The organism is Brachybacterium sp., assembly GCF_036379615.1.
Classification (GTDB): Bacteria; Actinomycetota; Actinomycetes; order Actinomycetales; family Dermabacteraceae; genus Brachybacterium.
The window spans coordinates 1-86,360 of record NZ_DASVGJ010000056.1 but is presented as its reverse complement, the minus strand read 5'-3'; the positions used below and the strand labels follow the sequence as shown (position 1 = coordinate 86,360).

Sequence of the window (86,360 nt, the reverse complement as noted above, 5' to 3'; positions counted from 1 at the left end):
CGTTGACCTCGTCGCTCCCCCACGACTCAGCCAACCGGCGATGGTGACGGTGGCACATCAGCTGGAGCACCCCGCTGTCGACGGCTGCGGAGAGGATCTTCGCGGCGGCCGCGTTGCGTGTCAGCGTGCCTGCCGCGCACTCCTGTCCGAGGATCCGGGCGCGGTCATCCAACAGGCTGGAGGCCGCCGAACGGACATGGGCACGCGGGTTCATGCGCCGGTAGTGGGCGAGCCAAACGCCCCACGGGACGAGGCGGATACTCGCGCTATCTGTCAGGCGGACGGTTCACAAACAGCAGGGCGATCTCCGCAGAACTCACGACACCTCACCGACTGATCCATCCCCCGTGGTCACGCGATCCTTCTCAGCTGCGCGTCGGTGTGCCGTAAGCCGATCGGTCGCTGGGACGGTTCGGCGCCGAGCCCCGCCGTACAGTGGCGAGATGAGCCTTCACCATGTCCGAAGAGGCGACGGAAGCCCTCTACTGCTGGTGCACGGCCTCGGGGCGGGTCTGCGCTCGTGGGATCCGATCATCGACGCGTTGGCCGAGCACCGGGAAGTCATCGCGGTCGACCTCCCCGGATTCGGCCAGACGGCGCCGCTACCTGGTGAGGTGTCGATCGCCACGCTCGCCGATTCGGTCGCACGATTCATCGGCGAGCAGGGTCTGGAGGGCGTTGCCACTGCCGGGCAGTCGATGGGCGGACGGATCGTGCTCGAGCTCGCCAGACGCGGGATCGGTGGTGACACCGTGGCGTTGGACCCTGGTGGTTTCTGGAGCAAGCGTGAGCTGGCAGTCTTCGGCTATACGCTGCGGCCCTCGATCGCCCTGGTCCGTGCTCTGCGCGGTGCCCTGCCGGCGCTGCTGGACAATCCCATCAGTCGGACCGCTTTGCTCGCGCAGTTCTCGGCCCGCCCGTGGTCGCTGTCGCAGCAGACTGTGCTGCCCGACCTGCTCGGGTTGGCCGATGCTCGAGCGACGGATGCGGCCATGGACGCGCTCACGAAGGGACCCAAGCAGCAGGGCGCTGCGCCCGGGACGGTCCCCGGTCGCGTCACCATCGGGTGGGGACGTCGAGACCTCGTCACCCTTCCGCGGCAGGCCCATCGGGCTGTTGCTGCGTTCCCCGATGCAACGCTGCACTGGTTCCCCCGGTGCGGGCACTTCCCGCAATGGGACGCGCCCCACGAGGCGGTCGAGCTCATCCTGACCGGTACTCACTGACGTGCTCAAACCCTCTCCGCCCAGCGCATCGCGGAATGCCAGCTGCTCGTCCCAGCACAGGCTGCCGGCCCGCAACGAGTGCAGGTGCATCGCGCGTCTATTGTCCTCCACTTCGTGTCAGATCACTTGGCGGCCCTCACGCCGTGCGCGGTCCAGAGCGTTGGTGGAGGACTTGGCGAGGAAGTCTGGCGGGATCTTGATCTCCGCATCCACAGCTCGGTCATCGAGGTCGCAGTACAGGCCGATCGCCCCGCGGAGCAGACGGACGCGGTTGTCCTGATCGTCGTACTCAAACAGGGGCTTGCGGCTTCCGAAGTTCGCCCCGCCCTTCCCGATGCGCTCCGGTGCGGTCGTGAACCGCAGACGCTCCGGGGTCGGTTCGACGCCGAACAGTTTGAACGCCGCCTCGGCCTCCTTGGGGTCCTTCGTGTGCAGGATGATCCCGCGGGCGATGTGGTTGGTGAGGTTCGCTTCGATCAGGTCGGAGATGCGCTGGGTGAACAGGATCGGGAAGACCTCCAGGGAGCGGGCGAGCCGGCCCAGGCGTTCCATCTCCTCAGCACCGGCGCCGAGGAACACCCACGCTTCGTCGAGCATCAATACTCCGCGGCGTCCGCGGAGGGCTTCGGCGGAACCGAAGACCATCATGCGGATCAGCGCCGCGGACACGCGCTGCGTCAGGCCAAGGGTGCTCTGGTCGACGCCCATCGGAGGGAGCTCGAGGTTGGCGTTGCCGACCTTGATGTAGGTGATGCCCTCGGCGGCACTGAGAACTTGCCCGTCGTCCTGCAGGCCGACCATGGCGCCGAACAGGGGATCGTTCTTCGACTGGCGAAGGATCGGATCGACGAGCTCCGGGGTCGCTTTGCCATCCGCCTTCGCGGTCTCCAGTGCCGTGCCAATGGCTTTCGCGCCCCGAGTCACGCCGTACTTGAGCGCCTCCTGCAGGTCGGCCTCGAAGTTCTGCGTCGAGTGCGACCACAGATTCACGGAGTGCAGCATCGACACCGCAGTGTTGATCCCATCGCCGGGGGTCTTCGAGAAGCGCAGCGGGTCGAACACGCCCGTGCCGCCGGCACCGCCCATCCCACCGGAGCCTCCCGCGAAGGCGTCGAGCGAGAACGTCGTGGCACTCTCACCGAACGACGCCGAGAGATCGTTGCCCTTCTTCGGGTCGATGACGATGACGGGACGGCCCTCAAGCCCGTACTGGTGAGCCAGGTAGGCCATGGTTATGGTCTTTCCCGAGCCTGAGCTTCCCACTACGGCCCCAATTGGATAAATGTCCTGGTCAGAGGACTTCGTGGCGCTCATGAGTGCTTCTTGCCGGTCGGCGACGGTGAACCCCACGTTCGCGCCGTGCGCGTCGCCGACCGTCCCGAGCGAGGCAATCCCCGAGTGGGCCACGCTCGAGGATGGCAGGTCCATCAGGTTCGGGTTCGCGCGCACCGGGGAACCCATCCAAGACTCTGCGAGGGCCAGCGGCTGCCGGTTGTCCATCGGGGCGACCTCGAACGCGGTGCCGTTACCGAGAGTGTCGAGCCGCTTCTTGCCCTGCCCGGTGAAGGCTGCGACCACGCTCGTCTCCACCAGCGTCGGGAACGCCTTCCCGGTGGAGTAGGCACCTTCGACCGATTCGAGGGTCTGGACCATCTCCTCCTGCTGCTGGTCATCGAGCTTGCCCTGGGCTTTCGCGTTGCGGATGTCGCGCAGGTAGCGGTCCCGCTGCCGGCGCAGCTCCTTGCGCGTGATGGGGCTCGGCTCGATCAATCCCCGGATCGACACCATCACGGCGCCCCGGTCCAGGAGGGTCGAGGCCCAGGTGCTCAGTGAGTTCGCGGCACTCTGGAACGGAAGGTCCAGTCCGTAGACGGATCCCATGCGCAGCACGTGGTGGCCTTCGATCCCAGTGGGCCAGGACGCGCAGGAGTCCACGTCATGGCGGGCTGCGGTCTGGGACCCGGCGACGGTGCGGAAGACGTGCAGGTGATCGGCGTGGGGCAGGAGTGATGCGCCGGTGGATCCGCCGGCAGCCCACCAGGATTCGGCCAGGTGGAAGTCCTTCGGGGTGGGGATGGTGAATCCGGAGCGGGTCATCATGTCGCCGACGTCCTCGAGGTCCTGCTGGTAGTCGGCCATCGGGACCTCATAGGTAGTCATCGAGGTCGCGACCGAGTCGAGAACATCTCGAACGGATCGGTCTGCGCCGCCGACGACGTCGTTCAACCTGGTGCCCATCAGCAGCAGTCGGTCCTGGGTGCGCTCGTCACCGAACCACTGCTGCAGCGTCTCGCCGTGGCGTGAGCCCTCCGGGGGCGAGTACCGGCGGGGCAGGTTCACCAGCAGTAGGTGGAAGGGACGGTAGCGGGCGCGGGCCATTGAGCGGCGCGCGGTCGTGTACGGAGTTTCGGCGGCGAGCTCTTCGATCGCGGCGGCGATCGGGTCGCCGACCTCAAGGGCTTTGCTGTGGGTCTTCGCGTCCTTGACGGGGGCCAGTGGTGCTTTCCGGTACAGCCACAGTCCCCCGCCGACCGGGAGGACGCGGCCGTCGCCGTAGCGGACCCTCGTCGCGGTCGGCATCTTCGGGACCTTGTGGTCCTCCAAGCGGATGTCCTTCACCGTTGCGGTCGCCATGTCACTCCTGTCCTTCCGTGGCCGGTGCCGGCTCGGCGATCTCTCCGCCACCATCGGAGGGACCCGAAGTGCTCGTTGTCGGGTCGTCGACGTCGCCGTCCAGCGTGACGGCGTTCTCGTGGTCGACAAGCCCGGTCCCGGATCCAGTCGGGCCCCAGGCGGTCACGTACGGAGCGGCCGTGTCGGCGCCGCGCACGAGCACGTCGTACTGCACCGTCGTCGGAGCCTCCCCGGAGCTGTCCTCGGCATCCGCATCGGTGAGCTCAACGGAGACGGTCGCGACGACAGTCGAAGTGTCCATCTCCCCGTTGTCGCTCACGGGTGAGACGGCTTGGACGATCGACACAGATGCAACGTTCACGCTGGTGAGGGTGGAGTACACGTGGGCGGGGTCTTCGTCACGGGTGGCGAGCTTGAGCTCGTTCGGGGAGGTGGCCAGCGCCTGCGCCCATGAGGAGATCGCGTCGGTCGCCGAGGCGGAGGCAGTGGTGGTCCCCCACCCGTTCGTGGGTTCGGTCGGTTCCCAGTCGGCGGCGGCGCTCGGCGGCAGCGGTGACACCGTCGGAATGGACAGCACCTTCACCCCTTTGGATGGGGAGTAGGCGGTGCGGACTGCGGCCCGGTAGTAGACCCCGTCGGAGCTGCGGAGGGTGAAGTCGTGGGTCATCAGCTGGTAGCCGATGTCCTGCTCTGTTGCTTCGACGTCCTCGATGTTGCTGGTCCCGTCCCAGGAGGTGATCTCGGCGCCGGCGAACACGGACTCGTCATTCGCGAGCCACTGCTCCAGGGAGCGTTCTGCCTGGGTGCGGCCGGTCTGGGTCGCCTCGATCTGTGCGGTCCCGGGCCCTGTGGTCTCGACACCGTTCAGGACGATGCTGAACATGAGAATCAGGCCGAGCACGTTCAGCGGGGCCAGGATCACGCTGGCGAACACTGCCCGGCGTGCGGTGCGGTAGCGGCGCTTGCCCCGGGCGCGCGCGGAGGGGTCCGGCACGGCCTCGGCAGTGTCGAACAGGTCATTGACCTGATTGCGTCTCCTGGTCGGCATCCGAATCCCTCCCCCTGTCAGCTCTGCGTGTGTAGCGGCCCGGCAGGCGGTCTCACTTGGCCAGCAGCGCCATGAGTCGTTGGAGGGCGCTGTCGTCGATGTGGGCTGCCCGCACGGGATCCACGAGCACCAGGGCTGCGTCGGTCGACTTCGCGGGGAGCTGCTCGGGCAATGCCTGGTCGGAGAACGCATCGACGAGCTGGGTCAGTGCCTGCAGCTCCGGCTGGGACATGCCCACCAGGTGCACGACGGCCTCGGGGATGCTGCCGGCCTGGATGATCGTGAGGTCGGCGACGGCTGCGTCAAGGGGCGAGGTTTTCGCGTCCATGATCGTGGTCGTCAGATCCGCAATGCCGGGCGAGTGCGCGCCGGTGAGTTCGGCGGCGAGGAGGCGGGTGTCGTCGTCCGTCTCGGCGATCTCTTCGGCCTTCACGGCGATGCGTCGCAGCGAGGACTTCGCGGTTCGGGTCGAGGGCCGGCCTCGCTTGCCCGCACTCTTCCCCGAGGGGGCCCGGCGCTTGCGGGGCTTAGGTGCCACCGGGGCGTCGTCAGGTGCCTCGGGCGGATCTGCCTGGACGGGTGGGTCAAGGACGGTCTGCTCGCTCATGAATGCTCCTCACAGGTGCACGGGGTCGGTGTCGGGATCGGTAGTGGGCGGAGGATTTCGTACTCGTCGCCAGGGCCACCGGTACCCGCCCACTCACTACCCCTGGGTGGAGCATGGGGTGGGGCCGCACCCGCCCCTCGGGGAGGGATGGATGCGGCCCCGATGAAACCCCTTTTTTCGTCGAGGGTGGTCTGGTCAGGCGGCGATGGTCTGCGTGTCCGCGTCGAAGTGGGAGTCTTCGCCGAGGTCCATGAGGTGCAGGACCACGCGGGTCTTCTTGTCCGGGTTGTTGGCCCAGGGCTCGAGAATCACCCACAGCAGAACGCGGTGGCCGATCAGGGCCTTCGCCTCGGAGGCGAGCATCAGCCCCTCGGGGTCATCGGTCCGCTCGGTGCGGGCGATCTCGTAGCCCGGCTCCACACCGTCGATCTCCTTCTTCGTGCCCGTGTACAGCAGCAGCTTCCCGCGAGTGGAGGACTTCTCCCGCGTCACCTTCACGATCGTGCCCACGAAGCGCTTCAGCTCCAGGCCGTCGGCGCCGCCAGTGAGCCGGTCGATCAGCTTCCAGGACGTGGAGCCCTCGGACAGTTCGGCGACGAGCTCACGGATCGCCTTGGACACCGCCACCTGGCGGGGGACGGCCCGTTCGATGCCGGGGACCTTTACCAGGCCGTCGTCGGTGACTTCGAGCTTCGCCACCCGGTCGTGGGCAGCCATGATGATCTGGACGTGATCGGTGGCGGTCATGGGTCAGTCCTCCTTGCGCATGGGGGCGATGCTGGCGAGGGTGTCGATGTCGGCGGTGATTTCGTCGGTCTCGGCCAGGCGTACCGCGGCGGCGGCGATCGAGCGGGTGTGGCCGGTGGTCATCTTGATCCATGTCGCCCAGGTCTCGGCGTCCTCCCCGAATGGCGGGGGCACGGAGTCCAGCACGGTGCGCAGCACGCCCCGGATGCGGGTGTTGGTGCCCTCCTGGAACGAGGTCGATCCGGACAGGCCCTCCTGCACGTCGGTGACGATCGAGGCGAGCACGTTCGTCATCGCATCCACAGCGATGCGCTGGATCGGGACGCCGTGCGTGCCCAGCAGCTCGTAGGCCAGGCTGGAGATACCGAAGTAGCCGGTCGCCGCGTAGCTGGCCCCGTTGAGCTTGCCCCGCACGACCTCCTCCCACGGCTTGTCCTCGGCAAGTGCATGCTCGGCCATGATCAGTTCCTCCGTCGAAGTGCCTGTCGTCTCTCCCGGCTCGTCCGGGGACACCACGGCAGTGGGCGCAACAGCGTCCCCACGGGACGGGGCCGCGGACTCGATCTCGATCAGATCCGTCGAGCACAGCGCGGTCTGGGAGTCGGTGCGGTCGGTGTCGAACCGCGAGGCCTGCGCAGCCGGGCAGAGGCGAACGAGGGGGCACCATCCGCACAGCGGTCCGGTCCGGGTCGGGAACAACTGCTCTTCGACCATCTCGTTGTGGGTGTCCCAGGCGCGGGCGAACTCCCCGACGGTCTGCGCGACCCGCTTCTCGGAGACCGCGATGACGCGGGACTTCCCGTGGCGGGTGTAGTTCACGCGACCCTCGATCACGGACTCGTCCTGGAGCTTCCGCAGACCGGCGGCGTACAGGCGGATCTGGTCGCCGTGGTCATCGCCGTACAGCTCCAACTTGCGCTTGTCAGGGACCTTGTTGCTGGTCTTTTGATCGACGACCCGCAGTCCGGCCCGTCCGCGTGCGGTGACCCGCTGGGTGAGATCGACGAAGCCGATGAACGGCACTCCCCCGAGCTCGATCCCCCGCAGCGGCCACTCGGTCGCCACCACGTCCACGTCCCGGGGGTCTTCGATGTCGAAGATCCCCTGGTACTTGCCGATCACGTCAGCGATGAACAGCTGCCGAGTCACCGGGTCGCTGAGCTGCGGGAAGTCACCGTGGCGCCACTGGGCCACCATCGACAGCAGGATGTTCGCCGCCCGCCGCCGCGTCCGCTTCCCGCTCGGCAGGCTGTACAGCTCCTCGAGCACGGAATGGACGGCCGTGCCCTGCGTGGTGGCGGCGAACGGGTCCGGGGGCTGCTCGCCGAGGAGCTTCCCGAAGGCGTAGCTCGCTGCGCAGTTGTGCGACAGCGCCTTGGCGGTTGAGGCGGACAGCGCTGTGCGCCGCACCTTGGCGATGTCGACGCCGTCGAGGTGCAGGCCCTGGCGGGTCAGCGTGGAGACCATGCCTGCTCCCTTCGTGATGATCGTCGACCCGGTGACAGTGGGCGACACCGCCCTCCGACAGGACACCCGCCCTCACGCATCACGCGTCGCTCAGCACTCACTCGTCGTCAAAGAGGATGGCCAGGTCGATCGGGACCCCCCGCACCCTGGCCCCGCCCGTGCGGGTCTCGACGTCCCCGGTCCGGACCCCGTCACGGACTCTCGGCTCCCAGATCCCCTCAGCGACCAGTCCCTCGTGCCAGACGGCCTGCCAGCTCGTGCGCGCGGTCTGCCCCGTCGGGATCAGGTGCCGGGCATGCTGGCGGGCAACCTGGAACGCGTCACGGTGGAACACGATCACGTCCCGCCCGGAACCGCGGGCGTCGGCGACGTACCGTCCGAGGAGCTCGCCGCGCGGGTCTCTGCCTGCTGGCCATCCCAGACGCAGGTTCAGGCTCGGATCGTTCGTCGGCGCCGCCCCGACATCCTTCGGGACCACGGACTCCACGTAGCCCTTCTGGCTCTCCAGCAGATACCGCAGCGAGTCGACCAAGGCGTGGCCGGCCGTGCGCTGCTGCTGGGTGCGGGAGAGGTCCACGGTCAGCTCCGCGAGATCCTCGCGCATCGCCTCGATCCGGGCGAGGAACGGCTCGTCCATGTCGAGACCGATCGCGTACTGCTCGAGCAGAGCGACGCTGAGGAGGTACTCGCTCATGATCTGTGAGTGGCGGGTGGCGTTGACCTTGCTGCCGAGCGCCGCCTCGACGTGCTGCTTGGCGTCGCGGGCCGAGTCGTCCCGTTCGAGCATGAACGTGGTGCGGACCGCCGGGTATCCGTTGCGGGCGGACCAGCTGCCCATCCAGCGCAGCATCTGCGCGGACAGCCGTGCCTGGTCACCGCTGGCGAGCATATCGTTCAGCGCCGCCAGCGGGTCAGCGGTCGCGGAGTTGATGAATCCTCCCCCGCCGTCGGAGTACAGCGTCAGCATCCGGTCGCGGACCGAGTCGATCTGCAGCTCGTTCTCGGCCGTGACGACCACGAACGCGCGCGGCGGATTCTGCACGCGAGTCTTCATGTCGGAGGTCATGCGGCCCTTGCCGGCGCCGTTGAACGCGGAGCGGACCATGGCCTCCAGGTCGCTGGTCTGCTTCTCCCACTGGCGCTGATCAGAGTTGGGGGCGAAGTCGTCGATCACCCACATCATCGACTTCGACACCGAGTTCTCCATCCACGCCCTGGTGTCCATGGCCGAGCCGGGCAGCCGTTCGGCGCTCCAGGCCCCGCCGCGGGAGGCCCAGAAGCCTTGGATCATCGAGGCGAGCCAGGACTTGCCCGAGCGGCGTCCGCCGACGATGTACAGGACGCTGTGCGGGGTGATCGGAACGATTGGGCGGATTCCGGCGAGCAGGGCGACCATCCCGAAGCGGGGGTCTACGAACGTGTCCGGGGATGTGTAGGCGTCGATGATGCGGCGCAGCAGGTCGCGTTGCTGGGCAGCGTCCATCTCCTGATCGATGACGCCGAAGTCGTCGATGGTGGCGAACTCGTCGGCGGTCAGGCCCGCCTGGGCGCGCTCGTCGCCCTCTCCGGCGGGTCCGATCACCTGGCGTCCGGCGATGAACGAGGGGATGCCGTCCTTGGTGGGGACCCAGCCCTGGCAGCCCCAGAGCACGTCGTCGGTGGTCTCTGAGGCGCGGTAGTCCTTGATGGCGCGGGTGAAGTTGATTCCGGAGCGGGGTGGCCAGGACGGCAGGGCGGAAACCTTCGTGGGGATGTCGGCGCCGTAGCGGGTCTCCCACTTCGCGGGGTCCTCGTCGAGCATCGCTTTGGGGCCGCGGATCGTGGCGGTATCGACCAGGCCGTCGGCGGTGCGCCACTGGACCGCGACGACCACTTGGCGCTCAGTGCGGGAGACGGCGCCGGGGATGATCCTTCCACCGTCGAGCTCGTCCGCGGTGGGTAGGCGGAACTCTTCGAAGCTGACCAGGCGTCCGCCGAGGTCGTCGATCTTCTGCCAGTTCTTCAGTTCGGGGCCGCCGGCGGGGTCGGGGCGGATGTTGCACACCTCGATCGCGAACCCGTCCTGGGAGACGCGGGTCTGGCCCTTCTCGCCGGTGTCGTCCACGGGCCGCTCGGGCAGGTCGGTGATCTGCAGGTCCAGGGCGTCGCTGAAGCGGCCGGAGTAGGCCAGGAAATCGTCGATGCCGCGCTTGGGGTCCACCGTCTCGTCACCGCGCGGAGACAGGTCGATCAGTCGCGTGGAGGCGACGTTGCGTTTGGCGAGGAAGTCCATCAGGCCGTAGGCGGCGTCCCAGACGGCGGCGTTGCGGGCGATGTCGCCGTCGAAGCAGATGATCGCGTCCCGGTCCCGCATGCTCACGGTGTTCCACTCGTCGTTGCGCCGCCAGGACTGCACCCCGGGGATCGCGAGGACCAGGATCCTCTTCGCAGCCGGGATGGTCGCGAGCAGCTCCTGCAGCTGCTCGAGGGGGTCGGTGGCGCCGACGGCGGTGCGTAGCGCCTCGCTGGTGACGCCGCTGTCTCGCAGGACGGCGGTCAGGACCGAGTCGGCTTTGACGACGCCTTCGGTGAACAGGATCGGGACTGTGGGGTCGGCGAACCATGCCGGGGGTGTGGCGGGGTGGGCGTCGATCGCAGTTCCGGAGCCGGCGAGGAACATGTACTTCGCCCAGCTGGACCCCGCAGGTGGGTCGTTCTCCGGGCGCAGCTGCAGCGTGCCGAGGATCGGTTCGCCCCGGGCGATGGAATCCATTTTGAAGTACGGGATTTCCATCCACGCGCCCTGCCGGGCAAGGCTCAGCAGGTGCCGGCCGGGGTTCCGGCGTCCGTCGAACCCGAAGCGGCGCAGGGAGTCCTTCGCGTCGTCGGTGCCGGAGATCGTGCGGTAGCCGCGGGCTTGGGCGACGAGCGGAGCGACGATCGAGGATCGCAGCTTCGTGACGGACACGTCGCCGATGGAGCCGGGGTAGTGCGAGGCGGGGAAGGGTTCTTCCCGCATGGCGGAGATCGCGGTGTCGATGTCGGCGACCGACAGGCCGTCGTCCTCGTCGAACGCGGCGTCATCGTTCTCGTCGGCGGCCGGGTCCGGGACTGCGGGGTGGGCGTGGGCGTCCTGATCGGCGGGGTGCTGGGCCTGAGCGCGCGGATCCGGAGTGTTCATGGTGGCCGCAGTGGGCGGCGATCAGCTCTCGCAGGACGCTCGCCCATAGATCGGGCAGCGCCAACATGCGCCAACGGAGCGTCCGTGCAGGTCATCTACACTTTCGGCGATTCTCTCCACCCCAACGCCAACGCGCTCCACCCACCAAACGTGCAGGTCAGTCTGCGTTTACCCCCATATCCCACATCTCCCACTATAACCTTTATAGAGAAGTAGGTAGTAGTAGTAAGAGGAGATATGAAACCAGATCCCCTATACGTATGCAGTTTCCGGCGCGCAATGTGGGATTTGGTGTCAAACAGGGTCTGACCTGCACGAACACCGACCTTCGGGCGTTGGCGCTGTGTTGGCGGTGTTGGCAAACCAGGGTTGACCTGCCGTTTTGTAGGAGCGTTCGTTGGCGCTGCGCCAACGTTCCCGCCTCGGCAGGCAGGATCCCCGCCCATTCGGCGGTCTGGACCACTTCAGGGGCGTTGATCGTTTACCCAGGTCATCTCAGGTTTGCCAACGGTGCGCCAACAGCCGCGTTCCCCACGAGATTCGTCTGTTCGTGCAGGTTGGGAATCGTTTGCGCCACTCGTCCGGCGAGAGCAGTGCCACCATGATGCCAACGTGTAACGTGCAGGTCAGGCCGGGTTTGCGTACATATCCCACGTTCCCCGGTATGACCTTATAAGGGAAATGTCTATCGGCCCCGCAAAACGTCTCCGGACGTCCGGGGCCACTATTCGTGCAGGTCATTCCGGGTTCGCCAACGGAGCGCCAACATCGGCGGCCGTGCACGATTCATCCGTTTGCGCAGATGGGGCCTGCTTTTGAGCATCGGACGGAGATCGCAGTGCCACCGTGGTGCCAACGCATAACGCGCAGGTCAGCCCGCATTCGCCCACATATCCCACGTTCCCCAGTATGACCTTATAAGGGAAATGTCTATGATCCGGGCTCTGAACTGTCTCCGATCGAAGCGACCACCGGTACGCACAGGCTCGATCTTGTGCGCATCTCCCCTTCGAGACACAGCGCCTGTTGGCCTCCACGGGCCGCAACTCTGGCTTGTGCCGTCGGAGTCAGGACCTCCTGCGCTTCTCCTCGATCGCTCGGTTCATCTTTGCCGTCTGCCGGATCGCTCGGATCGCGGTCCAGATGATCCCGAGTAGCCCGACGACCAGGACTAGTCCGCCGAGCCCGATCTCAGCGGTCAGCATGACGACGCCGATCACGATGATCACGGCATTGATCGCCACCCGAGCCCAGAACTCTTTGACGGTCATCATGTTGGCCTCCCAGCGGTAGTCATTGATCAGGCACCGGCGCACGTCGGCACGCTGCGGCGTCTGCCCGTCATTCTGCCCAGTCAACCCCGATATCGATTCAGCGAGCTAGGGCGTGTTGCTAAACACCTCTGGCTGGGGTGCGGGTGAGCCTTGGAGGATGTCGCGTGATGTGATCTCGGATCAGGTGTGGGCTGTGATCGGCCCGTTGTTTCCGTCGGTGAGGGCTACGGGGCGCCCACCGGTGGACCGGCGCACTGTGGTGGAGGCCGTGGCGTGGCGGTATCGCACCGGGGCGCCGTGGCGGGATTTGCCGTCGCGGTTCGGGAACTGGAACACCATTTATAGGAACTTTCGCCGGTGGGCGACGGCCGAGGTGTGGGCGCGGGTGTTGGAGAAGGTCCAGTCGCTGGCGTACCAGCGGAGAGACCTGGACTGGGTGACCTCGATCGACTCCACGGTGGTGCGCGTGCACCAGCATGGGGCGACCTTGCCCAGGGACACAGGGGGCCGGATCGAACTACAAGAAGTTCGGGCCGGAGACGCCTGACCACGCCATCGGTCGCTCTCGGGGCGGGCTGACCACAAGGACGCATCTGGTCTGTGACGGGCGCGGCCGGGCGCTGGCGTTCATCCTCACCCCGGGGCAGGCGGCCGATACGAGCATGTTGGTCCCTACGCTGGGCCAGATCCGCGTGCCCGGTGCGGTCGGCAGACCGCGGACCCGTCCGGACCGGGTGCTGGCCGACAAGGGCTACCCCTCGAAAGCGAACCGGGCCTGGTTGCGCGCGCACGGCATCGCCGCGACGATCCCCGAACGCGACGATCAGATCGCCCACCGTCGGAACAGGCCGGGCCGCCCGATCGATTTCGGGGAGCAGCAACGGGCCCGTTATCGCGGCCGGAACGTCGTGGAGCGATGCTTCAACCGGCTCAAGCAGTGGCGCGGGATCGCGCTGCGATCAGACAAGACCGCCGGCAGCTACCACGCCGGTCTGTGCCTGGCCGCCGCCCTCCACTGGCTCGCCACCGGTCAGCGTAGCGCGGCTCAGACGTAACGGCAGACCTGGTCGGGGCCGCAGGTGTCGGGGTGGAGGGTGGTGGCCTCGTCGCGGAGAGCGGTGAGGGTGTCGCGCAGTGCGCTCAGGCTGCGCAACTGGTCCTCGATGTCCGCCAGGCGTTGGTCGAGCAGGTCGCGGACGTGGTCGCAGGGCGCCTGCCCGCCGTCGCGGATCTCCAGCACCTGCTGGATCTGGGCCAGCGTGAGCCCGGCGGCCTGGCCGCGGCGGATGAAGTCCAGCCGGTCGAGCACGGTCGGGTCGTAGTCCCGGTACCCCGCGGCCGTGCGGTCCGGGGCGGGCAGCAAACCCTGCCCCTCATAGAACCGCAGCGTCTTGGTGCTGGTGCCCGCGGCGGAGGCGAGTTCACCGATCCTCATGACAGCCCTCTTCTCGGGGTCTCCGGCGGGATGGGCTTGACCTTGCCCTGCACTGGAAGGTCCATTCTGGCCTCAGTGGAGTATTTCGCCAAGTGATGGGGGTATCTCAAGTGGACCAAAAGGTTGACCTGGCGGTGATCGGCTCCGGGGGTGCGGCGTTCTCCGCCGCGATCCGGGCCCGGAACCTGGGCAAGTCGGTGGTGATGATCGAACGGAGCACGGTCGGCGGCACCTGCGTGAACATCGGTTGCGTGCCGTCCAAGGCGCTGCTCGCCGCCGCCGAGGCCCGGCACGTCGCCGCCGACGCCCCCGGCCGGTTCCCCGGCATCGCCACCGCGGCCGGCCCGGCGGACATGCCGGCCCTGATCCATGCCAAGCAATCCCTGGTGGAGAACCTGCAGGCGGCGAAGTACGTCGATCTCGCCGCCTCCTACGACTGGCCGATCCGGCAGGGGGTGGCCTCCTTCGGAGGCTCCCCAGAGGCGCCGGTGTTGCGGGTCACCGGCCCGGACGGGAGTACCGAGGTGCTCGAGGCTGCCCACTATCTGGTCGCCACTGGCGCACGCCCCTGGGTCCCGGACCTGCCGGGACTGGAGCATGTGGACTACCTGACCTCGACCACCGCGATGGAACTCACCGAGGTGCCCGAGTCCCTGCTGGTCCTCGGCGGTGGGTACGTCGCCCTGGAGCTGGCCCAGCTCTTCGCCCGGCTCGGCTCGACGGTGACCATGCTGGTCCGCTCCCGGCTGGCCTCCGCCGAGGAGCCCGAGGTCAACCAGGTCTTGGCATCGGTGTTCGCCGACGAGGGCATCACGGTGCTGCGCCACGCCCAGCTCGAAACGATCGCCCAGGACGAGACGACCGGTGAGGTAACCGCCACCGCGACGGTCGAAGGCCAGGCCAGCCAGTTCCGCGCCCAGCGGGTGTTGGTGGCGCTGGGCCGCCGTCCGGTCACCGACGACCTGAACCTGGACACCGTCCAGGTCCCGACCGGCGTGGGCGGGGAGGTCGTCGTCGACGACGCGCTGGCCACCACCAATCCGCGCATCTGGGCCGCCGGGGACGTCACCGGGCACCCGGAGTTCGTCTACGTCGCAGCCCACCACGGGGCGATGGTCGTTGACAACGCCTTCACCGGGGCCGGACGCACGGTCAACTACGGCCACCTGCCCCGGGTGACGTTCACCAGTCCCGCTATCGGCGCGGTCGGGATGACCGAGACACAGGCCCTGGCGGCCGGCTACCGGTGCAACTGCCGCGTGCTGCCGCTGGACTACGTGCCCCGCGCACTGGTCAACCGGGACACCCGCGGATTCATCAAGGTCGTCATCGACGACGACACCGGCCGCATCCTCGGCCTCACCGCCCTCGCAAAGGACGCCGGTGAACTCGCCGCCGCCGGCGTCTTCCTCCTCGAGGGACACCAGACCTACCAAGACGTCGCCGCCATGTGGGCGCCCTACCTGACCATGGCCGAAGGCATCAAGCTCGCCTGCCAGTCCTTCACCACCGACCCCTCCCAGCTGTCCTGCTGCGCTTGAAACGGCCACGCAATAGTCGCGCGGCCACCTTTAGCAACACGGCCGAGCCGATGACGCTCATGAGTCGCCACGATCGGCCTCTTCCTCGGGGGCAGCGGTGGCGCGGTAGTCCTGGTCGGTGAGCGCGGCGGTGAAGATGTCGGGGTCGATGATCTCGTGGGGCACGGGGCGTCCGTCTTCGACGGCGGAGGCGTAGGAGAGCCAGCCGTACATCATTGACAGCGGGAACTCGTCGTCGTTGCCGCAGTAGCTGCGTCGGCGCCACAGCGACCAGAGGACGATCGACTGGGCGATGTCGGCCGTGACCGCGTCTCGGCGGGACTCAGTCCCTTTGCGGAGCTCGGTGAGGGTGAACTGTCCGTCTTCGCTGCTCGCGGCACAGGCGGCCATGACGCGGGCGGCGCCGGGCGGCATGGGGTCGGCGATGGCGATGAGGTTGATGTTCAGTAGCAGGCGTTCGCGGTCCCACTCGTCTTCATCGTCGGGCACGAAGGTGACGTCTCTGCCGTCGCGGAAGGTGCCGAAGCCCGGGTGCGGGGTCCGCCAGGGGTCCGACGGCGGCAGGGTATCCAGAATCGTGGCCGTCACACCGGTGGCCCAGGCGATGGTGAAGGCGGGGGTACGGCGGGTCCATTCGCGGAAGCGGCGGTCGATGTCGACGCGGGTCGTCATGGGCACGAGAGGGTCGTGTGCGGCGGCGGCCCATTGGGCGAATGTGCGCCGGCGCGAGGTTGCTTCCTCGCGTGTGATCTCCATGATTCCGCCCGTCATCCGCTCGAACTGCATTCGTTCATCGTTCCATGTCTGCCTGGCGATACGAAGTCTCGTGCACTTGATTCGGTGCACCGTGGCATATAACCAGTATGAGCAACTCACTCGCAGTCATCGGACTGCCCCACGTGCGAGAAGCGCTGGAGAGCTTCGGCTTCGAGGTCGTCTCTGGCGATGGGTTCCCCGAGGCCTCTCGGCGTATCCGTGAGGCGGCGGCCACCTCGGCGCTGCCGGTCCTGGTCGAGGACCACAAGCAGATCGGGCTCGAGCAGCTGATCTCCCGCCTGCCCGAGACGGCACCGGTGGTGATCGTTCGCGGGGCCGATCCGATCCTCGGCCAGGCACACAGTTCGATCCCGCTGGCCTCGAGCCTGGGCGACTATCTCGTGGCGCTCGGGTTCCAGGATCTCGACCCGGCACTGCAAAGCATCCACGTCGAGGCTGACGGCACGATCCCCCAGCCCCTACCCGAGACGCTCACAGCCCGGGAGCAGCGCCCCGACTCGACCGTGCCAGAGCCCGACTCGTCTGGTCCGGCATCTGTCGAGCCCGCCGAGGATTGGCTCAGCGACGATAACTCGCACCCCGCACCGACGCCCGCCGAGCCTGCTCCCCACACCTCGCCCGCCGCGGCGCAGTCGGCACTGTCGGATTGGCTCGAAGACGACGACGACGCCCCCGAAGCGACGGAACAGCGACCGGATGTCCCTGTGGCGGACGATGAGGAGGAGTTCGACGGATTCCACTCCCCCGCTCCCGGGCCCGTCACGCGCAGTCACCGCACCGAGACCGAACCGGGCCAGGGCCCGCCGGCTGCTGCGCGCAGTCGCCGGATCGCCCTGCCGACCTTCGCAACCGGCACGGACTCGGCACCGGTGACCGACCCGGATCCGCGCCTCGATCCCCTGGACGCGGAACTCTTCGACGACCTCACGGACACCCTCGAGGAACCAGGCAGCGAGAACGAGGTCGATGCCGATACCGCGCTGGATGACGTCACCCGGGCCAGTGCCTCCCGGCGCACCAGGCGCAACACTGCCCCGGCCGAGGTGATCGCCTGCTTCTCCGGCAAGGGCGGGGAGGGCAAGTCCACCCTCGCGCTCGCACTCGCGCAGGCCGCCGCCGAGATCGGAGGCAAGTCGGTGTGCCTGATCGATGCGAACCGTGCCCAGGGCGATCTCGGGCTGTACCTGCGGGTGCGGACCACCGACCTGCCCTCCATCTTCGACGCCGTCATGATCGGTGACCCCGCCTCGGCGATCCTCTCCCCCGGCCAGCTGAACCAGGCACGCCAGGGCCGGGGCGATCACCTCGCCTTCTCGTTTGTCCAAGCGCCCCGACCAGTCAAGGGCAGCGACGATATCTCTGCGGAGATCGCCGCGGTCACGGCCGAGCACTACACCGAAGTTCTCCAGATCGCACGCGATCGCTTCGACCTGGTCATCATCGACACCCAGATCACCGAAGGCTTGGACACGACCGGAGTGATCGACCATCTGATCGCGCCGCTGCTGGCCCGCGGGGGCTACGGGGTCGGGATCTGCGAGCTCACCACTCCCGGCGTGGAGAACCTGCTGGTGGCGATGGAGTCGCTTCGTCAGCACGGCGCTGAGGCGTCGCGGATGATGTCGATCGCCAACAAGGTCCGGCCCTCGATCACCGACTACGGCAAGCTGCCGCAGCTGCTGGGCAAGGACTCGTCGTGGAAGGGCGCGATCCACTTCGACGACCGCATCTACGACGACTTCGTCGCCCGGCGCATCCCCTACGCGGTCCCGACCCTCTACGGCGTCGTCATGGACGTCCTCCTCGCCGTCACCGGTGACCCGGAGTTCGACCTGCGTGACCCGGGATCGGTGCGCTCTGGGCAGCCATGGTGGAAGCGGTGGCTGCGCCGATGAACTACGCCACCTCAGAGCAGCTGTGCACGCTGCTGGACCAGATGATCTGGGCAAGCTGCGCGTCCGAGCATGCGCGGCCGCGTCACCGGGTGCGGTTGCACGCCTTGCCGCCGACCATGTGGATCCGTCCAGCCCGCGGCGTCGGCGGCCACAAGGCCACCCGGACCGGCTCCCTGCCGGCAACCATCGCCTGGCGGCACGGGGCCCTGCACGCCGCCGACCCAGCCCGATTGAACCCGATCGCGGCGGGTTGGAGTGTGCACGCCGCCGGCACGCACCTGGACGGCACCATCAACCTGACCGAAGGGCGGACCGAGCTCGGCCGGCCCACGGGCTCGATGTGGCCGACGCACCGGGCACCCGTGCTGTCCGCGTACGAAGCGACGCGGCTGCTCGAGGAGTTCATGGAGCGCGGTGAGCTCGCGCGGTGGACGATGCTCAGCCACCTGGAGCAGTTCGCCCACGAGTACGTCCACCAGGTCGCAGACTCGATCTGCCGGGAGATCACCGGGATCCAGAATCACGAGGCTGCGGTGTCGCTGCTGGATGATCAGCAGCTGGACCTCGTCGTCACCCACGTGCTCTACGGCTCATCAGGCCCGGACAGTCGCATCCTGCGCTCCCTGGATCGCTGCCTGGACCCGGCGACCACCCGGAACGTCGACCCGATCCGCTACCTCACCACCCAGATCCGCCGAGATCTCGCCGATCAGGTGCGCGTCGCCATCGGCGATCCCCAGGTCGGTCCCCGGGTCCGGCGCGTCGCACGGTCGCTCGGCACCGGCGCCGGACTCGAACAGATCATCTCCCGCTACAACGACCTCCACCCCTCCGACCGGGTCTCCACGACGCGCGCGATCCGGGCTTTGACCGTCGCCCCGTCTCTGGAATCCGCCGCTGTCCGCAACGTGTTGGAGGTCCGTGATGTCTGAGCACCGAACCGACGAGATCGACATGACCCTGCTCCTTGACCAGCGCCGCGTCGCCAACGCGGCCCGGGGAGAGCTCCTTCAGCTGATCACCGATGGCACCGTCACCCCGTGGGAGGCCATCGTCGCCGCCGCGGCGTCGGGCGAGAAGCCGCTGCTGCGTCTGCGCCTGGACCAGATCATCACCGCCGGCCCGGGGATCGGCGCCGCACGCGCCCGCGCCGTCATCGCCCAGATCCTGCACATCCTCGAGGCCACCGAGTCCCGCACTGCGACCGGACACGTCACCCTCGCCTACGTCCTCGACGAGCAGGCCCGCGGACGGCGCCTGCTGGCGGTGCTGGATGCGTTCATCTCCCACGGCCTGATCCAGGAGGCCCAGGACCTGACCGTGTGGCCAGGTTTCCCCTTCGCCGCCGCCCCTCTCCCCCGCAAGGAGACGCGATGACCACACTGCTGCTGGAGCCCACCGCCAGTCTCCGCCGCCGGGCCGCTCACCCTCGTCGCTGCGAGTGTGATCGGGACACGTTGCAGACGCCGTGGAAGGCCGAGATGTGCCAGATCCTCCACGCCCGGACCCGGAGTGAGAAGCGGGCATTGCTGGACGAATTCCTGTCCGCTCATGAAGCGGCGATCGCGCGGGTCTTGAAGCGGGCACAGCACATTTCGCATCTCGACTACCGTGACAAGGATCTCGTGTTCTCCTATTTCGGTGACGCGCTGATGAGAATGCTCGAGACGCGATGGAGGGCGAAGTCCGGCCCCGGCACCAGTCCCGTCTTCAACTACTCGAGGAACCTGCCGACGATCCTGGAGGCAGAGACGCGGTACTGGATCCGTGAAGATCGACGGAAGGGACTACTCAACGGGACTGCGGGAGTGCCGGGCGACAGTTCTCACGATCGTCGGGCGAAGCTCGTGAAGCGTTCCCGTGAGCTGTTCGAGGCCGAGCACGCACGCACCCCCTCCGATGTCGAACTCGTCGACTTCCACAACACGCGCATGTACGCGACCCGAAAGGATGCCGCGCGGCAGTCCGTCCTGATCACGATCCGGGGTCTCGGCAGCCTCCGGTCGATCCCGTTGGAGGATCCGTCTTTGTTCGGCGAGGACCGTCTGGCCTGGAGGGATGTACCGGATGAGGGGGCGTCCGAGCGCACTGAGCGTATTCGGGCGATCGTGGCCGAATGCGCTCGGAGAGACGCCGAACGAGAGGCTGCGCGTATTCGCGCGCCGAAGCGTCAGCCGGTCATGATGGCCAGCGTGGCGCGGGTGTTCTTCGCCCATCACGGCGAGGGAGAGTTCCCCACCCGTAAGGAACTGGTCGCCGAGCTCGGCGTGACACAGCCGGCCAGCCGTCGCGAGATCGGGTCGCACCTGAATGAGATTCTCCGGATCTCTCGGCGACAGTTCGCGGACTACCAAATCAACAGCTGAACACAAAAGTATCTCGAGCCGTCCCGAGAGGTGTGCATATACTGTCTCCGCTATTCCACCGATCTTTGGAGGTCACCATGGCCCGCAAGACCCAAGTTCTCCTCGTCGACGACATCGACGGCACGGACGCGAACAACACCGTCACGTTCGGCCTTGACGGCGTCTCCTACGAGATCGACCTGAACGACGAGAACGCGCAGCAGCTGCGCTCCGAGCTGGAGAAGTGGACAGCCCTGGCACGGCGCACCGGTGGTCGAGCAAAGCGTGGCACCGGCTCCGGCACCAGCGGCGATGCAGCGAAGATCCGACAGTGGGCCAGCGAAAACGGCTACAAGGTCTCCGAACGGGGCCGCATCCCGGCCCAGATTCGTGAGGCCTACGCGAAGGCCAACTGACCGTCCTTCTCTCATGCTGCCCGGCCCCTGGAGAGGGTGCCGGGCAGTAGCGCGTCCGCATCTCTCAGCAGGACTATTCCGCCGATCGGCGCAGCAACGCCTAGAGAAGACCTTGAGGACCTAGAGGAAACCTAGAGATTGCGTTCGATCTCGCGAGTCATCCTTTCGACCGCACGAGTAAAGACGCGACCTACCTCCAGAGGTATCCCGGAGCAATCGCAAAGTCGCGGTTAAATCTTCAAGCGGGACTCCCCATGCCTCTGTAGACCGGCCGATCTGGCCCGTACGTTGATCTCACTGCCCACGACATGAGCCGTCGCCTTGTTACTCGCTTCTCTGTCGCTGTGGCAATGACGATGTCATCGACTTCCGCCCGACTCGGGGTGGGAACTTACGGAGTAGAACCATGGCCCAGAACAACACCCACCGCGCCGTCGGCCGACCAGTCACCCTTACCGGGACCGCTGGTCGCGCGCTGCGAGGCACCAGTGGCGCCGCTGTGCTCGGTACGGTCGTCATCGGCTCCGCTCTGCTCGCCGGCCCGGCACAGGCAGCCCCCGCTGTCTCGCCAGCCGCACCTACCGCTGCTGTACAGACTGCTGCTCCGGCGGCGCCGGCTCCTGCACACGCGACGTCCGTCTCCACGGCCGAGAAGCTGCGGTGGGGTTCGCAGGGCTCGTCGGTGGAGCAGCTCCAGACCGCGCTCAATGAGCATGGTGCCTCGCTGTCCGTCGACGGTAAGTTCGGCAAGCTCACCCATGGGGCCGTGAAGGACTTCCAGCGCTCGCACGATCTGAAGATCGACGGGGTCGTGGGGCCGGAGACTCGCGGTGCACTGAACGGCGGCGGCGCTTCGATCTCGGGCGGCGGGACCTCTGCTCCCGCCCCCGCGCACTCCGCGACGAACTCTCAGCAGGCGATCGTCGACGCCGCGCGCAGCCAGGTTGGCGTCACGTACTCGTGGGGCACCTCCAAGCCGGGAGTTAGCTTCGACTGCTCCGGCCTGAGCTCCTACGCGTATGCACAGGCCGGTATCGATCTGCCTCGTACCTCGTCGCAGCAGGTCGCGGCCGGCACCACAATCTCGAAGTCCGAGGCCCAGCCCGGTGACCTCGTGGTGTGGCCCGGCCACCTCGGGATCTACGCGGGCGGCGACACGGTCATCGACGCCGGTAACAGCGCTGGCTCCGTCACCGAGCGGACCATCTGGGGCAACCCCACCTTCGTCACCTTCCGCTGATAGAACGCCACTACGCCACAGCGCAGAGGGAGCCTCGACCACCGGTCGGGGCTCCCTCTGCGTGCAGAGGCAGCGTCGTCAACTGATCGAGGCCAGCAGCTCGGCGCAGGCCTGCTCACAGCGACGGCAGGCGTCGGCGCAAATCTTGCAGTGCTCGTGCATACCGACGTGCTTCTCGCACTCCTCGGCGCAGGACCGGCACGCCGCCTGACACGCCTCGAGCAGGGCACGGTTGAGGGCATCGCTATTGCCCGTCTGACGGGACAGCACCCGGCCGGTTGCCTCGCAGACGTCGGCGCAGTCCTGGTTCAGGCGGATGCATTGGGTCAGCTCCGCCACCATGTCCTCGGCCAAACAGGAGTCCGCGCAGGCGGTGCAGGTCTGGGCGCACTCGAAGCAGGCCTCGATGCATGCGGCGAGCTTCTGCCGATCAATGGTACCGAGGTCCTTCGGGTAGGTCTGAAGCATTGAAGCGACGTGATCGGTCATGGCCGTGCTCCTTCTCGCTCCGAGCGGACCGGCGGCAGCGAGCCCGCCCTGACGACGATAGTCACGGCGTCACGCGAGGCGGAAGTGAGTAGACCTTTCGTTCGGAGGCAGTACGGGCTGACTGTTCAGCGCTGTGCTCAAGAAGTCCAGATCTGACCTTGAGGGGATCTTGACCTGGGGATCATAGGCTGGCGCAAAGTGTCCTCTGACTAGGAGAAATTATGCGTTCTCGTCGTTCTTTCGGTCGTCTCGCGACCGTCGTCTTCACCGGTGCGATTGTGTTTGCCGGATGCACCGACAGCGGGTCTGACGACGGTCAGACGTCAGGTGAGTCAGAGGCGGCGGAGGCGTCGGAGGCGTCCGATGGTGGCGGTCACGGGGGCATGGAGCATCCGATGGATGGCGGCCCTGCGCCCGAGGGGATGGTGCCTGCGGAGGATCCCGAGTTCCCTGTCGGCACCGAGGTGACGCTCACGGCGGACCACATGGAGGGCATGGAGGGAGCGACGGCGACGATCTCCGGTGCTTTCGACACCACGACCTACTCGGTCAGCTTCACTCCGACCGACGGCGGCGAGCCGGTCACTGACCACAAGTGGGTCGTTCACGAGGAGCTTGAGAACCCGGGCGAGGCACCGCTGGCGGAGGGCACCGAGGTGGTCATCACCGCTGATCACATGACCGGGATGGAGGGTGCTGAGGCCACCATCGACAGTGCCACCGAGGAGACTGTGTACATGGTCGATTACGAGGCCGACGGGATGATGATGACGAACCACAAGTGGGTCGTCGAGAGCGAGATCGAGCCGGCATGATGACCACCCCGTCGAGCCCTCGAGGCCCGCGCGCCTCCCCCGGGGGTGGGCCCCGTCGTCGCACCGTGCGGCTGCCCCGACGATCGGTCTTGATCGGTGCCGGCCTGTTCCCGCTCGTGGTCGCCGGCTGCGGCACCGTCGGGTCCGAGCCCCCATCCATCCCGGGTGATCAGGAGCTGCTCCAGGAGCATGGCTTCGCCGACGCCGACGCGCACGAGATCATCGACCGGCTCGAATCGCTCCCGGTGGCCGAGCGACCGCAGAACCTGATCGCCAGCGTCACCTCGACGTCTCTTCAGCTCCAGGACGATGCAGGGCGCCAGGCCGAGCTGCCCTTTCCCGAGGATCAGTTCTACCTGTCAGTGGCCCCGTTCGTGGAGACCACGCACGAGTGCGCGTTCCACAGTCTGACGACGTGCCGCGGGGAACTGCGCAGCCGCGAGCTCACTGTGAGCGTGGTCGACAGCGGCTCGGGCAAGGTTCTCGAGGAGGGCACTCGCACCACGCACGACAACGGGTTCATCGGTTTCTGGCTGCCGCGCGGGATCACCGCGGAGCTCACGTGCACCCTCGAGGGTTACACGGGGACCGCGTCCATCTCGACCCAGGCGGAGGATGATCTGACTTGTCTGACCAGTCTCCAGCTGACATGAGCCGACGGAGCATCCGCACCGCACTTCGACGTCCCGTCACCGACCCAGTCGCGCAAAGCGGAGCACGTGCCGGCCCGAGTCGGCGGACCACACTCCGTCTGGGTGGCGGTCTGCTCGTCATTGCTCCCCTGCTTGCGGCGTGCAGCGGTTCCTCGGATGCCGCGAGCGAGGCGAATGCCGGGTACGTCTCCGGTGATGGTGTCGTCGTCGAGATCCCCCCGGAGGGTCGCGCCGAGCCTCTGGAAATCCAGGGAACCACCTACGACGGCGACGACTTCGACTCCACGACGCTGCGAGGTGCACCCTTGCTGATCAACGTCTGGTACGCCTCATGTCCGCCGTGCCGGGTCGAAGCGCCGGCGCTGAAGGCCGTGCACTCCGAGTACAGCGCCCTGGGAGTGGGATTCGTGGGCGTGAACACGCGCGACAAGGCCGGGCCGGCCGCCGCGTTCGAGGAGACCTTCGGCATCACCTATCCCTCGATCCCCGACCCCGACGGCGCGGTGATCGCGTCGATGGACGGCAGCGTCTCGCCCAATGCTGTCCCCACCACATTGATCCTCGATGCTGAGGGACGAGTAGCCGCCCGGATCGCGGGCGCTGCCGACCAGAGCACCCTCGAGAGCCTGCTGGATGCCGTGTTGGCGGAGGTCGCCTGATGGGTGAAGTGTTCGCCACCACCGTGCTGAGTGGACCTCTGGCCGCAGCCCTGCTCCTGTCGATGGTGGCCGGTCTGGTCGCGTTCCTCTCCCCGTGCGTGCTCCCGGTGGTCCCCGGCTACCTCGGATACATCACCGGGCTCACCGGACGGAGCGCCGGCACCCGTGGCAACAGTGATCCAGGCGAACGTCCATGGCGCCTGGTCGCCGGCGCGGTGCTGTTCGTGGCCGGGTTCACTGCGGTGTTCCTGGTCATCGGCGGATTCGTCGGTGCCCTTGGGTCATTGATGCTCCAGTACACGAGCGCGATCAATCGGATCTCCGGGGTGCTGGTGATCCTCATGGGCCTGGTGTTCGTAGGAGTCTTCCCCCGTCTCTCCGGTGAAAAACGGATCCGGAAACGCCCCGATGCCGGACTCGCCGGCGCACCCCTGCTCGGGATCACGTTCGGGTTCTCCTGGACCCCGTGCATCGGCCCAACGTTCGCCGCGGTCGCCGCACTCAGCCTCGGGGAGGCCTCCGCGAGCCGCGGCGCATTCCTCGCCTTCGGCTACGCGATCGGGCTCGGGATCCCGTTCATCCTCTTCGCCCTCATGTTCCGGCGCGCCCTCGGCATCTCCAGGGTGCTGTCCCGGCATCGCCGCACGCTCCAGATCATCGGTGGCTCCGTGCTCATCGCCATCGGAGTCCTGCTGGTCACCGGCGTGTGGGAGCAGTGGATGGCGCTCCTGCAAGTCCGGATCGGCAACTTCACCACAATCGTCTGAAGGGTGCGTCCCGCCGTGCGCAGCGGGCTCAGCGGTCAGCGGTCGCTCGGGGAAGCCGGATGGTGAAGGTGGCCCCCTGTCCAGGCCCCTCACTGACTGCGGCCATGGACCCGCCGTGGGCATCGACGAGGGCGCGGCTGATCGTCAGGCCGATGCCTGAGCCGGAGTTCTCACGGGTACGGGAGCTGTCGGCGCGAAAGAACCGTTCGAACAGGCGTGACCGGTCCTCCTTGGTGAATCCCTCGCCGTCATCTGCAACCGCGATCTCCACCGCGCTGCCGTAGGTGGCTGCCGAGACCGTGACGGTACCTCCGGGAGACGTGTGCCGAAGAGCATTGCTCAGCAGGTTCCCGAGCACTTGAGCGAGGCGGTCCGGGTCCGCGTGGATCGTCACAGAGTGGGGCAGGGCCGTTTCTCGTCGTAGTGCCACGCCCGCTGTCTCGAACCGTTCATCCCATGCCGGGAGTATCGACTCCAGCAGGTCGTCGACGGTGAGGGGGTGCAGCTCCACCGGGAGCTGTCCCTCCTCGGCCCGGGACACTTCACTGATGTCATCGGCCAGCCGCGAAAGTCGCATGGTCTGGCCGGCGACGATGGGCATGGCTGCCTCCGGCTCGATGACGCCATCGGCCATCGCCTCGTGATGTGCCGAGAGGGTGGCGATCGGAGTGCGCAGCTCGTGGGCGAGGTCGGAGAGCAGTTGGCGTCGTGTCTCTTCGACGGCGTCCAGGCGTGAGGCCATGTCGTTGAGCGTGGCGGCCAGGGAGTCGAGTTCGGTCCCGGCCCCGACGGAGGGCACGCGCGTGGAGTAGTGACCGCGGGACAGTTCATCGACTGCCGAGGTGAGGCCGTGTAGCGTTTGACGGAGTCGTCGCGCCAAGTTCCAGGTGACAAGGCCCGCGGCCAGGAGGGAGACCACCAGTCCGACTCCGAGGGCGAGTGCCAGTGCGTCGCGGTAGGCGCGTTCGATGTGGACGAGTTCAGCACTGCCCACGGGGAGGTCGGTCTGGAGCAGGTGGTAGTGGAAGACGACGGGCCCGATGATCACCGTCAGCGCCGTGATGGTGAGCGCGCCGGCGAGCAGCACGATGAGCTGGCCGATCATCAGGCGCGAGGCCAAGCTGGTGCCGGGGCGAAGCGTTCGAACAGTGGTACTCGGTGCAGTCACGAGCTCATCCCTTTCCCATCCGGTATCCGATGCCGCGCACCGTGGTGACGAATCGTGCGGACTCAGCCGTCTCGTCGAGCTTTCGTCGGAGATTGGCGATGTGCACATCGACGAGATGGTCATCGCCGATCCAGCTGTCTCCCCAGACGGCCTCCATCAGCTGTCTGCGACTGAAAGCCTGGCCAGGACTGTGCGCCAGGGTCATCAGGAGCCCCCTCTCGGTGGGGGTCAACGGGAGTGGCCGGCCGGCGAGACGCACCTCCTGGGCAGCTGTGTCGATCTCGAGCTCTCCAAACGTGCGCACCGTGTCCGAAGACGCCGTCCCGGAATCGGCGCGAGGCCTGCGCAGCACGGCCTGAACCCGAGCGACGAGCTCACGCACGCTGAACGGCTTGGTGAGGTAGTCGTCCGCGCCCACTGACAGGCCCACCAGGCGATCCACCTCCTCGGACCGTGCCGTCGTGATCAGCACGTAGCAGTCGGAGAAGGCGCGGATCCTGCGCATCACTTCTAGACCGTCGAGCCCGGGCAGGCCGAGATCGAGGATGATCACGTCCGGCGACAAGATGCTGGCCAGGTCCACCGCCTCCGGGCCGTTCCGCGCGCTCGCAGTCGCGTAGCCGGCCTTCACCAGATACGCCTGGACCACATCCGACAGCGCGGCTTCGTCCTCGACAACGAGAACCATCGCTGCTGCTCGATCCGCTTCATTCCTCATGGCTCCAGTCTGGTCTGCGTTCCTGGACACCGCGCGTCTACAGAGGTGCAGGCGGACTATCTGGACCAGATCTTGAGGAACTCTCGACGAGAACTTCGCCCGCCCCGGGGAACCTGGTGGGGACCACGTCGCGTACGAACTCGACCCACCAAGGAGACCCTCGATGCCGCCTACCGATGCGATGTCGTGGCTGGTATGGGTGATCGTCGCCGGTCTGCTCGCCCTCCTCTGGGCCTCGGCACTGCTGCTGGCACGCACCGTGCTGCCCGGGTGTCCACCCGCGCGCAGGATGAGAACGAGGCGATCGGAGAACTCTCACTGCGTCTCGCTCGAGAAGAGATCACGACCGTCGAGTTCGAACAACGGCGACAACTGGGCATGGACGCCTGTCGGCCATGACCCCCTCCCTCCAGAAGGACTGCACCTGTGAAGAGTATTTCCCGCCGCACTGTGTTCACCGGAGGTCTCGGTGCGGCAGCGCTGACGCTCGCGGCCTGCGGCAACCGCACCACCCCGACTGAGGCGGGGACCTTCGCACCGCCTCCTGCCCTGACGCCGAAGGCCGGTCAGAACGTCGTCACCCAGACCCTCACCGCGGCGCCGACGACCGTGGACCTCGGAGGGAAGACGGTCTCGACCTGGGCATACGGCGAGACCCTCCCCGGGCCGCCGATCCGCGCCACAGCCGGCGACCTCCTGCGCATCACGCTCGAGAACCGCCTGCCCGAGACCTCCACGATCCACTGGCACGGCATCCGACTGCACAACGCAGCCGACGGGGTGCCCGGAATGACCCAGGACCCGGTCGAGCCGGACACCTCCTACACCTACGAATTCGTCGCCCCCGACCCCGGCACCTACTTCCTCCACTCCCACGTCGGATTGCAACTCGACCGCGGGCTCTACGCACCACTGATCATCGACGACCCCGACGAACCCGGGGACTACGACGCGGAATGGATCGTGACCCTCGATGACTGGATCGATGGGACCGGGCAGACCCCAGACGAGGTCCTGGCCGCGCTGACCAGCGCCGGGCCCTCAGATACCGGCGGCATGGAACACGGCAACATGCCCATGGGCGACGACACCGCCGACGGTGGATCCGGAGGCATGGATCACGGCGGCATGCCGATGGGGAACGCACCCTGGGGAGACGCCGGTGACGTGGCCTACCCCCACTTCCTCATCAACGGCCGGATCCCCGAAGCACCGCAGATCTTCGACGCGAAGCCCGGCCAGCGCGTGCGCATCCGCATGATCAACGCCTCCGCCGACACCATCTTCGCTCTCGCGCTCGGCGACCACGACCTCTCCGTCACCCACTCGGATGGATTCCCCGTCGAACCGGTCACCGCCAAGGCGCTCTATCTCGGAATGGGCGAACGGTACGACGTGGCGGTCACCGTAAAGGACGGCATGTTCCCTCTGGTGGCCCGTCCCGTCGGGAAACCCAGCGGCGGCCAAGGGCTCGCCGTGCTGAGGACCGGTGCCGGGAAAGCGCCCGCCGCGGACGTCCAGGTCCGGGAGCTCGATGGGGAGGTCCTCATCGGATCCACGCTGGAACCGGCCGAGACCGCGCGACTCGAGGACCGCGCCGTCGACACCGAGCTCGAGCTCGCGTTCCAAGGCTCGATGCAGCCGTACCAATGGGCCATCAACGGCGCCCCCTACGGGCAGAACACGCCACTCAGCATCCGCGAGGGACAGCGTGCGCGCATCCTCGCGACCAACCAGACGATGATGAGCCACCCCTTACACATACACGGCCACACCTTCGCCCTGCCCTCCGGTCTTCGCAAGGACACCGTGATGATGGCACCCATGGAATCGTTCGCCCTCGACTTCGATGCGGACAATCCAGGCCGGTGGGCAGCGCACTGCCACAACGCGTACCACCAGGAAGTCGGCATGATGACAGGGATCGACTACGCGACCTGACGTCGTACGGCCACGCCCCCGAGGGCGTCACGGTGAGGCCGGTTGCGTCACTGCGCTCGATTCGACCGTCCTTCACCTCATCGTCCGAGACGTTCACGACCAGACGTGTGCCAGCCACCAACCTGCTGATCGGAGGCCCCGCACGGAGCGCATCTCCCCGTTGTCCCCTGCCAGAGCAGACTCTCCAACCCTGCTCGGGCGCCTCATGCGCCGGATGGTTTCGCGCGCCGGACAGGCAGCCGTAACGCTTGCATGCTACCCGGCGGGGGTATAGCCTTCCTTTTGAGTCCATACCCCCTGGGGGTATCCGCTGAGAAGGAGCACAATCATGACGACGACGCACGAGTACCAAGTGACGGGAATGACCTGTGGGCATTGCGAGATGTCCGTCCGCGAGGAGGTCGGGGAGCTCCCCGGGGTGACCGACATCCAGGTGAGCGCCCAGACGGGCCGCCTCGCCGTCACGTCCGAGGAGCCCCTCGATGACGCAACGGTCCTCGCCTCGGTCGAGGAGGCCGGCTACTCGGCGGTCAAGGCCCGATGAATGCCGCGGGACGACTGATCGCCTACGGCGCCGCTGTCGCAGTGACCTTCGGCGGCGCCTTCGTCGCGGCCGGCGCCGTCGTCCCGGACCGGGTCGTCGAGCGATGGGCCACACAGGCAGCCGACACATCGCACGATGAGGCCAGCCACGAGGCCGCAGGCACCCTGCCCGCGGTCTCACCACAAAAGGGAGTCTCGATGTCCTCGCAGGGCTACGTGCTGTCCGAAGTCTCCGCTCCGCAGTCCACCGAGGAGTCCGGTGAACTCGTCTACACGATTACCGGGCCCGACGGGAGCCCCGTCACGGAGTATCAGGAGGCCCACGAGAAGCAGATGCACCTGATCGTGGTCCGCACCGACGGCACCCAGTACCGCCATGTGCACCCGGAGCTGGACCCGTCCACCGGAAGCTGGTCCCTACCCTGGCAGTGGGAGGAGGCCGGCACGTACAAGATCTATGCCGACTTCGCCCCCACCGGCGACGGCGAGGACACCCTGACGCTGTCTCGAACCGTTGACGTTGCTGGCGAACTCACGCCGGTCACCGACCGTCCCCTCTCCGCGAAGGACGAGGTGGACGGGTTCGAGGTGACTCTGGACGGGGACCTGACTGCCGGGACCTCCAGCGACCTCACGCTGAGCGTCACCCAGGACGGCGCTCCGGTGACCACCTTGGAGCCCTACCTAGGTGCCTTCGGCCATCTCGTCGCCCTGCGCGAGGGCGATATGGAGTACCTCCACGTCCACGCCGAGGGCGAGGACCCGTCTGCTGGAGAGACCTCCGGCCCGGAGGTCTCCTTCATGGCGGAGGCACCCACGGCCGGCCACTACTACCTCTACCTGGACTTCCAGATCGATGGCGAGGTGCACACCGCGCGGTTCGTCGTCGAGGCGGAGCAGGGCACCGAGAACGAGAGCGCCGATGCGCACCCAGAGGGTCACTGACCCCATGGGGCCGGATCGACCGTCTCAACAGATCGGAAAGGACCTGCAGTGAACCCCGAAACACCGCTCATCGCGGAAGCCGGCATCGAGCTGGAGATCGGCGGCATGACGTGCGCATCCTGCGCGAACCGGATCGAGCGGAAACTCAACAAGCTCGACGGCATCACCGCGACCGTCAACTACGCCACCGAGAAAGCCAAGGTGACGGCCCCAGAGGGCTACGATCCGCAGCTGCTCGTCAGTGAAGTCGAAAAGACCGGATACACCGCCGCACTGCCCAAGCCCGCCACCCGCAAGGACTCAGCGAACACGCCTGGGGACGATCAGGAGAGCTCCGACCCGGAGCTCACCTCCCTGCGCCACCGGCTGATCGGTGCGGTCGTGCTGACCGTCCCGGTCATCGCGATGGCGATGATCCCCGCCCTTCAGTTCACCTACTGGCAGTGGCTCTCGCTGGCGCTTGCGGCCCCGGTCATCGTGTGGGGCGCCTGGCCGTTCCACAAGGCGGCCTGGACGAACCTCAAGCACGGCGCAGCCACGATGGACACGCTCATCTCGATGGGCACCTCTGCTGCCCTGCTGTGGTCCCTGTACGCACTGTTCTTCGGAACCGCCGGCACCCCAGGCATGACTCACCCCTTCGAGCTGACGATCGCGCCCTCCGACGGGGCAGCGAACATCTACCTCGAGGTCGGTGCGGGTGTCACGATGTTCATCCTGGCCGGCCGCTACTTCGAGAAGCGCTCCAAGCGCCAGGCCGGCGCCGCCTTGCGCGCCCTGCTCGAGCTCGGTGCGAAAGAAGTCTCCGTGCTGCGCGGAGGCCAGGAGCAGAAGATCGCCATCGACGACCTCGTAGAGGGTGACGACTTCATCGTCCGCCCTGGCGAGAAGATCGCCACCGACGGCACCGTCGTCTCCGGCACCTCTGCGGTCGACGCCTCCATGCTCACCGGGGAGTCGGTCCCCGTCGAGGTGGGTGAGGGGGACGCCGTCACCGGTGCCACCGTCAACGCCGGCGGGCGGCTCGTGGTCCGTGCTACGCGCATCGGCTCCGACACCCAGCTGGCCCAGATGGCCAAGCTCGTCGAGGACGCCCAGACCGGCAAGGCCGAGGTCCAACGCCTGGCCGACCGCATCTCGGGGATCTTCGTGCCGATCGTCATCCTGGTCGCCGCGCTCACCCTCGGGGCGTGGCTCGGCGCCGGGTTCCCCGTCACCGCGGCCTTCACCGCCGCCGTCGCCGTGCTCGTGATCGCCTGCCCCTGCGCGCTGGGTCTGGCGACTCCGACCGCGCTATTGGTGGGCACCGGCCGCGGAGCCCAGATGGGTGTTCTGATCAAGGGCCCCGAGGTGCTCGAGTCCACCCGCAAGGTCGACACCGTGGTGCTGGACAAGACCGGTACCGTCACCACCGGCAAGATGACCCTCACCGATGTCGTCACCGATGAAGGCACCGATCGCGCCGAGCTGCTGCGCCTGGCCGGCGCCGTCGAGGACTTCTCCGAGCACCCGATCGCCCAAGCGATCGCCAAGGGCGCCACCCAGGAGGTCGGCGAACTCCCGACACTCTCGGACTTCACCAACGTCGAAGGCAAGGGTGTGCGCGGCACAGTCGAAGGACGGGCTGTCGTCGTCGGCCGAGAGAGCCTCCTCGCCGAGACGCAGATGGCGCTGAGCCCCGCGGTCGCCGCTGCCAAGGCGGAGGCCGAGGAACAGGGCAAGACCGTCGTCGCCATCGGCTGGGACGGAATCGCCCGGGGAATCCTGGTGGTCGCTGACACGGTCAAGCCCACCAGCGCTGAGGCCGTCGCCGCCATGAAGGCGCTGGGTCTGACCCCGGTCCTGCTGACCGGCGACAACGAGGCCGTGGCCCGCCAGATCGCTGCCGAGGTAGGCATCGCCGAGGTCATCGCCGAGGTGCTGCCGTCGGAGAAGGTCGATGTGGTCTCCCGCCTCCAGCGCGAGGGCCGCACCGTCGCAATGGTGGGCGACGGCGTCAATGACGCCCCCGCCCTCGCCCAGGCCGACCTGGGACTGGCGATGGGCACCGGCACCGACGTCGCGATCGAGGCCAGCGACATCACCCTGGTGCGAGGTGACCTCCGCAGCGCCGTCGATGCCATCCGCCTGTCCCGCAAGACCCTCGGCACGATCAAGACCAACCTGTTCTGGGCGTTCGCCTACAACACGGCCGCGATCCCCATCGCCGCGCTCGGCATGCTCAACCCCATGCTCGCCGGCGCCGCGATGGCCTTTTCCAGTGTGTTCGTCGTGGGCAACAGTCTGCGCCTGCGCGGCTTCACCTCCATCGCGAAGCACTGACCCCTCCGCAAGAAACCCTATGGAAGGAACCCCATGAACGACACGACCGACCAGACCTCCAGCTGCTGCGGCCACACCTCCCACTCCTCCGTGGAGTCCGAGGGGCGCCCGAACCTGATGGGCGCCGCGGAGGACGACATGGCCACCTGTCCGGTGATGGAGGGCAGGCCCGTCGTCAAGAGCACCGCCGAGGCCGCGGGCTTGTTCCGCGACTACGAGGGCACCCGCTACTGGCTGTGCTGCGCCGGCTGCGGCCCGCTGTTCGACGCCGACCCGAAGAAGTACGTCGCCGCCTGAGGACCACCGCTCAGCGGGAGGGGGCCACTGTCAGACAGTGCGCCCCCTCCCCCATATAGATCGGAGCTCGGCAATGCCCGACACGACGCACGTTCTCGTCATCGGTGCAGGAGCTGCGGGGTCGGCCGCAGTCCGGGAGTTTGCTCAGCACGAGGGGATCACCACAACCGCCGATTCGGGGCTACGCGCGCCGTCTCTACCTCTCCCCTCCTTCTCACCCACGACCGAGCAGGTCGGCTCGTCGGAGTCAGCGGCCTGGATGCCGCCGCCGACGTCATGGCTCTGGTGCCGCGCCTCAACTCCTCGATCACGCCGATGCTGACAGCGGAATCCAACTCCTCGACATATACCCCCTAGGGGTATATGGTCGGGTGCATGAACGCTGGCAACCACCCACCCCGTCACGACCACGGAGGACCCGGCATGCAGCACTCTCATCCTTCTCCCACACCTCAGGGCGCCCACACCGGTATTGCTGAGCACGACGCACCCGACGCGCATCACGACCACGGAACTCACGGAGACCACGAGGACCACTCGGGACACGAGGGCCACTCAGCGCACGGCGGTCACGCCGGTCACGGGGACCACGTCGGGCAGTTCCGGCGGCTGTTCTGGATCAACCTGATCATCGCGGTTCCGGTTGTCGTGTTCTCGCCGATGTTCGCGATGCTGCTCGGGTACAGCATTCCCGATGTCCCCGGCGCGATGGGGATCGCCCCGATCCTCGGCACCGTCATGTACGTCTGGGGCGGCCGCCCGTTCCTCACCGGCGCCGTCTCCGAGATCCGCTCGCGCCAGCCCGGGATGATGCTCCTGATCGGGCTCGCGATCACGGTCGCGTTCATCGCCTCCTGGGGGGCGACCCTCGGGATCCTCGACCGCCAGCTCGAGTTCTGGTGGGAGCTCGCCCTGCTGATCGTGATCATGCTGCTGGGCCATTGGGTCGAGATGCGCTCCCTCGCCCAGACCACCTCCGCGCTCGACTCCCTGGCCGCACTACTCCCGGACATGGCAGAACGCATCGAAGGCGACGAGCTCGTGAGCATCTCGCCCACCGAGCTGCAGCGAGGCGACCTCGTCCTCGTCCGCCCCGGGGCGAGCGTCCCGGCTGACGGCACGATCCGCGAAGGCCGCGCCGACGTGGACGAGTCCATGGTCACCGGCGAGTCCCGCCCCGTGACGCGCTCCACCGGAGACTCCGTCGTGGCGGGCACCGTCGCCACCGACTCCAGCCTCCGCATCGAAGTCACCGCCACCGGCGACGACACCGCCCTCGCCGGAATCCAGCGCCTGGTCACCGAGGCGCAGAACTCCACCTCCCGGGCACAGCGCATCGCAGACAAAGCTGCGGCGTGGCTCTTCTGGTTCGCTCTCGGCGCCGCCGTGATCACCGCGATCACCTGGTCACTGCTCGGCATGCCCGATGATGCCGTCGTTCGCACGGTAACCGTCCTGGTCATCGCCTGCCCCCACGCGCTGGGGCTCGCGATCCCGCTGGTCGTCTCGATCGCCACCGAGCGGGCCGCCCGCGGCGGCGTCCTGGTGAAGGACCGCCTGGCCCTGGAAGCAATGCGCACCGTCGACGCCGTCCTGTTCGACAAGACCGGCACCCTCACCAAGGGCGAGCCCGTCCTCGCCGAGATCATCACCCGCGGCGCGGACAAGACCGAGGTGCTGGCCCTGGCAGCTGCCGCCGAGGCGGAGAGCGAGCACCCGCTCGCCCGCGCCATCGTCGCCAAGGCACAGACCGAAGGAGCCCAGATCCCTGCGGGCTCAGACATCAGCTCCACTCCGGCACTCGGCGTGAGTGCCCAGGTGGACGGGCACGAGATCCGCGTGGGCGGTCCCCGCCTGCTCGAGGAGACCGGAGTGAGCGAAGTCGACGAGGCCGAGGCCTGGCGCCAGGAGGGCGCGATCATCCTCCACGTCCTCTGTGACGGCGAGGTGATCGGCGGTCTCAAGCTCCACGACGAGGTACGCCCCGAATCTCGCGACGCCGTCGATGCCCTGCACAGCTTGGGCGTCGAGGTCGTCATGATCACCGGTGACGCCGAGGCGGTCGCGAACAGCGTCGGCAAGGAGCTCGGCATCGACCGGGTCTTCGCCGGGGTGCGACCCGAGGACAAGTCCTCGAAGGTCGCCCAGCTCCAGAAGGAGGGCAAGAAGGTCGCGATGGTCGGCGACGGCGTCAACGACGCCCCTGCCCTCGCCCAGGCCGATGTCGGCATCGCCATCGGTGCCGGCACCGACGTCGCGATCGCCTCCGCCGGGGTCGTGCTCGCCAGCTCCGATCCACGCTCGGTGCTCTCAGTCATCGAGCTATCCCGCGCCGCCTACCGAAAGATGAAGCAGAACCTCTGGTGGGCAGCCGGCTACAACCTGATCTCCGTGCCGCTCGCGGCGGGGATCCTCGCCCCGATCGGGTTCGTGCTGCCGATGTCCGTCGGCGCGATCCTCATGTCCCTGTCCACCATCGTCGTCGCCCTGAACGCCCAGCTCCTGCGACGCCTCGACCTTCGCCCGGAGGCGACCGTCGCGGCCGTCCGAGCTCGCCACTGACCCTCCCTCACCGAATGGAATCACTCATGAGCACTGCACCTGACCCCACCGAGGAACAGGTCTGCCACAGCGGACCCCACGGCTACATCCAGGACAAACCCCGCTACCTCAACCGCCTCAAGCGCATCGAAGGCCAAGCCCGCGGGATTTCTCGGATGGTCGACGAGGAGGTCTACTGCATCGACATCCTCACCCAGATCTCTGCCCTGAACAGCGCACTCGAGAATGTAGCGCTGGGACTGCTCGACGACCACCTCCGTCACTGCGTCCTCGACGCCGCCCGGGAAGGCGGAGAAGCAGCCGAGATCAAACTGAAGGAGGCCTCCGACGCGGTACGGCGCCTCGTCAAGGCGTGACGCGTTCCCGGGGACCGCTTGCTCTCTCTCGTAGGCGGGCCGCGGTGCGGTTACAGTCCGATCTTGCCGGCTGTGGAGTCTTCGAGGGCGCTGGCGGGGCGCACGTACCGTGCGAGTGAGTCCAGTCGACGGTGTCTGGTAGTGCGGGAGATGGTCATCGAGTCGACGCCCGCCGCTGCGGCGGATGTCGCGTGTCCGGCGCGCAGCGAGTGTCCCGAGACCCAGGTCTGGGCGACTCCTGCGATGTGGGCGTAGTCCTTCTCGTTGATGTTGGCTGCTGCGGCGCGGGCCTGGATGATGCGGGCGATCGAGCGGTCCGACAGTGCGGTGTCGCCGATACGGGAGTGGTTGTAGATCCGAGAGAACAGCGGACTCCCAACCCCCAACTTCCTACCGCTAGCTTCGAACCATGCTTCGAGTGCGAGGACCGGGCACGTCTCGGAGTGGGCCCCGAGTGGGATGCCGATGAGGTCTCCTCTCCCGGTCTGGTCGGTCTTCGAGCGGCGGATCTGCAGCAGCAGGCCGGCGCCCTGACGGGCGATGTCGTTCGTGGTGAGGGCTGCGAGCTCGCGGCGACGCAGTGCGGCGGCAAGCCCGAGGAGGAGGATCGCACGGTCACGCTTGCCGGTCGCGGTCTCGAGATCGTCCATCGCGTCGATGGCCTGACGCATCAGGACGGTCGTCAGTGGAGTCGCCCGGCGCGACGGTGAAGTCCCCAGGGCTCTCCCGGCGGAGCGGAGCGCCTGTCGGACTCCGTGATGGGCGGTGGGATCGCCAAGACCTTTGTCGAGATGGGCGGCGGAGATCGCGGCGACATCCCGGGAGATCGTCGAGTGGGCGACCAGTTCGGCGCGGTGCGCGATGTAGGACGCGACCACCTCCGGACCTGTAGGGATGCTCGGGTAGCCCCACACCCGGCACCAGGCCGTGAAGGTGCGCATGGCGGAGGCGTAGGAGCGTCGCGTCTCGGCGGAGCGGCTGCTGGCGAGGAGGGCGCCGACACTCTGGGCGTCCTCGAGCGTGACGGGGGTGGGCGGTGCCGTCCGTGTGTCGAGGGCTCTGCTCATGTGGACTCCTTGGAAAGCTCGAGAGCTCAGGGGCTCCCGTGGTGCCCGGTAGCGGGCGTCAGACTGCGCTCTCATTCTCCTGGCTGGAGACCCAGTCGTTGATGTTGGAGACGCGGTAGCGGACGCGGCCGCCGAGCTTGACGTAGGCAGGGCCCAGGCCGAGGGTGCGCCAGTTGGCGAGGGTTCCGGCGGCGAGGCCGAGGACGTCGGCGACTTCGTTGGCGGTCATCAGTTCGTCGAGCGTGACGACATCGCGGGGTGCGGGCTTGCGGGGCATCGTGTCCTCCGGATTCGAGCGGGGCCGCGGTCCGGCCCTTGTACTTCGCGACAGTGGGCGGGGGCTCACGGAACCTGTCGCGGAGGTAACGGCGCACGCAGGCGGGCTCACTGTGCGTCACGCGATGTGCGCCTGGTCCGACCTGCTCGTGAACCAGCAGGAGTGCCTCGATACGGCCACGCGGGGGACGCACGCGATGTCCGTGCAGGAGGTGCAGAGGGCGACGAGGGCTCAGACCGCGTCGACCTTCTCTGGGCTGGGGAGTACGTCGGAGGGTCTTTGGTCGAGGACGCGATGACCGTAGGCTGATGTGATCGGCGAGAGGAGGTGGGTGCATGTCCCGCGCCGCGACCACCAGGTTGGAACCTGGAGAGCACAGCATCGACCGGGCTCAGGTATTCCCGTACCGCGACGGCTTCGCCATCCGATGGTCGATTCGGCTCAACAGCGGGCGGCTCATGCGCCCGCTCACTCAGGGGCCGACAAAGGGCAAGGTGAGGGCTCGAGCGAGGGCGCGGGCTGCAGACCTGTTGAGCGGTTCCAGCGACGGCAAGTGGAAGGGCACCAGCGACACCCTCGACTATCTGGACAAGGTCACGCTCCCGGCCATCCGTGCCGAGCGACTGGCCGACACGACGACCCGGCGCTACGAGCTCGCGTACCGGCTTCTGCGCGGGGAGTGCGGCGACGAGGGATGCAAGCACACCCATTCTCTGGCCGGTCTGTCGCTGCGAGAGGCGATGCGGCCTCGAGCCCTGATCTCGTGCCTGGAGGAGATCGGGAGGCAGCATGGTGCGGTCAACGCGAAGCATGCCAAGACGGTCGCGAAGAAGTACCTGGCGGCGCCGCTGCGCGTGGATGAGGTGATCGAGTACAACCCCCTGATCGAGCTGGATCTCGACCTGTCCGGAGCGAAGAAGCCCGCATACTCGCGGGGCGGCCGGGCGCTGACCGCGGAGCAGTACCGCGCGGCGATCGAGTACCTGCTGGCCGCCGATCCGGAGGACGTGGAGGCACCGAAGCGTGGACGGTGGACGCACGGGCAGCGGGTGGTCGAGCGGGCCGCGTGCATCGACATCGTGCTCGCGCAGGCGACGACGGGGCTGCGGACCTCCGAGCTGTGCATGAGGCCCACGGAGGACTGCCACGTTGACGATTCGGGCACGTTCATCGTTGAGTTGTCGCCGGAGGCCACGAAGACGCGAACGGGTCGCCCGGTCCCTGTCCTCGCCCCTGCGGTGAGCAAGCGGTTGGCGGCGAGGCTGGAGTCGGGCTCTCCGTGGCTGTTCCCGTCGCCGACGGACCCGGCCAAGCCGTGGGATCCGCGCAACCGGGACAGGAAGCTCGCGGCGATGTACAAGGAGCTGGGCGAGAAGCTGAACATCGAGATGTTCGAGAATGAGCGCGGGCACTCGTGGCGCACGACGAACAACACCCTGTTGTACGACGTGCTGCCGGAGGCGACCCGCACTCGGTTGTTCGGGCATACGGCAGCCGTGAATCGGCAGCGGTACACGGCGGTCACGAGCACGGAGGCTGTGGTCTCTGCGGCAGCCGCCATGTTCGAAAGTGACCGCTAGAGTGACCGCTAGCGGCGGGATTTGGCGGTCACATCCCGGAACCTCCGTGAAGCGTGTGGCTACAAGTATCCGCTCACTGCCAGCGCATTCGTCGTCCGACCTGGGAATCTACCCCTAGTTCGCTCCGAGTCAGGGGGTCGCAGGTTCAAATCCTGTCAGCCCGACCGAGACAGAACACCCTCCCATCTGCTGGTGGGAGGGTGTTCTGCGTTCCGGGTGCGGAGTCCTCAGCTCGTCGTCGGACCGACCCAGATCTGCTGAGCGTTGGTGAACTCGCGGATGCCGTGCGGGCCCAGCTCGCGGCCGTAGCCGGAGCGCTTGATCCCGCCGGAGGGCAAGCGTGGATCAGATTTCACGATGCCGTTGACCGCGACCTGTCCGGCCTCGATGCGCCGGGCCAGTTCGATGCCGCGCTCGGTCTCCGTCCAGATCGCGGCGCCCAGACCGTAGGGCGTGTCGTTCGCGAGCGCCAGGGCGTGCTCGGCATCGTCCGCGGCGATCACCACGGCGATCGGCCCGAAGGTCTCCTCGGTGCAGGCGGCCATCCCCGGCTCCACCCCGGTCAGCATCGTCACCGGATAGAAGAAGCCCTCCCCCTCCGGCATCTCGCCGCCCATCACCAGCGTCGCGCCGGCCTCGACGCTCGCGGTGACCTGGCGGTGGAGGTTCTCCCGCAGCTCCTTGCGGGCGATCGGCCCCACCTTGGTGGCCGGGTCCCGGGGATCACCGACCGGCAGGTCACGCAGCTGGGCGGCGAGCAGCTCGACGAACTCGTCATGCACGGAGCGCTCGACGATCACGCGCTTCGCGGCGATGCAGGACTGGCCGGCATTGATGATCCGTGAGAGCGCCGAGACCTCGGCGGCCTTCTGCAGGTCCGCATCGGCCAGCACGATGCACGGGTCGGAGCCGCCCAGCTCGAGGACCGCGGGCTTGATCTCGCTGGCCGCGACGGCGGCGACCTGCGCCCCGGCCCGGTCGGAACCGGTGAAGGAGACCGCCTGCACCCGGGGATCGCGGATCGCCTGCTCGACGTCCTCGGTCCGGGCGAGCAGGGTCTGGAAGACGCCCTCGGGAGCACCCGCCTCCCGGAACACCCGCTCGAGCGCCTCGGCGCAGCCGGGCACGTGCGGGTCGTGCTTCATGATGGCGGTGTTGCCGGCCATGAGCGCCGGGGCGCAGAAGCGGAAGGCGACCCAGAAGGGGGCGTTCCAGGGCAGGATCCCGAGCACCGGTCCCAGCGGCAGGTACTGGACGTAGGACGAGGTCGCATCCGACTCCAGGTGCTCGTCGGCGAGGTACTCCGGGGCGAACTCGGCGTAGTGCTCGGCGGCCCACGCCGACTTCGCGACCTCGCCGCGGGCCTCGCCGATCGGCTTGCCCATCTCCTCGGTCATCAGCGGGGCGAGCTCCTCGGTGCGCTCGCGCAGCGTGGCCGCGACGCGACGCAGCACCTCGGCGCGCTCGGCGAGGGTCGTCCCCTTCCAGGAGGTGTACGCGGTGCGGGAGCGGCCGATGATCTCGGTGATCTCCTCCGGCGTCGCGGCGGGGACCTCGCGCACCACGGCGCCGGTGGTGGGATCGATGGCGGTCAGCATGGTCATGGGTGCTGCTCCTCTCAGAAGCGTGGTGCGAGGACGGCGCCGGCGGGGAAGGATCGAGCGGAGCTCTCGTGGACGGTGAAATCCTCCGGGAGGGTGAAGAAGGACGCGCAGCCATCGGCGGTGACGTGGACGGTGTCGGAGATGCCGACGGTCTTGTCCCCGTCCACCCCCCACATCCATGGCAGCAGATGGAAGGTCATGCCCTCCTCGAGCTCTCGCTCGTCCCCCTCCAGCAGGGAGACGATGTAGCCCTCGTCCCAGGACGGCGGGAAGGCGATGCCGATCGAGTAGCCCGCGCGGGTGACCAGCTGCGCCCCGACCTCGTTGCTCTCGATCCGGGAGCGGGTGAGCTCGGCGATCTCGGAGATCGTGACCCCCGGCTTCATCAGGGAGCGCAGCTCAGCGAGGGTCTGCTTCATGAGCTCCTGCGCGGCGTGCATGGAGTCGGACAGCGCCCCGTTGACCACGGTGCGCATCATCGCCGTGTGATAACGGCGATAGCAGCCTCCCACCTCGAGGAAGACATGCTCCCCGGGGCGGATCATGCGCCCCTCCCAGGTGGAGTGGCCGATCATCGACCGGGGGCCGGAGGCGACGTAGGGCACCACCGCCGGGAACTCCCCGCCCGCACGGAACATGGCCGAGGTGATCGCGGCGGCGACGTCGTTCTCGGTCGCCCCGGACATCGCCGCGCCCAGCCCCGCCGCCATCCCGGCCTCGCCGGCGTAGGCCGCGAGCTGCATCACCTCGATCTCGGCGGGCGACTTGCGGACCCGGCCCTCCTCGACGATGCCGAAGCAGTCCACCAGCCCCTCGCCGAAGGCGTCGTGGAAGCGGTCCTGCTGATAGGCGGGGAAGTAGTAGCTGTTGCGCTCGTAGCCCACCTTCGAGTCCGCGAGCCGCAGGTCGCGCAGGGTGCTGACCAGCTCGAGGATGGCGTCGCCGTTGTCCGGGTAGGGGCGCGAGTGCTCGAGCCAGGTCCGCGCGATCACGTTGGACTCCTCGAGCGCACGCGTGATCATCACCGAATCCGCCTCCAGCGGCACCACCAGGGCCTGGAAGAAGGAGTAGCCGGTGGTCTGGTAATCGGTGAGGTACATCAGGTTCTCGGGATCCGTGATGATCACCGCGTCCAGCTCCCGCGCGGCCATCCTTCCCCGCAGCTCCCCCAGCCGCCGCTCGTACTCCTCGGGGGCGAAGGTCATGTCGGACCGGCGACGCATCAGACGGCCTTCGCCGCGGCGTCGACGGCCTGTGCGAGCAGGTCCAGACCTGCCGCGAGATCCTCCTCGGGGATCGTCAGCGGCGGGATCAGCTTGATCACCCGGCCTCCGCTGCCGCAGGGCCCGATCAGCAGGCCACGCTCGAAGCACTCCTGCTGGACCTGCTTGGCGAAGGTCCCGTCCCCGGTGTCCAGGGCCTGCATCATGCCTCGGCCCCGCACCTCCCACTCCTGGTCGGGATGGGCGGCGGCGATCGCGTCGAGCGCCCCGCGCATCTGCTCGCCCTTGGCGAGCACCCCGGCGAGGAAGGCCTCGTCGGTGAAGTAGTCCAGCGCCACCGTGCCTGCCACGAAGGACAGCCCCTGCCCTCGGAAAGTGCCGGTGTGGGCGCCCGGGGACCAGTTCGCGTCGACCTCCGGCTTGTTGAGGTTCATCGCGATCGGGGTGCCGAAGCCGCCGAGTCCCTTGGCCAGCGTGATGATGTCCGGATCCAGGCCCATCCCGTCGAAGGAGAAGTAGCCACCGGTGCGGCCGACCCCCGCCTGGATGTCGTCGATGATGAACAGCGCGCCGACCTCGCGGGCGAGGTCCTGGATCTCGTGCAGCCATTCGCGGCTGGCGAGATTCACGCCGCCCTCTGCCTGGACCGGCTCGATGAGGAAGGCTGCCGGCGGTGTGACACCGCTGGAGGGGTCCCGCAGCGCGGCCGCATAGTCGGCGACTCCGGTGCGCCCGCCGGGAGCGGTCTCGAAGGGCAGGCGCACGACGTCGGTGAGCGGCACCCCGGCCCACTGACGGAAGGCGTGGTTCGCGGTCGCGGCGAGCGAACCGAGGGTCATGCCGTGGAAGCCGTGGCTGAAGGCCACGATCTCCCGGCGTCCGGTGCTCAGGCGAGCCAGCTTGAGCGCCGCCTCCACCGCGTTGGAGCCGGTGGGGCCCATGAACTGCAGCTTGTGGTCCATATCGCGCGGCGCGAGGACCACCTCGTGGAAGCGGGCGATGAAGTCCCGCTTCGTGGTGGTGTAGGTGTCCAGGCTGTGCGCCACCCCGTCGGCCTGCAGGAAGTCGATCATCGCCTCCTTCATCCGCGGGTTGTTGTGCCCGAAGTTCAGCACCCCGGCCCCGGCGAAGAAGTCGATGTAGCTCGTACCGTCCTCGGAGACCTGGCGGGCGTTGGAGGCCGAGGCGAACACCGTGGGATATGCGCGGCAGTACCCGCGGATCTCGGACTCATGCTCTTCGAAGATGCTGGTGTCCATGGGGACCTCCCGTCGCGGTGAAGGGCGGCGATGCTCCTCGATACCGGCTCCTGGCGAAGACCGCCCCATCTGGCACGTGCTGCCGGTGAGCTGACTCTCACCCGGTGGCGCCCACCCCGTCAAGCACCAGGTCGGCGAGGACATCACCGACTTTGCTCCCGCAGGTCACCGTGCCGACCGATCGGTCAGCGGGGACCGCTCAGCGTGGATCCTGGGCCTGCCAGTCGAGACCCTCGAGGGAGATCTCCTCGGCCATGTCCTGGAGGAAGCGGGTCACCATCTCACGTTCGGCGGGCCGCAGGCGCCGCGCCGCGTCCACGCGGCGCGCCTGCTGGACGCCGATCGTCCGCATCGCCGTGCGGCGCGTCTCGGGCTCGATGGTGATCACCAGCGCCCGTCGGTCCGAGGGATGCCGCGTCCGGTGGATGTGCCCGGCGGCCTCGAGCCGGTCCAGCAGCTTGGTGGTCGACGCCGTGGAGATCTGCAGGTTCTGCGCGATCGCGCCCGGTGTGGCGCTGATGCCGATGTTCTCGGAGACGATCAGGAAGTGCAGCGCCCGCATGTCCGTCTCCCCCAGCTGCATGTATCGCAGGGAGGCCTCCGAGAGCTCCCGCTCCGCCGCGCGGAGCCGGGACAGCGCAGTCATCAGTCCATCGATCTGCGCGATGTCCTCAGGGCTGAGGCCGCTGCGGTCCACCAGCTCCTGATCGGGATCACTGGAGGCGAGGCTGAACAGCGACGGGACCGCAGCCCCAGGATCACGACTCCCTTGCTGCGGCGGGCGGTCACTCATGGCGCCATGATACGCGGATCGAGCATCACAAGTAGATATCTCGGCTAACTACATACATGTGTCAGACTGTGCCCGTTCACCGCACGTCGAAAGGGACGACCATGGCTTCCTCGGAGCACTCTTCGGGCCCCACCAGCGAGCCCACCCACCGGTCCGCACGGCCGCGGACCCCCCGCGCGCTCCGCGTGCTCGTCCCCGCGCTGTTGATCGTGGGCTGGCTGCTCGCAGCCGGGATCGGCGGCCCGTACTTCGGACGGGTCGACGAGGTCTCCTCGAACGATCGCACCACCTACCTCCCCGAGACCGCCGACGCCACCCAGGTCGCTCTCGTCGCGCCGGAGTTCCTCGGCTCCGAGTCGATCCCCGCGATCATCGTGATCACCTCACCCGAGGAGATCGACGAGCAGACGCTCGCCACGCTCGAGGAGACGACCGCGGCGCTCGCCGATGTCGAGGAGGTCAGCGGCGACGTCTCCCCTGTGCTCCTCTCCGACGACGGTCTGGCTGCGCAGGTGTTCCTTCCGCTGGACCCCGATGCGGAGATCTCCGAGGTGATCGCGCAGATCGAGGAGGACCTCGCCGCAGACCTCCCCTCGGAGCTGTCTGCGTACGTCACCGGTCCGGCCGGGTTCACCGCGGACCTCGCCGCGGCTTTCTCGGGGATCGACGGTCTGCTGCTCGCCGTGGCGCTCGCGGCCGTGTTCGTCATCCTCATCGTCGTCTACCGCTCGGTGATCCTGCCTCTGGTCGTGCTCGCCACCAGCATCTTCGCGCTGTGCGCCGCGCTGCTGACGATCTGGCACCTCGCCGCAGCGGACGTGCTGCTGCTGTCCGGCCAGACCCAGGGAATCCTGTTCATACTGGTCATCGGGGCTGCGACCGACTACTCGCTGCTCTACGTCGCCCGGTACCGCGACGAGCTGAGGCACACCAAGGACCGCTGGCCGGCGACGATGAAGGCGATGCGAGGCACGATCGAGCCCGTGCTGGCCTCGGGAGGCACCGTGATCGCCGGACTGCTGTGCCTGCTGCTGTCCGATCTGAAGTCCAACAGCACTCTGGGGCCCGTGGCATCCATCGGCATCCTCTTCGCGATGGCGGCCGCGCTGACGTTCCTCCCTGCGGCGCTCTACGCCCTGGGCCGCGTCGCCTTCTGGCCGCGTCGGCCGCTCTTCGAGCCCGACGCGTCCGATGCCGGCGCCGACCCGTCCGACCACGGTGTCTGGGGCCGGATCGCCCTCGCAGTGCGACGTCGGCCGCGGCCGATCTGGATCGTCACCGCCCTGGTGCTCGCCGTGGGGTGTCTGGGAGTGACCCAGCTCCAGGCCGATGGCGTGCCGCAGTCCGACCTCGTGCTGGCCGAGTCCTCGGCCCGCGACGGACAGGCCGCGCTGGGCGAGCACTTCCCGGGCGGAGCCGGCTCCCCGGCACAGGTCGTCGTCGACGAATCCTCCCTGCAGGAGGCCGCTGAGCTCCTCCTGGCGGCGGACGGGGTCGATTCGGTCACCGTCACCGCGGCGGAGTCCCCCAGCGGTTCCGCGCCGGTGACCGAGGAGGGCGTTCAACCCCTGGGACCGCCCGGGGCACCGTCCCCGGCGCCCACCGTCGTGCAGGGGGACGTTCTCCTCCAGGCCACGCTCTCCGACGCCCCGGACTCCGCCGCTGCGGAGGAGACGGTCCGTGCTCTTCGCACCGAGTTCGGCGCGCAGGACATCGACGCCCTGATCGGCGGCGAGACCGCGACATCGATCGACACCAACGATGCCTCTGCCAGCGATCGCACGCTGATCATCCCGATCGTGCTCGTGGTCATCCTGCTCATCCTGATGCTCCTGCTGCGCTCGATCCTGGCACCGATCCTCCTGGTCGCGACCACGGTGCTGTCGTTCGGGACCGCGCTGGGAGCATCGGCCCTGGTCTTCGAGAACCTCTTCGACTTCCCCGGCGCTGACCCGGCGGTTCCGCTGTACGGCTTCGTGTTCCTGGTCGCACTCGGCATCGACTACAACATCTTCCTGATGACCCGGGTGCGGGAGGAGTCGCTGCAGCACGGCACACGGGAGGGGGTGGTGCGCGGGCTCTCCGTCACCGGCGGGGTGATCACCTCGGCCGGACTGGTGCTGGCGGCGACCTTCGCGGCCCTCGGGGTGATTCCGATCCTCTTCCTCGCACAGATCGCGTTCATCGTCGCGTTCGGTGTTCTGCTCGACACGTTCGTGGTGCGCACACTGCTGGTGCCGGCGCTCGCGCTGGACCTCGGGAAGGTGATCTGGTGGCCCTCGAGGCTGTGGCGGCGCGGCCAGGAGTGACCGAGAGCGCGGCGCGGGCTCCCTCCCGCGCCGTGCGGAGGTTCCTAGACTGAGCACATGAGCAGCGGCATCCCTCTCCCCCCGACCACGCCCGACACCTTCGCGGCGGCCCGCGAGTACGTCCTCACCGTGGTGTGCGCGGACGCCCCCGGCATCGTCCACGCGGTCACCGGCGCGATCGTGGAGGTGGGCGGGAACATCACCGAGAGCCGACAGTTCGAGAGCGGCACCACCCACCGCTTCTATCTCCGGCTCCAGGTGAGCACCGCTGCCACCGCGGAGGAGCTCGAGGCCGCGCTCGCTCCGGCGGTGGCGCGCTTCGACATGGAGCACCGCATCGACGAGGTGGGACGGCCGCTGCGCACCCTGATCCTGGGCTCGACCGCGAAGCACTGCGTGAACGACCTGCTCTTCCAGGTCGACTCCGGGCATCTGCCGATCCAGGTGCCGCTGATCCTCGCCAACCATCCGACCCTCGAGAAGCTCGCCGGCTTCTACGGAGTGCCCTTCGAGCACATGCCCACCAAGGAGGACGGCGCGAAGGCCGCCTTCGAAAACCGGGTGCGCGAGGCGATCGCAGAGCACGACATCGAGCTGGTCGTGCTCGCCCGGTACATGCAGATCCTCTCCCCCGAGCTGTGCGCCGAGCTCGCCGGACGCTCGATCAACATCCATCACTCCTTCCTGCCCGGCTTCAAGGGGGCGAACCCCTACCGGCAGGCCTATGCACGCGGAGTGAAGCAGATCGGGGCGACCGCCCACTTCGTCACCAGCGACCTCGACGAGGGACCGATCATCGAGCAGGAGGTGCTGCGGGTGGACCACACCCGGTCGCCCCAGGAGCTGATGGCGATCGGACAGGACGCCGAGGTGCGCACCCTGCGCCAGGCCGTGACCTGGTTCGCCCAGTCCCGCGTGCTGCTGGACGGGACGCGCACGATCGTCTTCCGCTGACCTCGCACCCCGCTCGGCTCAGACCAGTCCGAGCTCCCAGGCCGCCCGCACCGCGGAGGCCCGGTCCCCCACCCCGAGCTTCTCGTAGACGTGCATCAGGTGCGTCTTCACGGTCGCCTCGCCGATGCCGAGGCGCGAGCCGGCGGCACGGTTGGTGCATCCCTCGGCGACCAGTCGCAGCACCTCCGCCTCACGGGGGCTGAGCGCGGCCTCCGGTCTCCGCGCTCCGGTCAGAGCCGCGAGCGCGACCGGGGCGAGCACGGTGCGCCCGTCCGCGAGGTCGTGGACCGCACGGATCACGTCCTCGCCCGGTGCGTCCTTGAGCAGGAAGCCCTCGGCCCCCGCCTCGAGCGCACTGCGGATGTCGCGGTCGGTGCCGTAGGTCGTGAGCACGAGGATCCGCGGTCCCGTCGCGCCGTCGGCCCGCAGGGCACGTATCGCCGCGGCACCTCCGGCTCCCGGCATCCGCAGGTCCATCAGCACCAGATCCGGGCGCCGTCCGGTGACGACCTCGAGAGCCTCCTCGCCGTCCTGGGCGGTGCCGACCACCAGGATCCCGGGATCGGTGCCGAGCATCGCGACCAGCCCGTCGCGCACCACAGGATGGTCATAGACCACGACCACCCTCACCGGAGATGGGGGCGGCGAGGTCTGCTCGTCCTCGGCGCCCGTCGAGCCGCCCCTCGAACCGCTCCTCAAACCGTCCATCGAGCCGCTGATCGAGGTGTTCATCGGGGCAGCACCGCCCTCACCGTGCAGCCGCCGCCCGGCGAGGAGAGCACCTCGAGGCGTCCTCCGATCCGCCGTGCCCGTTCGCGCATGTTCCCCAGTCCGTGCCCCGCGGGGCGGTACGGGGCTCGAAGCCTTCGCCGTCGTCCGTGATCTCCAGTCTCTGCTGGTCCCCGTGGATCGCGAGGGTGACGAGGACTGCCCCGGCCCCGGCGTGCCGCGCGACGTTCGCCAGGGCCTCCTGCACGATGCGGACCAGCACATCAGCATGGTCTCCGGTGGCCGGGGCGTCGTCGGCATCGAACGTGGCGACCACCCGATGGGCGCGGCTCCAGCGGGCCACGAGCCCGGAGAGCGCCTGGACCACGTCCGCGTCGTGCAGCTGGTGGGGTCCGAGCGCTTCGACCGCCCTCCGCGCCTCCAGCAGGGAGTCCCGGGCCGCCTCCTCGGCGACCTGCACCCGGTGGCGAGAATCGGGATCGATGTCGGACCGGACCGCCTCGAGCTGGCGGATCACCCCCACCAGTCCCTGGGCGACCGTGTCGTGGATCTCCCGGGAGAGCCGCTCGCGCTCCTCGTCGATCCCCTCGCGCCTCGCCGCCGCCATCAGCTCCTCGTGCAGGCGGCTGTTCTCCGCGTTGACGCGGGCGATCTCCGCCTGGTCCCGCTCCCTCTGCTCGAGAGCACGCTCACGCTCCTCGGCCAGGAACATCATGCCCAGCGCGATCAGCAGGTTGACGACCGCAAGGCCCGCGAAGAACGTCGGCGACTCGACGACCACTCGCACCCCGCCGACCTGGCCGATCGCGCACAGCAGCGCCGTCGTCACGACCACTGCCTGCGCGCGACGGCCCGTGAGGAAACGGCTCGAATCGAGATAGCCCACGAAGGCGTAGATGCAGGTCAGAGGGTTCAGCAGAAGCGCGACGGCGACCATCAGCAGATGCAGGAGGTAGAGGCCGACCAGCACGGGCGAGCCGGGTCCCGTCCGCACCCGTGCCCGCTCGAGGGGGATCCTCAGCGCCAGCAGGCCCGCCGTGGGCACGAGCGCCGGGAGGATCAGGTCCTCGCCCTGCCAGCTGGGCGCGGCGATCCATCCCACGGTCCAGGAGATCACCAGCAGCAGGGGCGGCAGCCACATCTCGAGCAGCCGTCCGACGGGGCCCGGCCCGGAGCCCTGGGTCGGGACACCGACGTCGCGCAGCGCCGGTGCTGGAGGCGGCGCGGCCGAGGGCGCTGCACGGACCGGGGTGTTCGTGCGGGCCGAGGCGTCGGCGGCAGGCGGCTCGACCTCCGCCGACGACGGCGCGGGGAGGGTCGACATGCCCTCCAGTGTTCCTCGCCCCGTGCCCGGGCGCCAGGGGCGCACCCTCCCCCGATCGGTGGATGCCCGTGCTGCCGATCGGCCGAGGCGCGCGGCAGAGGGCCTGCCTAGTGTCGGGAGCATGTCTGCACCACTGCTCCGCGAGGACCGCCCGAGGATCCCACCGACCGACTCCCCCGCCCGCCTCCACCACCTCGATGCCCTGCGCGGCGGCGCCCTGCTGCTCGGCGTGCTCCTGCACGCACTGATGCCCTTCCTCCCGGGCGGGCTCTGGATGGTCGACGACGTGCACGACTCCTGGTCCGCCGTCCTCGTGGTCGGCACGATCCACCTGTTCCGCATGAGCCTGTTCATGATGCTCGCGGGGTACTTCGGGCGTCTGGTCCTGCAGCGCCGCGGAGCGGTCCCGTATCTCAAGGACCGTCTGCTGCGGATCGGGCTGCCGCTGGTCGCGTTCTGGCCCGGCCTGTTCGCGCTGATCGCGCTCGCGACCGTGCTCGATGCGACACGGCGCGGGATCTCCCTGCCGGCCGACCCCGCACCCGGCGCACCCACCGGGGTGCTCGCCCTGCCCACCCTGCACCTGTGGTTCCTGCTCCTGCTGCTCGAGATCCTGCTGGTCGTGCTCGCGGTGCGCGTCGTGCTCGTGAAGCTGCTCGGGCCGGAGCGCTCCGCTCGCGCCGCGGCTGCGATCGGCTCGGCCCTGTCCAGTCCGGCGGGGCTCCTCCTGGCGGCTGTGCCGTACGCCGCGGGACTGCTGCTGCAGAGAGACGTCGCGGGGAGCCTGATCGAGCCGTACACGCTGGTGCCGGTTGCCGGGGCGAGCGTCGCCTATGCCGGGGCGTTCCTGGTGGGATGGTTCCTGCAGGCTCGGCCAGGCGCGCTGGAGAGGATCCAGGGCCGCTGGATCCTGCATCTCGCGGCCGCCCTCGTCCTCACGCCCGTGTCCCTCCTCGGTGCACAGGCACTGCCGCTCGCGGTCACCGCCGCGGCCACGGCGCTCGCCGGCTGGGCCTGGGTGCATGCTCTGCTGGGGATCACCGCCCGGCTCGTGGACCGGGAGATCCCCTGGGTGCGCTACCTCGCGGACTCCTCGTACTGGGTGTACCTGGGGCACCTGCCTCTGCTGATGCTGGCTGCCGTGCCCCTGGCTCCTCTGGACCTGCCCCTGCTCGTCAAGCTCGCGCTCCCCCTCACCATGGTGCTGGCGGTGCTGCTGCTGAGCTACGACCTGTGCGTCCGCTCCACCTGGATCGGGGCATGGCTGAACGGCCGTCGCCGCCCACGGGCGCTCGGCGGCCGTGGGCGGCGCGGCGTCTGAGGGCGGCGCGGCCGTCGGAGCGTCGAGGTGCTCAGCCCTTGACCCCGCCGGCAGCGGCGAAGCCCTGCCCCAGGGTCCTCCCCAAGAACAGGTACAGCACCACCACGGGCAGCGAGTAGAAGATCGAGAAGGCGGCGAGCTGGCCGTAGGCGACCTGCCCGTACTGCGACGAGAAGGTGTACAGCGTCACCGCCGCCGGCAGGTTCTCCGGGCTCAGCAGGAGCATGAAGGGGACGAAGAAGTTCCCCCACATCGAGACGAAGGTGAAGATCGTGGCGACGGCGAGACCGGACCGCATCAGCGGCAGCACCACCGACCACAGCGCGCGCAGCACGCCGGCGCCCTCGGTCCAGGCCGACTCCTCGATCTCCACCGGGACCCCATCCATGAAGCCCTTGGTCAGGAAGATCGCATACGGCAGGGAGCTGGCGCCGAGGAACAGGATCGCCCCGAACATCGAATCGATGAGGTTCACCTGCACGAACAGCGAGTAGACCGGGATCATGATCGCGGTGATCGGCAGCCCGGTCGAGAAGATGATCGTCAGCAGCAGCGGTCGCTTCGCCCGGAAGCGGTACCGGGACATCGGGTACGCGCACAGCACCGCGGTGACCATCGTGACGATGGTCGCGCCACCGCAGAGGATCAACGAGTTCGTGAGCGGTCGGAAGGTGGTCTCCGCGTTCCAGATCGCCGCGAAGTTGCCGAGGCTCCAGGAGTCGGGCCAGGCGACGGACAGCGAGGCCTCGGTGTCGAAGGAGGCCAGCACCACCCACAGCAGCGGGACCAGGAAGGCCAGGCCGATGACGACCATCAGCAGCGTGCTGGCGATCGAGGCGGTGCGGGCGCGCGAGGGCGTGCGAGGGCGCCGTCCGGTCGACGTGGTCGGGACGCTTCGGGTGGTCGTGCTCATCGCTTGTCCTCCTCGGGCAGCAGGCGCAGGTACACCAGCGAGGCGGCGGCCCCGATCAGGAGCAGCAGCAGCGCCACGGCGGTGCCGTAGCCGAGCTGGCCGTAGGAGAAGGCCTGCTCGTACATGTACAGCGGCAGGGTCTGGCTCTGCCGGGCGGGACCGCCACCGGTCATGATGAAGATCAGACCGAAGACCGAGAGGGTCTGCAGGGTGGTCAGCATCAGATTGGTCGCGATCGCCGGGCGCAGCAGCGGCAGGGTGATCGAGCGGAAGCGGCGCACCGGGCCCGCGCCATCCAGCGCCGCGGATTCGTAGACGTCGCCCGGCACCGAGCTCAGCGCTGCGGAGTACACCAGCATCGAGAAGGCCGTCCCGCGCCAGATGTTCGCGAAGGAGACGGCCAGGATCGGTGCGGAGAACAGGAGGTCCTGGGTGGGCAGACCGATCCCTGCGAGGATCGTGTTCAGGCTGCCCTCGTCGGCGAAGAAGGTGTAGAGCAGGTAGCCGGCCACCACCTCCGGCAGGATCCATGCCGCGATCACCACGGAGGTGACCACGAAGGAGAGGATCCTGTGGGCGCGCTCCATGAGCAGCGCGAGCAGCATCCCCATCACGTTCTGACCGATCACCGCGGAGACGATCGTGAAGACCAGGGTGAGCGCGACCGAGTTCCAGAAGTCCCCGTCGGTGAAGGCGTCGGTGAAGTTCGACAGGCCCACGAAGCTGGTGTCCGAGGCGCCATCGCCGCGGATGGCGCTGTCGGTGAAGGCGAGGTAGAGCGAGTACAGGATCGGGCCCAGCATGAAGCCGATCAGCAGCACGGCGGCGGGCAGCATGGGCAGTGCCCGGGCACGGGTGAGCCGGTCCCCGAGGCGTCCGTCGCGCGGGGCGGCGGGCACGGGCCGGGGCTGCTCGGTGCGGACGTCGGTGGTCATGCGGTGGCCTCCTGCACGTTCTCGGGGCCGACGATGTCGGTGACGGTCGCGTCATAGGCTGCGGCCGCATCCTGCGGGGAGGTGCCGGTCATGACCGCCTCCATCGCCTCCTGGATGGCGGAGGAGACCTCGGGATAGGCCGGGAGCGCCGGGCGGTAGTACGCGGACTCCAGCAGGTCCGTGAAGTACTCGACCGCCGGGGAGTAGGAGAGGTACTCCTCCTTCTCGGCGACGTCGGCGCGCACGGTGATGTGGTTGTCGGCGATGGCGTACTTCACCAGCGTGTCGGTGGAGACGAGCTTCTCCAGGAAGCGGAAGGCCACATCTCGATCGGTGACGTGCGCCGGGAGCGACAGGCCCCAGCCTCCCGCGAGCGTCACGCTCCCGCTGCCACCGCCGTCCTGTGTGGGCATGTCCGCCAGCCCCACCACCTCAGGCCATTCCGGCCAGGGACGGGCCGCGGAATCCGTCCAGTTCTGCGAGATCCAGGAGCCGTCGATGAGGATCCCCAGCTTCGCCTCGGGCAGCAGCGAGGTGTAGATGGTCTCGGAGATGTTGGGGTCCAGGTGCTGGCCCAGGGAGGCGGTGAGATCCTCGTCGAAGAGGGTCTTCAGGAAGGTGAGGGCGTCCACGAACCCCTGCCCGCCCAGGATCCATTTCTCGGCGTCGCGGTCATAGAGGCCCGTGCCGTCTCCGGTCCCGTACAGCAGCATCTCGAAGCCCTGCATCGAGGCCTTCTCCCCCTGCGGGGTGCCGGCGAACATGAAGAACGGGATCGCCTCGCTGTCCGAATCGCGGATCGCGCGGGCCGCCTCGAGGATCTCCTCCCAGCTGCCGGGCTGCCAGTCCTCCGGCAGTCCCGCCTCGGCGAAGACCTCCCGCTGGAACCACAGAGCGCGGGTGTCGGTGGTGATCGGGATGCCGTACACCTCGCCGTCCTCGCCGGTCACGGCCTCCTTCGACGCCTCGGCGATGTCGTCCCAGTGCTCGAAGCCCTCGACGAGATCGGTGATCGGCTGGAGGTAGCCCGCGCCCACATCGGAGAGCAGGATGAAGGAATCCTCGTACACGAGATCCGGGCTGGTGCGGGGCGAGCTCATGAGCAGCTCGTTCTTGGTGAAGTAGTCGTTCTCGGACGCGACGATGGGGACCAGGTCGACCGTGAGCTCGGGATTCTCCTGGGAGAACTCCCGGGCGGCGGTGGTGATCCACTCCTGCTTGATGGTTCCCGAGCCGAACTGCTGGAAGGCGATCCGGATGGTGTCCGGATCGCGGGAGCCGCCGCCGGCGCATCCGGCCAGGGCGCTGAGCGGGAGCACTGCTGCGGCACCTGCGGTGAAACGCAGGATGGTGCGCCGAGCGGGCCGTCCCGGGACGGACGTTCGTGGGAGCACGCTGACCTCCTCGTCGAGATTCACGGAGGTCCGACTCTATGCCACGACGGGCCCTCGACGACCATCGGACGCGCCGGGGGCAGTGGCCGCCCGGGCGCATCGGACGGTCCGGGGGCAATCGGACGTGCCGGGGCCGTCGGATGCTCTGGAGCGCGGGGAGTGCGCGCCGCGCGCAGCTCAGGGACGGGGGCGGGCGCGCCCCACCCCCTGCGCGGACTCGGCATCGGCGTAGCGCATCCCCGGTGGGACCTGGGCGAGCTCGAACCAGGCCGCGGCGCGCGGCAGCATCCGGACGTCATGCCAGGGGATTTCGAGAGCGGGATCCCGCCACAGCGTCAGATTGATCTCCTCGCGTCGGCCGGCGGCCACCAGCGCGAGACGGCGGAGCCGCGACAGCGGATGCGGCGAGGGACGGGCGCTGTCGGGGATCGCCACCACTCCCCCGAGGTCCAGCGGCCAGATCGTCTCGCCCCAGCACAGAGCCGCCCGGTCGGGGGTCCCGGCGATGACCGCCGGCGGCCGCAGGTCCGCGGCCGTGGTCGGGAGTGGGGCGATCGGCGCACCGCGATGAAGGACCTCGGTCTCCACCCACGCGCCGGGCAGCAGCGATCGCCCTCCCGCCGAGACGTCGACCAGGAGCGCGTCCGCAAAGGGGGCCAGCACCGGGCTCAGCTGACCGCCATGGGCCAGGTCCCGTCGGGGAACGGCGATGACACGCACCACCGCATCATCGCCGGGCCGATCGGTCAGCGGGATCCGCACTCGGGTCCCGGGCAGCGGGGCCTGCATCGTCATGCCCGGAACCGGGTCTCGGTGCCGATCCCGCTCTCGCGAGCCAGCGCGAGCTGCTGGGTGAAGCGCTCGTTCATCGGCGGCGGGGCGTCGAGCGGGAACCAGCGCGCCGAGGTGTTCTCCCCGTCGGCCGGGTAGGGCTCGCTCGCCCCGTCGGCCTCGCAGAGGAAGCTGAGATCCAGGTACTGTGCCCGGTCACCGTTGGCATAGGTGATCGGCGACAGCGTGCGCACGTCGATCAGGCGCACCGCGTGACAGGTGATCCCTGCTTCCTCCTCCACCTCCCGCACGGCCGCGCGGGCAGGCTCCTCCCCCGGGTCGATGATCCCGGTGACGGGTGTCCAGGCACCGTCATCCGCACGCCGCACGGCGAGCATCCGGGTGCGTTCGCGGTCGAGCACGATCGCGGTGACGCCGGGCATCCACAGCAGGTCGTGCCCGATCCGCTCACGCAACGCGAGGACGAAGTCAGGGGTGGCGATGTCAGGACCTCCAGGAGCCGGCAGGATCAGCCGCCCATCAGCAGCGGCAGGGCGGCCACGCCGAAGATCAGCACCATGAAGACGACGTACAGGATGACGCCGAGGACGATGAGTCCGAGCATCACCCAGAAGATGATCCAGCCGATCTTGTTCATCTTCTGCGCGGAGAACGGATCGGTCTCCATCTGCACCAGGGCGATGATGCCGAAGATCGCCGGCAAGGTCCCGCCGCAGAGGAAGCCGACGACGATCAGGATGATCGCGTTGTTCTGCAACGAGCGCTTGTCCGGGACGGGGCCCTGCGGAGAGTAGGTCATCGCTGAGATCGTCCTTGTCGTCGAGGCGTGGCCGGGCGGCGGGTCAGTCGGTCAGGGGACGGCCGTGGGCGTCGCGCTCGAAGGACGGCGACTTGACCAGCACCAGGATGCCTTCGATGACACCCCACCATGCACCGATACCGCAGGTCACGAGGGTCACGGCGATCTGGATGATGCCGATGGTGGTGTAGCCGAGGAGGAAGCGGTGCACACCGAACCCGCCGAGGAAGATGCCGAGCAGGCCGACGACCAGACGGCTCTGCGCCTGTCCCTGCGGCTGCTCGTGCGGGGCCGCTCCCGCAGCTCCGGCCGGGGCCTGCTGGCCGTACGGATCGGAGGCGGAGGCGCCGGTGCCCGGGGCCGGGGACCAGTTCTGCTGGCCGTAGGGATCGGAGGCCGAGCCGGAGGACGGCACGCCGTACGGATCCTGCCCCGGACCCGGCTGCTGGGCGTACGGATCCTGCTGACCATACGGATCCTGCCCCGCACCCGGCTGCTGGGCGTACGGATCCTGCTGGCCGTACTGCGGTGCGCCGGACGCGGGCTGTGCCCACGGATCCTGCGCGGGCTGTCCGCCCTGGGCGTTGAAGTCGTCCCCCTGGGGGTTCCAGGAGCCGTAGTCACCGGGATTGCTCATGGCGACCACGATACGTGGTCGCACCGTGACCTCGCACCTCGGCACCCCTCGGGGAGGTGCCCGATGCTCAGCGCCGGCGCTTCTCCCGGATCCGCACTCCGATCACGATCGGGGACCCGGTGAAGGCGAAGTCCTCGCGCAGGCGGCGCTCGATGAATCGGCGGTAGCCGTGCTCGAGGAACCCGCTGGCGAAGATCACGAAGCGGGGCGGCCGGGTACGAGCCTGCGTCGCGAACAGGATGCGGGACTGCTTGCCGCCGCGCAGCGGATGCGGATGGGCGGCCACCAGCTGGCCCAGGAAGGCGTTGAGCCGCCCCGTCGGGATACGGCGATCCCACGACTCCAGAGCGGTCTCGAGCGCAGGGACCAGCTTCTCGGCATGCCGTCCGGTCCGGGCGGAGATGTTCACCCGCGGCGCCCAGGCGACGTGCGCGAGATCACGCTCGATCTCGATCTCGAGGGCCTTGTGACGCTCTTCGTCCAGCAGGTCCCACTTGTTGAAGGCGAGCACCAGGGCGCGACCGGACTCCAGGACCATGTCGATGATCTTGAGGTCCTGGGTCGAGACCGGCTCCGAGGCCTCCAGCAGCACCACCGCGATCTCCGCCCGGTCCAGTGCCGCGCGGGTGCGCAGCGAGGCGTAGTAGTCCGCCCCCTGCGACTGCAGGACACGCCGCCGGATCCCGGCGGTGTCCACGAAGGTCCAGTCCTTGCCACCCAGGGAGATCTTCTCGTCGACCGGGTCACGAGTGGTGCCTGCGACATCGTCGACCACGACCCTCTGCTCCTTGGCGAGCCGGTTCAGCAGCGAGGACTTCCCGACATTCGGTCGGCCGACGAGGGCGACCCGGCGGGGGCCGTGATCGGCGGCCCCGCCCCGGCCCTCCTCGGGCATGGCCTCGATCACGGCGTCCAGCAGGTCTCCCGAGCCGCGCCCGTGCAGTGCGGAGACGGCGTAGGGCTCCCCCAGGCCGAGGTTCCACAGCGCGGCCGCCTCGAGCTCGCCGCGCTGGTCGTCGACCTTGTTGGCGACCAGCACGATCGGCACCTTCGCCTTGCGCAGCACCTTGAGCAGCTGCTCGTCGGTGGTCGTGATGCCCACGTTCGCATCGACGATGAACATCACCACGTCCGCGAGGGACACCGCCACCTCGGCCTGTTCCGCGACGCGGTAGGCCATGCCCTGGACACGGTCCTCCCAGCCGCCGGTGTCGACGAGCCAGAAGTCCTTCCCCGTCCACTCCGCCTCATAGAACACCCTGTCGCGCGTGACGCCCGGACGGTCCTCGACGACCGCCTCACGGCGGCCGAGGATGCGGTTGACCAGCGTGGACTTGCCGACGTTCGGGCGGCCCACCACCGCCACGACGGGAAGGTTCCGCTGAACCACCGGACGGGCCCCCTCCGCCTGCTCCTCGGTGAGCAGCGCGAGGTCCTCCTCGTCCAGCGCATAGTCGGACAGCCCCACCCGCAGCGCCGCCTCGATGTCATGATCGCTCGGCCCGGTCTCGGGGGACCCGGCCGACTGCGGAGCGTGCTCGGCCGCAGCGGCGCCGACCAGTGGCTCGGCGCGGCCGTGGAGCGCCTCCTCCTGCTCCGATTCCGCGACGGCGACGAGCATCAGCACGCGTTCGACGACGTCCTCGATCTCGAGCCCGGTGGTGTCGAGGGTCTCGACCCCCTCGGCGGCGGTGAGGAACTCGGAGACGGTCGAGTCGTCCCGGTCGCGGCGCAGCACCTGGTCCGCCATGCGCGTGCGGGTGTCCTCGGAGTCCTCGAGACCGAGCTCGGCGGCGCGGCGGCGCATCCGCTCCTCGTCGGAGGCGACCAGCAGCACGCGCACGTGCGCGTCGGGGGCGACGACGGTGGTGATGTCTCGTCCCTCGGCGACGCAGAACCCGCGCTCGGCGGCGGCGGCGAAGAGCAGCTCCCGCTGGCGCCGCTGCAGGACCGTTCGCACCAAGGTGTTGGTGGCCACGGCGCTGACCTGCTGGGAGATGCGCTCGGTGCGGATCTCGGCGGTGATGTCGGTGCCGGCGACGGCGACGCTCGCTCCGGCGGGGTCGGTGCCGAGCTCGAGCTCGATCTCCTCCGCCGCGCGGGCGACGGCCTCGCGATCGCCGACGTCGATGCCCTGGTCCAGGCACCACCAGGCCACGGCGCGGTACATCGCTCCGGTGTCGAGGATGCCGCCGTCCAGCGCATCGGCGACGAGTCGCGAGACGGTGGACTTGCCGGAGCCGGCCGGGCCGTCGATCGCGATGACGATGCCCTCGTCGGGGACGGAGCTCGCGAGGTCGGAGGGGTCGTGCGGCGCGCTGGTGTGCATCTGGCAAGGATACGGGGCGCTCAGGCGTCCGCGACCCTCCAGCCGCGTTCGGCGAGCTCCCGCGTGAGCAGGTCCTCACGGGCGGCGTCGATCGCGATGTGGGCGAGGCCCACGGCGCGCCCCAGCTCGTGCTCGAGCCGGAGGTCCTCGAGGTTGACCCCGATCTGGCCGATCTCCGTGAGGAGGCGGGCCAGCTCTCCCGGCCGGTCGGGCACCAGCACGACGACGGTCGCGAAGGCATCGGTGGCGCCGCCGTGCTTGCCGGGGATCCGCCGCACGCCCCGGTTGCCCGCCGCGATCAGCTCCGCGAGGGCGCGCCGCGATCCCGTCCCCGGGTCAGGATCTCCCTGCAGGGTCGCCAGTGCCTCCATCACGTCGTCCACGTGACGACGGATCCCGTTGAGCACCTGATGGACGGCCCCGGCGTTCGCGCCGAGGATCTCGACCCACAGCCGTGGGTCGGAGTCGGCGATGCGGGTGGTGTCGCGCAGGCCCTGGCCCGCGAGGCCCAGCGCGGGCTCGCTCGGCTCGAGCAGAGTGGCGGCCAGCAGGCTCGCCATCACCTGCGGCACATGGGAGACATGGGCGACCGCGATGTCGTGGGCATCGGCGTCCATCACCGTGGGGACGGACCCGATCTCGGTCGCGAGGCCCCGCAGGGTGCTCACGGCGCGCGGGTCCGTGGACCCGTGCGGGACGACCACGAACGGCCGGCCCAGGAAGAGATCCGCCCGGGCGGCGATCACGCCGGAGATCTCGCGGCCGGCCATCGGATGGGCGCCGATGTACCTCGGCAGGTCTTCCGCACGTGCGATCCCGCGGAGCCCTTCGAGCACCGTGGTCTTCACGCTGGCGACGTCGGCGACCAGGGCCTTCGGCCAGGTGCGCAGCGCCCGATCCACAAGGGCGGCCGCCACGTCAGGGGGAGCTGCGATGAGGACCAGCTCGGGAGCGGGAGCGTCCTGGCCCGGCAGACTCCCCGCACCGAGCTCGACCGCCAGGGCAGCGGTTCCCGGGGAGACGTCCTCCAGCTGGACGTCCACTCCCGACCGGGTGAGCGCCATGCCGAGCGAACCGCCGATCAGGCCCGTCCCGATGATCCGCACCGGGGACGGGACCAGCATCGTCACAGTCCGACCTCCGCCATCAGAGTGCCCAGCTCGCGCCCGGAGAGCTCACGGGTGGTGCCGGAGGCAAGATCGCCCAGCACGACGGGCCCGATCCGGGTGCGCATCAGCGCGGTGAGCTCGAACCCCTGGGAGGCGAACATGCGGCGCACGATGCGGTTGCGCCCCTCGTGGAGGGTCACCTCGACCACTGCCTCGCGGCCGTCCTGGGCGAGCACCCGGGCGCGGTCGGCGCGAGCGGGGCCGTCCTCGAGCTCTACCCCTTCCCGCAGCGCCTTCACCAGCCCGCGGGGCGGCCCGCCGGGAGCGTCGAAGCGGCACACGTAGGTCTTGTCCACCTCGAAGCTGGGGTGCGTGAGCCGGTGGGCGAGCTCGCCGTCATTGGTCAGCAGCAGCAGGCCCTCGGTCTCGTAGTCGAGCCGGCCCACGTGGTAGAGCCGCTGGGAGTGCCCGGTCGTGAACTCGCTGAGATCGCGTCGCCCCTCGGGATCGCTCATCGCCGAGACCACGCCGCGGGGCTTGTTCAGCACGAGGGTGAGCTTGGACTCGTCCAGCTGCAGCCGGCGACCGTCCACGTGGATCACCTGAGTGCTCGGATCGATCCGCACCCCCTGCTCGCTGACGACCGCGCCGTCGACCCGCACCCGGCCGGAGGAGATCAGCGCCTCGCAGGCGCGCCGGGACCCGAAACCGGCCTTCGCCAGCACTTTCTGCAGGCGCTCCCCGTCCTCGCGATGTATATCGGTGTCCCCGTCTCCGTCGGCGGGCGCGGCGGGCCGACGGGTGCCGTCCTCATCGCGCAGCCGGACGTGCTTCGGCGGGGTGAAGGCGCTGCGGCGGCGCGGCGGGCGCGAGCCTGAGCCCTGTGCGGCCATCAGGCGGCGGCGCCGCGAGAGATGAGCTCCCGGGCGAGCTGGCGGTAGGCGGAGGCGCCCTTGTTCGAGGTGGCGAAGGAGGTGATCGGCTCCGCGGCGACGGAGGCGTCGGGGAACTTCACGGTGCGGTTGATGGTGGTGTGGAAGACCTGGTCCGGGAAGGCCTCCACCACGCGCTGGCACACCTCGCGGGCGTGGAGGGTGCGCGGGTCGAACATCGTGATGAGGATCCCGTCGAGCTCGAGGCGGGGGTTGATGCGGTCCTGGACCTTCTCGATGGTCTCCACCAGCAGCGCCACGCCGCGCAGCGCGAAGTACTCGGCCTCCAGCGGGATGATCACGCCGTGGCTCGCGGCGAGGGCGTTGACCGTCAGCAGGCCCAGCGAGGGCTGGCAGTCGATGATGATGACGTCGTAGTCGTCGGCCACCGGGCGCAGCACTCGGGCAAGGGCCATCTCGCGGGCGACCTCATTGACCAGTGTCACCTCGGCCGCCGAGAGGTCGATGTTCGCCGGGAGCACGTCGAGGTTCTCGGTGGGGGTCTCCTGGATCACGGTCCTGACATCGTGACCGCGCTCCATGAGCAGGTTGTAGACGGTGACGTCGAGCTCGTACGGGTTCACGCCGGTGCCGGCGCTCAGGGCGCCCTGGGGGTCAAGGTCCACCAGGAGCACCCGGCGCCCCAGCTCGGCCAGCGCGGCACCCAGGTTGATGACGCTGGTCGTCTTCCCGACCCCGCCCTTCTGGTTGACCATCGAGATGATCCGTGCCGGGCCGTGGCCGTCGAGCGGGGCCGGCTCCGGGAACTGGGGCATCGGGCGACCGGTCGGTCCGAGGTCGATGTCCAGCTGCTGGGAGGAGGTCGGGCTCACGTCGGTGTCCTGTCGTCGGCGTCGTGGTCTGGTCGAGGCACGAGGCGCTCGGCGGAGAGGCCGAAGGAGCTCCGGTCCCAGGCCGGGGAGCGCAGGGTGCGCCGTGCCGTCGGCGTCTCGCGCAGGGCGCCCGTCGCCGGCAGGGCCGGGCAGGGGCGTCGTGCCGCACAAGTCTAAGCCCCCCGCCGGGCGCGGGGGTGGGCACCGGCATGCGTCTCGCGCAGGGAGTCCACCGTGACCTGGGTGTAGAGCTGTGTCGTCGTGACCGACGCATGGCCCAGCAGCTCCTGCACGGCGCGCACGTCCGCCCCGCCGTGCAGCAGGTGCGTGGCATAGGAATGGCGCAGGGTGTGCGGGCTGATGGGCGCGGGGAGGGCGGTCAGCTCCGCGTCCCGCGCGGCGCGCTGGACCACCTGCCAGGCGGCCTGGCGGCTCAGGCGGGTGCCGCGCGAGCCGAGGAACACCGCAGGCGTGCCCTTGCCTCTCACCGCGAGAGCGGGCCGTCCCCGGGTCATGTAGGCCTCGAGGGCCTCGAGGGCGTACCGGCCCACCGGGACGACACGGTGCTTGTCACCCTTGCCGCGCAGCACCGCGGAGCGCTCCGACGCGTCGAGGTCGTCGACATCGAGCCCGGTGGCTTCCGAGATCCGTGCGCCGAGGCCGTAGAGCACCTCGAGCAGCGCTCGGTCGCGCAGCGCGCGGGCGGTCGAGTCGCGTCCCGTGCCCGGCCGGCCCGCGGCCTCGATCAGGGATTCGACCTGCTCGATGCTGAGGGGGTGCGGGAGCCTCCGGGGCAGCGCCGGGGCGGGCACCAGCCGGGAGGGATCTCCAGTGGTCGAGACCCGTTCCGAGTCGAGGAAGGAGTGCAGTCCGCGCACGGCGGCCAGCGACCGGGAGGCGGACGCGGCAGAGAGGGCGCTGCCGCCGTCGGCGCCGGTGCGCAGCGCCTGCAGCCAGGCCCCGAGCTGCTGGGGGTCCACCGCGGCAGGATCGATGTCCTGCTGGGCGAGGTGGGCGAGATAGCGGCGCAGATCCCGCTGATATGCCGAGAGCGTGTTCGGGGAGAGGCCGCGCTCGATCCGCAGGTGGCTCAGGTACTGCTCGAGGATCCGATCGTCGCCGGGTCGCAGGGACGCACCCGGTCCCGGGGCGCCGTGCGACGCCGCTGCGCCGCTCGGCGTCCCAGCGCCGTCGCGGGTCACAGCGCCGCCCGGGTCACAGGGTGACGAAGGGATCGATCGCGAGGGCGACGAACAGGACGGTCAGATAGGTGATCGAGCCGTGGAAGACGGTCATCGGCCCCAGCGCCTTGCCGGTGAGCCCGCGCCGCACCCGCAGGGCGTAGCGCACCACCAGGAAGCCGAACCACAGGCCTGAGCCGACGGCGGCGACGCCGTACACCCAGCCGGTGGAGCCCAGCGGGATGATCGCGAGGCTCGAGGCGACCATGAGCGCGGTGTGCATGAGCATCTGCCGAGCCACGCTCATGCGGGAGGCGACCACCGGGAGCATCGGCACGCCGGCAGCGGCGTAGTCCTCGGAGAACTTCTCCGCGAGCGGCCAGTAGTGCGGCGGGGTCCAGAAGAAGATCACCAGGAACAGCAGCACCGCGGTCCAGGAGACGGTCCCGGTCACCGCCGCCCAGCCGATCAGCACCGGCATGCAACCGGCGACCCCGCCCCAGACGATGTTCTGGCTGGTGCGGCGCTTGAGGATCATCGTGTAGAAGACGACGTAGAGCAGGATCGCGCCGACGGCGAGGGCGGCCGAGGCCCAGTTCACCAGCAGTCCCAGCCACAGCGCCGAGACGATCGAGATCGTGATGCCGAAGATCAGGGCCGCTCGCGGCGAGACCGCACCGGAGGGGATCGGGCGATTGCGGGTGCGCTTCATCTTCGCGTCGATGTCGCGCTCGAGGTACATGTTCAGCGTGTTGGCGCCGCCCGCGGCCAGATAGCCGCCGATGATCGTCGCCAGAATCAGCCACAGCGACGGGAACCCGCCAGCGGCGAGGAACATCGTGGGGATGGTGGTGATCAGCAGCAGCTCGATGATGCGAGGCTTGGTCAGCGCGACGTAGCTGCGGAGGACCGAGCCTGCGGACCGCGGGGTCCGGTCACCGTCCTGGCCCGAGTCCCGTACCGACGCTCCCTGGGTGGCGGTCACCGCCCACCGTCCTTCCTCCTGGGCACGGCGCGGACGCCGCATGTACCACGCCAGTCTAGGCCGCACTCGTCACCGGCAGCACCCGGACACGGGGTGAGAACCGGCACCGTCCCGCTCCCGGAGGTCGCCCGGCCCCTCCGCAGGCGGGCCGGTCCCGGCAACTGGCTGGACGGACGCGCCATCCTCCGGGCACCGCGACTAAGGTGGGGCGCGTCGCCTCGCGCTGGAGCCCGCACGCCGCATCGCGCGCTCGGGTCCCTACGCTGCGAGGCCTGTCGAACCGAGCGGCCGGCGCGGCCGCACTCCTGCGAGAGGAAGCACCCGATATGACGGAGAACTTCAACGCCCCCGAGGGCTGGACCGAGCTGGACAAGCGGGCGGTCGACACCGTGCGCGTCCTCGCCGCGGACGCGGTGGAGAAGGTCGGCAACGGCCACCCCGGCACCGCCGTGAGCCTCGCTCCCGCCGCGTACCTGCTCTACCAGGACCTCATGCGCCACGACCCGACCGACAAGAACTGGCTCGGCCGTGACCGCTTCGTCCTCTCGGCCGGTCACTCGAGCCTCACCCAGTACATCCAGCTGTTCCTCGGCGGCTTCGGCCTGGAGAAGAAGGACATCGAGGAGCTGCGCACCTGGGGCTCCAAGACTCCGGGCCACCCCGAGAACTTCCTCACCGACGGCGTGGAGATCACCACCGGCCCGCTGGGCCAGGGCATCTCCTCGGCGGTCGGCTTCGCCATGGCGCAGCGCCGCGAGCGCGGCCTGCTCGATCCCGCGGCCGCCCCGGGCACCAGCCCCTTCGACCACTTCACCTACGTGATCGCCTCCGACGGCGACCTGCAGGAGGGTGTCAGCAGCGAGGCCAGCTCGCTCGCCGGCACCCAGCAGCTGGGCAACCTGATCGTGCTGTGGGACGACAACGAGATCTCCATCGAGGGCGACACCTCGATCGCGTTCACCGAGGACACCGCCGCACGCTACGAGGCCTACGGCTGGGACGTGCGCACCGTGGACTGGACCCAGGGCGGCACCGGATACGTCGAGGACGTCGCCCTGCTGAAGTCCGAGATCCTCGCTGCGCAGAAGGTCACGGACAAGCCGACCTTCATCCGTCTGCGCACCGTCATCGGCTGGCCGATCCCGGAGCTGGCCGGCAGCCACTCCGTGCACGGCGCCAAGCTCGGCCCCGAGGGCGTCAAGGGCCTCAAGGAGGCCATCGGCTTCGATCCCGAGCAGCAGTTCCAGGTCGACGAGGACGTGCTGGCCCACACCCGTGGCCTCGCCGAGCGCGCCGCCGCGGTGAAGGCCGAGTGGGACAAGGGCTACCAGGCCTGGCGCTCCGCGAACGCGGACGCCGCCGCTCTGCTGGATCGTCTGCAGGCGCGTGAGCTGCCCGAGGGCTTCGCGGAGGCGTTCCCGACCTTCGAGGCCGACGCGAAGGGCATCGCCACCCGCGCCGCCTCCGGCAAGGTCCTCGGCGAGCTCGCCGCCGTCATGCCCGAGCTGTGGGGCGGCTCCGCCGACCTCGCCGGCTCCAACAACACCACCATGAAGGGCGAGTCCTCCTTCCTCCCGAAGGAGCTCAGCACCTCCGAGTTCAGCGGCGACGTGTACGGCCGCACGCTGCACTTCGGCATCCGCGAGCACGGCATGGGCTCGATCCTCTCCGGCATCTCCCTGCACGGGCTCACCCGCCCCTACGGCGGCACCTTCTTCCAGTTCGCCGACTACATGCGCGGCGCGGTGCGCCTGGCCTCGCTGATGAAGGTCCCCGCGACCTACGTGTGGACCCACGACTCCATCGGCCTGGGCGAGGACGGCCCCACCCACCAGCCGGTCGAGCACCTGGCCGCCTACCGTGCGATCCCGAACCTCTCGATCGTGCGTCCGGCCGACGCCAACGAGACCGCTCAGGCGTGGAAGGCACTGCTGGAGCGGGATAACGGCCCGGTGGGCCTGATCCTGTCCCGCCAGGCGCTGCCCACCTTCGACCGCAGCGAGTACGCGGGGGCTGAGAACCTGGCCAAGGGCGGATACGTCATGAAGGACGCCTCGACGGGAACGCCCGAGGTCATCCTGATCGCCACCGGCTCCGAGGTGCAGTACGCGGCCGAGGCGCAGCAGCAGCTCGAGGCCGCCGGCACCCCCACCCGCCTGGTCTCCATGCCGTCGGTGGAGTGGTTCGACGAGCAGGACGAGGAGTACCGCGAGTCGGTGCTCCCCGCCTCGGTGGCCGCGCGTGTCACCGTCGAGGCCGGCATCGCGATGCCGTGGCACCGTTTCCTGGGCACCCATGGCCGGGCCGTCTCGCTCGAGCACTACGGTGCCTCCGCCGACGCGAAGGTCCTGTTCAAGGAGTTCGGCTTCACCGCCGAGGCCGTGGTCGCGGCCGCGCAGGACTCCCTGGCCGCCACCCGCGCGTGATCTCCCGCGGGGCGAGGTCCACGGACCCCGCCCCGCGCCCCTTCCCCCTCCCTCCTCCCCCGGCCGTCTTCCGCGGCATGGTTCCGCAGGCCACATCGTGGAAGCATCCGGACCTCGCCGACGTTGACCTCGACGACACCAGTTCGACACAGGGCGCTGTGCGCCCGGAAGGAACGACATGGCTCAGAACCCGAACACCCAGGCCCTCTCCGACGCCGGAGTCTCCATCTGGCTCGATGACCTCTCCCGCCAGCGGATGGACTCCGGGAACCTGCAGGAGCTCATCGACACCCGGAACATCGTCGGCGTGACCACCAACCCCTCGATCTTCCAGGCGGCGATCTCCGGCCGCTCCGAGTACGACGCGGACATCGCCCGCCTCGACGGCGAGGGCAGGGACGTCGACGCGATCGTCGAGGTGCTCACCACCGATGACGTGCGCCGGGCCGCGGGCCTCTTCTCCGAGGTCCACGCCACCTCGCACGGCTTCGACGGCCGCGTCAGCATCGAGGTCGACCCGCGCCTGGCGCACGAGACGGAGAAGACCATCGCCCAGGCCGAGCACCTCTTCGAGGTCGTCGGTCGCGAGAACGTGATGATCAAGATCCCCGCCACCGAGGCGGGCCTGCCGGCCATCACCGCGGTGATCGCCCAGGGCATCAGCGTGAACGTCACCCTGATCTTCTCCGTCGACCGCTACCTCGCGGTCATGGACGCCTACCTCGCGGGCCTCGAGCAGGCCGCCGAGGCCGGCCGCGACCTCGCGAGCATCCACTCGGTCGCCTCCTTCTTCGTCTCCCGCGTGGACGCCGAGATCGACGCACGCCTCGAGTCCCTGGGCGGCGAGGACGCGCTGGCGCTGCGAGGCCAGGCCGGTGTGGCGAACGCCCAGGCCGCCTTCGGGAAGTACCTCGAGGTGTTCGCCTCCGAGCGGTTCGAGGCGCTCAAGGCCCAGGGCGCCAACGTGCAGCGCGCGCTGTGGGCGTCGACCGGTGTGAAGAACCCCGAGTACTCCGACACCATGTACGTCGACAACCTGGTCGCCGATCCGACGGTCAACACCATGCCGGAGAAGACCCTCGAGGCGGCCGCCGACCACTCCCAGCCCGCGGCGGCCCTGAACGCCGAGACCGCGACTTCGGCCGAGGCGGTTCTCGAGCGCGTCGCCGCTGCCGGCGTCGATCTCACCGACGTCTTCGCGGTGCTCGAGCGCGAGGGCGTGGAGAAGTTCGAGAAGGCCTGGAACGAACTGCTCGCCACGGTCTCCGAGTCCGTCGAGTCCACCCGCGCCTGATCCTGCCAGGAGCACGGCCCGGCCCCGGCGGGCGGGCCGTGCTCCTGCGCTCATGTCCGAGAAAGGACGATCGTGACCGACACCTCCGACCACTCCACCGGGCCGGACGCGCCCAATCCGCTGCGCGACCCCCGGGACCGCCGTCTCCCCCTCATCGCGGGACCCTCCTCCATGGTGATGTTCGGCGTCACCGGAGACCTCGCGCGCAAGAAGCTGCTCCCGGCGATCTATGACCTCACCCATCGCGGACTGCTCCCGCCCAGCTTCGGCCTGGTCGGCTTCGGCCGCCGCGAATGGTCCCACGACGACTTCGCCGAGTACGTGCGCACGTCGGTCTCCGAGCATTCCCGCACAGGCTTCGACGAGAGCGTCTTCGAGCAGCTGCGCGGCGGACTCCGCTTCGTCACCGGCACGTTCGACGACACCGCCGCCTTCGAGACGCTCACCGAGGTGGTCGGTGAGCTCGACCGCACACGCAGCACCGGCGGCAACCACGCCTTCTACCTGTCGATCCCGCCGGACGCCTTCCCCACCGTGCTCTCGCAGCTGGCGAACTCGGGACTGAACAGCGCCGACAACGGCTCCTGGCGCCGTGCCGTGATCGAGAAGCCCTTCGGGCACGATCTCGCCTCCGCCCGTGAGCTGAACGACGTGGTCGAGCAGGCGTTCCGCCCCGAGGACGTCTTCCGCATCGACCACTACCTGGGCAAGGAGACGGTCCAGAACATCCTGGCGCTGCGCTTCTCGAACCAGCTGTTCGAGCCCATCTGGAACGCGAGCTATGTGGACCATGTGCAGATCACGATGGCCGAGGACATCGGCATCGGATCCCGCGCGGGGTATTACGACGGCATCGGCACCGCCCGCGACGTCATCCAGAACCATCTGCTGCAGCTGCTCGCGCTGACGGCGATGGAGGAGCCGGTGAGCTTCCGCGCCTCCGACCTCCGCGCCGAGAAGGAGAAGGTCCTCTCCGCCATCGAGCTGCCGGAGGACCTCGCCACCCACACCGCCCGCGGGCAGTACGTGGGCGGTTGGCAGGGCGGTGAGCAGGTACGGCCCTACCTCGAGGAGGACGGCATCCCCGCCGACTCCACCACGGAGACCTTTGCCGCGATGCGGCTGGACATCGCGACCCGTCGCTGGGCGGGGGTCCCCTTCTATCTCCGCGCCGGCAAGCGACTGGGACGCCGGGTGACCGAGATCGCGGTCGTCTTCAAGCGCGCGCCGTTCCTGCCCTTCCGCTCCACCGACACCGCGGACCTCGGGCAGAACGCGATCGTCATCCGCGTCCAGCCGGACGAGGGCGTGACGATGCGCTTCGGCTCCAAGGTCCCCGGCACCCAGATGGAGGTGCGGGATGTGACCATGGACTTCGCCTACGGCATGAACTTCACCGAGGAGTCGCCGGAGGCCTATGAGCGGCTGATCCTGGACATGCTCCTCGGGGATCCGCCGCTGTTCCCGCGGCAGAAGGAGGTCGAGCTCTCCTGGCAGATCCTCGACCCCATCACCGCTTTCTGGGCCGAGAACCTGGACCCGGCCCCGTACCGCCCCGGCACCTGGGGGCCCGACACCGCTCACGAGATGCTCGCCCGTGACGGACGCACCTGGAGGCGACCGTGATCACCACCCTGACCGACACCACCGCATCGGCGATCGACAAGCAGATGAACGAGATGCGGGAGACCTTCGGCGAGAACACCATCGGCCGGGTGCTGACCCTCATCATCATCGCCACCGGAGACATCGAGGAGCCGCTCGAAGCCGCCGTCGCGGCCAGCCATGAGCACCCCGCCCGGGTGATCGTGGTCGACGCCGATCCCGACGCCGAGAGCTCCGGGCTCGACGCCGAGATCCGCGTGGGCCGCCACGCCGGTGCCGGGGAGATCGTGATCCTGCAGGCCCGCGGCGACGTGCTGTGGTCCCTGGACACCCTGGTGATGGCGCTCCTGCTGCCGGACGCCCCGATCGTCACCTGGTGGCCCGAGAACGCCCCCTCCTCCCCCGTGCACGACGTGCTCGGCTCCATGTCCCAGCGACGGATCACGGACTCGGCAGCCTGCACCGATCCGCTCGGCACCCTCAAGCGGCTCCGCCGGGGCTATGCCAGCGGGGACTCCGACTTCGCCTGGGCACGGCTGACCCGCTGGCGCGGTCTGGTCGCGAGCGCCTACGAGGTCCCGCCGGTCACCGTGCCCACGAAGATCGAGGTCAGCGGTTCCGCCGAGAACCCCTCGGTGGCGCTGATGGCCGGTTGGCTCGAGCATGCCCTCGGGGTCGAGGCCGAGGTGCTGGCCCCGTCCGGGGAAGAGACCGATTTCGCCGGTGTGCACAGCGTGCGTCTTATCCGCGAGGACGGGGTCATCGACCTCACCCGGGTGGACGACGACTCGATCATCATGAAGCTCCCCGGGGACGAGACCGGCCAGCACGTGACCATGCCCCGTCGCACCCTGCCGGAGCTGATCACCGAGGAGCTGCGTCGGCTGGATCCCGACGAGGTGTACGGCGAGGTCCTCGCCAGCACCTACAGCAGCATCGAGGACGCCGCCACCTTCGCCAGCGGCAAGCCCGCACCGCACGACGTGGTCGAGCCCGATGCGGAAGCCGTCGCGGCGGCCGCCGCCTCGGCGACCGCCGCGCACCTCGCCGCCGCACTCGAGAAGCGTCCGCTCGCCCATCTGGTGCTCACCGGCGGGACCGTCGGGACGAAGACGGCGGAGGCGCTCGCGGAGGCCCTGCTCGCCGCAGGTGTCGACGGCAGCCGCCTGCACCTGTGGTGGGGCGACGAGCGGTTCGTGGAGCCCGACTCCGCGGAGCGCAACGAGGTCGCGGTGCGCGACTCGCTCCTGGTCCCCCTCCAGGAGCGGGCGGGCCTGCCCGCCCGCAACATCCACGTCATGCCCTCCCCGGCGGACGGCATGTCCCTGGACGATGCCGCCGCCTGGTACGGCCAGCAGCTGGACCAGCTGGGCGGCGACGAACCGTTCCGCACCCGCGGTCGAGCCTTCTTCGACGTGCTGCTGCTGGGCGTCGGGCCCGACGGCCACATCGCCTCGCTGTTCCCGCAGCATCCCGGTCAGCGCCGGGTGGGGGCCAACGCGACCGGCGTGACCGACTCGCCCAAGCCGCCGGCGGAGCGGATCTCGCTCACCTGGCCCGTGCTGAACTCCGCGCGCCACGTGGCATTGCTGGTCGCGGGCGCCGAGAAGGCCGGGGCCGTCCGGGACGGGCACGGGGACATCGATCCGTGGGCGGTGCCGGCCTCCGCCGTGCGCGGTCTGGACTCGACCACCTGGTACCTGGACGAGGCCGCCGCCGCTACCGACTGAGCCCGTCCGGGCATGTGCAAGGGCCGGTCACCTCTGGGGTGACCGGCCCTTGCGCTGTGCCGAGGTCCGGGCTGCGGCCCGGACGGAGGATCAGAGCATCTTCTCGATGATCCCGAGGCCCACCGCGCACAGGCCCCAGGACACGGCGACGGTGACCGTGAGGCGGTTCAGGTTCCGCTCGGCCACACCGGACGCGCTCGCGCTGGACGAGACGCCGCCGCCGAACATGTCGGAGAGACCACCGCCGCGCCCCTTGTGGAGCAGCACGAGCATGATGGTCAGCAGGCCGAGGACGGCCAGCAGGATCTGAAGGATGAGCTTCAGCAGAGGCAGATCCACGAGGACGGGCACCTTCCGGTCAGAGCGTCGGACCGATCCAGCATACGCCACGGGCCGGGTCCGTCGAGGACCCGGCCCGCGTGGGACGGCTTACTCCCGTGAGGGGCGTGAGGACTGCTCAGCCCTGGTAACCCGCGATCTTCGCGAACTCCTCGGCCTTGAGCGAGGCGCCGCCGACGAGCGCGCCGTCGACGTCGGCCTTGCCCATCAGCTCCACGACGTTCGAGGACTTCACGCTGCCGCCGTACAGCACGCGCACGGCATCGGCGACCTCGTCGCCGTGGGCGCTGCGCAGCGCCTCACGGATCGCGGCGCACACCTCCTGCGCGTCCTCGGCGCTGGCGACCTCGCCGGTGCCGATCGCCCAGACGGGCTCGTAGGCGATGACGATCTGCGCGGCCTGTGCGGCGTCGAGGCCCTCGATGCCGCCCGTGAGCTGCGAGAGGGTGTACTGGACATGGGTGCCGGCCTGGCGCTCCTCGAGCGGCTCGCCGACGCACAGGATCGGGGTCAGGCCCGCGGCGAAGGCTGCCTTCACCTTGGCGTTCGTGACCTGCTCGTCCTCGCCGTGGTACTGGCGACGCTCCGAATGGCCGACGGCGACATAGCTCGCCCCGAGAGCCTTGAGCATCGAGCCGGAGACCTCACCGGTGTAGGCACCGGACTCGTGGGCGGAGATGTCCTGGGCGCCGTAGGCGATCGGCAGTTTGCCGGCATCGACCGCGACCTGGACGGTGCGGATGTCCACGAAGGGCGGCAGCACGACGGTCTCGACCCTGCTGGTGTCGACTTCCTTGAGCTGCTCGCCCAGCTCCTCGACGAGGGCCAGGCCCTGCTTCCAGTCGAGGTTCATCTTCCAGTTGCCCGCCATCAGCGGGGTGCGGGGGGTGGTCATGCGTGGTCCTCCTCGAGGATGGTGATGCCCGGCAGGTCCTTGCCCTCGATGAGCTCGAGGCTCGCGCCGCCGCCGGTGGAGATGTGCGAGAAGAGGGATTCGTCGAATCCGAGGATGCGGACGGCTGCGGCGGAGTCGCCGCCGCCGACCACGGTGTAGCCCGGAGCCTTGGAGAGGGTCTCTGCCACCGAGATGGTGCCCTTGGCGAAGTTCTCGAACTCGAAGACGCCCATCGGGCCGTTCCAGAACACGGTGGCCGCGTCCGCGATCTTCTCGCCGAACAGCTTCGCCGTCTCCGGGCCGATGTCCATGCCCTCCTGGTCCGCGGGGATCTCCCCCACGCCGACCACGGTCGGGGTCGCCTCGGCGGAGAACTCCGCCGCCGCCACGGTGTCGATAGGCAGGACCAGCTCGACGCCGTCGCGCTCGGCACGCTCCATGTACTCGCGCACCGTGTCGATCTTGGACTCGTCGAGCAGCGACTGGCCCACCTCGTGGCCCTTCGCCTTCTGGAAGGTGTAGGCCATGCCGCCGCCGATGAGGATGCGGTCGGCCTTGCCCAGAAGGCTGTCGATCACGCCGAGCTTGTCGGCGATCTTCGCCCCGCCGAGCACCACCACGAAGGGTCGCTCGGGCTGGTCGGTGACCTTGCGCAGGGACTCGACCTCCCCCAGGACCAGCTCGCCGGCGGCCGCGGGCAGCAGGGTCGCGAGCTCGTAGACCGAGGCCTGCTTGCGGTGGACCACGCCGAATCCGTCGGAGACGAAGGCGTCGCCGAGCGCGGCGAGCTGCTTCGCGAAGTCGAGGCGCTCCGCCTCGTCCTTCGAGGTCTCCCCCGCGTCGAAGCGGAGGTTCTCGAGGACGGCGACGCGACCGTCCTGCAGCTGGGCGACGGTCTCGGACGCGGAGTCGCCGACGGTGTCGGTCGCGAAGGCGACCTCCTGGCCGAGCAGCTCGCCGAGCCGGCCCACGACGGGACGCAGCGAGTACTTCTCCTCCGGGGCGCCCTGGGGGCGGCCCAGGTGGGAGATCACGACGACCCGGGCCCCGACCTCGACCAGGCGGGTGAGGGTGGGCAGCGCCGCGCGGATGCGGCCGTCGTCGGTGATGGTGGTCCCGTCGAGCGGGACGTTCAGATCGGCACGGACGAGCACGCGCTTGCCGCGCAGCTCGCCGAGCGTATCGATGGTCTTCAGCACGGTGGTGCTCCTTCAGGGTCTCGCCGCCGCGCCGCACAGCGGCGCAGGGGCTCAGGGGACGAGCGGAGCCCGCCGGTCACCGACCTTTCGGTGCGGCGGCCGACGGGCTCCGGGTCTGTCCTGGTCGTCAGAGCGACGACGCGGGGATCAGAGGGACTTGCCGACGAGCTGCGAGAGCTCCACGAGGCGGTTCGAGAAGCCCCACTCGTTGTCGTACCAGGAGAAGATCTTGACCTGGTTGCCGATCACCTTGGTCAGCTGCGCGTCGAAGATCGAGGAGTGCGGGTCGCCCTCGATGTCCTTGGAGACGATCGGGTCCTCGGTGTAGCGCAGGACGCCCTTGAGCGGGCCCTCGGCGGCCTTCTTGATCGCGGCGTTGATCTCCTCGGCGGTGACCTCGCGGGAGGCCTCGAAGGTGAGGTCCGTGATCGAGCCGGTGGGGACCGGGACGCGCAGGGAGTAGCCGTCGAGCTTGCCCTTGAGCTCCGGGAGCACCAGGGCCACGGCCTTGGCCGCACCGGTGGTGGTCGGGATGATGTTCAGCGCGGCGGCGCGGGCACGGCGCGGGTCCGAGTGCGGGCCGTCCTGGAGGGACTGGTCCGAGGTGTACGCGTGGATGGTCGTCATCAGGCCCTTGACGATGCCGAACTCGTCGTTCAGCACCTTCGCCACCGGCGCGAGGCTGTTGGTGGTGCAGGAGGCGTTGGAGATGATGTTGTGCTTGGCGGGGTCGTAGTCGCCCTCGTTGACACCGATCACGAAGGTGGCGTCCTCGTTCTTCGCCGGAGCGGAGATGATGACCTTCTTGGCGCCGGCCTCGATGTGGGCCTTGGCCTTCTCGGCGTCGGTGAAGATGCCGGTGGACTCGATGACGACGTCCGCGCCGATCTCGCCCCAGGGGATGTTCTTCGGGTCGCGCTCGGCGAACGCCTTGAAGGAGTTCTCGCCGACGGTGATCGAGGTCTCGTCGAAGGAGACGTCGTAGGGCAGGACCCCACCGATGGAGTCGTACTTGATGAGGTTCGCGAGCGTGGCGTTGTCGGTGAGGTCGTTCACACCGACGATCTGGATGTCCGCCTTCTGCTCGAGAGCGGCGCGCAGGAAGTTACGGCCGATGCGGCCGAATCCGTTGATACCAACCTTGACTGTCAAGGGTTCCTCCTAGATCCACAGCGGGACTGTGGAATTCCGGTACTGATGTGGCGCGCACGCCGTCGTACGCTCGGACGGCGCCGGATTCGACCGACGACCGTGACGATCCTATCAACGACCGGGATCAGGTGACGGCGGCAGATGGTCCTCGTCCACCCCTTGGTCGGTGCCGGGCAGTCCCAGCTCCTCGGCGCGCTTGTCCGCAGTGGCGAGCAGACGCCGGATCCTGCCGGCCACCGCGTCCTTCGTCAGCGGCGGATCCGCGAGCCGCCCGAGCTCCTCCAGGCTCGCCTGTCGGTGCTCGAGCCGCAGCCTCCCGGCGGCCTGGAGATGCTCGGGCACCTCGTCGCCGAGGATCTCCAGAGCGCGCTGCACCCGCTGTCCGGCTGCGACCGCGGCACGTGCGGAGCGGCGCAGGTTCGCGTCGTCGAAGTTCGCCAGTCTGTGAGCGGTCGCCTTCACCTCGCGCTTGGTGCGCCGCTCCTCCCAGACCTTCACCGTCTCCGGAGCACCCATCCGCGACAGCAGCAGCGAGATGGCGTCCCCGTCCCGCAGCACCACCCGGTCAGTGCCGCGGACCTCGCGGGCCTTCGAGGCGACGCCGAGCCGACGGGCGGCGCCCACCATCGCCAGCGCGACCTCGGGTCCGGGGCAGGAAAGCTCGAGCGCCGAGGAGCGGCCGGGCTCGGTGAGGGTGCCGCGCGCGAGGAAGGCGCCCCGCCAGGCCGCCTCCGCGTCGACGGTGGCTCCGCCGACGACGAACGGCGGCATGCCGCGCACGGGGCGCCCCCGTGCGTCCAGCAGTCCCGTCTGCCGGGCGAGCATCCCCCCTTCCCGGTCGACGCGGACGAGGTAGCGGGTGGTGCGGCGGATCCCCGACGGGGCGAGGACCGCGAGCTCTGCCCTGTGGCCGTACATGTCGGAGATGATCCCGTGGAGCCTGCGCGCGACGGCCGCGGAGTCCAGCTCCGCCTCGACCACCACTCGCCCGGCCACCAGGTGCAGTCCGCCGGCGAAGCGGAGCATCGCCGCCGCCTCGGCCTTGCGTGCGGAGGGACGGCTCACCTCGAGGTGGCTCAGCTCCTCCTTGGCCTCACCCGTCAGAGCCATGCATGTCCTCCTCGGTGCTGGGGGCGGGCGCCCCCGTGGTGCGGTGATCCCCGCCCTCGGGCGGGGAGACGCCGACGGGCGCGGAGACCACGTGCTCGGCCTCCACGTCGCCGTAGACATCGTCGAACAGATCACGGTACGCGGCGGCCAGACGCACCGGGTCGTGATGGGGAGTGCCATCCCCCACGCTGACCTGGCGCAGGAGCGTCCGGATGCCACGCGAACGGGCATCTGCGGCGAGCTCGAGGTGGTCCTCGAGGGTGGTCGGGTCGGCCAGCAGCGCGTCGAAGCGGCACCCCTGCGAGGCGTCCACGAGCACCCGGAGCATGTCCTGGCTGGTCATCCCCTCCGCTTCCTGCGATCCCACCGAGAGGTTGGTGGTGATGCAGACCCGCGCGGGGCTGGTGCGGATCGCCTCGGCGATCTCCGGGATCATCAGGTGCGGGAGCACCGAGGTGTACCAGGAGCCGGGCCCCACGATGATCCAGTCGGCCCGCTGCAGGGCGTCGATGACGTCCTGCGCGACGCGCGGCCGCTCGGGGATCAGCCGCACCTGCTCGACGCGTCCCTCGGCGGTCGCCACCTGCCACTGCCCGGAGACGGTGCGCACCTGGTCATCGGCGCCCCGCACGCGGGCCTCGATGTCCAGCGGCTCGAGCGCCATCGGCAGCACGCGTCCGCGGGCGCCCAGCAGCTCAGCCATCTGGTCCAGGCCCTCGATCGGATCCTCGAGGATCTGCCACAGCGCGACGATCAGGAGGTTGCCGAGGGCATGGCCGTCCAGATCGCCGTTGGTCGAGAAGCGGTGCTGGATGACGTCGCCCCAGATGGATCCCCAGTCCGAGTCCTCGCACAGCGCCGCGAGCGCCATGCGCAGGTCGCCGGGCGGCAGGACGGGCATCTCGGTGCGGATCCGGCCGGAGGAGCCGCCGTTGTCGGCGACCGTGACCACGGCGGTGATGTCATCGGCCAGCAGGCGCAGGGCGCGCAGGTTCGCTGCCAGCCCGTGCCCGCCGCCGAGGGCCACCACGCGCAGCGGGCGCTGGGGGTCGCCGCGCCGGCCGCGTCGGGCGCTCGCGGAACGATCCGCGCCGCGCAGGCGGTGGCCTCCGGTGCGGGGTGCGATGCTCATTCGCGCCCCAGATCACGGTGGCGGATCCGCACGGCATGTCCGGCCCGGCGCAGCTCCTCGCCGATCTTCTCGGAGACCGCGACGCTGCGGTGCTTGCCGCCGGTGCAGCCGATCGCGAGCGTCGTGAAGTGCTTGTTCTCGGCGCTGTAGCCGCGCAGCACGGGCGTGATCATCTCGAGGTAGCGCTCGACGAACTCGCCCGCGTTGGCGTCGCCGAGCACGAACTCGGCGACCGCGGCGTCCGTGCCGCGCAGGGGCTTGAGCTCCGGCACCCAGTAGGGGTTGGGGATGAAGCGGACGTCGCTGACGTGGTCGGCCTCGAGCGGGATCCCGTACTTGAAGCCGAAGGACAGCATCGTGACGGTCAGCTGCTGCTCCTCGCTGGTCCCGAAGACAGTGCGCATCTTCATCGTCAGCTGGTGGACGTTCAGCGGAGAGGTGTCGATGACCAGATCGGCCGTCCGGCGGTAGGGGGCGAGCATCTCGCGCTCGCGGCGGATGCCCTCGAGCACACCCTCCTCCCCCTGCAGCGGGTGGGGGCGGCGCACCGAGTCGAAGCGCCGCACCAGGGTGGACTCATCGGCGGTGAGGAAGACCAGCCGCAGGCGGAGGTCCGCTCGTCGCAGCTCGGCGACCACGTCGGAGAGCTCGTTGAAGAACGGTCCCGAGCGCGGGTCGACCACGACCGCGAAGCGGTTCTCGCGGCCCACCGCGGAGGCGCGGAGCTCGTACAGCGTGCCGATCAGCTGCGGGGCGATGTTGTAGACGACGTACCACCCCATGTCCTCCAGGGCGTGCGCGGCCGTCTCGCGCCCGGCTCCGGCCAGTCCGGTGATGATCACGACGTCCCCACGGGTATCGGTGCTGGGGCTCGGCGCAGGATCCTCGGTCACGGGCGCTCCTTCCGGGACGGGGGCAGGGGACGGTCGGGGCGGCGTGCGGTACTCGGCGTTCGGCGTTCGGTGCGAGGAGGTCAGCTCCCGATGATCTCGCCGGTCGCAGTGTCCACGACGACACCGAGAGCCTCGTCCTCGACGAGCGTGTCCGCTCCTGCGTCCGTCGCCGGATCCGGGGCACGCCCCTCCTCGGATCGTAGCGCGAGTGCGATCTGCGCTGCCAACGCGGGCCCGATCCCGGTGACCCCGGCGAGCTCCTCCTCGCCGGCCTCCCGGATCGCGGAGACGGTGACGAACCGGTCCAGCAGTGCGCGGCGGCGGGCGGGGCCCAGCCCCGGGATCCCGTCGAGGGCGCTCGCCTGCATGGCGCGGCCGCGCTTGGAGCGGTGATAGGTGATCGCGAAGCGGTGCGCCTCGTCACGCAGGCGCTGGACGAGGAAGAGCGCCTCGCTGGTCCGGGGCAGGATCACCGGGTACTCGTCCCCGGGGAGCCAGATCTCCTCGAGGCGCTTGGCGATCCCGGCCAGGGCGATGTCGGTGATGCCGAGGTCGTCCATGGCCTGCTGGGCGGCGGCGACCTGCGGAGGCCCGCCGTCGACCAGGAGCAGCGAGGGCGGATAGGCGAAGCGGCGTCGATCCTCGTCGCTCTGCTCCGGCGGATCCAGGTGGTGCTTCAGGCGGCGGCTGATGACGTCGTACATCGACGCGGTGTCGTCGCGGGCCGCCTCCCCGGTGACGGAGTAGCGGCGGTACTCGCTCTTCTTGGGCAGGCCGTCCTCGAACACCACCTGCGAGCCGACCACGTTGGTGCCATGGGAGTGGGAGATGTCGTAGCACTCGATGCGCAGCGGGGGCTCGGCGAGATCGAGGGCCTCCCCGAGGTCCTCGAGCGCCTTGGTGCGGGCGGTGAGGTCGCCGACGCGCTTGAGCCGGTGCAGGCGCAGCGCCTCGGTCGCGTTCTCGCCGACGGTGAGCAGGAGGTCCTTCTTCTCGCCGCGCTGCGGGACCCGCAGGTCGACCTTCTGCCCCATCAGCTCCTGGATCTGCGCCCGGTTCGTGGGAAGCACCGGGACCAGGACCTCCTTGGGGGCGGCGCCGTCGGAGTAGAGGGTGGTCAGCGCCCGTTCGATGAGGTCCGGGCCGGTGGACTCGTCGAGGATCTCGGCGGTCCAGCCGCGCTGGCCGCGGATCCGGCCGCCGCGCACGTGGAAGACCTGGACGGAGGCCTCCAGCTCGTCCTGGGCGAAACCGATCAGATCGGCATCGGTGGCGTCGGAGAGCACGACGGAGTTCTTCTCCATCACCTTCTCCAGAGCCTTCAGGTCATCGCGCAGGCTCGCCGCGGTCTCGTAGTCCATCGCCGCCGAGGCGGCCTGCATCTGCCGCTGGATCCGGCGGACGTACTTGGTGGTGTTCCCCGCCATGAAGTCCGCGAACTGCTCGGCGAGCCTGCGGTGCTCGTCCTCGCTGATATCGCCCACGCAGGGCGCGGCGCACTTGCCGATGAATCCCAGCAGGCAGGGTCGGCCCGCGCGCTCGGCGCGGCGGTACACCCCGGTGGTGCAGGAGCGGATGGGGAACACCCGCAGCATCAGGTCGAGGGTCTCGCGGATCGCGCCCACCTGCGGGTAGGGGCCGAAGATCCGGTCGCCCTTCGCGCGGGGCCGACGGGTGATGTGCACCCGCGCCACCTTCTCCCCCATGGTGATCACCAGGTAGGGATAGGACTTGTCGTCGCGGAACTTGACGTTGAACCGCGGGTCGAACTCCTTGATCCAGGTGTATTCCAGGGTGAGGGCCTCGACCTCGGTGCCCACCACGGTCCACTCGACGCTCGCGGCCGTGGTGACCATGCGGCGGGTGCGCTCGTGCAGGACGGCGAGGTCCTGGAAGTAGTTCACCAGGCGCTGGCGGAGGTTCTTCGCCTTGCCCACGTAGATGACGCGGCCGTGCTCGTCCCGGAAGCGGTACACCCCCGGACGGGTGGGGATGGTGGAGGTCGCGGGACGGTAGGTCGCCGGGTCAGCCATCTGGGGTCACCGCTTCCCGGTGCGGCCCGCTCGTCCGGTGGCGATCATCGGTGCGAGGAAGTGGCCGGTGTAGGAGCCGGGCGTCTCGGCGACCTGCTCCGGGGTGCCGGTGGCGACGATCCGGCCGCCGCCGGAGCCGCCCTCGGGGCCGAGGTCGATGACGTGGTCGGCGGTCTTGATGACGTCGAGGTTGTGCTCGATGACGATCACCGAGTTTCCCTTGTCGACCAGACCGCCCAGCACCTCGAGCAGCTTGCGGACGTCCTCGAAGTGGAGGCCCGTGGTGGGCTCGTCCAGCACGTAGATGGTGCGTCCGTTGGAGCGCTTGTGCAGCTCGGAGGAGAGCTTGACGCGCTGCGCCTCACCGCCGGAGAGGGTGGTCGCGGACTGCCCCAGCTTCACGTAGCCGAGGCCCACGTCGACCAGGGTCTGCATCTGCCGACGGATCGCGGGGACCGCGTCGAAGAACTCGAGCGACTCGGCGATGGACATGTCCAGCACCTCGGCGACGTTCTTGTCCTTGAACTTCACCTCGAGGGTCTCGCGGTTGTACCGCTGCCCCTTGCACACCTCGCACTGGACGTAGACGTCCGGCAGGAAGTTCATCTCGATCTTCAGCGTGCCGTCGCCGGAGCAGGCCTCACAGCGGCCGCCCTTGACGTTGAAGGAGAAGCGCCCGGCGGTGTAACCGCGGATCTTCGCCTCGTTGGTCTGCGCGAACAGGGTGCGCACCCGGTCCCACACCCCGGTGTAGGTGGCGGGGTTCGAGCGAGGGGTGCGGCCGATCGGCGACTGGTCCACGTGCACCACCTTGTCGAGGTGCTCGAGGCCGGTGACGCGCTTGTGGCGGCCGGGCACGATGCGGGCACGGTTGAGCTCCTTGGCGAGCACCGAGTAGAGGATGTCGTTGACCAGCGACGACTTCCCCGAGCCGGAGACTCCGGTGACGGCGGTGAGCACGCCGAGCGGGAAGGAGACGTCCTGTCCGGTGAGGTTGTTCGCCCGCGGCGCGACGACCTTCAGCATCCGCTCCGTGTCGATCCTCCGCCGCTCCTGCGGCAGCGGGATCTCCAGCTCGCCGGAGAGGTAACGGCCGGTGAGGCTCTCGGGATTGGTCTTGAGCTCCTCGACGCCGCCGGAGTGCACCACCCGGCCGCCGTGCTCGCCGGCCAGGGGGCCGATGTCGACCACCCAGTCGGCGGCGTTCAGGGTGTCCTCGTCGTGCTCGACGACGATCAGGGTGTTCCCGAGGTCGCGCAGCCGCTCGAGGGTGGCGATGAGGCGCTCGTTGTCCCGCTGGTGCAGGCCGATGGAGGGCTCATCGAGCACGTAGAGCACTCCCACCAGTCCGGAGCCGATCTGGGTGGCGAGCCGGATCCGCTGCGCTTCCCCGCCGGAGAGGGTGCCGGCGGCACGGGCGAGGTTGAGGTAGTCCAGACCCACGTCGAGCAGGAAGCCGAGGCGGGAGCGGATCTCGCGCAGCACCTCGTCGGCGATCTTCGCCTCCCGCTCCCCCAGCTCGAGGCTCTCGTGGAAGGCGAACGCCTCACGGATCGACATCTCGGTGACCTCGGCGATGGAGCGTCCGCCCACGGTCACCGCCAGCACCTCGGGGCGCAGTCGGGCTCCCCGGCAGGCGGGGCAGGGGACCTCGCGCATGAACTGCTCGTAGCGCTCCTTGGCCCAGTTCGACTCGGTGTCGGTGTGGCGGCGCTCGAGGAAGTGCATCACGCCCTCGAAGCCGGTGGAGTAGGTGCGCTCGCGGCCGAAGCGGTTGCGGTACTTCACGTGGACCTTGTGGTCCTTGCCGTGCAGCAGGGCGTCCTTGGCCCGTTGGGGCAGGGCCCGCCACGGAGTGTCCATCGAGAAGCTGAGGTCCTCGGCGAGACCGGTCATCACCTCGAGGTGGCGGTCCGCGTGGCCCATGGACCACGGGGCGATCGCCCCGTCGGAGAGCGACAGGTCCTCATCGGGGATGACGAGCTCCGGGTCGACCTCGAGGCGCTGCCCGAGGCCGGTGCACTCGGGGCAGGCGCCGTAGGGGGCGTTGAAGGAGAAGGTGCGCGGCTCGATGTCGTCGATCGCCAGCGGATGGTCGTTGGGGCAGGCGCGCTTCTCGGAGAAGCGACGGCTGCGGTCAGGGTCCCCCTCGTCGAGGTCGACGAAGTCGACCACCAGGATCCCCTCGGCCAGCCGCAGCGCGGTCTCGACGGAATCGGTGAGGCGGCGGCGCGCGTCCGGCTTCGCGGAGAGGCGGTCCACGACCACTTCGATGGTGTGCTTGAAGTTCTTGTCGAGGGTGATCTCCTCGTCGAGGCGCCGGTTCTCCCCGTCGATCCGGGCGCGGGCGAAGCCCTGGGAGCGCAGAGAGCTCAGCAGGTCGACGTGCTCGCCCTTGCGGCCCTGGACGATCGGGGCCAGCAGCTGGAAGCGGGTGCCGGGCTCCTGCTCGAGCAGGGTGTCCACGATCTGCTCCGCGGAGGAGGAGCTCACCTTCTCGCCGCAGATCGGGCAGTGCTGCTCACCGGTGCGGGAGAACAGCAGTCGCAGGTAGTCGTAGATCTCGGTGATGGTGCCGACGGTGGAGCGGGGGTTGCGGTTGGTCGACTTCTGGTCGATCGACACCGCTGGGGAGAGCCCCTCGATGAGGTCGACGGAGGGCTTGTCCATCTGGCCCAGGAACTGCCGGGCATAGGCGGAGAGCGACTCCACGTACCGCCGCTGCCCTTCGGCGAAGATGGTGTCGAAGGCCAGGGAGCTCTTCCCGGAGCCGGACAGCCCGGAGAACACCACCAGCTTGTTGCGGGGGATGTCGATGTCGATGTTCTTGAGGTTGTGCTCGCGCGCACCACGGACGACCAGAGATTCAGTCACCGGGCCATCTTAGGGGCGAAGTGCGACCTTCGAACAGTTGTTCGGAGGAGAGGTGGGCGACATACTGGGGTCATGAGCGATCACCAGTACACCGGCCATGCCGAGCCCGGGGGCGAACCGATGGTGCGGGACCTCCGCCACCTGCAGATCCGCAAGCTCTCCGTGGGCCCGATGGACAACAACGCCTACCTGCTGACCTGCCGGTCGACCGGGGCGCAGCTGCTGATCGACGCCGCCGCGGACACCGACGCGCTGCGTCGCATGATCGCCGCGGGCGGGTCGCACAACGAGCTGGACCTCATCGTCACCACCCACTCCCACCATGATCACGTGGGCTCGCTCGCGGAGATGATGGCGGCCACCGGTGCCCGCACCGCCGCCGGCGAGGCGGACGCGAAGGAGATCACCGAGCGGATCGACCTCCCGCTCTCCCACGGGGACGTGCTCGAGTTCGGGCAGCAGGAGGTGGAGATCATCCATCTGCGCGGCCACACCCCGGGATCGGTCGCGGTGCTGTGGCGCGGCGGCGACGAGGGCGACCACCTCTTCACCGGCGACTCCCTCTTCCCCGGCGGGGTGGGCAACACCAAGCAGGACCCCGAGCGGTTCGCGCAGCTGATCGATGACGTCGAGCAGCGGATCTTCGACCGGCTCGATGACTCGACCTGGGTGTACCCCGGGCACGGCGATGACACCACGCTCGGCGCGGAGCGTCCCTCGCTGCCGGTCTGGCGCGAGCGGGGCTGGTGACCTCTCCCCCGCCTCCCGTGGCCCCGACCCCCGCACCGCGGTCGTCCGCTCCTGTCCCACCCGCGTGGTGCCTGCTCGGGCGTGGTCCGGGCGGGCGCAGGCAGCTGCTCGCTCTGAGCACGGACGGCGGCCCGCTCGGCACCGAGGAGGTCGCGGCCGACGATCTCCCCGCGCTCGTCGGCCGGTACGAGGCGGAGCATCGACCGCGCTGGGTGGTCAGCGACGCCGCCGCCTGGTACCCGCGACTGCTCGCGGCCGGTGTGACGCTCGAGCGCTGCCATGACCTGCGGCTGATCCACCGGATCCTCTGCCATTCGGAACTGGTCACGGACCCGGCGGCGCTGCGCGCGGCGACGGACTGGGAGACGCCGCTGGACCCGCACGAGCCGGCGCGGGACACCGGCGCGGCACTCTTCGAGCTCGACGCCGCCTCACCGCGTCCCGGCTCGGTGCCCTCGGGCGTCGAGGAGACGCTGGCCGAGTTCACCCGGCAGCGCAGCGCGATCGACGCCTCCCGGGATCCGGCGAGGCTCCGGCTGCTGGTGGCCGCCGAATCCGCCGGGGCGCTGATCGCCGCAGAGCTGCAGGCCGCCGGGATCCCGTGGGACGTCGCCGAGCATGACCGGATCCTCACCGCCGCCCTCGGCCCGCGCCCCTCCGCGGGATCGGTGCCCTCGCAGATGGTGGAGGTGGGCACCGAGGTGCGGGACGCGCTCGGGGACCCGCTGGTGCCGCTCGAGTCCCCGCCCAGGCTGCTGCGCGCTCTGCATCGGGCGGGGATCGACGTCGCCTCCACGTCCCAGTGGGAGCTGCAGGAGCATGACCACCCCGCGATCGCACCGCTGCTGCGGTACAAGAAGATGTCCCGCCTGCTCACGGCGAACGGCTGGGCCTGGATGGACGACTGGGTCCACGAGGGCCGCTATCGCCCGGTGTACGTGCCGGGCGGGGTGGTGACCGGGCGCTGGGCCTCCAGCGGCGGCGGGGCGCTGCAGATACCGCGGCAGCTGCGGCCGGCACTGCGGGCAGATCCGAGCTGGCGCCTGGTCAGCGCCGACGTCTCCCAGCTGGAGCCGCGCGTGCTGGCAGCGATGTCCGCGGACCCGGCGATGATCGCCGCCGGCGCCGGCAAGGACCTCTACTCCGGGATCGTCGACGCGGGCATCGTCACCACCCGCCAGGAGGCGAAGATCGGGGTGCTCGGCGCCCTGTACGGCGGCACCACCGGGGACAGCGGCCGGGTGGTGCCGCGACTGCGGCGGAACTTCCCCGCGGCGATGGCGCTCGTGGACGGCGCCGCCGCGACCGGTGAGCGCGGCGGGACGGTGAGCACCTGGCTGGGGCGCTCCTCCCCCGCGGTCGAGGAGACCTGGTCCCTGGCTCAGCGCGCCGCGCATCAGCCCGACGCAGCGCCCGGCCAGCAGGAGGCGGCGCGCCGCTCCGCCCGGGACCGGGGGCGGTTCACCCGGAACTTCGTGGTCCAGGGCACCGCGGCGGAGTGGGCGCTGTCATGGATGGCGGCTCTGCGGCTGCGTCTCGCCGCGCTGCCGGCGGTCGCGGAGTCGACGGCGGCCGGTCCGTCGGGGCCGGTGTTCTCCCGCCGCGCGCACCTGGCGTTCTTCCTCCACGACGAGGTGATCGTCCACGCCCCGGCCGATCAGGCCGAGGCCGCGGCGACCGCGATCCGCGAATCGGCCGACGCGGCGGGTCGGCTGCTGTTCCCCGGCAGTGCGATCGACTTCCCGCTGGATCTGGCGATCAGCGAGCGCTCGGCGGAGAAGTAGGCTCCGCACCCTCCTCGGCGGCTGCACGGCCCTCGGTGCGCGCGATCAGCACGTCCATCCCGAGGGAGAGCGCACCGGCGGCGAGCCCCATGGCCAGCCGCGGAGCGCGGACGCCGCGACGACGCAGCGCGTTCTCGATGCCGCGGTCCACCACGATGCTCCCGGCGCCGGCACCCGCGGTCAGCCCGCCGACCACGAGCGGGAGCGCCACCGTCGCGATCCGGCGGCGCTCGGCCTTCCGGGAGGCGTCGGGCCCGGACGCCGGCTCGGACTCATGATGCGGCTCTGTCGGCGGCTCCGTCTCCGTCTCCGGCTGAGGCGAGCCGGAGGGACGGCGATGCAACGCGGCCAGGATGATCCCGCCGGTGACCGCGGCGGGCAGCACGATGTACGCGATCCGCACCGGCTGCGGCAGGCGGTGGAGCGGGATCATCCCGACCGCGGTCGAGACGACGGCGCTGCCGGCGAGCGGGATGATCCGGGACTGCGGAGTGCGGGCCACGTGGTTCCTCCATGACGGGTGGTGCGGGACAGCCTGGTGCGGGCTGCCGTCCCGGCCGACGCTACCGAGCAGCGGCCTGCTGTGTGCACCGACGATCGTCGCGTCCGGGAGTGACCTTCGCCGGAAGGGCGCCGGTGGTGGGACGGTGGTGGGACGGTGGTGCGTCATGATGGGAGGATGCGTCTGTGGTCACTGCACCCCCGCCACCTCGACCGTCAGGGCCTCACCGGCTGCTGGCGGGAGTCCCTGCTGGCCCAGGCCGTGCTCGCCGGGCGCACGACGGGCTACCGGTCCCATCCCCAGCTCGAGCGCTTCCGAGAGCACAGCCATCCGCTCCCCGCCGTCGGCGCGTATCTCGGGGCCCTCGCCGTGGAGGCCACGGCGCGCGGATACCGCTTCGACCGCACTCGGATCGACGAGGCGCCGAGCGACGGGGCGCTACCGGCGCGGATCCCCGTCCATGATGCTCAGCTCGCGCTCGAATGGGAGCACCTGCTGGCGAAGCTCGAGCAGCGCGATCCGGACCGCTGGCAGCGCGAGCGGCTCCTCCAGACGCCCGAGCCCCATCCGCTGTTCACCGTCGTCCCCGGTGCCGTCGCCTCGTGGGAGCGTGCCTCGCCCTGAGGACGGCTCCGCTCCCCCGCCCCGGCACCGCGGAGAAGGGAACCCCATGTCGGACCATGATCCTGCACCGATCGCCCATGCCCTTACGCGGCGCACCCTCGCTCAGCATCGAGCGCACGTGCGGCGCACGATCGACGGGCTGAACGAGGCGGAGCTCGATCTCGTCGCAGCCCCGTCCGGGTGGACACCCCGCTCGATGGTCAGCCACCTGCGCCACGACTCGAGACGGGATGGGAGATCCTGCTGCGTGTGATCGACGAGACCGCAGTCCATGCCGGTCATCTCGACATGGCACGGGAGGCGATCGACGGTCGCCAGGATCTGGCGGTGGACTGACGCAGCCGACTCGCGACCTCGGCCTGGAGCTCACCCAGCGGGCGCTGTGGGGGAGTTCTCCCCATCGCGCGATGGGTCGGACTCTCCTAGCCTGCCCGCATGGACCACAGCCCGAGCCACCACGCACCGCGCCGCCTGCGCCGCGGCGCGCCGACTCGCGTCGGACGCCGCACCGCCGTGCTCGCGCTGCCGGTCGCGGCGCTCTCCGCGTGCAAAGTGGCGGACCCGTTCCAGCCCACCCTCACGGTCACGCTCACGGTGGTGGAGCAGGGGTGGACCGGCTGGTCGACGGAGCAGCCGGAGCCCGAGACATCCATCGAGGAGGTCACCGAGGGCTCCGAGTTCACGCGCACCTC

The 86,360-nt window shown here is 69.3% G+C and carries 76 protein-coding genes and 1 pseudogene; 33 read left to right on the top strand and 44 right to left on the bottom strand.

The genetic code is table 11. From position 1 onward, the window contains the following. On the bottom strand, window positions 1-214 hold a 214-nt coding region (locus VF289_RS11115), incomplete at its 3' end, for a hypothetical protein (RefSeq protein WP_330883951.1). 229 nt (window positions 215-443) lie between these two features. Here VF289_RS11115 and VF289_RS11110 point away from each other — a divergent pair. Further along, a complete protein-coding gene (locus tag VF289_RS11110; protein WP_330883950.1) occupies window positions 444-1,226 on the top strand; it encodes an alpha/beta fold hydrolase in 783 nt (260 codons plus the stop codon). A 117-nt stretch (window positions 1,227-1,343) separates the two neighbouring features. Here VF289_RS11110 and VF289_RS11105 read toward each other — a convergent pair whose 3' ends face one another. The 7 genes from VF289_RS11105 to VF289_RS11075 form a co-directional block, all read right to left on the bottom strand. After that, complete coding sequence (locus VF289_RS11105; RefSeq protein ID WP_330883949.1) at window positions 1,344-3,860, bottom strand: ATP-binding protein; 2,517 nt, start codon at window positions 3,858-3,860, stop codon at window positions 1,344-1,346. 1 nt (window position 3,861) lies between these two features. Then, window positions 3,862-4,908 carry a hypothetical protein gene (locus tag VF289_RS11100; RefSeq protein WP_330883948.1) on the bottom strand — a complete coding sequence of 349 codons (1,047 nt, stop codon included), beginning with the start codon at window positions 4,906-4,908 and terminating at the stop codon, window positions 3,862-3,864. Window positions 4,909-4,960: 52 nt separating this feature from the next. Further along, the gene (locus tag VF289_RS11095; RefSeq protein WP_330883947.1) at window positions 4,961-5,515 is read right to left on the bottom strand and encodes a hypothetical protein; all 555 of its coding nucleotides are present in this window, start codon (window positions 5,513-5,515) and stop codon (window positions 4,961-4,963) included. 195 nt (window positions 5,516-5,710) lie between these two features. Continuing rightward, complete coding sequence (locus tag VF289_RS11090) at window positions 5,711-6,262, bottom strand: hypothetical protein (RefSeq protein WP_330883946.1); 552 nt, start codon at window positions 6,260-6,262, stop codon at window positions 5,711-5,713. A 3-nt stretch (window positions 6,263-6,265) separates the two neighbouring features. Next, window positions 6,266-7,729, bottom strand: coding sequence for a PD-(D/E)XK nuclease family protein (locus VF289_RS11085; RefSeq protein WP_330883945.1), 1,464 nt, complete (start codon window positions 7,727-7,729; stop codon window positions 6,266-6,268). Between the two features lie 97 nt (window positions 7,730-7,826). Next, window positions 7,827-10,889 (bottom strand): hypothetical protein, encoded by a 3,063-nt coding sequence (locus VF289_RS11080; protein WP_330883944.1) that lies wholly within the window; start codon window positions 10,887-10,889, stop codon window positions 7,827-7,829. 1,067 nt (window positions 10,890-11,956) lie between these two features. Next, window positions 11,957-12,247 (bottom strand): hypothetical protein, encoded by a 291-nt coding sequence (locus VF289_RS11075; RefSeq protein WP_330883943.1) that lies wholly within the window; start codon window positions 12,245-12,247, stop codon window positions 11,957-11,959. Window positions 12,248-12,320: 73 nt separating this feature from the next. On the opposite strand from VF289_RS11075, the gene VF289_RS11070 reads away from it, so the two are divergent. Next, a protein-coding gene (locus VF289_RS11070) for an IS5 family transposase (protein WP_414644472.1) occupies window positions 12,321-13,218 on the top strand; the annotation gives its coding sequence in 2 pieces (ribosomal slippage) (window positions 12,321-12,665 and window positions 12,667-13,218; 897 coding nt in all). On the opposite strand, the gene VF289_RS11065 is transcribed toward VF289_RS11070, so the two are convergent. Continuing rightward, window positions 13,209-13,598 (bottom strand): heavy metal-responsive transcriptional regulator, encoded by a 390-nt coding sequence (locus VF289_RS11065; RefSeq protein WP_106505956.1) that lies wholly within the window; start codon window positions 13,596-13,598, stop codon window positions 13,209-13,211. The two genes, VF289_RS11070 and VF289_RS11065, sit on opposite strands and share 10 nt — an antisense overlap. A 110-nt stretch (window positions 13,599-13,708) precedes the next feature. On the opposite strand from VF289_RS11065, the gene merA reads away from it, so the two are divergent. Continuing rightward, window positions 13,709-15,139 (top strand): mercury(II) reductase, encoded by a 1,431-nt coding sequence (merA, locus tag VF289_RS11060; RefSeq protein ID WP_330883942.1) that lies wholly within the window; start codon window positions 13,709-13,711, stop codon window positions 15,137-15,139. A gap of 57 nt (window positions 15,140-15,196) precedes the next feature. On the opposite strand, the gene VF289_RS11055 is transcribed toward merA, so the two are convergent. Then, window positions 15,197-15,985: a hypothetical protein gene (locus VF289_RS11055; RefSeq protein WP_330883941.1), complete on the bottom strand. Its 789-nt coding sequence runs from the start codon at window positions 15,983-15,985 to the stop codon at window positions 15,197-15,199. A gap of 17 nt (window positions 15,986-16,002) precedes the next feature. Between VF289_RS11055 and VF289_RS11050 the strand changes: the two genes are divergently transcribed. From VF289_RS11050 to VF289_RS11025, 6 genes are all read left to right on the top strand, one after another. Then, complete coding sequence (locus VF289_RS11050) at window positions 16,003-17,811, top strand: hypothetical protein (protein ID WP_330883940.1); 1,809 nt, start codon at window positions 16,003-16,005, stop codon at window positions 17,809-17,811. Continuing rightward, window positions 17,796-18,743, top strand: coding sequence for a hypothetical protein (locus VF289_RS11045; protein ID WP_330883939.1), 948 nt, complete (start codon window positions 17,796-17,798; stop codon window positions 18,741-18,743). Before VF289_RS11050 ends, VF289_RS11045 begins: the two co-directional genes overlap by 16 nt. Beyond that, window positions 18,736-19,188, top strand: a complete 453-nt coding sequence (locus VF289_RS11040) for a hypothetical protein (protein WP_330883938.1) — start codon at window positions 18,736-18,738, stop codon at window positions 19,186-19,188. Before VF289_RS11045 ends, VF289_RS11040 begins: the two co-directional genes overlap by 8 nt. Continuing rightward, window positions 19,185-20,177: a hypothetical protein gene (locus VF289_RS11035; protein WP_330883937.1), complete on the top strand. Its 993-nt coding sequence runs from the start codon at window positions 19,185-19,187 to the stop codon at window positions 20,175-20,177. Before VF289_RS11040 ends, VF289_RS11035 begins: the two co-directional genes overlap by 4 nt. A gap of 77 nt (window positions 20,178-20,254) precedes the next feature. Continuing rightward, complete coding sequence (locus tag VF289_RS11030; protein ID WP_330883936.1) at window positions 20,255-20,572, top strand: Lsr2 family protein; 318 nt, start codon at window positions 20,255-20,257, stop codon at window positions 20,570-20,572. Between the two features lie 682 nt (window positions 20,573-21,254). Further along, window positions 21,255-21,812, top strand: a complete 558-nt coding sequence (locus tag VF289_RS11025) for a C40 family peptidase (protein ID WP_330883935.1) — start codon at window positions 21,255-21,257, stop codon at window positions 21,810-21,812. A gap of 78 nt (window positions 21,813-21,890) precedes the next feature. Here the strand turns inward: VF289_RS11025 and VF289_RS11020 are convergent, their stop codons facing one another. Beyond that, a complete protein-coding gene (locus VF289_RS11020; RefSeq protein ID WP_330883934.1) occupies window positions 21,891-22,301 on the bottom strand; it encodes a four-helix bundle copper-binding protein in 411 nt (136 codons plus the stop codon). A gap of 221 nt (window positions 22,302-22,522) precedes the next feature. On the opposite strand from VF289_RS11020, the gene VF289_RS11015 reads away from it, so the two are divergent. The 4 genes from VF289_RS11015 (at window position 22,523) to VF289_RS11000 (ending at window position 25,195) form a co-directional block, all read left to right on the top strand. After that, the gene (locus tag VF289_RS11015; protein ID WP_330883933.1) at window positions 22,523-23,116 is read left to right on the top strand and encodes a YdhK family protein; all 594 of its coding nucleotides are present in this window, start codon (window positions 22,523-22,525) and stop codon (window positions 23,114-23,116) included. Window positions 23,117-23,205: 89 nt separating this feature from the next. Continuing rightward, the gene (locus VF289_RS11010; protein ID WP_330883932.1) at window positions 23,206-23,769 is read left to right on the top strand and encodes a CueP family metal-binding protein; all 564 of its coding nucleotides are present in this window, start codon (window positions 23,206-23,208) and stop codon (window positions 23,767-23,769) included. Beyond that, window positions 23,766-24,428: a TlpA disulfide reductase family protein gene (locus VF289_RS11005; protein ID WP_330883931.1), complete on the top strand. Its 663-nt coding sequence runs from the start codon at window positions 23,766-23,768 to the stop codon at window positions 24,426-24,428. Before VF289_RS11010 ends, VF289_RS11005 begins: the two co-directional genes overlap by 4 nt. Continuing rightward, a complete protein-coding gene (locus tag VF289_RS11000) occupies window positions 24,428-25,195 on the top strand; it encodes a cytochrome c biogenesis CcdA family protein (protein ID WP_330883930.1) in 768 nt (255 codons plus the stop codon). Before VF289_RS11005 ends, VF289_RS11000 begins: the two co-directional genes overlap by 1 nt. Window positions 25,196-25,223: 28 nt before the next feature. On the opposite strand, the gene VF289_RS10995 is transcribed toward VF289_RS11000, so the two are convergent. Both VF289_RS10995 and VF289_RS10990 read right to left on the bottom strand, forming a co-directional pair. Further along, the gene (locus VF289_RS10995) at window positions 25,224-26,300 is read right to left on the bottom strand and encodes a sensor histidine kinase (protein ID WP_330883956.1); all 1,077 of its coding nucleotides are present in this window, start codon (window positions 26,298-26,300) and stop codon (window positions 25,224-25,226) included. 67 nt (window positions 26,301-26,367) lie between these two features. Further along, window positions 26,368-27,051, bottom strand: a complete 684-nt coding sequence (locus VF289_RS10990) for a response regulator transcription factor (RefSeq protein WP_330883929.1) — start codon at window positions 27,049-27,051, stop codon at window positions 26,368-26,370. A 456-nt stretch (window positions 27,052-27,507) separates the two neighbouring features. Between VF289_RS10990 and VF289_RS10985 the strand changes: the two genes are divergently transcribed. From VF289_RS10985 to VF289_RS10955, 7 genes are all read left to right on the top strand, one after another. Further along, the gene (locus VF289_RS10985; RefSeq protein ID WP_330883928.1) at window positions 27,508-29,022 is read left to right on the top strand and encodes a multicopper oxidase family protein; all 1,515 of its coding nucleotides are present in this window, start codon (window positions 27,508-27,510) and stop codon (window positions 29,020-29,022) included. Window positions 29,023-29,350: 328 nt separating this feature from the next. Next, on the top strand, window positions 29,351-29,566 hold the full coding sequence (locus VF289_RS10980) for a heavy-metal-associated domain-containing protein (RefSeq protein ID WP_330883927.1): 216 nt from the start codon (window positions 29,351-29,353) through the stop codon (window positions 29,564-29,566). Further along, window positions 29,563-30,510 carry a hypothetical protein gene (locus VF289_RS10975; RefSeq protein ID WP_330883926.1) on the top strand — a complete coding sequence of 316 codons (948 nt, stop codon included), beginning with the start codon at window positions 29,563-29,565 and terminating at the stop codon, window positions 30,508-30,510. Before VF289_RS10980 ends, VF289_RS10975 begins: the two co-directional genes overlap by 4 nt. A gap of 48 nt (window positions 30,511-30,558) precedes the next feature. Continuing rightward, window positions 30,559-32,832: a heavy metal translocating P-type ATPase gene (locus VF289_RS10970; protein WP_414644471.1), complete on the top strand. Its 2,274-nt coding sequence runs from the start codon at window positions 30,559-30,561 to the stop codon at window positions 32,830-32,832. 33 nt (window positions 32,833-32,865) lie between these two features. Continuing rightward, entirely contained in the window at window positions 32,866-33,129 is a 264-nt protein-coding gene (locus VF289_RS10965) for a hypothetical protein (protein ID WP_330883925.1), read from the top strand. 423 nt (window positions 33,130-33,552) lie between these two features. Continuing rightward, a complete protein-coding gene (locus VF289_RS10960) occupies window positions 33,553-35,691 on the top strand; it encodes a heavy metal translocating P-type ATPase (RefSeq protein WP_330883924.1) in 2,139 nt (712 codons plus the stop codon). A gap of 26 nt (window positions 35,692-35,717) precedes the next feature. Then, window positions 35,718-36,047, top strand: a complete 330-nt coding sequence (locus VF289_RS10955) for a metal-sensitive transcriptional regulator (RefSeq protein ID WP_330883923.1) — start codon at window positions 35,718-35,720, stop codon at window positions 36,045-36,047. 50 nt (window positions 36,048-36,097) lie between these two features. Here the strand turns inward: VF289_RS10955 and VF289_RS10950 are convergent, their stop codons facing one another. Beyond that, entirely contained in the window at window positions 36,098-37,114 is a 1,017-nt protein-coding gene (locus VF289_RS10950; RefSeq protein WP_330883922.1) for a tyrosine-type recombinase/integrase, read from the bottom strand. A gap of 58 nt (window positions 37,115-37,172) precedes the next feature. Continuing rightward, window positions 37,173-37,391, bottom strand: coding sequence for a helix-turn-helix domain-containing protein (locus VF289_RS10945; protein WP_330883921.1), 219 nt, complete (start codon window positions 37,389-37,391; stop codon window positions 37,173-37,175). 335 nt (window positions 37,392-37,726) lie between these two features. On the opposite strand from VF289_RS10945, the gene VF289_RS10940 reads away from it, so the two are divergent. After that, on the top strand, window positions 37,727-38,971 hold the full coding sequence (locus tag VF289_RS10940) for a tyrosine-type recombinase/integrase (protein WP_330883920.1): 1,245 nt from the start codon (window positions 37,727-37,729) through the stop codon (window positions 38,969-38,971). 227 nt (window positions 38,972-39,198) lie between these two features. Here VF289_RS10940 and VF289_RS10935 read toward each other — a convergent pair whose 3' ends face one another. The 4 genes from VF289_RS10935 to VF289_RS10920 all read right to left on the bottom strand — a co-directional run bounded on the left by VF289_RS10935 (window position 39,199) and on the right by VF289_RS10920 (window position 43,850). Next, window positions 39,199-40,575 (bottom strand): NAD-dependent succinate-semialdehyde dehydrogenase, encoded by a 1,377-nt coding sequence (locus VF289_RS10935; RefSeq protein ID WP_330883919.1) that lies wholly within the window; start codon window positions 40,573-40,575, stop codon window positions 39,199-39,201. Window positions 40,576-40,589: 14 nt separating this feature from the next. Beyond that, on the bottom strand, window positions 40,590-41,798 hold the full coding sequence (doeA, locus tag VF289_RS10930; protein WP_330883918.1) for an ectoine hydrolase: 1,209 nt from the start codon (window positions 41,796-41,798) through the stop codon (window positions 40,590-40,592). Continuing rightward, the gene (locus tag VF289_RS10925) at window positions 41,798-43,057 is read right to left on the bottom strand and encodes an aspartate aminotransferase family protein (protein WP_330883917.1); all 1,260 of its coding nucleotides are present in this window, start codon (window positions 43,055-43,057) and stop codon (window positions 41,798-41,800) included. Before VF289_RS10925 ends, doeA begins: the two co-directional genes overlap by 1 nt. A gap of 199 nt (window positions 43,058-43,256) precedes the next feature. After that, window positions 43,257-43,850 carry a MarR family winged helix-turn-helix transcriptional regulator gene (locus VF289_RS10920; protein ID WP_330883916.1) on the bottom strand — a complete coding sequence of 198 codons (594 nt, stop codon included), beginning with the start codon at window positions 43,848-43,850 and terminating at the stop codon, window positions 43,257-43,259. Window positions 43,851-43,951: 101 nt separating this feature from the next. Between VF289_RS10920 and VF289_RS10915 the strand changes: the two genes are divergently transcribed. Both VF289_RS10915 and VF289_RS10910 read left to right on the top strand, forming a co-directional pair. Continuing rightward, window positions 43,952-46,159: an MMPL family transporter gene (locus VF289_RS10915; RefSeq protein ID WP_330883915.1), complete on the top strand. Its 2,208-nt coding sequence runs from the start codon at window positions 43,952-43,954 to the stop codon at window positions 46,157-46,159. Window positions 46,160-46,216: 57 nt separating this feature from the next. Continuing rightward, window positions 46,217-47,113: a formyltetrahydrofolate deformylase gene (locus tag VF289_RS10910; RefSeq protein ID WP_330883914.1), complete on the top strand. Its 897-nt coding sequence runs from the start codon at window positions 46,217-46,219 to the stop codon at window positions 47,111-47,113. A gap of 18 nt (window positions 47,114-47,131) precedes the next feature. Here VF289_RS10910 and VF289_RS10905 read toward each other — a convergent pair whose 3' ends face one another. Both VF289_RS10905 and VF289_RS10900 read right to left on the bottom strand, forming a co-directional pair. Then, entirely contained in the window at window positions 47,132-47,845 is a 714-nt protein-coding gene (locus tag VF289_RS10905) for a response regulator transcription factor (RefSeq protein ID WP_330883913.1), read from the bottom strand. Between the two features lie 16 nt (window positions 47,846-47,861). Beyond that, complete coding sequence (locus tag VF289_RS10900) at window positions 47,862-49,166, bottom strand: sensor histidine kinase (RefSeq protein ID WP_330883912.1); 1,305 nt, start codon at window positions 49,164-49,166, stop codon at window positions 47,862-47,864. 121 nt (window positions 49,167-49,287) lie between these two features. Between VF289_RS10900 and VF289_RS10895 the strand changes: the two genes are divergently transcribed. Continuing rightward, on the top strand, window positions 49,288-50,487 hold the full coding sequence (locus VF289_RS10895) for an acyltransferase family protein (RefSeq protein ID WP_330883911.1): 1,200 nt from the start codon (window positions 49,288-49,290) through the stop codon (window positions 50,485-50,487). A 31-nt stretch (window positions 50,488-50,518) separates the two neighbouring features. Here the strand turns inward: VF289_RS10895 and VF289_RS10890 are convergent, their stop codons facing one another. The 13 genes from VF289_RS10890 to VF289_RS10830 form a co-directional block, all read right to left on the bottom strand. Further along, window positions 50,519-51,400, bottom strand: a complete 882-nt coding sequence (locus tag VF289_RS10890) for a carbohydrate ABC transporter permease (RefSeq protein ID WP_330883910.1) — start codon at window positions 51,398-51,400, stop codon at window positions 50,519-50,521. Then, the gene (locus tag VF289_RS10885) at window positions 51,397-52,335 is read right to left on the bottom strand and encodes a sugar ABC transporter permease (protein ID WP_330883909.1); all 939 of its coding nucleotides are present in this window, start codon (window positions 52,333-52,335) and stop codon (window positions 51,397-51,399) included. Before VF289_RS10885 ends, VF289_RS10890 begins: the two co-directional genes overlap by 4 nt. Then, window positions 52,332-53,729, bottom strand: coding sequence for an extracellular solute-binding protein (locus VF289_RS10880; RefSeq protein WP_330883908.1), 1,398 nt, complete (start codon window positions 53,727-53,729; stop codon window positions 52,332-52,334). Before VF289_RS10880 ends, VF289_RS10885 begins: the two co-directional genes overlap by 4 nt. Before the next feature lie 177 nt (window positions 53,730-53,906). Next, complete coding sequence (locus VF289_RS10875; protein ID WP_330883907.1) at window positions 53,907-54,524, bottom strand: hypothetical protein; 618 nt, start codon at window positions 54,522-54,524, stop codon at window positions 53,907-53,909. After that, window positions 54,521-55,003, bottom strand: a complete 483-nt coding sequence (locus VF289_RS10870; RefSeq protein WP_330883954.1) for an NUDIX domain-containing protein — start codon at window positions 55,001-55,003, stop codon at window positions 54,521-54,523. The genes VF289_RS10875 and VF289_RS10870 overlap by 4 nt, the downstream gene beginning before the upstream one ends. Before the next feature lie 26 nt (window positions 55,004-55,029). Continuing rightward, window positions 55,030-55,320: a hypothetical protein gene (locus VF289_RS10865; RefSeq protein WP_330883906.1), complete on the bottom strand. Its 291-nt coding sequence runs from the start codon at window positions 55,318-55,320 to the stop codon at window positions 55,030-55,032. Window positions 55,321-55,363: 43 nt separating this feature from the next. Then, window positions 55,364-55,957: a TM2 domain-containing protein gene (locus VF289_RS10860; RefSeq protein WP_330883905.1), complete on the bottom strand. Its 594-nt coding sequence runs from the start codon at window positions 55,955-55,957 to the stop codon at window positions 55,364-55,366. 67 nt (window positions 55,958-56,024) lie between these two features. Then, window positions 56,025-58,286: a bifunctional cytidylate kinase/GTPase Der gene (gene der / locus VF289_RS10855; RefSeq protein ID WP_330883904.1), complete on the bottom strand. Its 2,262-nt coding sequence runs from the start codon at window positions 58,284-58,286 to the stop codon at window positions 56,025-56,027. Between the two features lie 20 nt (window positions 58,287-58,306). After that, complete coding sequence (locus VF289_RS10850) at window positions 58,307-59,416, bottom strand: prephenate dehydrogenase (protein WP_330883903.1); 1,110 nt, start codon at window positions 59,414-59,416, stop codon at window positions 58,307-58,309. Further along, window positions 59,413-60,288, bottom strand: a complete 876-nt coding sequence (locus VF289_RS10845; protein ID WP_330883902.1) for a pseudouridine synthase — start codon at window positions 60,286-60,288, stop codon at window positions 59,413-59,415. Before VF289_RS10845 ends, VF289_RS10850 begins: the two co-directional genes overlap by 4 nt. Next, window positions 60,288-61,160, bottom strand: coding sequence for an AAA family ATPase (locus tag VF289_RS10840; RefSeq protein WP_330883901.1), 873 nt, complete (start codon window positions 61,158-61,160; stop codon window positions 60,288-60,290). The genes VF289_RS10845 and VF289_RS10840 overlap by 1 nt, the downstream gene beginning before the upstream one ends. Before the next feature lie 173 nt (window positions 61,161-61,333). Beyond that, entirely contained in the window at window positions 61,334-62,362 is a 1,029-nt protein-coding gene (locus VF289_RS10835) for a site-specific tyrosine recombinase XerD (protein WP_414644469.1), read from the bottom strand. 13 nt (window positions 62,363-62,375) lie between these two features. Further along, window positions 62,376-63,326, bottom strand: a complete 951-nt coding sequence (locus VF289_RS10830; RefSeq protein ID WP_330883900.1) for a heme o synthase — start codon at window positions 63,324-63,326, stop codon at window positions 62,376-62,378. 326 nt (window positions 63,327-63,652) lie between these two features. On the opposite strand from VF289_RS10830, the gene tkt reads away from it, so the two are divergent. The 4 genes from tkt (at window position 63,653) to pgl (ending at window position 70,381) form a co-directional block, all read left to right on the top strand. Then, complete coding sequence (gene tkt / locus VF289_RS10825; protein ID WP_330883899.1) at window positions 63,653-65,752, top strand: transketolase; 2,100 nt, start codon at window positions 63,653-63,655, stop codon at window positions 65,750-65,752. A 178-nt stretch (window positions 65,753-65,930) separates the two neighbouring features. Then, window positions 65,931-67,046, top strand: coding sequence for a transaldolase (gene tal / locus VF289_RS10820; protein WP_330883898.1), 1,116 nt, complete (start codon window positions 65,931-65,933; stop codon window positions 67,044-67,046). A 72-nt stretch (window positions 67,047-67,118) separates the two neighbouring features. Next, window positions 67,119-68,672 carry a glucose-6-phosphate dehydrogenase gene (zwf, locus tag VF289_RS10815; protein WP_330883897.1) on the top strand — a complete coding sequence of 518 codons (1,554 nt, stop codon included), beginning with the start codon at window positions 67,119-67,121 and terminating at the stop codon, window positions 68,670-68,672. Then, a complete protein-coding gene (gene pgl / locus VF289_RS10810) occupies window positions 68,669-70,381 on the top strand; it encodes a 6-phosphogluconolactonase (RefSeq protein ID WP_330883896.1) in 1,713 nt (570 codons plus the stop codon). The genes zwf and pgl overlap by 4 nt, the downstream gene beginning before the upstream one ends. Window positions 70,382-70,471: 90 nt before the next feature. On the opposite strand, the gene secG is transcribed toward pgl, so the two are convergent. The 9 genes from secG to uvrA all read right to left on the bottom strand — a co-directional run bounded on the left by secG (window position 70,472) and on the right by uvrA (window position 82,008). Next, entirely contained in the window at window positions 70,472-70,714 is a 243-nt protein-coding gene (gene secG / locus VF289_RS10805) for a preprotein translocase subunit SecG (RefSeq protein ID WP_330883952.1), read from the bottom strand. Window positions 70,715-70,838: 124 nt separating this feature from the next. After that, the gene (gene tpiA / locus VF289_RS10800; protein WP_330883895.1) at window positions 70,839-71,615 is read right to left on the bottom strand and encodes a triose-phosphate isomerase; all 777 of its coding nucleotides are present in this window, start codon (window positions 71,613-71,615) and stop codon (window positions 70,839-70,841) included. After that, the gene (locus VF289_RS10795; RefSeq protein ID WP_330883894.1) at window positions 71,612-72,814 is read right to left on the bottom strand and encodes a phosphoglycerate kinase; all 1,203 of its coding nucleotides are present in this window, start codon (window positions 72,812-72,814) and stop codon (window positions 71,612-71,614) included. Before VF289_RS10795 ends, tpiA begins: the two co-directional genes overlap by 4 nt. Before the next feature lie 147 nt (window positions 72,815-72,961). Then, window positions 72,962-73,966: a type I glyceraldehyde-3-phosphate dehydrogenase gene (gene gap / locus VF289_RS10790; protein ID WP_330883893.1), complete on the bottom strand. Its 1,005-nt coding sequence runs from the start codon at window positions 73,964-73,966 to the stop codon at window positions 72,962-72,964. Window positions 73,967-74,077: 111 nt separating this feature from the next. Further along, on the bottom strand, window positions 74,078-75,076 hold the full coding sequence (gene whiA / locus VF289_RS10785) for a DNA-binding protein WhiA (RefSeq protein WP_330883892.1): 999 nt from the start codon (window positions 75,074-75,076) through the stop codon (window positions 74,078-74,080). Further along, window positions 75,060-76,208, bottom strand: coding sequence for a gluconeogenesis factor YvcK family protein (locus VF289_RS10780; protein ID WP_330883891.1), 1,149 nt, complete (start codon window positions 76,206-76,208; stop codon window positions 75,060-75,062). Before VF289_RS10780 ends, whiA begins: the two co-directional genes overlap by 17 nt. Beyond that, window positions 76,205-77,101, bottom strand: coding sequence for an RNase adapter RapZ (rapZ, locus tag VF289_RS10775; protein ID WP_330883890.1), 897 nt, complete (start codon window positions 77,099-77,101; stop codon window positions 76,205-76,207). The genes VF289_RS10780 and rapZ overlap by 4 nt, the downstream gene beginning before the upstream one ends. Window positions 77,102-77,181: 80 nt before the next feature. Further along, window positions 77,182-79,134 (bottom strand): excinuclease ABC subunit UvrC, encoded by a 1,953-nt coding sequence (gene uvrC / locus VF289_RS10770; RefSeq protein ID WP_330883889.1) that lies wholly within the window; start codon window positions 79,132-79,134, stop codon window positions 77,182-77,184. A 6-nt stretch (window positions 79,135-79,140) separates the two neighbouring features. Next, entirely contained in the window at window positions 79,141-82,008 is a 2,868-nt protein-coding gene (gene uvrA / locus VF289_RS10765; protein ID WP_330883888.1) for an excinuclease ABC subunit UvrA, read from the bottom strand. 72 nt (window positions 82,009-82,080) lie between these two features. On the opposite strand from uvrA, the gene VF289_RS10760 reads away from it, so the two are divergent. Together VF289_RS10760 and VF289_RS10755 are read left to right on the top strand one after the other, a co-directional pair. After that, entirely contained in the window at window positions 82,081-82,758 is a 678-nt protein-coding gene (locus tag VF289_RS10760; RefSeq protein WP_330883887.1) for an MBL fold metallo-hydrolase, read from the top strand. A gap of 17 nt (window positions 82,759-82,775) precedes the next feature. After that, window positions 82,776-84,542, top strand: a complete 1,767-nt coding sequence (locus VF289_RS10755; protein ID WP_330883886.1) for a bifunctional 3'-5' exonuclease/DNA polymerase — start codon at window positions 82,776-82,778, stop codon at window positions 84,540-84,542. Here VF289_RS10755 and VF289_RS10750 read toward each other — a convergent pair. After that, entirely contained in the window at window positions 84,517-85,044 is a 528-nt protein-coding gene (locus tag VF289_RS10750; RefSeq protein ID WP_330883885.1) for a hypothetical protein, read from the bottom strand. The two genes, VF289_RS10755 and VF289_RS10750, sit on opposite strands and share 26 nt — an antisense overlap. Window positions 85,045-85,221: 177 nt before the next feature. Here VF289_RS10750 and VF289_RS10745 point away from each other — a divergent pair, with 177 nt between their 5' ends. From VF289_RS10745 to VF289_RS10735, 3 genes and pseudogenes are all read left to right on the top strand, one after another. Then, window positions 85,222-85,668 (top strand): pyrimidine dimer DNA glycosylase/endonuclease V, encoded by a 447-nt coding sequence (locus VF289_RS10745; RefSeq protein ID WP_330883884.1) that lies wholly within the window; start codon window positions 85,222-85,224, stop codon window positions 85,666-85,668. 102 nt (window positions 85,669-85,770) lie between these two features. Then, window positions 85,771-86,004: pseudogene (locus VF289_RS10740) on the top strand (DUF664 domain-containing protein); the annotation flags it as partial. A 99-nt stretch (window positions 86,005-86,103) separates the two neighbouring features. Continuing rightward, window positions 86,104-86,360: hypothetical protein (locus tag VF289_RS10735; RefSeq protein ID WP_330883883.1), on the top strand; the 257-nt coding region annotated here is incomplete at its 3' end.

What these genes read in the sequence shown, in the direction of transcription:
- VF289_RS11110 (WP_330883950.1), top strand. Translation starts at nt 444, where the DNA reads ATGAGCCTTCACCATGTCCGAAGAGGCGACGGAAGCCCTCTACTGCTG.
- VF289_RS11105 (WP_330883949.1), bottom strand. Translation starts at nt 3,860, where the DNA reads ATGGCGACCGCAACGGTGAAGGACATCCGCTTGGAGGACCACAAGGTC.
- VF289_RS11100 (WP_330883948.1), bottom strand. Translation starts at nt 4,908, where the DNA reads ATGCCGACCAGGAGACGCAATCAGGTCAATGACCTGTTCGACACTGCC.
- VF289_RS11095 (WP_330883947.1), bottom strand. Translation starts at nt 5,515, where the DNA reads ATGAGCGAGCAGACCGTCCTTGACCCACCCGTCCAGGCAGATCCGCCC.
- VF289_RS11090 (WP_330883946.1), bottom strand. Translation starts at nt 6,262, where the DNA reads ATGACCGCCACCGATCACGTCCAGATCATCATGGCTGCCCACGACCGG.
- VF289_RS11085 (WP_330883945.1), bottom strand. Translation starts at nt 7,729, where the DNA reads ATGGTCTCCACGCTGACCCGCCAGGGCCTGCACCTCGACGGCGTCGAC.
- VF289_RS11080 (WP_330883944.1), bottom strand. Translation starts at nt 10,889, where the DNA reads ATGAACACTCCGGATCCGCGCGCTCAGGCCCAGCACCCCGCCGATCAG.
- VF289_RS11065 (WP_106505956.1), bottom strand. Translation starts at nt 13,598, where the DNA reads ATGAGGATCGGTGAACTCGCCTCCGCCGCGGGCACCAGCACCAAGACG.
- VF289_RS11050 (WP_330883940.1), top strand. Translation starts at nt 16,003, where the DNA reads ATGAGCAACTCACTCGCAGTCATCGGACTGCCCCACGTGCGAGAAGCG.
- VF289_RS11040 (WP_330883938.1), top strand. Translation starts at nt 18,736, where the DNA reads ATGTCTGAGCACCGAACCGACGAGATCGACATGACCCTGCTCCTTGAC.
- VF289_RS11035 (WP_330883937.1), top strand. Translation starts at nt 19,185, where the DNA reads ATGACCACACTGCTGCTGGAGCCCACCGCCAGTCTCCGCCGCCGGGCC.
- VF289_RS11030 (WP_330883936.1), top strand. Translation starts at nt 20,255, where the DNA reads ATGGCCCGCAAGACCCAAGTTCTCCTCGTCGACGACATCGACGGCACG.
- VF289_RS11020 (WP_330883934.1), bottom strand. Translation starts at nt 22,301, where the DNA reads ATGACCGATCACGTCGCTTCAATGCTTCAGACCTACCCGAAGGACCTC.
- VF289_RS11015 (WP_330883933.1), top strand. Translation starts at nt 22,523, where the DNA reads ATGCGTTCTCGTCGTTCTTTCGGTCGTCTCGCGACCGTCGTCTTCACC.
- VF289_RS11005 (WP_330883931.1), top strand. Translation starts at nt 23,766, where the DNA reads ATGAGCCGACGGAGCATCCGCACCGCACTTCGACGTCCCGTCACCGAC.
- VF289_RS11000 (WP_330883930.1), top strand. Translation starts at nt 24,428, where the DNA reads ATGGGTGAAGTGTTCGCCACCACCGTGCTGAGTGGACCTCTGGCCGCA.
- VF289_RS10995 (WP_330883956.1), bottom strand. Translation starts at nt 26,300, where the DNA reads ATGATCGGCCAGCTCATCGTGCTGCTCGCCGGCGCGCTCACCATCACG.
- VF289_RS10990 (WP_330883929.1), bottom strand. Translation starts at nt 27,051, where the DNA reads ATGGTTCTCGTTGTCGAGGACGAAGCCGCGCTGTCGGATGTGGTCCAG.
- VF289_RS10980 (WP_330883927.1), top strand. Translation starts at nt 29,351, where the DNA reads ATGACGACGACGCACGAGTACCAAGTGACGGGAATGACCTGTGGGCAT.
- VF289_RS10975 (WP_330883926.1), top strand. Translation starts at nt 29,563, where the DNA reads ATGAATGCCGCGGGACGACTGATCGCCTACGGCGCCGCTGTCGCAGTG.
- VF289_RS10965 (WP_330883925.1), top strand. Translation starts at nt 32,866, where the DNA reads ATGAACGACACGACCGACCAGACCTCCAGCTGCTGCGGCCACACCTCC.
- VF289_RS10960 (WP_330883924.1), top strand. Translation starts at nt 33,553, where the DNA reads ATGCAGCACTCTCATCCTTCTCCCACACCTCAGGGCGCCCACACCGGT.
- VF289_RS10955 (WP_330883923.1), top strand. Translation starts at nt 35,718, where the DNA reads ATGAGCACTGCACCTGACCCCACCGAGGAACAGGTCTGCCACAGCGGA.
- VF289_RS10950 (WP_330883922.1), bottom strand. Translation starts at nt 37,114, where the DNA reads ATGAGCAGAGCCCTCGACACACGGACGGCACCGCCCACCCCCGTCACG.
- VF289_RS10945 (WP_330883921.1), bottom strand. Translation starts at nt 37,391, where the DNA reads ATGCCCCGCAAGCCCGCACCCCGCGATGTCGTCACGCTCGACGAACTG.
- VF289_RS10940 (WP_330883920.1), top strand. Translation starts at nt 37,727, where the DNA reads ATGTCCCGCGCCGCGACCACCAGGTTGGAACCTGGAGAGCACAGCATC.
- VF289_RS10935 (WP_330883919.1), bottom strand. Translation starts at nt 40,575, where the DNA reads ATGACCATGCTGACCGCCATCGATCCCACCACCGGCGCCGTGGTGCGC.
- doeA (WP_330883918.1), bottom strand. Translation starts at nt 41,798, where the DNA reads ATGCGTCGCCGGTCCGACATGACCTTCGCCCCCGAGGAGTACGAGCGG.
- VF289_RS10925 (WP_330883917.1), bottom strand. Translation starts at nt 43,057, where the DNA reads ATGGACACCAGCATCTTCGAAGAGCATGAGTCCGAGATCCGCGGGTAC.
- VF289_RS10920 (WP_330883916.1), bottom strand. Translation starts at nt 43,850, where the DNA reads ATGAGTGACCGCCCGCCGCAGCAAGGGAGTCGTGATCCTGGGGCTGCG.
- VF289_RS10915 (WP_330883915.1), top strand. Translation starts at nt 43,952, where the DNA reads ATGGCTTCCTCGGAGCACTCTTCGGGCCCCACCAGCGAGCCCACCCAC.
- VF289_RS10910 (WP_330883914.1), top strand. Translation starts at nt 46,217, where the DNA reads ATGAGCAGCGGCATCCCTCTCCCCCCGACCACGCCCGACACCTTCGCG.
- VF289_RS10905 (WP_330883913.1), bottom strand. Translation starts at nt 47,845, where the DNA reads ATGAACACCTCGATCAGCGGCTCGATGGACGGTTTGAGGAGCGGTTCG.
- VF289_RS10900 (WP_330883912.1), bottom strand. Translation starts at nt 49,166, where the DNA reads ATGTCGACCCTCCCCGCGCCGTCGTCGGCGGAGGTCGAGCCGCCTGCC.
- VF289_RS10895 (WP_330883911.1), top strand. Translation starts at nt 49,288, where the DNA reads ATGTCTGCACCACTGCTCCGCGAGGACCGCCCGAGGATCCCACCGACC.
- VF289_RS10890 (WP_330883910.1), bottom strand. Translation starts at nt 51,400, where the DNA reads ATGAGCACGACCACCCGAAGCGTCCCGACCACGTCGACCGGACGGCGC.
- VF289_RS10885 (WP_330883909.1), bottom strand. Translation starts at nt 52,335, where the DNA reads ATGACCACCGACGTCCGCACCGAGCAGCCCCGGCCCGTGCCCGCCGCC.
- VF289_RS10875 (WP_330883907.1), bottom strand. Translation starts at nt 54,524, where the DNA reads ATGACGATGCAGGCCCCGCTGCCCGGGACCCGAGTGCGGATCCCGCTG.
- VF289_RS10865 (WP_330883906.1), bottom strand. Translation starts at nt 55,320, where the DNA reads ATGACCTACTCTCCGCAGGGCCCCGTCCCGGACAAGCGCTCGTTGCAG.
- VF289_RS10860 (WP_330883905.1), bottom strand. Translation starts at nt 55,957, where the DNA reads ATGAGCAATCCCGGTGACTACGGCTCCTGGAACCCCCAGGGGGACGAC.
- der (WP_330883904.1), bottom strand. Translation starts at nt 58,286, where the DNA reads ATGCACACCAGCGCGCCGCACGACCCCTCCGACCTCGCGAGCTCCGTC.
- VF289_RS10845 (WP_330883902.1), bottom strand. Translation starts at nt 60,288, where the DNA reads ATGGCCGCACAGGGCTCAGGCTCGCGCCCGCCGCGCCGCCGCAGCGCC.
- tkt (WP_330883899.1), top strand. Translation starts at nt 63,653, where the DNA reads ATGACGGAGAACTTCAACGCCCCCGAGGGCTGGACCGAGCTGGACAAG.
- tal (WP_330883898.1), top strand. Translation starts at nt 65,931, where the DNA reads ATGGCTCAGAACCCGAACACCCAGGCCCTCTCCGACGCCGGAGTCTCC.
- tpiA (WP_330883895.1), bottom strand. Translation starts at nt 71,615, where the DNA reads ATGACCACCCCCCGCACCCCGCTGATGGCGGGCAACTGGAAGATGAAC.
- whiA (WP_330883892.1), bottom strand. Translation starts at nt 75,076, where the DNA reads ATGGCTCTGACGGGTGAGGCCAAGGAGGAGCTGAGCCACCTCGAGGTG.
- VF289_RS10780 (WP_330883891.1), bottom strand. Translation starts at nt 76,208, where the DNA reads ATGAGCATCGCACCCCGCACCGGAGGCCACCGCCTGCGCGGCGCGGAT.
- uvrC (WP_330883889.1), bottom strand. Translation starts at nt 79,134, where the DNA reads ATGGCTGACCCGGCGACCTACCGTCCCGCGACCTCCACCATCCCCACC.
- VF289_RS10760 (WP_330883887.1), top strand. Translation starts at nt 82,081, where the DNA reads ATGAGCGATCACCAGTACACCGGCCATGCCGAGCCCGGGGGCGAACCG.
- VF289_RS10745 (WP_330883884.1), top strand. Translation starts at nt 85,222, where the DNA reads ATGCGTCTGTGGTCACTGCACCCCCGCCACCTCGACCGTCAGGGCCTC.